A 113,833-nucleotide genomic window follows, 5' to 3' on the forward strand; every position below is an offset into this window, starting at 1 on the left:
CTTTCCGAAATCATACTGCAGCAGACCAGAGCAGCGCAGGGATTGGACTATTATCTGAAATTTACCCGCACTTACCCGGATATCCGTTCACTGGCGGCTGCTCCCGATGAGGAGGTTTTCCGTCTGTGGCAGGGGCTTGGCTATTATAATCGATGCCGCAATATGCTCGCAACGGCACGCTTTATCAGCGATACGTATCAAGGCCGTTTTCCCGATACTTATGATGAGATCCTTGCATTGAAAGGGGTAGGGCCCTATACCGCTGCAGCAATCGCTTCGTTTGCGTTCGATCTGCCTCATGCTGTGGTGGATGGAAATGTGTACCGCGTATTATCACGCTTTTTCGCAATCGAAACCCCGGTGGACAGTACCGAAGGGAAGCGCATTTTTGCTTCACTGGCGCAGGAGCTGATAGATGCAGATTCCCCTGCTGCGTATAACCAGGCTATTATGGATCTGGGTGCTACGGTATGTACGCCTGCTGCACCTCTATGTATGTTTTGCCCGCTTGCAGAGCGCTGTGCCGCGTACCGTCAGAACCTGACCGGTCTGCTCCCGGTAAAGGAAAAGAAGCTGTCTGTTCAGACACGCCATTTCAATTACGTGGTGATGCGCTCCGGCGATTCAGTGTGGATACGGCAGCGTAAGGAAAAAGGTATCTGGCAGGATCTGCACGAATTCCTGCTCATTGAGACACCCGAAGCGGCAACCCTGAAACAGATCGAAAAAGAAATAAAACAGCTGACAACGGCGCGTGTCGCCCTGCGGCATATCGGAAGCCTGCGTCAACGCCTGACGCACCAACTGATATTATCCGAATTTTACGAAGCGCAATTATCCGCACAACTTACTGTTCCTGATACAGAGGGCTTCTGGGTAGACATCAGCGAATTGCAGCGCTTTGCATTCCCCAAGACGATGGTTTCATTCATAGCCGCACACCTGCACGGTTAAAGCCATTTTTTCCGCTTGAAATATAAGATCATCATCAGCGGTATCAGCAGCATAGCCGCAACGGATATGTAAAACCCGCGCTGATCATGCAGCAGAGGAATACGTTCAAAGTTCATTCCGAAAATGCCGCCGATTACCGTTGCCGGGGCCAGCAGCAGCGATACCATCGTAAAAATCTTCATCACCTCATTCATTTTGAGATTGATCCGGTTCATGTACAGATCCTGAAGGTTGCTGAGCATGTCACGAAGGTTTTCGCAGGTATCATTCGCCTGGATAATGTGGTCAGACACATCTTTGAAGTATTTTTCATGCCTGCTTTCGACCAGTTGGTTGCCTGTGCGGAGAAATCCGCCCACAAGCTCGCGAACCGGTGCTATCGATCTCTTCATCAGCATCACCTCTTTCCGCAGGTGGCTGATCGATGCCAGTATCGTGGCATCACGGTCGGCCAGCAACGCATCTTCGATCTCATCGATCTTATCCGCGAGCTTTTCCAATACCCCGAAATAACTGTCCACAATCACATCCAGCAGCGAATAACACAAGTAATCTGCTTTGCGCTCGCGCAGGCGCTGTCCGCCGCTGCGCAGCCGGTGCCTCAGCGGATCAAACACATCGCGGGTAGCGTCTTCCTGGAACGATAGTACAAAATTTTCACCCACTACAATGCTCACCTGCTCGAATTCGATACAGGCAGCAGTGTTGTTGAAATAGATCATCGGCAGCAGGCAGAACATACGATTGTCCATTTCATCCATCTTAGCCCTCTGCCCGATACTCAGGATGTCTTCCACCAGCAGCGGATGCACTTCAAAGGCCTGACAAAGCTGCTCCACTTCCTCTTTTTTGAGTCCGTCCGCATTGATCCAGGTGATGTATCCGGGTTTGCGCAGGTCCTGGTGATCTTTGATGGAACTGTATTGTTGTTCCAGCAGCTCGGTCTCATTATAGTGAAACACGGAATAGACCGATTGCACATCGGCCCGGCGTTGCGGCGGTTCCTGTGCGGGATCGTAAGCAATACGCCTTTTCTTCGGTTTCAACAGCTCTGGTATCAGTTGCAATGCCTTGTTTCTTTTGCTGCCCATAAGATCATTTAAAAAAAAGAAGTCCCTGCAAGATAAGCGCTTGCAGGGACTATGGAAGTGAATGATATGTTTATTATTCCTTCACGAAAACGGCTGATGAACGCTGTCCGTTTTCCAGCACGCTCAGCACGTAGGTGCCTTTTGCAAGTGAAGCGATATTGATATTCGCGGTATTTGCGGTACTGATCACCTGCGCACCGCTCACGCTGAAAATCGCAACAGAAGCAGTATTTGTGCTCAATCCTTTTACACTGATAAAATCCTGTGCAGGATTAGGCACAATCAGCAATTTATTGCTGATGCTGTTTTCCGTTATAGACGAGGCAGGCTTTTCCGTAAGTGATAATGTGAATCCGTTACTCGGCTGGTCGTTTGAAGTGGTACCTGTTCCGTCCACTGCATTCAGCATTCCGTAAAAAGTAACCGTACCCGTTCCCGCAGCAGGTGCCACCCAGCTGAAGCTTACTGTGTAAACGCCGGAACTTCCGGAAAGCGGTGTGGTATGCTCAACTATCTTAATGGAACTGGCAGTATGCACCGCAGTGGAAGAAGCTGTTGCGGTAAGCGTACCGGTGCTCGCATTGGAAGCATTCGTTACAGCAGCCTGAAATCCGAATTTGGGTTTTGCCGAAGTGTTGGTTCCTCCGATCGTTACCGTATAGGTTTTACCGGGAACATACTGGCTGACCGGTGTGGTTGGGGCGGCAGGATCCGCGACCACGAATGCGGCGGTAGTGGCACTGCTTGATGCCGCATGACAACCGCCTCCGCTGCAGCTTGCCGGAGAACCCGCAGCCCCTGTGCGGTTACCGGCTGCGGACTTGGTTGCCGGAGATGCTTCATAGCTGGACAAAGCAAGCGCGCCCAGGCCGGCGCAAAGCATTAAGGATAAATTTCTTTTCTTCATAAGTACAGTTTGGGTGACAAAATGATGTATGTTCTCAAAAATATGGTTTTCTGCTAATAAATGCTGTCCGGTATACTTTTTATCCCCTCCTTTTTCACCCTCTCCGCTGCGTTCCGTACCTTTGCCGCTCTTTATAGGTCAAAATGGGTCATAAAAAACTAATCCGCTTCCGTGCTATAGAAGGCTTCAGAAACGTGCTGCAATATCCGAAACACATGCCGGGCACCTGGCATGAATTCTTTCAGAATAATCATCCGATCACGCTGGAGCTTGCCTGCGGAAAAGGAGAATACAGCGTGAATCTGGGTCGTGAACACCGCAACCGGAACTTTGTGGGTGTGGATATCAAAGGCAACCGTATCTACAATGGTGCCAAAATAGCGATCCAGGAAGGCCTGGACAATGTTGCGTTTGTACGGGGGCAGATCGATCATCTGAATGAATACTTTGCCGAAAATGAAGTGAGCGACCTGTGGATCGTATTTTCCGACCCCTTCCTGAAAAAGCCCAAAAACCGGCTCACGCATCCGCGTTTCCTGAAATTGTACCAGCAGGTGATGAAGGAAGGCGGAGTCATCAAACTGAAAACCGATTCGCGCGAACTGTACGACTTCACACATGAGGTGATTGCCGAACAGTCCTGCTCCATTGTCGAAGATATACAGGATATCTACAGTAAGGGTAAAGCGACCGGTGCACTGGCCATACAGACGTTTTATGAAAAGATGCACCTGGCCGAAGGCCGGACAATCTATTACCTGGCATTTACACTGCCTGCTCATCCGATAGTGGTGCCGGAGCGCCGTAAAAAAGAGGCGGAGGAAGATGCGGCAGCCGAATAACGAAGACTATTATTTTCTGCCCGACGGGCGAATGGTGTTTACCGAAAAATATCACCTGAAGCGTGGCTATTGCTGCGGTTCCGGATGTCGCCATTGCCCTTTTGATTTTGAAAGCGTACCCGAACCCAAACGCAGCATATTGCAACAACAACAGAAAGATGCAGGACCCCGCAGCTGATATCGCCGAAGTAGTGTACGAGATCGTACGGCTGATCCCTGCGGGCAGGGTATCGTCGTACGGTGCCATTGCACGTGCGGTGGGCATGATATCAGGTGCGCGGATGGTGGGTTTTCTGATGGGCAGGTGTGGTGCTGTGGAACCAAAAGTGCCCGCACATCGCGTGGTGAACAGCTCGGGATTGCTTACCGGAAAATTCCATTTCGGTCCGGGCAATGAAATGCAGCGCCTGCTTGAGCGGGAAGGCATAACGGTGGAAAACGACCGCATCCGCGATTTCAAAAAATTATTCTGGGACCCGTCCGAAGAGATCCGCTAAAGTTTCATCTGATTTTAACGCAGTCGGTACCGGAACTAAGGTACATTTGTAAGGACTAAAACAAGTGCTACATGACCGACAAGCATCATCACTACACCCTCGAGGTGGAATGGACAGGCAATAACGGTATCGGAACCGAGAATTACGAAGTGTACAGCAGGAGTCACCTCGTGCGGGCTGCCCACAAACCCGTTATCGAAGCATCTTCCGACGCGGCGTTCCGCGGAGATGTCGAAAAATACAACCCGGAAGAGTTGTTCGTTGCATCTATATCGTCCTGCCATATGCTTTGGTACCTGCACCTTTGCGCAGATAACGACATCGTGGTGCATGCATACCGCGACAACCCGGAAGGCACCTTATGCGAGCCTGCAGGCGCTCCCGGTCATTTCGCATCCGTGGTACTCAAACCCAGCGTAACGGTTGCCGAAGAGTGGATGGTGGAAAAAGCAAACAGTCTGCACGAGCAGGCGCACGAACGTTGTTTTATCGCCAACTCCTGCAATTTCCCGATTTCAGTTGTGCCCGAATGCAGCGTCGGCACTATTTAACCAAATCTCATTATGCTACATAAAACCAAGATTGTTGCAACGGTCGGACCGGCGTGCAACACTTACGACAAACTCCTCGAACTGGTACAGGAAGGGGTGAATGTCTTTCGTCTCAACTTCAGTCACGGAACCCACGAACAGCACCTGGAAGTGATCCGTCACATACACAACATCAACGAATCCTTTCCCTTCAATATCGCGATCCTTGCCGACCTCCAGGGGCCGAAACTGCGCGTGGGGGAAATAGAGGACGGTGTGATGGAGTTGAAAAAGGGCGACATTTTCTATTTTACCAATGAGTACAAACTCGGCAATTTTGACGGCGTTTATCTTTCCTATCCCAATTTCCATAACGATGTGAAAATAGGGGAGACGATCATGATCGACGATGGTAAGATAGAGGTAAAAGTGCTGGAAATAGGCGCCGACACCCGCGTGAAAGTGGAAGTGACCACTCCCGGCGACCTTACCTCGAAAAAGGGTATCAACCTGCCGGATACAAAAATCTCTTTGCCTTCGCTCACAGAGAAAGACCTTGCAGATATCGATTTCATTGTACAGAACCGTATCGACTGGGTGGCGCTTTCTTTCGTGCGCACCGCCGCTGATATTACCGGTCTGCGCGAAATACTGAAGTCGAAAGGGTATGATCATATGAAGATCATTGCCAAGATAGAGAAACCCGAAGCGTTGAACAACCTGCGCGAGATCATACTGGCATCCGATGCGGTGATGGTTGCCCGGGGCGACCTCGGAGTGGAACTGCCGCTGGAGCGCATCCCGATGATCCAGAAGACCATCGTGCGTAAATGTATCCACAGGGCCAAACCTGTGATCATTGCCACGCAGATGATGGAAAGTATGATGGACCGTACACGCCCGAACCGCAGCGAGATCACAGATGTGGCAAATGCGGTGCTGGAAGGTGCCGATGCGGTGATGCTCAGCGGAGAGACTGCAATGGGTAAATATCCCGCACGTGTGATCCGCACTATGGTGAGTATTATCAACGAAGTGGAAAAGGAGGAAACCGTGTACAACCGCAACCTCGTTCCCCAGCCTCATTCACCTTCCTTCCTGAGCGATGCGCTCTGCTACAATGCCTGCGAAATTGCGCATGCCGTAAAAGCGAATGCGCTGATCGGTATGACACAATCGGGGTACACCGGTTTTATGCTTTCCAGTTTCCGCCCGAGTTCTCCGCTCTTTGTGTTCACCAAGACACAATCGCTCGTGAATCAGCTGAGCCTGAGCTGGGGCGTACAGGCCTTTTTCTACGAAGCGGAAGACAGCATCGATAACATGATCGAAGACCAGATCCGGTTCCTGAAGGATAAAAATCTGGTGCGGGAAGGAGGCGTGGTGATCAATACCTGCAGCACGCCTGTTGCCGAGCATCTGCCTACCAATATGCTGAAGATTTCGAAAGTCAAATAAGCGCACAACAACCTATACCGATCCGGAAAGCACAAGTCGTGTTTTCCGGATTTCTTATCTCCGTCACTTTTTATCTTTCCCGCTATGTCTGTATTTCCCGTTATCACATCTGTAATTGAGCCTGCTGCGCTCGCGACATTTATCAGGGAGCGTTATGCGTTGACCGCTGAACCTTCCTGCCGCCTGCTCAAGACTGGTATCAACCATACTTACAGGATAGAGGCCGGCCTGCAAACCTTTGTGTTGCGCGTATATTGCTATGCGTGGCGTACTCCGGCGGAGATCGCTGAAGAAATGCGTCTGTTGCAGATGCTGGACGCCGCATCCATACCCGTCTCTGTTCCTGTGGCCGATAAAACGGGCAACCTCGTGCAGGAAATACAGGCGCCGGAAGGATTGCGCTACGCCGTATTGTTCTCGTTTGCCAAAGGAAGCAAACAGCAACAGTACGATGCCGCCACACACGAACACATAGGAGGTCTTATGGCTCAGATACATAAAGTAACGGAAGGGAAACAATTGCAGCGGACAACCTACGACAGCACAGCATTACTGGATGTCCCGCTGGAGCGCATACGCGTTTTCCTGCCCGAAGAAGCGGAAGAGATGCAATTCCTTATCCGCACCGGTGAACAGTTGAAAGCATACTGGAAGTCTGCCGATTCCTCCCGGATGAGGCAGGGCATCGTGCACCTCGACATCTGGTTTGATAACCTCAACATCACGGAAGACGGAGCCGTCACTTTATTCGATTTCGATTTTTGCGGAAACGGCTGGCTGGCACTGGACCTCGCTTATTACCTGATGCAACTGTACAATACGGAAAAGGATGCCGTAGTGCGAACGCATAAAACACAGGCATTCCTGAAGGGATATACTGCCGTACTTCCATTGAGCGAAGCGGAACGGGATATGCTTCCGGCTCTGGGTGTTTCGCTGTTTTACTTTTACCTGGGCGTACAATGCCAGCGGTTCGATAACTGGACAAATACGTTCCTCAATGAAGTCTATTTACGTCGCTACATCACGGTTTTTATACGCGGATACTACGAAAACGTACTGCAACCGCTCGGGTGATCATTCTTTTTTATTATACCCTCTGAGTTGCCGGTAAGGCATTTTCAGGCGCATTTTCGGCAGAAGTGCAAGTACCTCCCGAATTAAATCACAGTGGATTACGGTAAAGCTATATTTTCGAAATACTATAGATAAATTCATTAGTAGCCGCCGTATTTATTTGAAAGAGATACATGTTTTTATTATAGATTTAATTGCTGTCTTTATTTTTTTCATATTTGCGTCCCATTGTACTTTTTGCGTATAAGTGACTATAAAAATGAAACAGCCTGCACCTTCCCGACGAGCGCAAACCACCGATAATGCATCCGGCCGCAATCGCGGACCCAACCGTTCTCTTAATCCCAGATCGCTGATACGCGCCATCCTACTGATTATTTGCGTCCTGTGCGCAGCATGGGCAATCCGCGGCCTGTATCTCAACAATATGCAGCATGCGGAGCCCGCGGATACCGATACGCTGCAGTTTCCGCTGCGCTAGTGACGCACTTCGTACCTTAGTGCGCCTTCACCTTATTACCGCATATGGCAGCATTACCCTTGAAACATTGTGCAGAACTGTCCGTTCGGGAAAGGGACCAGCTGTTCCACCTGTGGAATCGCGAGTACCCGCTGTCGCTGCGGTACGCAGATACCGCAGCGCTGGACCGGTACCTGGCCCAATTAAGTAACGTGCGGCATTACCTGCTGCACAATGAGGGACAATTGCAGGCATGGGCTGTCGTATTCGACCGCAATGACGAACGCTGGTTTGCGATCATTGTAGATGAGGCACAGCAGGGGTGCGGCACCGGGCGTGCATTGCTGCAGCAACTGCAAAGAGACGAACCTGTATTGAACGGGTGGGTATCGGACAGGGAAGGGGAGTATAAGGCAGACGGTAGCCTTTACCGCATACCGCTCTCTTTTTACCTCAGGAACGGATTCACTATTGTGCCCGGCGAGCGACTGGAATTGCCGCAATTGTCGGCACTGAAAATCCGATGGCGGGCAGATGAATAATTGTTGCTTTTCCATGCCTGCGAAAGCAGTACCTTTAAGCTATGTTACGCCATGTAGGTGCAAAACGGAGTTTCCTGCATAATCTCCGCCTGGCTGTATTACTCTCCCTGAATGCAGGTTTCATCAATGCTGCGGGCTTTCTGGCATTTGCCGTACTGACCACCAATGTTACCGGGCACGCTGCTTTGCTTGCCGTTCATATTTCCGACGAAGACTGGCGGCATGTGCGCATGGTAGCGCTATGGCTGTTGTTGTTCCTGGCAGGAGCATTCCTTTCGGCGACGTACATCCGGCGGATCGGCGCCGATAAACCGCATGCGTACACCGTTCCCATTCTCGTGATCATTGCAGTACTGGTATTTGTGCTGCTTGCAGGTGATACTTATAGCGGTGGCTTTGCCCAGACGGGATATTTTGCAGGCAGCCTGTTGTTTGCAATGGGTATGCAGAATGCGCTCGTATCCATTATTTCCGGTTCTGTAGTGCGGACCACACACCTTACGGGCATGTTCACCGATCTGGGAATCGATCTTTCCGGACTGTTATTCAGCGGTCGTGCAGATGCATTGCTGCGGCGCAAGATCATCCTGCGCCTGTCGATTATTAGTTGTTTCCTGCTGGGGGGTATTGCCGGCGGACTCCTGTTTGCGCATTTCCGTTTCCGGGCTTTCGCCGTTCCGGTGCTATTGCTGATCCTGGCTTTATGCTACGATTATTTCCGGGTTCATTTCGCACATGCGCTGCGGCACAAAGGCCGTCATCATACGGCACTATTGCTGCTTATTGCCACCCGGATGTTTTTATCCATGTCCGTTTAATGCATTACCGTCCCGTCAGATAAAACGCATGCTGCTTGCTGATCTTGCCTCTTACATCGGTATCAGTCGCGAAATCCTGAGCAGAATCCGCAGCAATAAGTACTGAGGATTTTTTGATATTTATCACATTCAACGCAGGTCTGCTGCTGTACATTTGTGCAGCATATGCGCTTATCTGATAGCCTCATTTCCCTACGCAACCGCAATTTTTCCCTGTTCTTCTGGGGGCAGATGATATCGCGCGTGGGTATGTGGATGCAGCGCACCGCCGTAATATGGGTGGTGTATGAGATCACGGACAGTGCATTTATGATCGGAGTGGCGACGTTCGCCGAGCAGTTTCCTTCTTTTGTTTTTTCCGTGCGAGGCGGCATCATTGCCGACCAGTACAACCGCTACAAGGCGCTGATGGTCACGCAGGTGCTGTCTGCGCTTCAAGCCGTGGCTCTGGCTGCATGCTCTTTTGCCGATAATAAGAATGTGACCCTGATATTGCTGCTGAGCGTATTTCTTGGTATTGTGAATGCTTACGACGTGCCGGTGCGGCAATCGATGATCAATGAGATTGTGGAAAACAAAGAAGAATTGCCGAATGCCGTGGCGCTGAATTCCTCACTGAATACGTTTGCGAGGCTCATCGGCCCTGCGTTTGCGGGCTTTGTGCTTGCAAAGTACGGTGCATCTTTCTGCTTCGTGGCGAATGCCGTTTCGTTCATTGCGGTGATCGGCGGGATTGCCGCAATGCGTTTCCCGGCAAATACGTTCGAAACGGTGAAAACCCGCTCCCGCGGTCGTTTCAAAGAGGCGATCGTGTACCTGCGGCAGAACAGGCTTATCCTGACAGTGATTATTATTGCGGCCCTGTCCAATCTGCTGGTACTGCCGTTTGTTACCCTGCTGCCTGTATATACGAAAGAAGTGTTTCACGGTAATGCCGCCACTTTCGGCTGGCTTAATGCCGCTATGGGTGTGGGCGCTTTCGCAGGCTCGTTTTATCTCGCAGCGGGCGGTAAGGACGTGGATTTTCGCAGGCAGCTTCAGTTAAATACGTTTATGATGGGCGCGTCGCTGGTGCTGTTTGCCTACAGCAGCAGTCTGCCCGTATCGCTGTTGTTGCTGGTGCTGCTGGGATTCAGCTCTATCTGCCAGACATCGATCATCATCACTATTGTGCAGACGGATACGGATAAGGCATTCCGTGGCCGCATCATGAGTTTTATCGCAATGGCCATATTCGGGATGATGCCGCTGGGCAGCCTGCTTGTAGGGCGATTGGCCCCGGTGGCGGGCAATGCAAATGTACTGTGTGTGGAAGGGCTCTTGTCGATCATCATCGGCATGGCTTTCCGGAAGAACCTGATCGCGTTATTTCAACCAGATAAATAATCCTGAGAATGGACAAGCAACAATCGGCCTTATTGGTCATGGACATGCAGGTGCCGCTGCTACAACGCCTGCCCGACGGCGGAACTGCACTCGCGGGCAGGGTGGCGGCTGCGATCCGCAGTGCCCGCGAAAGGGAAATACCGGTTATTTTCGTACGCCTCGGATTCCGGAAAGGAATGCCCGAAGTGAGTCCGGAAAACAAAATGTTCTCCTCGCTGAAAAGCAGTATCGGCGACGAAGGGCTGGATGCATTTATGCAGATACACCCGCAGCTGGGCATGCTGGAAACCGACCTGCTGATCGACAAAAAGCGCATCAGTGCGTTCAGCGGCAACGACCTGGAGATGATCCTCCGCGCACAGAATATCCGCCACCTGGTGCTTACCGGCATCGCCACCAGCGGCATCGTGCTATCTACACAGCGGGAAGCCTTCGACAAGGATTTTGCCGTTACGATACTCGCCGACTGCTGTGCCGACAGTGATGCGGCCACACACGAATTCCTCATCACAAAGCTTCTGCCACGTCTGGCAACGGTCTCCACTCTTGAGGCCTGGGCCACCGATACCATGTAATACAAAGCCCGGCAGGAATGCTGCCGGGCTTTGCCGTAAAAGAAATTATCGTTATTTATAGCTATCTCCGCTGCACCAGCTGGCGGTGTTTTACAGTGCCGTCTTTATCCGTCACCAGTAATACATAAGTTCCGGCCGGTAACGCGTGGGTATCCAGAGTCTTACTGTTCTGCATGCGCACATCTTCCACGCGCTTGCCCTGAATGGTGTACACAGATGCAATGTCTCCGCTGCTCAGACCGTCCACCTGCAGCTCATTCTCAAACGGATTGGGTTGTACGCGGATCGCATAAGCCCCGTTTACCGATTGCTGGCGGATGCCCGTCGGCGTTTCTTCATCGGGGAATAAGCCATCGTCATCCGTAGCTGTTCCGAAGTCGTCTTTGCGGAACATATATGCGATACGGAGTACCGTGCTGTCGTAAGCAGGCAGCGAATCGATCTTAAACAGCAGGCCTATCGCAATGTCTGCAAAAGGAACAGAGGAAAGCGAATCGAAATAGTGATCGCCTGGTGTACGGGAGTACAATACATCCAGATCCGTTCTTTCCGGCCAGAAGGTGCTCATAAAAGCCATTGCGCGCGGATCTTTTGTACCCAGCGCCATATAGTCGATGCTGTCCGGGAAGCCCCTTCCAACAGCGCTTACGAGCGCAACATCGGTAAGGTTCGGGTTTTGTTTTTCAATTTTATTATCCGTCGGAAATCCTCCGCCTGGCCATGGCTGATCATTATCCGGGTCCAGCGCCCTCAGGTAGTAGATATCACGGCGCGTACGGTGGGCGAGGTTTTTGATCTTCACGCGCATTACAAAGTACGTGTTCGCGGTATCCAGTATCGTGCGCTGTGTGATCTGCAGGCTGTCGTAGAAGCCTTCCCATTCCGTGCCTACTTTGCTGCCCGCCGTGCGGTATAAAGTATTGGAACCGGTAAGGCCCGGATCGAATAAACTGTCCACATCGACATACACACTCACTTTTTTTTCTGTCATGATCCCCCATCCTTCATAAGGAGAGCCCGGGGTGAAATAATCGCCCATATAGTTCGGATGCCCGGGGTAAGCAACGGTCCAGCCGTCTTTTGCGGGGTCGCACACAAAGCCGAGTATCGGAGCCATCGAATCCGGTTTACAGGCAGCGCCATTGTATTTCAGGTTGGATACATCCGGGTGATAACCTGCAGGCGGGGGCGTACTGGAACCATACGAACCATTATAGCTTACACCTACTTCCAGGTAGTTGCCCCGGATGAACGCATTACAATCCTTCAGCTGTGCACTTGCCTGAAGTCCGCTCACAGATGCCAGCAAGCACAATGCTGCGGTGATGGGAAAACGGGTAAATTTTTTGTTCATAGAATTGGATTTTAGGGTATTAAATTATGAAAGCAAACGCATTGCTTTGCCGTAACAAGATAAAGAAATAATTTATATTAATAAAAATCTACCAGAAAATTTTTCTGCTGGTCGCGATAAAACGGATAGGATGAGGAGCATTGTTTGTTATCACCATTTGTTATATATAATATTGCCGCACAAGATCATAACGCATCAACATGAACAATTTTTCCCAACGCTCAGATATTATCAACATGGGCTTCATGTTACTGTCCTGCTGCATCGCAATCCTGCTGCCGTTCGAACTCTTCCTGTTTTCGTATGCCATCCTCGGGCCGCTGCATTATCTCACGGAGATCAGCTGGCTGCACGATAAGAAATATTACAGCGTGGGCCGATACGATGGCTGGCTGCTTGTAGGGTTGGGAATACTCGTGACACTCGCCAACCTTTTTGCAGACATCTTCGGCGCTTTCTCTGAGCATGCTGCTTATTATTTTATCGGGGTTGCATTCCTGTGCGGATTGCTGTTTGCGTTTGTGAAGCATCTGTTTGTGCGGCTCGCGGGACTGATGCTTATTCTAATCATTGTATACGCCGGTATACCGGAGGAAGGGAAAAATGCCGAAAGTACGTCCTGGTTGCTGTATCTGCTTTTTGTACCCACGCTCATCCATGTGTACGTGTTCACGGCACTGTTTATGCTGTACGGAGCGCTGAAGAGCAGGAGCCGGCTGGGTATCTTATCTGTGCTGCTGCTAATCGCATGTCCTTTCCTGCTCTGGAATATATTGCCGGATTTTTCTCCCGTGCCGGTCACTGCCTATGGCAAACGCGTGTATAAAGGCGCGGATATCAGCTTCGCTCAGCTCAACCAGGCCATATTGTACCTGGGTTTCGATATGGGTAAAAAGCCGCAGGGCCATACCAGTGCCGACGCTTTCTGGGACCACGCTGTTTATTATTCGCGCGAAGGCATCCTGGTCATGCGCTTTATTGCCTTTGCGTACACCTATCACTACCTCAACTGGTTTGCGAAGACAAAGATCATCCGCTGGCATGAGGTGCCCAAAGCGCGGTTTGCTGCGGTGATCGCAATATGGATCTTCAGTATTGCGGTTTACCTTTACGATTATGCTGCCGGTATACGCTGGCTGTTTTTCCTCAGCATTGCGCATGTGATCATGGAATTCCCGCTCAACTTTATTTCGCTGGCAGGCATACTGCGTTTCTTTGCCGGGAAATCGCCGGCAGCGGCACCTGTAGCGGAAAAGCAGACTCCTCCGCTGCGCAAGCCGTAAAACAGCAATTTAACACAGTAAAAAGAATACACTTTGCTTAATTTGTAGGCTTATTTCAATAAACGCTATTATGAAAAAACAAATGCTGCTCCTCTGCGCTCCGCTGATGCTTGCTGCCGGAGCTTTTGCACAGGGTATCCGGTTTGAAGAAGGAAACTGGCAATCCGTGCTCGACAAAGCGAAGAAGGAACACAAACTGGTGTACCTCGATGTGTACACCACCTGGTGCGGACCCTGTAAGTTCCTGGCCACAAAAATATTTCCGCAGAAAGAAGCCGGAGATAAATTCAACAATCTGTTTGTGAACTACCGCATAGATGCGGAGAAAGGAGAAGGAATCGGAGTTGCGAAACAATACGCGGTTACCGGATATCCCACCAACCTGTTTATCGATCCGGCCACACAGGCGGTGGTCTACCGCACGGTAGGTGCCTCTACCGAAGTGAGCGAATTTGTGGCAGAAGCAGATGTTGCCATTGCTGAGCGCAACGACCCGATGACCTACGATAAATACCAGGCTGCATTCAAAGGCGGCAAAAAGGACAGGGCGTTCCTGCGTGCTTACCTGGAGAAAGACAAGCGCCTGAACAAGAACAACGATGCCGTGCTGAACGCTTATGTGGCGCAGCTCCCGGCGCATCCTGCCGATTCGGAACTGTATTACCTCGCAGATATGATGCAGACAGTGCACAACAATGCCGTGCCCCTGCTCGCGCAGCACAAAGAAGTGTTTGAGAAGAAAGATAAGGACAGCAAATACTACGAAGGATTCATGTCGCGCGCATTGTACAATACGATGGAAGAAGCCGTAAATACCAAAGACGAATCGCTGCTCGCAGTGATCGGAGACGTAAAGCACAAATACATGCCTTTCGAGGATGAACAAACGCTGTATTGGATCCGCTCACAGTATTATGAAAAAGTGGGCGACAGCGTAAAGGGTTTTAAAGCCGCATCTGAAGAAGCCGATTTCCTGGTTTCCCGCCCGGCTGACTATTACAGCAAAAAAGACCAGGAAGCGATCGCCGAAATGCGTACTTCCCTCCGCGCACAGCTTACGATGATGAAGGTACCGGCGGAAAAGGTGGACAGCCTGATCGACGTGAACATGGCCGACCCGTCCAGACTGCACTCCGCCTCGGCAAGCGCTGCCAATACGCTGAATACGCTGGCCTGGAATGTGTACGAGCAACATCGCAATAATAAGGCGATGGTAGGGCAGGCCCTTAAATGGTCGGAATATTGTGTGCAGCTGGCGCAGCCTCTCGAAAACGAATGGCCTGCTTATGCCGATACGCATGCACACCTGCTGTATGCTGCCGGACGTAAAGATGAGGCGATCCGCCTCGAGCAGAATGCACTGGACAAACTGCGTGCCATGCAGGGCGAAGGCCTGGCAGATTATGAGCAATCGCTGCAGCAGATGCAGGACGGAACCCTGTAATACACTTAGCGCCGATCGTCGTCGTTATCGGCACCCATGGGCAGGTTTTGTCCCTGGATGTCGCCCTGGGTAGCGGTGTTTTCCTGTTCGTCGCGCGAACTGTTTCCGCCGGCATTGGTATGCGCCCTGTTATCGGCAACAGGTACACGCTTACTTCCGGGCTGCATATTTTTCATTTTTCTTTTCCGGGAAAGGGTGACGATGCACAGTATCATGACGATCATCACTACGGCGTACATAAATATCATAGAAGCAGATTTTGGTAAATATCCGCTGCCTTCTGTGACCACTTATTACATATTGCCGCATCAGCATTTGTCTGATTAGCACCTGAAGCGCCTCCCACCGGGAGGCGTTTTTGTTGGTGGAAAACAGTCCCGAATTTTGCATCTTTGCGAAAACTTGCAAATATTGCAATAAATGTTGGAGCGTGTTGTGATAGGCTATATGTTTGCTTCTGAACAACATTTTCCGCCTGAGAAATAAATCAGGTAAAGCGTAATTATTAATAACGGATACAAGGGTAGCCCCCTGTATATGCTGGTGCGGTAAGGAAACTGCCGCCGAGTTGCCGCTTGCGGGAATGTTGTTCACAGCTACGTACAGGGGGCTACCTGTGCACTCTTTTTTTATGAACAACAAAAAAGACACACAGCCCGCAACCGCTCAAAAGCGGTTGGAACAATTACTGGAGCAATTGCACCAGGTACGCTGCGGCCTGCGCAGCTATTATGAAGGAGAACCGGAGCAGGAGCTCGTGTTCCCGGATTACTTTGAAGTGGAGCATTGCCTCAGTACGGCCGCAAGCGCCCTGGCCAATCTCATCGGCATCAGTGCTTTGTGCCGGGTATGCAGCAGTACTTAAATGCACCACTCCCCAACCAATAAATTGTCTGGATGACAGAACGGCCTTCTCTGCGGGGAAGGCCGTTTGTATTTATCTTAAAGCCGGATTTTTTCATCTGCCCGATATCCGGCGAAATGTTTTTAGCGAATATCTAAGGCCACAACGGACGCATTAAATACATTTCTTAAAGTCAGTTGCGCTTTTCTTGAGAAAGTCTGCATTTAGCGATCCTTTAATAATTTAATCTCACCTAAGTGCAAAATCAAACGATATCTATACTGAATTTAATAAAAAAGTAATATCGAAAATCTATTGTTAATTTTTCAATTTCTGATTTACGCAATATATGTTAATCAAATTTAAATAGATTAAATAATTTACATAATAAACTTGTGATCTATAATATAAAATTCTGGTATAAAATTTGTTGTATCTGCTATGATACATTTTAATTAAAAACACCTTGTATTCATGAAAAAAAATAGACACGTTCTTTTATTAAATCCAAAATCTGATAAACCAAAATTTAATCGCCAAAGAAATGTATCAGGGAAGAAGCCTGATGTAGTTTCGGTCGATGACGACGAACAAACTGTATTGCAATCAAAGGTCATTAAGGAAACGAGAAAGGATCGATTGCGATTAAATAACGCGGAATTGTATAGAAATAGAAAGATTAGAAACGAAAATAGAACTATCAAGCTACCACAAAATATAGACCTTATTAAAATTCATTTCTTTTGTAATTTTAATTCCGATCTTAAAAAAAAGTTTTTTGGTCTTTATGGGTTAAGTCCGGTTGAATATAGTGATTTTAATAAAACAGTTTTATTTGAGGTATCGGATCAAAATTTATTTAAACGATATGTAGAACACGTACAGGCGGTTGTTGAAAGCGAAGAAGGAACTACTTATGAAGGAAAACCATACAACCTAATTGCTCTGGTTTTAAAATTCAAATTTGTGGGCGCACGAAGAAGAATGTTCCCAACTGAGGAGGAAGGTATTCTTTTAACATTAATTTCTTCTGCTAATGTGGCATATAAATCTCAAAAAGAATCTCTTTTTGCATTCCTTGAGCAGTCAGAAACGAAAGTTTTTTATAATGACGAATATCCCGATTTAATAGAGGTAGATAAACTTTCATCTAATCAAAAGAAAACAATTGCAGAAAACTTCGATATTGTAAGAGCGATTACAAGCGCAAGAACTATAAAGATAAGGCCTGGAACTTATGGAACCGTACGTAGAGAATATGGTTTTAATGTAGTAATTCCTGATGGTTTAACTACTGTTGGTGTTATTGATACCGGTTTAACTATTATTGATCCCTTGAAAGATTTGGTAGAAAAATTCTCTTATGACCATACTTCAACTGCTCCATTTTGGGATGAAGAGGGCCACGGTACAGCTATAGCTGGTTTGATTGTGTTTGGAGATGATTTTCATAAGGAAGTCAAAGCCTCCTATGTCGCAAAAGCCAGAATTGCAGTTATTAAGGCTATTCATAATTCAACAGATCCTATTAATATTCCCAATCTTTTGAGTGACATTAGGGACGCACGTAATAAATATGGCATTAAACTCTTCAATATGTCATTAAATATACCGGGTGCTAAAAACTACAACGCCAATTTTAGTCAATTTGCGTATGAGCTGGATAAATTGTCCTACGAAGAAGACGTATTGATATTCCTTTCTGTTGGAAATGTTCAAGAAGATTATTTAAGCGATATGATTTTAGTTGACAGACATCCGGATCACGAATATCCCATTTTCTTTTATAAACCAGAAAAAGAAAGTCCATATCATGATTGTCGAAATACAAATATATCTGAACCATCCGAATCGTTAAATAATGTATCTATTGGCGCTTTAGCAGGCAATTTGGAGGATGGCGATAACACTGACATTACTCCAAATGATTTGTCTCCAGCATATTATAGCAGAAAATTTCATCTTGATTTTTCAAGAAGTGTCAATTCAACTCTTCTGAAAAAAAATAACAAGAATAAATTCATAAATAAACCGGATATGGTTTTTGAAGGTGGGGATTTATTTGATGAGCAAGCCGGAATGGAAATTCTCAAGAGTCCATTAGCAGATGGGAAGAAATATTATGGAAGGACTTGTGGAACAAGCTTAGCAACTCCACTTGTTACTTCCTATGCGGCAGAGATTCTTCACAGTTATCCTTCTTTAAGAACTCAAACAGTTAAAGCAATATTAATTAACTCATCGAAAGCATTAAGAAGAGCAGATTTGCCCGAATTTAAGACAAGTAATGATGCATTGCTAAAAAGCTTGTCAGGCTTTGGAAGGCCTCAAAAAGACGATCTTCTTGCTACTGATAATAATTGTATAACGTTTGTTATTGAACAAGAAATTAAAAATGGTCAAATTATTGGTATTCCCATTCACTTACCAGAGTATTTGCAAACAGGTGATAATAAACTAAGGTTTGATATTACACTGTGTTATAGTTTCATGCCTGTCAAGGATAACCATTTAAACTATCTTCCAATCCATATCTCAGTAAATATCCTGAAGAATGTCGATATGGAAACAATTTCTGAAAAGACGCAAAAGGATTATGGTATTAAGCCTTCTTTCACTTGGAGCGAAGATCATTTTGGTCTGGAGAATTGTCTATTTTCAAATGCTCAATCAATTTCCCGGAATCTACAAGCTGCTGATATCGTGAATGAAAACGGCTCAGTCATTCTGGGGGTAAGGTGCTTGGTTAAAAAAGAAATTCCCGACTTAGATGCATATACTCAAGAAGCGTCGCATCCGTTTTCTGTAGTAATTAAAATTACGGAACTGCCGGAAAGCAAAGCTAATAATAAGCTTTACGATGAAATGATCGCCTGCAATGAAATTGAAGTTATAGGTGAAGGTGATGCTGAAGGTATGGGAGTAATAATTATTGAAGGTTAAAAATAAAAAGGCATTATTGTTACAATAATGCCTTTTTTTCATTTTCAATGAATTCTTTCCATAATTTTATATCTATATTAGTGGGAACAATAGATTTATTGTCAATGCTGTCAAATAAGCTACGTTTAATTGCTGAGATCAATGTTTTTTTAATGCTATAATAGCTAAGCCCCTTAGCGCTTTTTGCAACAGTTTTTATTGACGTATTATTGGAAAATTTAAATACCCCATTTTTTAAAGTCAATTCTATGAGATTAAGAATTTGACTTTCATTAGGCAACTCAAATTTAACGTTTAAATCGAATCTCCTTAATAAGGCAGTGTCAAGCATTTCTTTTTGATTAGTTGCAGCAATAACAATGGTTGTTTGTGGCAAATAGTCAAAAAGTTGTAGTATAGTATTAACCACACGTTTCATCTCTCCGTGATCTTGACTATAATCACGAACCTTCCCTAAAGAATCAAATTCATCAATAAAAATTATACAATCTTCAGCCGCTGCTTTTCTAAAAATCTTAGCGAGATTCTTGCTTGTTTCTCCAAGTTTTGAAGAAACGATTGCTCCAAGATTTACAACATTCATCATTTTATTAAGCTCTCCTGCAATAACATATGAAGCGAGAGTTTTACCACAACCTGATGGACCATGTAAAAGAATCTTATTGGCGATAGGAAGATCAAACTTTCTCAAAATTTCGATTGCTCTATGCTCCTTTATGAAAAGCTTGAGATCTTCTGCTACACTATTATCTAAAACTAAATTTTCAAATGAATAGTCGGATGTGACCTTTTCTAAAATTAAGTCGTTAATTTCTCTTTCGTCTAATTTAGAAAAATGATTATCTGAACCAATTTTGGAAAGTGTACTTGTTTTGTGAGTGCGAACATTTTCCTTTAAAATTGACTGAAGTTGAAGCGCAAAGTTTATTTTCCTATTCTTTTTTGAATGTTCGATTAGCTCGTTTAGAACTAACAACAAACGTTCCTGGTCATTTTCTAAACCAAACCTTGCAATATCTTTAATATAATCGAATTGGCTCACAGATTTTTAAATAATTTCAAAGTTACTCAATTATCTAACCATTTTGTAGGTGTTTAATTTAATTCTATTTACTGATATCTATTTATCTAGAACACCAGACCATAATAATAACCTGTTAAAAGGTTAAACTCATTTATAAGGTTCGCACTCCTACCACTCGGTAGTAGGCCCGCCTAATTAAAGGGGTAGGCGCGCATACCTCCAAGGTAGGCTCGCCTATTATCAGGGGTAGGTCCGCCTAATTAAAATGGTAGGCGCGCGTACCTCCAAGGTAGGCTCGCCTATTATCAAGGGTAGGCCTGCCTTATTAAAAGGGTAGGCGCGCGTACCTTCAGGGGTAGGCCTGCCTATTATCAGGGGTAGGCCTGCCTTATTAAAAGGGTAGGCGCGCGTACCTTCAGGGGTAGGCCTGCCTATTATCAGGGGTAGGCCCGCCTAATTAAAAGGGTAGGCGTGCGTACCTCCAGGGATAGGCCCGCCTGTTATCAGGGGTAGGCCCGCCTTATTAAGAGGGTAGGCTCGCGTACCTCCAAGGGTAGGCTCGCCTTATTAAAAGGGTAGGCGCGCGTACCTCCAGGGGTAGGCCCGCCTACCCAAAAGGTAGGCGGGCTCCTTTTCCTTTTTAAATGTTGTTATCTTTAAGCGTATGCTACCCCGTAAACTGTTTTTGCTCCTGGCGCTTGTATTCACGCTGCAGTCCTGCGCCACCACCCGCAAACCGCATGGCTGCGGTTGCGGTCTGGAAGAACATATGGGCAGGAGATAAGATTTCGCCACCGGGCAAAAAAATACCGGCCATTCAGAAGTAATGGCCGGTGCAATTGTGATCAGGAACAGGTCTATGGTTTTTCCGTACCCGGAGTTTCGTTCTGCGTATTGCGGTAGCGGGAATTCCAGTCGTCTACCTCTGCCATAGAAGAATCCAGGGCAGAATTGCGTTTCCTGTCTATCTGCAATGCTGCATTGTACGCGTCGCAAAGCACCATCACATCGCAACTGTTGGCAAACTGTGTATGCTCTACCATTTCCAGCAATTGCATACATGCCTGGCGCAGGGTTTCCAGCTGCGCGTCTACTTCCAGCATATTCAGCATCTCTGCAGGGTTGTCTGCGCGCGACAGACTTTCGGGGTGCTGTGCCGCAATGCGGGAGATCAGACGCACCAGGCCCTCGCGCCCTTCGGCCATCGAGCGCCTGCCGATCCGCTCGGCAGATGTGATCGGTACATGATAGGGTTTCATTGCCTGGATGATGCCATTTACCTGTGTGGCCAGCAAAGGCGCGTGTCCGGACGGAACCGGATTGATAACTAATTTGTTCATCTGAAAAATATTTGTTCGCACGAACAGCGACAAATATTGTGCCACAAATACCTGACTTTCAGTTGCTTCTTACAGGTGTTACACCGCTGTAAGTACCTCTGCCGCAAGGTGTGAGCCTTTTAAATATGCGCTGAATAATAATGGGTTTGAAAGATTTTTGACAATCAGGGTATCATACATTTTTACACGCGTTTTGTATCCACATGAAGCAAGTAGCGGGTCTCTTTTTGCGATCTACGGTAAGCAGTTCCCCTGAGGAGGTACGTCAGTAAAATATTCTTTGTAGTTTGTGCGGCTATCCGCCCGATGAAAAATATCCCGAAACAACATTGGTATGCCTACTTCATGCTTGCAGCCCGCTGCTGGCTGGGCTATATCCTCATCTGCTACGGCTGGGCCAAGCTTACGGACGGCCAGTTTATCCTGTCCGAAAAAGAACTGAACACGCCTTTAAAGGACCTCAATCTGTTCCGGCTGTCTTTTTACCTCGCAGGACATGAGCCTTTCAAGTCGTTCGTAGGTATATCGCAGCTACTTGCAGGAGCATTACTCATTTACCACAGAACCTGTATCATCGGTGCATTCATGTCTATACCCATCTGGCTGAACATACTGGTCTGGGACATCGCGTTTCTCGGATCGTCCGGATGGGCATTCACGATCCGCATTTCTTATTACCTCGTGCTGACAGGACTGATACTGTATCATCACCGTGACCGCGTATTCCCGATGCTTTTTGCTGCTGTTCCGGGCAAGACTCCGCGATTCACGTATCCTTTCTGGGCTTACATGCTTTTGCCGGTAGCAGGCTTTATCATCGAGTTTGCTCCGGGCATTCCGCGCATGATCGGCATGCTGTTGGGCTGATGATTATAAACCGGGTCGCTATGAAATGTATGTCAATCGTTTTTTCTGGTTAAATGCTCGGTTAATTCCTGAATAGTTGTTCCGGTAAAAAAGGAATCACTGTACCAGGCATCATCTACATTTTTTTGATGATCGATAATTACTCCTTTATCGGTAAGGTGCATCATTAATATGACCGTGTATTCCCCTATTCCTCCGTTTCTGTAAACAATGATGAATACGTCGTTGGACTTGTTGATAAGAAAAAACTGAAGCAAATGCAGCGGCAGGGTTTCATCAAAAATCACATCTGTTTGTTGCCAGTCCTCACCTTTATTGGCCATGTCGCCGAGCAGGCAATCTAATTTACCTTTTATAAACGATGGTATCTGTTTCCTGTCTTGCGAAAGCGTGAAAGAGTCGGTTTTTAGCTTATTGAGGAAGAAGTCCAGATTGTAATTGTAGTGTATTTTATTTTCGTCGAAATGGATATTGCAGTCTTTCCGGAACTGACTGTAGCATTCCGATGGTATAAAGACGAACATCAACAATACAAACCGAATAAACTTCATAGGAAACAAATTGAAGATAAATATAAGGAGTTGGTCTTACAGAAGGACCGGAAACCGAAAGTCCTTGCCGGTACTACCTGGCAAGGACTTTCTGCTCATGAGTAAATCGTTCATCCTTTTTCGGGAACAACGCTTAGCGGGAGTGTGTTCTTAAGGGATCACAATATCGCCTTCGCGGCCTTTGTCCGTTTTGGCGCCGGTTACCGCACTGGCGGCCAGTTTCAGGAACGTTACAAACTTACTGTCTTTCGTGTCCCAATAGTGGGCTTCGTCTACGGTCACTTTCATCACGCGGATGTTCGGGTCTTCCTTGCCTTTTTCAAACCAGGCTTCCACAAAGCGGTTCCAGTATTTGTCGATACGTTCCTGGTCGCGGCTGACACTTGCGGTACCTTTTACGGTAACGAAGTTGTAATCGTTCACCTGTGCGTAAAGCAACTGTACGGCAGGGTCCTGCATCACATTTTTGCAGGTGTCGCTTTCGGCGGAAAGCAGGAACCAGATGGCTCCCTCATCGTCCACCTCCTGGCGGCTCATGGGTACGGTATGCAGACTGCCTTTGTCAATGGCAGAGCAGAACATACAAACGTCAATTTCATTGACCAGGTCTTTCAGCTTGTCGATCGCTTCCTGGTTGTAAACATTTTTCTGGCTCATTGTGTTGAACAATTTATGGTTGCTCCAAAGATAGCGGGCGCATACCGGCAGCTGCTGTAAGGTTATGCTAAAACGGGAGAGGAACAGCGAAAGATCGCTTATCCGCAGGAGAGATCACCGTACCGGCTTTTCTGCAGTCAAACGGTCGGCTCTTTTAAGCTCGGCAAACAGCAGTTCCATCCCAGCCTCTGCTTCTTCCGACTGAACATTTGCAAGCAGAATGAATGCCCGGTTGCGCTCCGGGAATACGTACACTTTGCTGAGGAAGCTGCCCGGGTTGCCGGTATTGTGGGAATAGGGTGCTCCGGTTTCGTCGGTGTCGTGAAACCAGCCCAGCGCAAACTGCGGCCTGCCGAAATGCAGGAACCGGAATGTCTCGCGGCTGAGCGCGGCAGACTTTCCATTGAGTCCGCGCAGCTGCTCCTGTATGAATTTCAGGTAATCGGGCAGACTTACATTTATGTTGCCGGCCGCAAGCAGCCAGTTGAGCTTATAATTGTCTGCCGGTGCCTCCGCCTGCAATTGATCATTGTGCCCCCAGGGCTGGCCGGCGCCCGAAGCGGCAGGCGGACCAAAACCGAAGCTGATGCCATACTGCCGGCCAAGCTCCAGTACCAGGGTTTTGTAATCCTTACCGGACGCACGTTCCATCATGAGGCCCGCGGCTACGTAACCGAGATTGGAGAACTGAATACCATCGTTCATGGGCACCGGTGCCTGACGGAAGAACCATTGTGTAAATGCATAGCGTTGCTGCGCGTCATCTCCTTTAAAATCCTGCTTCCGGGGCCGGCTATAGGTGTAGGTATACGCGAACAACGGAGCACGGAAGCTGAGCAGGTCTTCCAGGGTAAGCTGATGGTATGCTTTATTGCTGCCCGCCTTCAGCTCCGGGCACAGGTCGAAGAAGCGGGTATGCCAGCCGATCTTTCCCTGCTGTACGAGCAGTGCGGCGATGAATGCGGTAACAGCCTTGGTATTGGAACCGATACGGAAACGGTCGTTGACAGTAGCCATATGCTGCGTGCCATATTGCTGCACACCCGATACGTTCAGCTCTATTACTTCATCGGAAGAAACCACAGCATAGGCCAGTTCCGGGATATGGTATCGTGTGCGGATGCTGTCCGCGAAGTGCGCGCTGGGTTGTGCGTTGGTGTACAGATACAGCAGGAGGCCGTACAGTGACAATAGTATTGATCTGAAGAAGCGCAAGGTGCAGGAAGGATAAGGCTTAAAAATAAGCAGATATTGCGGTGTGCACACGGGTGTGTATAAATAAAGCCCCGCACAGCGAATGCTGCGCGGGGCTTTCTATCTGAAGCGGATAACGCTTATGCGTTGTCCTCTTCCAGGTTTTCGTGGTTGTCGCCACCGAGGCTGTAGTAGTTGTTCTCTTCGTCTTCGGCGCCTTCCGCTCCTGATTCGTCCGCTTCATTACCGGGTACGTCGAGGTCGGCACCCTGACGCGCATAGGAGCCGGATGCTTCGTTCAGCGGGTCTCCGTCTTCGTCGGTCTGGTCCAGCCCCGGACGTTCTGCGTCCGGGCGGGTATAATCGCGGTTCTGGAACGCATCGGAAAGGTCTTTGCGCTCGCGGCCGCTCACATTGTCCTGCGTGTCGTCGCTGTTTTTTGCCTTGTGCTCGCTGCCACCTTTGGGTTCCAGCGGAATATGCTCCATTCCATTGGCTGGATTGGTGATATCCTCGGAGGCGGGGTAGTGCGGGTAGCCGGGGAACTGTTCGTTTTTTTCCTGCTGTTGGTCGTCTTGCTGTTTATGCTGTTCCTGTTTCATACGGTTATTTTTTTATGATACCCGAATATACACACTGACTGCCGATACGCGTCCGGCTGATGCAGCGAATAAGGATAACGCTAACAAAAAAGACGCCCTGTTCGGCGTCTTTTAGTAATTATTTCAGGTCTTCACTCACATCTTCCGGATCGGGCTCGTTGAGCTCCACCGGTTTCTTCGCGTTCTTGCGGGCCTTCATATTCACAAGCTCCACAATGAACGAGAATGCCATCGCAAAGTACACGTAGTTCTTCAGGTGCATTTCGTGCGCTTTTTCCGGGTCCCATCCTTCCACCACCAGTACGAGTCCTACCATTACAAGGAAGGAAAGCGCCAGCATCTTCAGGGTAGGGTGCTTATGGATAAAGCGGGCGATCGCATCGCTGAAGAAGAACATGATGATCATTGCGATCACTACCGCCACGATCATGATCTCCAGGTGCTGCGCGATACCGGAAGCCGTCACCACACTGTCGAATGAGAATACCATATCCACCAGTACGATCTGCGTCATTGCTTTGGCAAAGCCACCGGACTTCTTCTGCGCATCGGCTTCTTTTTCTTCTTCGTCTCCTTCCAGCTTATGGTGGATCTCGTTCACTGTTTTTACGAGCAGGAACAATCCTCCGCCGATCATTACAAGACTGGCAAGGTCCAGCCCGTTGCCGAAGATGGTGATCAGCGCTTTGCCTTTCTGGCTCAGCAGCCATCCGAGTCCCATCAGCAGCAGGATACGTGTGGCAATGCCGAATACCATCCAGTAGAGGCGCGCTTTTTTGCGCTGCTGCTGTTCGATGCGGCCCATGATAATGGACACGAAAATGACGTTATCGATCCCGAGAATGATCTCCAGGAGCGCAAGCGTGATCAGGGAGATCAGCGCCTCGCTGGTAAACAATTGGTTCACGTGTGTGTGGTGTTTAGGTGTGCAATGGTGTTACTTCTTTCCGAAAGGCAATCCGCCGCCGCCCATGCGCGGCAGGTTCATTCCGCCCGGCATACCCATTCCCGGCATACCCATGCCTTTCAGCTTGTTCATCTGCCCCATCATCTGGCGCATCTGGTCGAACTGTTTCATAAAGGCATTCACTTCGGCGATATCTTTTCCGGAACCTTTGGCAATACGTTTGCGGCGGTTGGTGTCGATCGCATCGGGATTGCTGCGCTCGAACGGTGTCATGGAATTGATCATCGCTTCGATGCCCTTGAATGCATCGTCGCTTATATCTATATCCTTGATGGCCTTGCCCACGCCGGGGATCATGCCCAGCAGGTCTTTGATGTTACCCATCTTTTTGATCTGCTGCAGCTGCTCTTTAAAATCTTCGAAATCGAATTTGTTGGCGCGGATCTTCTTTTCGATCTTCTTGGCCTGCGCCTCGTCGAACTGTGCCTGGGCTCTTTCCACGAGCGTGGTGATGTCTCCCATTCCGAGGATACGCTGTGCCATACGCTCCGGGTAGAAGGTATCCAGGGTATCCAGCTTCTCGCCCATGCTCACGAATTTGATGGGCTTGTTTACCGTGTACTTAATGGTAAGGGCCGCACCACCGCGGGTATCACCGTCCAGTTTGGTGAGCACCACTCCGGTAAAGTCGAGTCGGTCGTTGAAGGATTTTGCTGTATTCACCGCATCCTGGCCCGTCATCGAATCCACGACGAAGAGCACTTCGTGCGGGTTCACGGCATTCTTTACGTTGGCTACTTCCTGCATCATCTCTTCGTCGATAGCAAGACGGCCTGCGGTATCGATGATGATCACATTGTGTCCTTCTTTCTTCGCGTGCTCCACTGCGTTGCGCGCGATCTCCACTGCATTTTTGTTTTCCACCTCGGCATATACCGGCACTTTCACCTGCTCTCCGAGCACCTGCAGCTGGTTGATCGCCGCCGGACGGTAAATGTCGGCTGCCACCAGCAAAGGCTTTTTACCTTTTTTCGTTTTGAGGAAGTTTGCCAGTTTACCGGAGAAAGTGGTCTTACCGGAACCCTGCAAGCCTGCGATCAGCACGATAGTAGGGCGCTGGCTGATATCGAAATCCGCTTCCGTTCCGCCCATCAGATCGGTCAGTTCGTCTTTCACGATCTTCACCATCAGCTGACCGGGAGAGATGGAAGTCAGTACTTTTTCTCCGAGCGCTTTATCTTTTACCTTGTCGGTAAACTCTTTGGCTATCTTATAGTTTACGTCCGCATCGATGAGTGCGCGGCGGATCTCCTTGATCGTAGTGGCTACGTTAATCTCACTGATTCTTCCTTCACCTTTCAGCTGTTTAAAGGCCGATTCGAGCTTCTCACTTAAACTATCGAACATATTTGCTTATTAATTTTAATGTAATGTATCACCTTCAGGCGCACGCAAAAGTAATTGAAATAATTGCTATAAAAAAGCCATACCGGCCCTACAGCGAGATATTGGCTTTGAAGATCTTCACGGCGATTGCCAGCAGGATCACACCAAAGAATTTACGGACTACGGCGATGCCGGAAGGGCCCAGCAGTTTTTCGATAAAACCGATGGATCTCAGGCAGAAAAACACAATGCACAGGTTGATCAGGATGCCGATCAGGATATTGTACTGGTGGTAAGCCGCTTTCAGCGAAATGATGGTGGTGAGCGTACCGGAACCCGCAATGATCGGGAATGCGATCGGGACGATGCTGCCGCTTTTAAGGTCTTTGTCGGGCTTGAAGAATTCCATGCCCAGGATCATTTCCAGCGCGAGGATAAAGATCACGATGGAGCCCGCTATTGCGAAGGAGCTTACGGTAAGTCCCATGTATTGCAGTGCACGGTCGCCCACGAAGAAGAACAGCAGCATGAGTCCGCCGGACACCATTGTAGCCTGCACGGCGCTGATATGTCCCATTTTGTTTTTCAGCGATACGAGTATCGGCACCGAACCCAGGATGTCGATAACGGCAAACAGGGTGAAGCTGATCGTGATGATTTCCGAGATCAGGATATTGCTGAGTGAATCCATAAGCGTTGCTAAAGCTGCAAAGATACGGTTCCGGGAGCTTACCCGCCGGAGTTGCGGGGGAAAGTCGGTTTTCCGCTGCGGCGGTAGTAGCCGGAAGTGGTACGGATGTAATTATACAGCTCGTAGGTATCCATGCTGCGCAGTTTCTGGTAGCCGGGCCGGTAGCGGCGCATGTAGCGCACGAGGTCTTCGCCTTCAAGTCCGGATATCTGCTTTACCAGTTGCTCGTTGAATGTAAAATCGATGTAGCGTTCCTGCTCACGCAAAGCAAACTCTTCCTGGAATTGCCATTTCTGGCGGTTGCTTTTGCTCATGGCGGAGAACGGACTGGCTACCTTGTCTACACCCGACATGCGCGGGAATTCGAGCGTGGTTTTATACAGTTCGTAGCGCTCGATGCTGTCGCGCTGGTATGCGGTGAGTTCGCGGCCGGCATATTTATCATGATCCAGCAATGCGATCTTATCCAGATATAATTTGAAGTATGGAGGCACATGACCTTCGGAGATGCGGAAGCGTTCCACCACATAACCGGGGTAGCGTATCTCTATCAGTTGCCCTTTAGATGCCTGCAGTATAAATGCCCCGTTACTGTCGGTAAATGCGGCAGAGCTGTCGAACATATTGAACAGCTGTACGCCGGACAGCCCCTTTTTTTCGACCCTGTCCTGCACCACGCCTCTGAGTTGCAGGGACTGGGCTACGGCCGGGCCGTGCACCAGGGTGAGTATCAGGAGACAGAGTGTTGCGGACAGTCTGGATTTCATGTGGCGATAAAGGTAATGTGCGTTCTGTTTTTTAAAGAGCCTAAATTGTTAAAAGAGGCAGACCGTTCAAGTATTTGTATAATTAAGAATCAAAAAATTACCTTTGCTGCCGCGTGAGAAAACATTCCGGCTTCCTGATCCTGTTGTGCTGCTTCCTTCTGGGGAACGCTGCCGACCTGCATGCCCAATTTTCATCTTTCAGTTCGGGTACGGCATCCGGAACTCCGCGCGACACCTCCAGAAACAAGACCAACAACAGCGACTGGGACGAGACGGATGCAGTGATGTACCGCACGCGCGTATTTTCGGAGCGGCGCAATTACCGCGATACCACGCTGCATACGCTGCACCGCGCACCGTTCAGTCAGCCCTGGTACCGCGATCTCGGCAACCAGGGTAGTCCTGCCATGAACCTGATGTTCACGCCCTCGAATCCCGTGGGGTTGTCGCTGGGCTATCATACGTTCGACAATATGCGCTGGCTGAGCGACAGCGCCTGGTATTACAATACCACACGTCCGTATACCAACTTTACCTATCATATCGGCAGCAAGCAGGAACAGTTTGCCGAGATATTGCATACTCAGAATATAAAGCCGTACTGGAATGTGGCGTTTGCTTACCGCAAGCCATCATCTCCGGGCTATTACTACTGGCAGCGCAACAGCAGCGATAATATTGCTGCCACCACCAATTATACAGCACCGGGACTGCGCTACAAATTGTACGCTGCAATCGTTTACAACCGCGAAGTGCACGATGAGAACGGCGGCATTGCCTCGGATTCTTTCCTGACCAACCCGCAATATTCCGACCGGAAGGCGATTCCGGTAAACTTCTACACGAGCAATTTCACCAGCCAGACCCGCTCGCCGGTGCAGATGCGCCTGCGCGATGTAACGGTAAGTCTGGACCATGCATACTCCTGGGGTCGCCGGGATACTACCTACAGCGACGATTCCACTTCCTATACCATAAAGTTGAATACCCGCTTCCGTATCTCCCACCATATGGAGATAGGGAGCCAGCGCTACCGGTATAAAGACCTTCGTCCCGACAGCCTGCGCTACGATCCCGTTTTTGCTGCACGCTTCGGCACAAACGACTCCGTGTACACGCAACAGGAATGGTTTTATGCAGACAACCGCTTCCTGCTGAACGGATTCTTCGGTAAAGGAGACCGGCCCTGGGTGTTTTCCGCAGGTGCGGGCAACCGTATCGATCAGTTTAAAACAGAATACCTGAATGGTACGCAGGGCGATAATAATGTAAGCAATTACCTTACCGGCGTACTGCGTAAAGAGGCCATTGCACAGGGACAGTGGGATATTTCGGCACAGGCGAAGGCCTACCTTACGGGACCGGCCACGGGCAATCTTCTGCTGGACGGTCGTGTGTCCAAAGACATGGACCGTTTCGGGCGTATTACGATCGGGGCGGCGCAGCAGCTGAACAATGCACCGTACACATACACTGTCTACCAGAATCAATACTGGCAGCGCAGCGCAACTTTTTCGAAGGAAAGCACCACGCAGCTGTTTGCGATGTATGACCTCTCTCGCTGGAACCTGAGTATCGGTGCGCGGAATTACCTGCTGAACAATTACCTCTATTTCGATGCGGAACAACGCCCCTCACAATACGGATCTGCATTTTCTTTGTCGCAGTTCTGGGGACGGAAAATATTCAGGGTGGGGCACTGGGTGCTGGATAACGAATTGCTGTACCAGATCGTGCCGGCTTCGGCACCTGTAAACGTGCCTTCTTTCATGGGGCGTCACCAGTTGTCGCTGGAGACCTTTATTTTTAAAGGAAAGCTGCAGATTGCCACGGGCGTGGAAGTGCGTTACCACAGCAGCTATTACGCGGCATTCTATTCGCCTTTCTTCAACCAGTTTTATTACCAGAACAGTTACCGCGTGAGCAACGGGCCGGACGGCTCCGTATTCTTCAACTTCAAGATAAAGCGTTTCCGTGCGTTCCTGATGATGGACCATGTTCCGCAGTTCTTCAATAAGAATATCATCATCACGCGCGGCTATACGGCCCAGGATGCGATGATACGTTTCGGGTTTCAATGGATCATGATCAATTAATCAGTTTGGTTTGGGCAGGATAGTATGTATCGATTACGGAAAAAAGCGCTGCGGTATCGCGGTGACAGACCCCCTGCGCATCATTGCGAGTGGCCTCACTACCGTAGAAACCGACAGCCTGATCTGGTACCTGAAAGGATATTTCAAACAGGAGGTGGTGGACCTGGTACTGGTAGGTTACCCGCTCGCGTTGGACGGGAGTCCCACAGATGCCACACCTGCGGTGGAGAAGTTTATACGTAATTTCCGTAAAGTGTTCCCCGATATGACTCTGGAGCAGATAGACGAGCAATACAGTTCTGCGCTCGCATCGCGTGCCTTGTCGGAGTCGGGCATGAAAAAGAAAGACCGTGAGCGCAAGGGCGCTATCGATGAAATGGCGGCTACGCTGCTGTTACAGGAATATTTAGGGCATTCCGGCTACTGATATTTACGTAACTTCGCGGTCTTTAACAGTTCCAATAAATTATGATTCTTCCGATTGTAGCATACGGACACCCGGTTCTGCGGGTACAATGTCCTGATATAGACGCTTCTTTTCCCGACCTGCAAAAACTTATTGCCGATATGTGGGAAACCATGTACCGCAGTAACGGAGTAGGGATTGCTGCGCCTCAGGTAAACCATGCGATCCGTCTGTTTGTGGTGGATACTGAGCAGATTGTGGAGGGTTTTGATGAAGAAGACAAGCGCGAATATCCTAATGAAAAGGGCATCAAGCGCGTATTTATCAATGCGCATAAAATTGAGGAATCCGGAATTCCCTGGGCTTATAATGAAGGATGCCTGAGCATACCTAAAGTGCGTGAAGACATCAAGCGCGGGGAGGTAGTGCGTCTGCGTTATATGGACGAAAATTTCCAGGAACATGAAGAATCTTTTGATGGTATCACGGCACGTGTGATCCTCCATGAATATGACCATATCGAGGGTAAGCTGTTTATCGACCATCTGCCTCCGCTGAAACGCCGTCTGCTGAAGAAAAAGCTCGACGACATTACTTCCGGCAAGGTGCGCATGGACTATAAAATGCTGTACCCGAAAAAATAACAGAGAAGCAGTTCCGTCGGGACTGCTTTTTATATATCAGGGTGTTTGTGCTATGAAAAGAAATCTGCTCTACGGTGTTGTGCTGGCATCGCTGCTGCTTGGGCTCGCTTCGGCGGGGACTAAAGAGCCGCCAATGTCTCCGGCCGCACGACTGGGCAAACTTCTTTTCTTTGACCCGATCCTTTCCGAAGACAGCTCTGTGAGCTGCGCATCCTGCCATAAACCGGAATTTGCTTTTGCGGATACTGCCGTGGTGAGCACGGGAGTGCATGGTCGTAAGGGCACACGTAATGCCCCCTCTGCAATGAATGTAAGCGCACGGGAATCGCTTTTCTGGGACGGGCGCGCTGCTACCTTGGAAGAACAGGCGCTGGGTCCCATTGCAAATCCCGTGGAGATGAACCTGCCCGTTGCAGAAGCGGTGAAACGGCTGAAGCGCAATCCGCGCTACCGCAGCCTGTTCCTGAGTACATTCAGGCGTATGCCCGATGCGCGCGGACTCGCAACGGCACTGGCATCTTTTGAACGTACGCTGGAAACATCGAACACGCCGAACGACCGGTGGCTGAATGAGGAGCCGGGGGGACTTACCGAACAGCAGATACGCGGACGGGATTTGTTCCGGGAGAAGGCCCGTTGTTTTGAATGCCATTTTTCACCGGATTTCACGGGTGATGAGTTCCGCAGTATCGGCTTGTTCAATGGCCGCCAGTACGCGGATTCGGGGCGCTTCGGCATTACGCACGACAGCAGTGACCTGGGTAAAATGCGGGTGCCGGGCCTGCGCAATGTGGCCATGACTGCGCCGTATATGCACGACGGAAGTTTTAAAACATTGCGTGAAGTGATCGACTATTACGACGATCCCATGAAAGTATTACCGGATGGGCGTAACAGGGATTCGCTGCTGCGCGAACCCCTGCATCTGAGCGAGCAGGAGAAACAGGACCTGGAGTCGTTTCTGCATGCGCTCACGGATGACCGTTTCCGTAAAGCACAATAAGCGCTTACTCTTTTTTATCCTTATCTTTTTCTTCATCGCCATCGCCACCGTTCCGCTGTGTGATGGGCTCCACATGCAGCGCCGGGTTCACAAATTCGTTGATGTAAATTTCTACGAGCAGCAGGAACAGGGAGATCAGCAGCGGACCAAAGATCAGTCCCAGGAAGCCGAACATATTGAGTCCCACGATCACACCAAATACCGTGATGATCGGGTGGATATTACCGATGCGGCGTTGCAGGATCATACGGAATACGTTGTCGGAGCAACCGATCACAATAAGTCCCCAGATCACCTGACCGATTGCATTGCCGGTATCGCCTGATGCGAAACTGAGGATTGCGATAGGCACCCATGCCGCCATAGTGCCCACGAACGGGATGAAAGAGCAGATACCGGTAACAATACCCCAGAGCAACGGGTCTGGCGCCTTGAATATCCAGTATCCGATGCCCGCAATAATACCCTGGATAATACCCATAATCGGCAGGCCCACTGCGTTGCTCATTACGGATTCCTTCACTTCGTGGATCACTTTCTGACGGTTCTCCGGCTGGAAGGGAAGGTTCTTTTGCAGCCAGCGTTCGATGGCACCCGCATTGATGAGCATAAACCACAGCAGGAAGTACATCACTACGAGATTCACGAGTGTATTGGCGGTGGAACTGAGCACGGTAGGTATAAAGTTGGTGATGCCGGTTGTTACCTTACCCATATTTGCATCGGAGAGCAGGTCCAGCTTCACATGCTGTATCAGGTAAGTCTGCATTTTCACGAACGTATTTTTGATGATCTCCGGATGCTGTATAAACGGAGTGATCTTATCGGCGAGGATATACGCGATCCATGCAAAAGGCAACACAATCACGATAAAGGAAAGTGTCATCAGCATCGTGGCTGCCACCCATTTTTTCCATCCCTTTTCAAATACCAGTTTGATCATAGACCGGCGCAGAATCATATACAGCGCCATGGCGCCGAGGAACGCGCTGAGCATAAACGACATCTGCAGGTAAAGCAGTATGCCTAAAGTGGTAACGGCGATCAGGAAGAGTACCTGACGAACTTTATTTGCCGGAATTTTTTGAGAGAAGTCCATAAGCGGGAACAGTTAATGGTTTTGATAATGGTGTTGCCGCGACAAATCTATAAAACCGTTCCCGGTTTTGAGAGTGAAGCGCTTATATAATTCGCGTCCTTCTTTACATCATTTGCTGCTGCGTATGCAAAGTGCAGCTTCATCAATTAATACAGACAAAAAAAGCAATGCCCTGCAAAGAGGGTATTGCTGACAAAAAAGAATTCTAATGATTTAAGCTAATATCAATGCGCCTGCTTCGAGTTGGCGAGCTCATCTTTCAGACGGATGATTTCGCGCAGCAAAGTGGCTTTTTCCTCATTGCATTGTGTGAGCTGTCGGTCCTTTTCCTGGTACATATCGAACAGCATTTGTGAGCCCTGCGTTTTGAAGAAAGGAGCCGGTTCGGTTACCATCCCGTCGTGCGCTTCCAGCTGAAAATTAGAGAAGTCGATATCCGGGAAATGTTTCTTCAGTTTGTCGTAGGTGTCCAGTGTCATCTGGGCTTTACCCAATTCCATGCTGGAAATAAGGTTGCCGGAGACACCTATCATGTCGCCCAGTACGCTTTGTGTGAGTCTGAGACTTTTTCTGAACGATTTCAGATCGAAATTTTTCATTGATTTCAGCATAATTCGAATAAAAGTTTTGAATTCAAAAGAATTCGGTGTATTTTTGCAATGAAGCATCTATAGTTTCTTACATCCGTCGAAAAGGGCTAAAAAAAGAGTCGCTAAAGGGAACAATGCTCCCAAGCAACCCAATAAATGCCATTGCCGGCGGGGGAATCTGAGTTCTGGCCGGATCTCCTGATTCCTGTATTATGTAAGCATGCTTTTCATCTCGCAATAGCCGTCAGCAATTGATGGCTATTGTTGTTGCTTTCATTTGCTGCGCAAGATAAGGTAAAATAAGAACAATTGCAATATTTAGCGGCCTTGTTATAATTAGATTAAGATTTTGAATTTCAATAAGAATGCGGAGCAATACTTCCTTTACGCTTTGAAAGCCGCGCTGACGTGCAATGTTAGCCTCTATAGGCGCCTGATACTTTTATCATTGGTCTGTGGCTTACGGCTTTAGCCGCTTGCACCGGTAAGGTCAAACTGCTGTTTTTCCCTGCTTCAATTTTATCCTGCAGTTGTAAAAAATGACGCTGCGCTACTGCTTATTATCCGGGCATTTAAGCTGTACGGATAGTGTATGGCAACTGTATCGGGAAGTGGCATATTGCTGTTGCAGCATTCGCTGAAAATCCTGCGAAATAATCATTATAATATTTCTTTTATAGAGAATTGTTTATTATCTTGTAGATAGGAACCCGAATGTTGATGCTATGAATGCAATTTTATCGCAAAGCAGCCAACTGGCGGCCCTTTGTGAACACCTGACCGACCTTGCCATTTGCTTTATAGATGAAAATGGCATCATTACCGATTGGAATACCGGAGCAGCGCGCTTGTATCAATTACCGGAAAGTGCTGCAATAGGGTACAACGCCGGTATATTATTTGATGCTGCTCCGCTGGCAGAAGGCCTGCATGCTGCGCTGCGGGACGGGCGCTACGAATCGGAATGGGATCTGCGTAACAGTAAGACAAACGATCGCAGCGTATCGGTAGATATCCGTCCGGTGCATGAATCGGGGAGGCTCGCCGGCTACACGCTGATGGCCCAAAGCTCGTTTTACGAAAAGAAAATGGGCGAACAGTTTGTCCGGGAAATTACGCCGTCAACCGGCAATGGTTTGTTCGAGCAGCTTGTGGAACACAGCTACTCCGGTATCAGCCTTTTTAATGCTGAATTCAGTATGATTTACCGGAGCCCGTCTGCCGCGCGCATAACGGGCTTTCAGGATAATGAGCGGGTAGACGCCTCTGTAAATGACATGATCCATCCGGCAGACAGGATGCGTATAAAGTCTTTACTGGAAGAGCTGATACAGTTACCCGGTGCATCCCGCACATGCCAGTTCCGATCGCGGCATGCCGACGGTCATTTCATGTATCTGGAATGTGTGTTTACCAACTGGCTGTATGAGCCGGGCATCAGGGCTGTGGTGCTCAATTTCCGCGACATCAGTGATGCAAAGTCGTCTGAAGAGCATCTGACGCAAATGGTCCAGGAGCTTTCTGCCTATAAATATGCGTTGGATGAAGCCGCAATTGTTGCCGTTACCGACCAGCAGGGGCGTATCATTCACGTGAATGACTATTTCTGCCGTATATCCGGTTATAGCCGCGAAGAGCTGCTTGGGCGCGATCACCGTATCGTAAATTCGGGTTATCATCAGAAATCCTATATCCGGAATCTCTGGCGTACCATTGCGTCCGGCCAGATATGGCGTGGAGAGCTTTGCAATAAATCTAAAGACGGGCGGACCTATTGGGTCGCCACCACCATTGTACCATTCCTGAATGAATACGGAAAACCTTATCAGTATATGGCTATCCGCTTCGATGTTACTTCGGCGAAAGAGGCGGATGCTGAATTGCATCAGAAGAGCGAGCAGATCAGTAGTCTGCTGGAAGGCGTCAGCGATGGGTTCCTTGCTTTGAATGATCAGCTTTATTATACTTATGTAAACCCTACCATTTGCCGTATGGTGGGTATGGAGGCGGAGGAAATGCTCGGTAAATATATCTGGGATTTGTTTCCGCAGGCTGTTGGCTCGCCTACCTATCTCGCTATTGAAAAAGCGCGGCAGGAGCGCGTTCCTGTGGTGGTGGAGGAAGACTATTATGCGCCCCTGAATCTCTGGCAGGAAAGCCGTGTCTACCCCGTCTCAAACGGGTTGTCGGTATTTATTACGGACATATCCGTGCGCAAACGCAACGAACGTGAGGCTGGTTGGCTTGCCGACCTCAGCCGTATTTTCGACAAGCAGGAAAAGCTCACTCCGTCGCTTGTCAGGGCGGCCCGGCACATGCAGCAATTTTCGGGAGCAGGCCTTACAGAAATATGGATGAACAGTTCTGAGCAGGGGCAATTATACCTTTCTGCAACAGCTGCCGCAAACGACCTCATACGTGAGGCTTTTGTACCGGATAATGTCCCGCAGATGACCATTGGAAAGGGCCTGGCAGGACTTGTATCCCAGCAGGGAATTGTGCTTAGCTGGAATGATCTCGCCGGTCATCCGGATTTCTTACGTAAAAACGCGGCTGAGCAGTCCGGACTTACTTACGGGCTGGGTATACCACTGCGCAGCGGCGGCGAAATACTTGGTGCACTGATACTGCTGTTCGGTACGGATGCGCGCGAAACGTTTTCTGAAGATTTTGCGCTGAAGTGCGGCGAACACCTCGGTGCTGAGATAGCACGCAAACAATTGAAGCGCGAATTGCAGCAGATATTTGAATCGGTGCCGGACATAATCTGTACGGTTGGTAATGATCGCAGATTCAAGCGCGTGAATCAGGCGATGTGCGAGCTGCTCGGCTACAGTGAGTCTGAACTCACAGGCAAAAGCATTGATGAACTGATCTATTCCGAAGATGTAAACGAAAGCAAGGAGAGGACCCGGTTTTTCCGGGAAGCAGGTTTGCGGACTATTTATTTTGAGAACCGGTATGTTGCAAAGTCCGGGAAAGTCGTTCACCTGGCCTGGAGCGTGCGTAAATCTGTTGAGAAGGGAGTACTCTTTTGTGTTGCTAAAGACATTACGGAAAAGAAAGAGCTGGAAGGTCTGCTGCAGAAAGCCAGTGAGCTTGCACGTATCGGCAGTTGGGAGCTGCATCCGCAGACGGGATTGGTGTACTGGTCGCCACTTACGAAAGAATTACTGGAGGTGGGTGAAGATTATCAGATGGATTGGGAGAAGGCAGATCTGTTTTGCCCCCCGCAGGCGTTGGAACATGTTAATGCAGCAATAGAAGACGTGATCAGGGGCGGACCTGCTTTCGATATTGAGATCAATGTGATAACGGGCGAAGGGCACAGCCGTTGGGTGCGAATATTGGGGGAAGGGGAATTTCACCAGGGATTGTGCATGCGGGTATATGGAAGTGTGCAGGATGTCACATTGAGGAAGGAATCGGAGCTCAGGCTGCAGGAGCAGGCCGAGCAGCTTACCATATCCGGAAAGCGGTACAGTGAATTGTTCCATATGAGTCCGCTGCCCATGTGGGTGTTCGATCTCGAAACCCTGGCATTTATGGATGTGAATCAGGCCGCCGTACTTCATTACGGGTATACACGCGAAGAATTTTTGTCGATGACGATCCGCGATATACGACCTGCTGAGGAATTACCCAAACTTGCGAAGGTATTGGGTAATGCCACCCGCAGCGAACATATGTATCGTTCGGAAGTGTTTACCCATATCAAAAAGAACGGAGAGAGAATAGAGGTGCAGATTACGAGCAGTGCACTGCAATACCAGGAGCGTCCTGCAAGGCTTGCACTGATGTCCGATATAACAGAACGCAACCGCTACCAGGAGGAAATAGAAGCACAAAATGAAAGGCTGAGAGGCATTGCCTGGCAGCACTCTCATGTGGTCCGCGCACCTTTGTCGCGTTTGATGGGGTTGGTGGATCTGCTCAAAAGCGATGTTTTATCTGAAAAAGAACGCGCGGAAATCCTCGGCTATATCCGCTATTCTGCCGACGAACTGGACCAGGTGATCCGCGAGATCACGCAGCAGGCAGTTGCCTGACCACTTTGCCATCAAGAGGTAGCCGTGGCCGCATAGCCTGAAAATTATATTCCATAATTACGGTGACGCAAGCCATTTCCCCCGGAAATGGCTTGTGCGTTGATAGCTGCAGGAAACTTACAAATCCTGAGGAAGATGTGAGTGGCAGCATCACATTATTTGCCGGACTTTTCTGTTCCGCAGAAGCAAAGCCACAAAGGGGCCTGTTACCCGTTACCTGAAAAAAGGCAATCACTCATCCAATCGTTCTTAACCCTTCCTGTTGGTTATCAGGTGTAACGGTCTTTCGGATCGTATGCATGCTCTTTGCTGCAGTGAGGAGCTTGCCGGAGATTTTACGGTTGATTTATCCTGCCGTGTGCGCGTATCTGAGCACCTGATTATGCGATTGTTGCACAACAGAAACCCTTCTAATTTCGATTCCAGATTAAAATCCGAGTTTATGAAAAAACAACTATGCACACTCGCCGCACTGTTGTGCAGCGGTCTGGTTTTCGCGCAGAGCATGGACAGACAAGTGATGGGCAGCAGCGGCGGTAGTTTCACCGGTTCGTCAATGTCGGTCGATTATACGGTAGGGGAGGCGGTAACGAATACGGGTGTCGCCGGCACATTCACGCTGAGTCAGGGTTTTCAGCAAGTCGGGGACAACAGTTCTTCGGTGCGTGAGCAACTGATCAATGCCAGCTATCGTTTGTTTCCCAATCCGGCAAATGACAGGATCACCTTGTCGGTGAACGCTGATGCCAGTTTCAGTCTGACTGTTTCGCTGGTCAGTGCAACGGGTCGGCGTATCTTTTCCGATGAGCAGCCGCAGATGGTGCAGCACCAGTATACACGCAGCATTCCCCTGACTGACCTTCCCTCCGGTATCTATTTCCTCAATCTTGGTAATGCTGAAGGCCGTCTGCTGCAAAGTATCCGCTTCGTAAAGCAATAACGTTTCCCCTCCATCTTCAACAATTCAAAATCGTATTTTATGAAAAAAGTAATACTCTCTTTATTTGCCGTTGCTGCAATGATCACCGCAGCTAAAGCACAGGCTCCGCAGGCTATCAATTACCAGGCGGCAGTACGCAATGCTTCCGGGGCTCCGCTCAGTTCTTCGCTGGTGCAGGTGCGCTTTACCATACACGACCTTACCGCTACGGGCACTACCGTATTTCAGGAAACCAATACGGTGACCACCACGGCACAGGGCATTATGAATACAGCCATCGGTACAGGAACTGCAGTGACTGGCACGCTCGCCGGTGTGGATTGGAGCAGTGGTGCGAAATTCCTCGAGGTGGAGATCAATGCAGGTTCCGGGTACACCAGCATCGGCAGTCAGCAGATGGTAAGTGTTCCGTATGCACTGTATGCCGGAAATGGCTACTGGATGAAAAACGGCGTGAACATCTACAACGGCAATATGCCTGACAACGTGGGTATCAATGTGACCAGTCCGCAGGCAGATCTGCATGTGAAGGGTAGCTCTGAAATCATGCGTATTGAGTCTAACCTGAAAGGCTGGCAATCGTTTTACAACAAAACAAATTACCTCGGATACATCGGTATGTGGACCGATACAGCAGACCTTGATTTCGGAACTTCCGGTCTGGGAAAGAATGTGAACCTTGTTACAAACGCCACACCCAAGCTTACAATCGTTAATTCCGGGGAAGTAGGCATCGGGACGACCACTCCGATCAGCAGCACGAAACTGCATGTAAGCGGCACCGGTTCAAGTGGCGGTGTGGCTCCTTATTACAATACGGCGATCATCGGGACGCTCAGTGCCAGTTCGGGAGGCACCTCGGCCGGGGTGTACGGAGAGGGTACCTGGCGCGGTGTTTTCGGGCGCAACAAAGGGTCTGTGACGCGCTCCACTGCTTTGGGCGTATATGGTCTGGTGGACAGTGCGACAAACTATTCCCAGGCTTATGGTGTGATGGGTGAAGTATCGGCTACCGGTACAACCGGATGCACCAACTATGGTATATATGGCTCGGCAAAAAGCGGAACATCCAACTACAGCGTTTACGGTGTGAGCCCCGGAAGCGGATCTTCGGACTATGCAGGTTATTTCAACGGTAAAATTTACGCGGTAAGTGCCAGTTCTTCAATAAAGGCATTTGCAATTGACCATCCGCTGGATCCGCAAAATAAATACCTGCTGCATTCATCCGTGGAAAGCAACGACATGATGAATCTGTACAACGGCAATGTGACGACCTCCGCGAGCGGTGATGCCACTATTACACTGCCTGACTATTTCGCAGCGCTGAACAAAGACTTCAAATACCAGCTGACCTGTATCGGTACGTTTGCGCAGGCAATCGTATCGGAAGAAATCAGCGGCAATACGTTTAAGATCAAAACAGATAAGCCGAATGTAAAAGTAAGCTGGCAGGTGAGCGGTGTACGTCAGGATGCTGCAGCCAACTATTACCGCATCGTCAATGAGGTAGAGAAACCAGCTGCGGAGAAAGGATTTTATCTTGTTCCGGAAGCTTATGGAAAAGGGCCGGAGATGAATGCCTCTTTCCGGAAGCAAGCCAATACTCCGGTAAATGGCACGAAATAATCGTTCATTCTAAGCAGTAAATAAAAAGCCCCGGGATCGTTTGATTCCGGGGTCTTTTTTTAATTCTTTCTTCGGTAATTGAAAAGAGCGTGCGGTGTTTTGCGCCGCTGAACCGTTTTCTAAGGCAGGGAATAATAGGCTTTCTGATCAAGATACATGGTGGTCCTTTCCCCGGCTGCAAGCGGAGTGGGAAATACAATCAGTTCCGATACCGGATCGCCTCCGAACATTCCCCTTGAAAGAAAAGTGGAGCTTAAGGAAAACGTAGAGGCGGTTCGTACCGAACCGGTGTATGAATATAAGTTGTGCAAAGCGCTCGTGTAGGTGTAAGTGGAAATATTGTTGATGTACAGACCACCTGTATTCCAGAAATCGTCCCCATTGAAGTCTCCATAGGTGTAGGCCGTCGAGGACGAAGAGCGGATCGAAAAGTCATAATCCGCCGGAACACTCACGAGGTATTGCATGGTGGTAGAGGATGTGCTGGACGATGCTCTCCTTACAGCGTTGAAGGATTGGATATCCATCGCCGGTGCATACATCTCATCACTGACATCCTGGAAAGTAATAGTCGGTAGTGAATTCACGCGGTCTATCACTCCCGAATTGCTGGCGATCCGCGGCTGGTTCGCGCGTGTCGTTTGCGTGAGGTGTTTTCCGTTCCCGCTTTGATCGTACCAGGTATCAATATAGGCGCCGTTAGTGGTGCCTATAAATGTCTTGATCGCGCTGGTGTCCAGATCGCCGGTACTGGTAAAGCCGATATCCAGGGTGGTGGTACCGGTAGTGGTGGTGCCTCTCCTGATCTTTATTGCTTTGCCGGTATAGTTACAGTTTAGTTTACGCAGGCTATACGCTCCGGACGCGCTGGTACCGATCTGCGCCAGTATCAGCGGACATTTGTTCAAAGCCCAGAACATCTGCTGCGGGCCCTGCCCGAACGAGTTATTTTTGAATACGACGCTAGCCGTAAACAGAATAAGTAAAACCGGCGAATGCTTCATCAGGACTTGATCTATAATGTGAAGATATTGGATTTCAGTGTTTTTTACAAATGAGGTTCATTGTGAGTGCTTGCAGTGGAACCTTGAGCGGTTTACGATCTTTTTACCCCGGCTATGTAAAGCCTTCTACTCGTCGTTAATAAGCGTCAATGAATACACATGTAAAACCTGCGCTCCGTCCTGTAATTTGTTTTCGTATTTAAGTCCGAGCCGTTCAATAAGTCTGATCGATTTGAAATTGTCCGGCAGGGTTATGGCTGTTACTCTACTGACTTGTTGTTCCTTTACCATTTCTTCCAGATATCTTTTAGTTGCTTCAAGTGCGTAACCTTTTTTGTCGAATTGTGGCAGCATTGCAAAACCAATGTCCGGAAACTGCCGCTGATCCCGATACAGAAATGTTATAATACCGACTGGCTGATGAGTGGCTTTAAGCTCGAAAACACTGTAAAAAAATTTATTGTTGCCGAGAATGTTCTGGATATACCTTTCCGCTTCTTTGTCGTTTGTTACTTTCCTGTCCCCAATGAACTGCAGCCAGCCCTCACTGTTTAACAGTTCCAGAATAAAGCCCTTGTCGGTGATTTTTAATGGTCTTATCAGGAGTCTTTCTGTTTCGATGTGTTTATGCATAGGGGTAAGTGTTTGGTCGTCCTTAATATAACTGAACGAGCCGGGTTATTGCGGAAGACAGCGATCGGTCTCGGAAGACGAATGTTGAACCCCGCAATGCACCATCCTGCACTTTTCAGTCTCACTTTTGCGGGGATAGTATAACCTGGGCCTTATAACTGCAGCAATATCACACTTCTGAAGCAATAAAAAAGCCACTTTCGTATGAAAGTGGCTTTCGGAAGTAGCGAGGTCAGGGATCGAACCTGAGACCTTCGGGTTATGAGCCCGACGAGCTACCGCTGCTCTACCTCGCGATGAGGTTGCAAATGTAGGGCGATTATATTTCCCCACAAAATCTATTTTGATTTTTTTTGAAAAAGATTTCCGGAGCAGGCTACCTTTGCGCCATGTCGACACCTCACAAAGCCGGATTCGTCAATATCTTCGGCGCTCCCAATGCCGGGAAATCCACCTTGCTGAATGCGCTGCTCGGAGAATACCTGGTTATTACCTCCCCTAAAGTTCAGACAACACGCCACCGTATCCTGGGTATTCTTACCGAACCGGGCTACCAGATCGTGTTCTCAGACACCCCGGGTATCATTGAACCGAAGTATGCTTTGCACCGGAAAATGATGATGCAGGTGAAAAGCGCGCTGGAAGATGCGGATGTGGCAGTGCTGATGCACGACATAACCCAACCCATGGAGGAAATTGAACATATCGACGCCGAGCTGAAGCTGAAAGTGCCGGTTGTGCTCCTGCTCAATAAAGCAGACCTGATCAAGGACACCGCAGAATTGCAGCGTATTAAGGACGCCTTTCAGCAGCGTTTCCCTAACTACCTGGTGGAAACGATTTCGGCTGCGGGCAAAAAGAACCTTGAAAAAATAATTCCTTTTATCCTGGAGCATCTGCCCGAAGCGCCGCCTTTCTATCCTGAAGACAGCATGAGCGACCGTTCCACCCGTTTCTTTGTGAGCGAACTCATCCGCGAACAGATCTATCACCTGTTCAAAGAAGAAATTCCATACCACGCTGCGGTGCTGATCCGTTCATATGAAGAGAAAACAACGCTGGATGTGATCAAAGCGGATATTATCGTGACGCGCGAGACACAAAAGGTAATCCTGATCGGTAAAGGCGGCACACTTATCAAAAAACTGGGTATCGAAGCCCGCAAAAAGATCGAAGAGTTTGTGGGCCGTAAGGTCCATCTTGAGCTGTTTGTGAAGGTGCGCCCTAAATGGCGTGATACCGACACGTATCTGTCCGAGTATGGCTATAATTAAGCCGGTAGACGAATCCCTTATCCGTATCGATGCGTTACCGGCCTTTGATCCGGTGCATCGCGTAGCGGTTTCCATGCTGCGGCTGGACCGCATGCATCCGTTTATATCCGGAAATAAATGGTATAAGCTTTCCCTGAACCTGCAGACTGCACTGGATGCCGGCTATCGTCGCCTGCTGACTTTCGGTGGCGCGTATTCCAATCACCTGATTGCCGCCGCCGCCGCTGCACAGACAAATGATCTTCAGATAACAGGGGTGGTTCGCGGTGCGGAATTTGCCCATCGGCTGAACCCGGTATTGCAGGCCTGCGCGGATATGGGCATGCAGTTGGCATTCGTTTCGCGCGAAGAATATGATCTCAGGGAAAAATCGGCTGCAGTCACCAACTTGCTGCATAACACTTACCTGATTCCCGAAGGCGGCGCAAACGAGGCGGGCCGGAAAGGGGCAGGGCAGATTGCCTCACTTATCCCCGGCAGCTTTTCGCATATTTGTGTCAGCGTGGGGTCGGGCACTACCTTTGAGGGCCTGCGTAATGCCTTGCCTGCATCTCAGCGGTTGATGGGCTATGTGCCGATCAAAGGAGGCCGGTACCTGGAAACATCGGTCAGATCCCATTTAGATGCTCCGGACAGGGATAACTGGCAGCTCAGCGATGCCTGGGCTATGGGCGGCTTCGGTAAATGCCCGCCGGAACTGAACGCGTGGATGCAGTCTTTTAATGATCAGTACGGCATAGAACTGGACCGTGTGTACACTGCCAAAATGATGTTCGGACTTCAGGCAGAACTCACGCAGGGTGCTTTCCCCGTGAATGCCCGTATCTTATGCATTCACACCGGAGGCCTGACCGGGAACGTGTCAAACATTTGATGCTCATTCCTCTGCAATTAGTTACATTTGCTTCCGTATCTTCCTTGAATAGTGTATGAAGTCGTCTGTTAGAATTTTATGGCGGGTGTTCCTGTATGGCCTGGCGGGATTTTTCCTGATCATTGCATTGCTCTGGTTTGGTCTGATCGGTGATATGCCTTCTATCAGCGAGATCGAAAATCCGTCCAGTGCGCTTTCCTCAGAGGTGCTCGCAGCCGACGGAACCGTGCTGGGACGTTATTTCCTGCAGGACCGATCCAACTGTAAATACAAGGAGATTTCCCCTAATGTATTCAATGCGCTGATTGCCACTGAAGACGAACGTTTTGAAGATCACTCGGGTGTGGACGGCGTCGCGATTCTGCGCGCAGTGTTCCTGCTCGGTAAAAAGGGCGGCGGATCAACCATTACGCAACAGCTCGCGAAAAACCTGTTCCCGCGCCGCAATCCGAACATCTTTACGATGCCTTTCATTAAACTGAAAGAATGGGTGCTGGCCGTAAAACTGGAAAAGAACCTTACCAAGAATGAGATCATTACACTTTATCTGAACACAGTTCCGTTTGGTGATAATGTGTATGGTATCAAAAATGCGTCTTACACCTTTTTCAATGTTCCTCCCGATAAGCTCAGCCTCGACCAGGCTGCGGTACTGATCGGTATGCTGAAAGGCAATACGCTGTACAACCCGCGTCGCAATCCCCAACGCTCGCTCGAACGCCGCAACGTGGTATTGAGCCAGATGGAAAAATATAACAAGATCACTTCTGAGGAAGCCGCGGCCAATAAAGCCAAACCCATCAAACTCGATTACCATAAGCAGGATTACCACGAGGGTATTGCTCCTTATTTCCGCCAGGTGCTGGAGCAGGAGGTGAAAAAGATCTGTAAAGACCTGAAGAAAGAAGATGGCAGCGAATACAATATCTATAAGGACGGTCTGAAGATCTACACCACGATCAACGTAACGATGCAGTTGTATGCTGAAGAAGCCGTGGCGCAGCATATGAAAGAACTGCAATCCCTGTTTGTGTCGCAGCCGCGTTACCGCGACGGAAGCATCTTTAAAAATCACATGGACGATGTGAACCGTGCGCTCAAATATTCGGACCGTTACCAGGCGCTGAAGGAGAAAGGAATGAAGGACGCAGAGATCATGTCTGAGCTCCGGAAGCCGGTTTCTATGAAAGTATTTACCTGGCAGAATGCCAAACACCTGAAGGATACCACGATGAGTCCGCTCGACTCTGTGAAGTACATGAAATTGTTCATGCAGGCTGGTTTCATGGCTATGGATCCCTATACCGGCGAGGTGCGTGCCTGGGTGGGAGGCATCAACCACGATTTCTTCCAGTTCGACCACGTGAACACCAATACCCGCCGTCAGGTAGGTTCTACGATCAAACCGCTGCTGTATTGCCTGGCGATCGACAATGGATTTTCACCCTGCAGCAATATTCCCACAACACCTGTATCGTTCCCGGAAAAAGCGAATTATGATGCGGGCGGTTCTGAGTATGGCTCTTTGCCTATGCGCACGGCGCTGGCTAAATCCGTCAACAACGCCGCTTTGTTCCTGATCAAACAGGTAGGGCAGAACGCATTTATCGATTTCATCCGCAAATGCGGAATCAATGCCGAAATTCCGAGCGTGCCGTCTATCGCACTGGGGGTTCCGGACATTTCGCTGTACGAGATGATGCGTGCGTACACGATGTTCCCGACCGGAGGGATCAATACGCAACCGGTATTTATTACCAAGATCGAAGATAAAAACGGAAACCTGCTGAAGTCGTTTGTTGCTGAGCAGAAGGAAGTGATCAACCAGAATACGGCGTTTAAAATGGTGCGCCTGATGCAGGGCGTGATCAATGCCGGTACAGGTATGCGTATGCGCCGGTATGGTATCTACAGCGAGATCGGCGGTAAAACGGGTACAACAAACAGTCAGGCCGATGCCTGGTTTATCGGTTATACGCCACAGATACTGGCTGGTGTATGGGTTGGTTGTGACGACCGTTACCTGCGCTTCGGATCCGAAAGGCTGGGGCAGGGTGCTGCGGCTGCATTGCCGATCTGGGCTTATTTTATGAAGCGTTGTTATAATGACAAGACGCTGAACGTAAAAGCAGATGCGAAATTTGAAGCCCCTCCGAATTTTGACGATTGCGGTGGGACCTACGACGAGACCAGTCAGGAACGTGCAGGACTCAACAACGATTACCAGGGAGCCGATGCCGAAGGAGAACAGGAGGAAATCCCCGATCCGAACGGAGCTCCGCAACAGGAGGACTGGTAGTACTTAATAAATAATTTTTTCCCTGCCCGCATTGCGGGCAGGTGTGTTTTTCGAAATGAGTAAAATAATCAACGACCCGGTACACGGATTTTTAAGTTTCCCCGAAAAGGAAGTATTGACAATTGTAAATCATCCGTGGTTCCAGCGTTTACGCAATATCATGCAAATGGGGGTAGCCCATTTTGTCTATCCGGGTGCCGTACATACCCGCTTCCTGCACTCACTTGGTGCCTGCCACCTGATGGGTAAAGCTCTGGAAGAACTACAGGAGAAAGGATTCGGTATCACCACGCAGGATTCAACCGATGCCCGGCTTGCGATCCTGTTGCACGATATCGGGCATGGACCTTTCTCTCATGCTCTGGAGCATTCACTGCTGGAAGGGATCGGCCATGAGCAGGTGTCTTCCGTGATTATTGACCGCATCAACCAACAACATAATGGTATGCTGGACGGTGCGATGAAGATATTCGGTTCGCAGCATCCGAAGCGCTTTCTGCATCAGCTGGTATCCAGTCAGCTGGATGTGGACCGGCTCGATTACCTGAGTCGCGACAGCTTTTATTCCGGGGTGTCGGAAGGTGTGATCGGCTACGACCGTATCCTGAAAATGCTTACGATTCGCAACAATGAGCTTGCGGTAGAGGAGAAAGGGATATACTCCGTAGAGAAATTTATTATAGCCCGTCATATTATGTACTGGCAGGTATATCTCCATAAAACCGTGCTGGGAGCAGAATTGCTGCTGGTGAATATCCTACGTCGCGCGAAAGAATTGTCCATGCGCGGTGTTCAGTTGCCTGCCACACCTGCACTTTCTTACTTTCTGAACAACACGATCAGTCTGGAACAATTGAAGCAGGATCCGGGCGTAATCGATCGTTTCTGCCGCCTGGACGACTCGGATATCGTTACAGCGATCAAGACCTGGATGGACGCAGAAGATCCGGTGCTGGCCCGCCTGTGCTATATGCATCGCAATCGCAGCCTGTATAAAGTGGTGCTGGACCATGAGCGAGAAGACGAATTGTACGATCAAAAACTGGCGGTTGCACGCAGGGAAATCGGTTGTACCGAAGAGGAATTACACTATTTTGTTTTTCGCGGAACCACCTCCAACAGTACTTACAATGCGGTCGACTCCCGCATCATGATTGCGATGAAGGATGGTTCATTACGCAATATTGCGGAGATGAAAGATTCGCTGGTGAATGAGCATATTGCCCATAAGGTAACCAAACGCTATCTCTGCTTCTGGCAGCCGAAATCTTAAAGCAGGCTGAAGCGATCCATATCTTTCAGGAAGGGTAATTGCGCGCGTGTGTCTGCAATGACGGAATGCTGCAGGGTATATTGTACTATGCATTCATCCGCATGATCTGCTTTGGCCAGCAGTTCTCCCAGCGGACCGTAAATGCTGCTGTTGCCGATGTAGCGGTGACCTTTTCCGTCTGTTCCCACACGGTTGACCCCGATCACAATGCTCTGGTTTTCGATTGCCCGTGCTTTCAGCAGTGTTTCCCATGCTTCGTTTCGGCGTTCGGGCCAGTTAGCGATATAAAGCAATACATCATATCCGTCCGTATTGCGCGCCCATACAGGGAAGCGCAGGTCGTAACAGATCATCGGGCAGATCTTCCAGCCGTTCACCTGCACGATCAGCCGTTTTGTTCCCGGACTGAAATCGACATCTTCACCGGCGTAAGAGAACAGGTGTCGTTTGTCGTAGCAATAACGGCTTCCATTGGGTAGTGCCCATATCAGGCGATTGTGGTATTGTCCGCCATCCCGGATGATCATGCTTCCGGTAATGATAATTCTGTAACGGTGCGCACAGTCCTGCATCCAGCGAACACCGGGTCCGTCCATTTCCTCTGCCAGCTCCGGAGCATTCATACTGAACCCGGTTGTGAAGGTTTCCGGTAAGATTGCAATATGGGATTTGCCCGAGAGGGCGGCAATCTTTTCTTCAAGACGGCGTAGGTTGGTTTCCGGCGCCTCCCATGCCAGATCGGACTGTATCAGGGAAACTTTTAAATCGGCAGGACTCATGTGTTCAAAGATAGGCTATTGGATTATTTTTGCCTTATGACGAATGCCGACATTGCCGAATTTTTTACGATGCTATCGCGCCTGATGGATCTTCACGGAGAAGACGCTTTCAAGGCGAAATCCTACAGTATCGCTGCATACCATATAGAACAGCTGGAGCACGATCTGAGCACCATGACGGATAGCGACATCCGCGACAGTAAGGGTATTGGCGCGTCTACGGCTGCCAAGATCCGCGAAATACTGGATACAGGTGCGCTTACCCAGCTTACGGAGATCATCAATCGCACCCCGACAGGCGTATTGGATATCATGCAGATCAAAGGCCTGGGTCCTAAAAAAGTGCGCACGATCTGGAAAGAGATGGGCATAGAAAGCGTGGGCGAACTGGAATATGCGTGTAACGAAAACAGGCTTGCCGCATTCAAAGGTTTCGGACAAAAAACGCAGGAGGCTGTATTGCAGAACATCAGCTTCCTCAGGGCCAACCAGGGATTCCAGCTGTGGGCCAGCGTTGAAAAGACAGCAGAAGCCTGGGTGCAGAAGCTGCGCGTATCTTTTCCGCGCAGCCGTTTTGAATTGTGCGGTGCTATTCCGCGCCAGCTGGAAGTGGTGTCGCAGATAGAGATCCTGACCGATCTGCCGGAGCATACATTGCCGCAGATATGGGCTAAAGCTCCGGGAATCAGCATGGTGCCGGATGCGGAATACCATACATTGCTGGTTTCTTTTGGTGATGGCATCAACGTACTGTTCCGCTTTGTCACGCCCGAAAAGCTATACCATGAACTATTCCGCCATAATGCGGAACCGTCCTTCCTTCATGCGTTTGAAGAGCGCTTCCCGATACCGGAGCAATTGGCGGCAGAAGCCGATGTTTTCACCGCACACCAATTGCAGTTTATTCCTGCTCCCATGCGCGAATCTGCTTCTGTGCTGGATCTTGCGGTACAGCACGCCTTGCCTGAATGCGTTACGGAAAAGGATATCCGCGGACTTATTCACTGCCACTCCCGCTGGAGCGACGGACAGGAAACAATCGAGACGATGGCTCAGCATGCGATCGGAAAGGGATGGGAATATATGGTCATCACCGATCACTCACAGTCGGCATACTATGCAGGCGGACTGAAGCCGGCCGATGTTGCAGCGCAGCACCAGGAGGTAGATGCACTGAATGCCGGGCTTGACGGGCGTTTCCGTATCTATAAAAGTATTGAGTCGGACATACTCAACGACGGTAGCCTCGATTATGAGCCTGCCGTATTGCAGACTTTCGACCTGGTGATCGCATCGATACACAGTAACCTCAAGATGAGTCCTGAAAAGGCAATGCAGCGCCTGCTTACCGCCATTCAGAATCCTTACACGAATATCATGGGGCATCTTACAGGCAGGCTTTTGCTGAGCCGGGAAGGATACCCTGTAGATCATAAAATGATCATTGATGCCTGCGCCGACCATGATGTGGCTATCGAGATCAATGCGCATCCGCGGAGGCTGGATCTCGACTGGCGTTGGGTGGGTTATGCGCTGGAACGCGGTGTGTTGTTATCGATCAACCCTGATGCCCATGCGCTCGCCGGATTCGATGATGTGTACTATGGCTGTAAAGTTGCGCAGAAAGCAGGGCTGACAAAAGAGCATAACCTGAGCAGTTTCGGTCGTGACCGGCTTGAAAAATTTATCGAAAGCCAGCATAGAAAACGTAATTTGCAGGCCCTATGAGTAAGCAAATTGTTGTGAGCGGGATCCGTTCTACCGGTTACCTGCATCTTGGAAATTATTTTGGTGCGATGCGTAATTACGTGAAAATGCAGGACGACTACAACTGCTTTTTTTTCGTGGCAGATTACCATTCTCTTACAACGCATCCCGACCCAAAAGATCTTAAAGCAAACGTTTTCCGTGTGGTGGCCGAGAATATCGCCGGCGGACTCGATCCGGAAAAAGTGGCTTTATATGCGCAGAGCGATATCCCGGAAATTCCGGAATTGTACCTGCTGCTGAATATGCTTGCCTATAAAGGCGAACTCGAGAAAGTTCCTACTTTTAAAGATAAGGTCCGGCTCAATCCCGATAATGTAAATGCCGGTCTGCTTACGTATCCGGTGCTGATGACCGCCGATATACTGATCCATAAAGCTTTGCTGGTGCCGGTGGGCAAAGACCAGGAACAGCATGTGGAAATGGCCCGCAACTTCGCGCAGCGCTTCAATCACCGGTATGGTGAGTTGTTCCCGGAACCGCATCCGTTCAACTTCGGAGACAACCTGATCAAGGTCCCCAGCCTGGACGGTAACGGTAAGATGAGCAAAAGCGAAAACCTGAATGCAACGATCTTCCTTTCGGACGACGACGATACGATCCGCAAAAAGATCATGAAAGCCAAGACAGACTCGGGTCCTACGGAAGCGAATTCCGAAATGCCGGAATATATTCAGAATGTGTTCCTGCTGCTGAAGCTTGTTTCTTCAACGGAAACCGTTGCGGCATTTACGGACGCGTACAATGGCTGCACGATCCGCTACGGAGACATGAAGAAGCAATTGGCTGAAGATATGATCCGTTTCATTGCACCGATCCGGGAAAAAGCACTGGGTCTGCAGCAGGACGAGGCTGCTATCCGTAAGATTCTGAAAGAAGGAGCGGAAAAGGCCCGTGAAAGCGCATCCCGAACCATCAGTGAAGCCCGCAAAGCGATCGGGATCAATTATTACTGAACTTAATCGTTCATCGTCTTATAATACTTACAAGCTTGTGTCAGCCCGCAAATCTCACATTTGGGTTTGCGGGCTACGCATGTGTAGCGACCATGCAATATGAGCCAGTGGTGCGTTATATGGATCTTTTCTTTAGGAATGCTTTTGATCAGCTGCTGTTCGGCCTGAAGTACCGTCTTCGCATTGGTGGTAAGTCCGATGCGCGCGGAAACACGGAATACATGTGTATCCACCGCCATATTCGGTTGCGCATCTATTACGGATGTAATCACATTCGCGGTCTTCCTTCCCACTCCGGGTAGCTGCACGAGTTCCTCCACCGTGTGCGGCACTTCGCCGCCGAAGCGCTCCATCAGCATTTGGGCCATACCGATCAGATGCTTCGTTTTGTTGTTCGGGTAGCTGATGCTTTTGATGATCGGGAAAAGTTCGTCAAAAGTAGCTTTGGCTAAAGCAGGAGCATCAGGATAGCGTGCAAAAATGAAAGGTGTGGTCATATTCACGCGCTTATCGGTACACTGAGCGGAAAGAATTACGGCAACCAGGAGTTGAAACGCGTTGTCATACAGCAGCTCGGTTTCTGCTTCGGGCATGTGGTGTTCAAACCAGTCTAAAACGAATTCGTAGCGTTGCTTTTTGGTCATTTTGCATTGGGGTCGTCCGGAACGAAATCCAGAACGGCACTGTTCATACAATACCGTTTGTGGGTGGGCGCCGGACCATCGTCAAAGATATGGCCCAGATGTGAATCGCAGCGGCTGCAAAGTACTTCCGTGCGGGTCATGCCATAAGAATAATCGTCTTCATACCGAACACTGTTGGGGCGCAGTGCTTCAAAGAAGCTGGGCCAGCCACAGGAGCTCGCAAACTTGCTGTCTGAGCGGAACAATGCATTGCCGCAAACAGCGCAATAGTAAGTGCCTTTGGTGTCGGTTTTATAATATTTGCCGGAGAAAGCGTATTCCGTGCCTTTTGCCCGGGCGATATCATAAACCTCTTTCGGAAGGATCTTTTTCCATTCTTCGTCCGATACATTCAGGTGTGTGGTATCTGTGCGGGAATAATAAGGATTGTTATTGTGCGTTCCGTTCATAGCTTTTGATGGTTTTGTCTGTGCATCGCTGCATTCGCTGAACGAAAGCAGGCTGATACAGCAGAGTAATACATAGCCGGTTTTTTGCAGGCGGTTCATATCCGTTTTATTTTCAGTGAAACAATACTTGGAGCTTGTATCCTGATTTACGAACTAATGTACGATCCGGTTCTGTCTTTACAGTACGGATGGTGCGCCCGGAAGGTGTTTTTAACACTCACTTAAGCTTATCGGAATATTCGTGGCGAGTCCGCCCTCCGCTGTTTCCTTGTATTTATGGTTCATATCCTGCGCAGTCTCCCACATCGTTTTCACAACTGCATCCAGCGATACACGTGCCTGGTCGGGATTACTCTGCAGGGCCAGCTGAGAAGCGGTGATCGCTTTGATAGACCCCATCGTATTCCGTTCAATGCAAGGCACCTGCACCAATCCGGCAATCGGATCGCAGGTGAGTCCGAGGTGATGCTCCATGGCGATCTCTGACGCCATCAGGCACTGCTTTACCGTTCCGCCCAATACCGCCGTAAGCCCCGCAGCCGCCATCGCAGAAGATACACCGATCTCTGCCTGGCATCCTCCCATCGCTGCAGAAATTGTCGCACCTTTTTTGAAGATGCTGCCCACTTCGGAGGCTGTTAGCAGGAATTGAAGAATCTTTTCCGTGTCGTATCCGTCGCAGAAAACGATCATGTATTGGAGTACGGCAGGGATCACACCTGCAGCACCATTGGTGGGTGCAGTCACTACGCGGCTGAATGCTGCGTTTTCCTCGTTTACGGCCAGCGCGAAACAGCTCACCCAGTCAAGCGTGTACTGAAATCCGCTGCCACCGCTGCGAATGGCCTGTATCCATTCGTCGTAATTATTGTAAGGCTTTCCTTGTATGAGCTTTTTATTGAGACTCGCAGCGCGGCGCATTACATGCAGGCCGCCCGGTAATTCTCCTCCGATATGGCAACCGCGATAGATACAATCCCGCATCGTCTCCCATATACGCAACACCCCTTCTTTTGTGGCCGACTCGCTTCTCCAGGCATTTTCATTTTCCATCACCACTTCGGCAATGCTGTTGCCGGTTTTGATGCACCAGTGCAGCAGATCTTTCGCATCCTCAATGGGGAAGGGCAGGTCATGGTTGAGATTGGAGCTGTTCGACTCTCCTTCTTTTACCACAAAACCGCCACCGATGGAATAATAGGTTTCAGCAATTTCGTTACCGTCTTCCAGCGTACAGAGAAACGTAAGCGCATTCGGATGGAACGGGAGGCTCTCCGTCATCAGGAATACCACCGATACAGCAGGATCAAACGCGATCTGCTTTTTACCGGCCAGGCTCATATGTTTTTCGTTACCGATCTGGCTGATGCGCGGTGTGATCTGGTTTACATCGAAAGTGACAGGATCTTCGCCGCAGAGTCCGAGGATAACGGCTATATCTGTTCCGTGGCCTTTGCCCGTCTTGGCGAGCGAGCCGTACAACAATACTTTTACGGATTGTACTTTGCTGATACCAAACTGACTGTCAATACTGTCCAGGAAGCGCAATGCGGCTCTCCAGGGGCCCAGTGTATGAGAACTGCTCGGTCCGATGCCGATCTTAAAAATGTCGAATACCGATATACTTTCTCTGCTCACGATTATTACAAAAAGCTTTGGGATAAGAGGATTTAACAACGCAAAATACAGCAAAGATTCTACCCGCAGCAACAGGCTGCTCAAATTTATTATTCCCGCAACAAAAGACTTTTCCCTGCTGCATTCCGGACATGTGTATAAAATTGCGTGAAGCTTGTAATAAATCTGTGTATGACAAACGTTTTTCTGCCTTTTAGAATTTACATTTGCCCCAAATTTGCCCGCCACGCATGGCTTTAGCTCCGGAACAAATGGAACTGCTCGAGCAATTTGAGCATTTCTACCAGGCACAGGACAGGGAACAACTCATCTCCCTGTTAGACGAGCTGCAGATCAGCGATATCGCCGATCTGCTGAGCGAGGAGGCAGACTATGCATTTACGGCATTCGATCTGATGCCGATACACCGCGCGGCCAGTGTGTTCAAGATACTCGAGCAGCAGGTGCAGGAAGATGTTATCAAAGAACTGCCGCCGCAAAAGGTGGCCGAACTGCTGAATGAGCTTCCTGCGGATGACCGTACTTCGTTTCTCGAAGAGTTGCCGAGCAATACCGTGAAAGAGCTGATCAAGCTCCTGGATCCCGACGAACGCCGTAAGACGCTCGCGCTGCTCGGATATAAAGAAGATTCGGTTGGTCGTTTGATGACTCCGGATTATATCGCGGTGTATGAAAACTGGTCGGTGCAGAACGTACTGGATTATATCCGGAATTTCGGAATGGATTCGGAAACGATCGATGTGATTTACGTAATTGATGAACAGGGGAAATTTGTCGATGACGTGCGGATACGCGAGTTTATCCTCCGCAAGCCCGATACGCTGGTGTCTGAACTCATAGACGGGCGTTTTATCACTTTGAATGTAGACGATGATCAGAGCGTAGCCAATGATGTGTTCAAGATGAACAACAGGGTGGCGCTTCCGGTTGTCGATAATAATAATGTGTTGCTGGGTATCGTCACGATCGATGACGTACTCTGGGTAACCAACGAGGAGTATACCGAAGACATCCAGAAGATCGGGGGTACGGAAGCGTTTGACGAGCCGTATCTCGATATTGCGATTTCCAAACTGGTACGTAAACGTGCGGGTTGGCTGGTACTGCTGTTCATTGGTGAAATGTTTACGGCTACTGCCATGCAGTTTTTCCAGGGTGAGATCGAAAAGGTGGTGGTATTATCCCTTTTTATTCCGCTGATCATGTCCAGTGGGGGCAACAGCGGATCGCAGGCATCCACCCTCATTATCCAGGCGATGGCGCTCGGAGAAGTGACGCTGAGCGACTGGTGGCGTGTAATGCGCCGGGAGCTGATATCCGGAATGCTGTTGGGGCTGATACTCGGACTTATCGGCTTTATCCGCATCAGTGTGTGGCAGAATCTTCATTTTTACGATTACGGAGAGCACTGGGTAATGCTGGCGCTTGCTATTTCAAGTTCGGTAACCGGTATTGTGCTCTGGGGAAGCCTGATGGGCTCGATGATGCCGATTATTCTCAAACGGTTTAAGCTGGACCCTGCGGCGTCTTCAGCCCCCTTTGTGGCCACCATGGTGGACGTTACCGGTGTGCTGATCTATTTTTCTATGGCCTATCTGTTCTTAAAAGGCACTTTGTTATAATGCAGGTATTTTACGGTACGGACAAACTGCCCCTTTTCCCGCATGCGGTGCTGACCATCGGTACTTTCGACGGCTTGCATGAAGGTCACCGGCAGATACTTGCCTCGGTAGTTGCGGAAGCGCGCGACAGGAACGGAACTTCCGTACTTATCACTTTTCATCCGCATCCGCGTAAGCTGATCCATCCCGACGAACCGCTGAAGCTGCTGAGTTCCCTGCGCGAACGATTGGCGCTGATTGCAGCCGCAGGTGTGGATGTTGCAGTGGTAGTGCCTTTTACACATGAATTTGCCGCGCTGTCCGCAACAGAGTATATCGAATCTTTTTTACAACACTTTTTCCTTCCGGAACTGATCATTATCGGGTACGATCATCGCTTCGGGCATGATCGCGCAGGCGATATCAATCTGCTCCGCGAACGGGCTCCCCGATACGGCTTTGATGTACGTGAGATCCCTGCACAACTGATACAGGATGCGGCTGTGAGCTCCACGAAGATCCGTAAGGCGCTTGCGGAGGGCAGGGTAGCGGATGCGCAGCGCATGCTCGGTGATTGTTATCAATTGAGCGGAAGGGTGTCCCGCGGGGCGCAGCTGGGTCGTACAATCGGTTATCCTACCGCCAATATTATCCCGGAAGATCCGGAAAAAATGGTTCCGCTGAGCGGTGTATATGCCGTGCAGGTATGGTACGACGAACAGTATATCGCCGGGGGCATGATGAATATCGGCATCAATCCCACTGTAAGCAGCACCCAGATTCAAAAGATCGAGGTGCATCTGTTCGACTTCAGCGGAGATCTTTACGACAGGGAACTCGAAGTGCGCTTTGTGGCGCGTATCCGCAGTGAACAGAAGTTTACCGGCCTCGATGCACTGAAGGCACAACTCGCGCAGGACGAACAGACAGCCCGCCAATTGCTCGCCAACGCCTAATATTTGTCTCCCGATCTTTCTTTTTGCTGCGCTCTTTGAGTACTTTTGCAGCCACACATCAAATTTTATGGAATCTAAAAAGAGAAAACTGATTACGCTTGACGAGTTCACTATACAGGAAACACGCCAGTTCCCGAACGCAACCGGCGAATTGTCTTCCCTGCTCCGGGATATAGCTCTTGCCTGTAAGATCATCAACAAGCAGGTAAACAAAGCAGGTCTTGTGGACATCCTTGGCAAACACGGTGCTACCAATGTGCAGGGAGAAGAGCAGATGAAGCTTGATATTTTTGCCAACGACACGCTGATCAATGTATTGCAGAACAGCGCGGAATGTGCCGGTATCGCTTCCGAAGAGAACGATGAATTCCTTGCTTTCGACGATCCGTATTCTGTACAGTCTAAATACGTGGTGCTGTTCGATCCGTTGGACGGTTCCAGCAATATCGATGTGAATGCTTCTATCGGAACGATATTCTCTATCTACCGTCGCGTAAGTCCGCTGGGAAGTCCCTGTACCGAAGCGGATTTCCTGCAGGAAGGAAGCCGTCTGATGGCAGCCGGATATGTGATCTATGGTTCCAGCACAATGCTCGTGTATGCAACCAAACTCGGAGTGAACGGTTTTACACTGGAAGGTTCTATTGGTGAATTCTGCCTGTCGCACCCGAATCTCCAATGCCCGGAAAAAGGAAAGATCTATTCCCTTAACCAGGGCAATTCCAATAAATATGAGCAGGGTGTAAGAAACTTCCTGGAGTATTGCATGGAAGAAAACAAGGAAGAGGGTCGTCCTTATTCGCACCGTTACATCGGTTCGATGGTAGCCGATCTGCACCGCACACTGATCAAGGGTGGTATTTTCATGTACCCCGGCGATAAAAAGAATGTGAACGGTAAACTGCGCCTGCAATATGAGTGCAACCCGATGGCCTTCATCGTGGAAGCTGCAGGTGGTATTGCCGATTTCGGGAATGGCCGTATCCTGGACATCATGCCGAAAGAACTGCATCAGCGTACGCCGATCTTCATCGGATCCAAACAACTGGTAAGCAAGGCGCTTTCTTTCGTCACTGAGAAAGCTTCTGTGTAATCATCCGCAAACCTAACAAACCACTAACGCAAAGCAGGAATAGAAATATTTAGCTTTGCGTTTTTCTTTTAAACACGTTTCTACGCTTCCGTATGCATCATCCCAAACTACACATTCTTGCCATTGCGGCGCACCCCGACGATATCGAACTCGGTTGTGCGGGTACACTGATCAAACATACCCGCATGGGGCAGCAGGCGGGCATTCTCGATCTTACGGAAGGGGAACTGGGCACAAGAGGCTCCGTGGCCGAACGCTACAAAGAAGCGGCAGACGCGGCGGCTATCATGGGAATTTCGGTTCGGGAAAATGCGCGTATCCGCGATGGCTTTTTCCGTAATGATGAGGAGCATCAGCTGAAAGTGATCCACTATATCCGCAAATTCCGTCCTGAGATAGTGCTGACCAATGCTCCCGAAGACCGTCACCCGGACCACGGACGCGGATACCGGTTGGTAAGCGATGCCTGCTTCCTTGCCGGATTGCGCCGGATCACCACTTTTGATGAGGATGGAACACCGCAGGAAGCCTGGAGGCCGAAGCGTGTATTCTCAATGATACAGGACCGCCAGCTTGAGCCGACCTTTATTGTGGACATCAGCAGTAGCTTCGATACGAAAATGCAGGCTATACAGGCTTATACGTCCCAGTTTTATAACCAGGATTCTCATGAACCGGTCACCTATATTGCCACGCAGCATTTCACAGAGCAGATCCGCTACCGTGACTCCCTGCTCGGGAAGCGCATTGGTACGCAATACGGAGAAGGATTTATTTCGGTGAACATCCCGGGTATAGACTCGCTGGATAGTCTTATTTATCCGGAGTTGGCATAATCTTAGTGGGCCGGATTTTTCTTTTTCCCGGGGTAATCCATGCCAATGATATTGAGCATAAGCCCGAAAGAATAGTTCCGGAATTGATTCACGTCGCCGTATTTAGGATTGCCCCATACCATCCGGTACTGTGCCGTGCCACTCAGCAGTATTTCAGAGCTGGCTGAAGGTCTGCCCAATGACAGCGATACGGAGCAGCCGGGCTGAAACAAATAAAAATAGTCGGTACTGATTTCTTTGGAGCGGTAACGTTTCCCGTACCGCGTATTGTAGCTGGTTTTAAAGGCATTATCGCCGAGACGGGCGTAAGCCAATCCGTTGTCCAGCATCAACCCTGCTCTGATCCTGCCTTTGTTGTACAACTCATATTCGTTGCGCCAGCTCAGTTCATAATAATCCACTACAGGCTTCAATACTGTGAAGGAAAAGGTCTGACTGGTTTTGCGGCTGCCACCACCGATATTGATGCCTGTTGTCCAGCGTGGACTCGCGAATACACTGAACCCGAATTGTGCTCCCCACAGATCTTTGTCCAGTATGCGGGTGTGCACCGTTCCCAGGCGAATGGAAAGTAAGCGGTCAAAGGACGTATCGGAGTCAGTTCTCTGCGCCCCGGCAGATAAGGCAAGCAGCAGAAACAGGGCGAGCAGCGAGGCTTTTATACTTCTCATAGTGCGTTTTGTTGCGGAAACAAAAAGGATATGCGTTTTTATTCAGCGGGTTCCCACAGCTCGATTTTATTCCCTTCGATATCCTCTATGTGAATGAATTTTCCATATTCATGCGCCACCAGTTCATCCAAGATGCTCACTCCTTCTTCTTTCAATACGGCCACAAGTGCTTCAAGGTCTGCGACACGGTAATTGATCATAAAGCTTTGCTCAGACGGACCGAAGTAGGAGGTGGTATCGGGGAAAGGCGTCCAGAGCGTATAACCTTCTTTACCGGATTCTGTTTGCGAGCTGATTTTGGCTCCGTAGGGACTCATATCGATACCCAGATGTGTCTGGTACCATTGACGCATTTTTTCGGGGTCTTTACATTTGAAGAAAATTCCGCCGATTCCGGTTACTCTTTGCATGGTAATGATCTTTTAAAATGATTGAATATGCTGCAGCAATGTACAACATTAATGCAGCCGTTAGAGAGCGGGCATATTACAGTTCCGAATGCCTGAGCGCAAAGTTAGCGCTGACAGCAAAAGAAAAAGGCAACAATCTTACGACTGTTGCCTTATTTCCGAGGTCGAGAACGGATTCGAACCGCTGTACAAGCTTTTGCAGAGCTCTGCCTAGCCACTCGGCCACCCGACCAATTCCCTTAGTGTTAAGGGGAGGGCAAATGTAGGAATTTTTGTTTCACTTATCCAAACATTTTGTCGCTTTTTTCCGCAAATTGTTCACATAAAAGCGACTATAATTTGAGTATGCTTTTGAGTCGTGCCATACCTGACTGGCTCACCGGAATTTTCATGCCGCAGTGCAGCAAGGCAATATGGCTGTTGCGTTCATACGGCTCTATGCTTTGCAGCTGGCTGATGGGCATAAGGTAAGAGCGGTGTACGCGCACGAACAGGTTCGGATCCAGTGTTTTTTCAAGATAGGCGAGTGTCTGCTTTTTCAGATAGCTGCCTTCTTTTGTAGCTACTTTGATATAGTCGTCGTTCGCTTCGATATAGTGGATCTCGGTTACAGGGATGATGCGGATATTGCCGCGGTCTTTCACCACAATGCGGTGCTGGTAGCCTTCATAGATAGGCTCGTTCAGCATGTCGTTCACATTGTTCACCGATTCGCTGAGCGAGGAACGCAGTGCTTTGTCGATTGCCTTGTCGAACCGGTCTTTTGTAATCGGTTTCAGCAGATAATCCACAGCATGGTGTTCGAATGCTTTCATGGCATACTCGTCGAACGCGGTGGTGAATATCACTGCGGGAGCTTTATCCAGCATTTCCAGCAGTTCGAAGCCGTTGATACGCGGCATCTGTATGTCCAGGAAAATCAGGTCCGGATTATGTTTCTGAATCGCTTTAAATGCCTCAAAACCGTCAGGGCATTCTTCCATCACTTCAAACTGCGGATGCGCCGAGAGCATTTTCACTATGAGCGAACGTGCCAGCGGTTCATCGTCGATTACAATTACCTTGTACATATTACTGAGGGATTTTTACAATGGTCGAAAATATATTGTCTGTTTTTTTGATCTCCAGCAGATCGGTCCGTGCGTACAGCAGATGCAATCTCCTGCTGATACCTTCCAATCCGTATCCGGTGCCTCTGGGAGGCTGCAGGCTCGGATCGTAGGGGTTTTCCAGGACGATATGCAGCATTTTGTCGCGTATGCCGAGTTCAATGCGGATGGACACTTTCCCGGTGTTGCCGTACAGTCCGAACTTGATAGCGTTTTCCACGATCGGCTGCAGTATGAACGCAGGTATATGTGCTTTTTCGAGTTCCTCGCCCTGCTTGATGATATCTACCGATAAGCGGTTCCCGAAACGTACGGACTCGATTGCGAGGTAAGCTTCAATATAGCTCAGTTCATCCTGTATGCTGATCTGCTCCGAAGTGTCCCGTTTTACGGACAGGCGCAGAAAATCTGAGAGTTTGCCCACCATTTCCTGGGCCTTTTCCGCATCCAGCTGGATGAGGGCGTTGATGGAATTGAGACTGTTGTAGAGGAAGTGGGGCTGCAGCTGCTGTCTCAGTTTAAATAATTCGGCTTCGCGCAGACTGGTTACCGCCTGTTGGTGCAGTTCCCAGTCCTTCTTGCTATCCAGCTGGTTTTTGCGCAGGACGGTGATATGACCCACCCAGCCGAGACAAAGCCAGGTCATCACAAAGCGCATCGTCTCCGTATCGTCTATGTGCTGCAGGTAGTCTTTGTTGGAGAAAATCAACGTTACGAGAAACAGGTCGACAATGACGAACACCAGTGCGGCAATGATAAAAGACAGGAACGTTGCATGTGCGATCGCCAGTACTTTGGTAGGATAATTGCGGATGCGCCATTCAAGGGCGGTGCTCGCGGCTGCTGCAAACAGCAGGTGCAGTCCGGCATCCTCGGCAAGGGCCAGGTAAGACACCTTTATGCCCGAGGAAAACGGCAAAGTACAAATGCCCATCACAAAAAGCAGGATGGGCAAAGGTATCAGCCGGCTGTACTTCAGTATACTTTGAAACATCCGCCGTTTACTTAGTAAGATTTCAGTTCAAGTCCGCCGAAGCTGACGTTTCCGCGCAGGATCAGTTGTTTCGCATTTTGCAGATCCGGGCTCGTGCGCAGGTGGCGTTTATCTTCAATGCCTCCGAACAGGACATCCACTTCATTGATGATTTCCCAATGAGACGGGACGATCAGCTCGACACCTCCGAAGATTACACGCAGATCCACCACCATCGGTTGTATCATACTGTCTGCCTGCATGAGGTTGATTTCCACACCGCCGCATATAGCGGTTGCGTTGCAGCCTAAAAACTCTTTTGAAGTAACAATTTCCTTACGCCCGCCGAAGATCGCTTCAATGTTCAGGTGCTGACTGCCGGCAGGATTACTGCCTGGGTTTGCCGTGTTATTTGCCGTTGCTTCGCTGGCCTGTTGATCAGGAGTCAAAAGCGTGGGAGCGCTCATGGCCATACCGCTTCTTTCCCGGCGCAGCTGTTCAAAACGCTGGGCCCGGGATTTGGATTTTAAGGCAATAAAACTGCCTATGAAAATCAGCAGTGAGGGCCATACGAGTTTTTCGGAGCTCACACCGAATACCATAAATTTAGGGATCAGGAATACAATCCCCATCATGATCAGCACAAAAGGATAGAGTCTGTCGAATCCGTTCTTGATACCGCTGAATACACCTGCGCCAATCAGGAACAGCGGCCAGAAGCGGATCTGAAATTCGATCACATTAACCTGATCGAGAAAAATAAGAAGGCCTATAGCTGCGATGAATATTCCGAAAAATACACTGGATGAGGTTCTTCTGCTACTTGATTGTTCCCAGCTCATAATTGTCTTTTTTGATGTTTAAGATTGATGATACAAATGTATCACACATACTTCCGGATCAAAAATACAATTAGGCCATTAGTAATGCAAGGTCGGTGAACCGGATGATACTGTCGGTAAACAATTCTGCTTTTAATGCGCTACGCTGAAAGCCTTGCGGATAGTGTTTCCTGCGCCTCCATCCACCTCCAGAAGATAGATGCCTGAATTAAGTCCGGACAAGGATACACTGGTGTTTAATTCAGTGGCCGGAGCGAGTGATATATGACGCAATACGCGTCCCTGCATATCCAGCACCGAAATCGTGGCGGGGCGTGCTTCCTGCCATTGCAGTTGCACCTGAAGACGCTCATCTGCAGGTACCGGGTACAGAGACAGGTAGTGCTTATCTGCTGATTGCTCCGTTACCGAGGTAGGTACATAGTTTTCGTAGTAGTAATAAAAATTCTGACTTTCATTGTAAGGTCCCCAGTCATTCAATGCTGTGCTCCATTTCAATGCTACCTGAGAAATAACCTGATTGTAGCTGTTATAGGCCTGAATATTCTTTTCGTCATTGTTCCACGCGCCAATAGTGTTATCCCATAACGCACTCATGTCTGTCAGTTCATTTCCCGATGCATCAAAAGTGCGCAGTATCCGGTCGGAATTGATATAAGAAGCGCTTCCGTTGTCCCAGAATTGCTGTAAATCGCTGAGTTGATTGCCTGCCGCGTCGTATGTATATACGCGGTGTTTTACATTTTGCCAGCTCAGGGCCGAAGCATCCCAGATTTTCGTTGCGAATTCAATCCTGTTGCCTGAAGCGTCGTACTGATAAGTATATTCGTATGCTGCTATCCACGAAGAAGTGCCTGCGTCCCAGGCGTTCTGATCTTCTGTTATAAGCTGGTCCTTTGTGTTGTATGTGTATATGCTGCGGCTCAGGTTGTGCCAGCTGCCGTCAGTTTTGTTCCAGTAACGGGAAATGTAGCTTACAATTTTGTTGGTGCTGCTGTAAACGCTGGTATCATCGCTGCCATTTACCCACGCGCCTGCGGTTTTGTCCCATTCTGAATAAAGGTGCTTGATCCTGTTATTCCGGCTGTCATATGTATATTCATCTTTGTTGCGGGCTACCCAGACTCCGGCTGTCCATGTGTCCAGCTGATTCAGCGTGCGGTAGTGCGCTCCGTTATAGGAATACGTCTGCCGGCTGGTATTATCCCATGTAGCCGCACCTTTATTCCATTGCTGATCTACCTGTGAGGTAAGGCTGTCCAGGGCATCCGGGTAATAATAGCTGGTCGACTGATCTTCCCAGGCGGTGATCGTATTGTTCCACAGGGTGGTGATTGCAACGGTCCGGTGGTTCAGTGCATCAAAGGACTGAAACATTTTTGATTTATTGCCGTAAGCACCTTTTGTAAGGTCGTAGCGGAGGGTAAACGACTGATCGAAAGAAATATAAGGAGTAGTAAGGTCTCCGCCGCGCCTGGCAGATTTATAAATATAGTAGGTCGAATCTGTAAAATTGTAGTTCGTGCCGTCGTAGGTATGCAGGCTTATGCCCATAAGCCTGGAAAACGTCTGTGCGGATGCCGGTAACAGGAAACAGCAGGCGGTTACAGAAAGAACAAGTTTTTTCATGATCAGGATTATAGGATATGGAATATCTTTTAAAGATACAAAAAGCGGTCAGAAAAGCGGCTGTGCAGGGCAAAAAAAAACTGCAAGCAATGCTTGCAGTTTTTACACACAAATAAATTAACTGGATTAGTTTGAAGCAGTTTGTACAGCTCTTTTCTTTTCTTTGATACGTGCACTTTTACCGCTACGCTCTCTCTGATAGTACAGTTTTGCTCTGCGTACACGTCCGGATTTGTTCAGAACGATAGAATCGATATTAGGAGAAAACAGAGGGAATACGCGTTCTACGCCGATTCCGTCAGAAATCTTACGAACAGTAAATGTTTGTGTATGTCCGGTTCCCTGACGTTTGATCACATCGCCTTTAAAGGACTGGATACGCTCTTTTGCACCTTCAATGATCTTGTAGTTAACAGTTATATTGTCACCTGATTTGAAGGTAGGGAATGTTTTATTTCCGGTCAGTTGCTCGTGTATGAATACTTTAGCGTCCATCATTTCTAATTTTAGGAATGCAAAGGTAATATTTTCCCCACATTCACCAAATTATTTTTTATTGATTATTTGGGTTGTGTGTTTTCTTCTTTGTCCAGCAGATCCGGACGGCGTTCCCTGGTTCGTTCCAGGGCTTGTTCATAGCGCCATGCGTCCACCTTTTTGGGGTCGCCGCACAACAATATATCCGGTACGGTCCACCCACGGAAATTTGCAGGTCTTGTGTACACGGGGTGGGAGAGCAGATCGTCCTGGAAAGAATCTGAAAGCGCAGATGTTTCATCATTCAGTACGCCCGGTATCAATCGTCCGATGGCATCCACCAGTACTGCCGCCGCCAGTTCGCCGCCGCTCAGCACAAAGTCCCCGATGGAGATCTCCCTTGTGACAAAATGATCCCGTATGCGCTGGTCTATTCCCTTGTAATGTCCGCAGATGATCAGCAGATTTTCCCTGAGAGACAGGGTGTTAGCGGTCTTCTGCGTGAGTACCGGGGCATCCGGTGTCATGAAAATGATGTCGTCGTAGGTACGCTCCTTCTGCAAATGCTCGATGGCAAGCGCAAGCGGCTCGGGCATCATCACCATTCCGGCACCGCCGCCAAACTGGTAGTCATCCACCTGCCCGTGTTTGTAGGGGGTGAAATCCCGCAGGTTGTGCACGCGCACCTCCAGCAGACCCCGGGTCTGTGCCCGTTTCATAATAGAATGTTCAAACGGGCTTTGCAGCAGCCCCGGAACCACCGATATAATATCTATGTGCATCATCTGATGATCAACAGCTTAAGAAAGACGAATACCCTTGCAGATGTTAGATGCAATAGCGGGACCTTCATAAATAAAACCGGTATATACCTGTACCAGTGATGCGCCTGCATCTAATTTTTCCTGTGCATCGGCAGCGGTGAAAATGCCGCCGGCTGCAATGATTTTGATCGTACCATTGCTTTTGGTATGCAGGTACCGCACCACTTCAGTAGCCCTTTCTCTCAGGGGTTTTCCGCTTAATCCGCCTGTTTCCCCGGCAATGGAAGGAGCGCTTTGCAAGCCTTCACGGGATATGGTGGTATTTGTAGCCACAATACCTTCGATCTTTGTTTCATCCACCAGGCTGATGATATCATCCAGCTGACTGTCCGTAAGATCGGGAGCTATTTTCAGGAGGATCGGGCGTTTTTTGCCCAATTCGGCATCTATCTGCTTCAGTCTGTTCAGGATACGGCTCAGCGGCTCTTTATCCTGTAAGGCGCGCAGGCCGGGTGTGTTAGGGCTGCTCACATTTACCACGAAATAGTCCACCACGTCATATAAAGAGCGGAACGCTTTTTCATAGTCGCTCAGCGCCTCTTCATTAGGGGTTACTTTGTTTTTGCCGATATTACCGCCCACAATAATGCGCTCATGCGGTTTGGCGAGCCTTGCGGCCGCAGCGGCAGCGCCTTCATTATTGAATCCCATGCGGTTGATCAGCGCCTGATCTGCCGTAAGGCGGAACAGACGGGGTTTATCGTTGCCGGGCTGTGCAAGCGGTGTCACCGTGCCGATCTCCACAAAGCCGAAGCCGAGGCAGGATAATTCATTGATCCAGCGCGCATCTTTATCAAAACCGGCGGCAAGTCCCACAGGATTGGGGAACTTAATGCCCCACAATTCCCGCTCCAGCGAACGGTCCTTTACCGAAAACATCCTGCGCATCATACTTCTGCTCAGTGAATTACGATATGCTTTCTGTAATTGTGCCATCGCCCAGTAATGCACGTCCTCCGGGTTGCGGCGAAATAAAATTTTACGAATCAGGGAATACATCGGCGCAAAGATAACATCCCGTGCCTGCTTTGCGAAACCAAAGCTGTACCCGCAAGCAGCCGGAAGTCGTATGCTGCTGCGAAATGCAGTGGCTGATTGTTATTCATCTATCAATATATTTTATAGAGTTGTTATGAGTTTCCCAAAAACACATGGTTTCTAATAGATAGTTCGCACCGTAAACCATTTTCTGACTTATATTCGCCGCCATGACCGAAGAAATGTTACAGGCAATGCCTTTAGGGCGTTTTTTTGCCTATATCACCAAATCCTATTACGGTGTACTTGCCAAAAAGCTGGAGGAACTGGATATCGACCGGTATTACTCCGTGCTTGTCGCAATGGATAAAACAGGTAAAGGCTGTACACAGCAAATGCTTTGCAACCTGCTCGACATCGACAAGGTATCGATGGTGCGTATGATCGATTATTTCCTGAAAAAGAAGATGGTACGCAAGATCCAGAACCCTGCCGACCGCCGGGAATATTTCCTGGAGCTTACTCCAAAAGCGAAAGTGCGCCTTCCCGAATTTTACGCAGCTATCGAAGAACTGAACCGTGAGGCATTGAAAGGACTGACGAAAGAACAACAGAAAATTTTTAAAGCACAGCTGCTTACGATAGAGGAAAATATCAATTCCCTGCCTGCAGAAAAGGTGTTTATCAACTATAAAAAATCTCCCAAGAAATAAATATGAACAAGAGGTCTATCCTGTTTATCATCATTATAGTGGTTGTATTGGTGCTGGTGAAGGTATTGTTCCTGAAGCCGGAGAGTACTGATGCTCCGAAGCCGGGAGCAGCCGGAAAAAATATGCCCGCAAACGTTACGGGTTATGTGGTGCATCCGCAAAGCCTGCAGAACGAGTTGTATTCTTCCGGAACGATCATCGCCAACGAAGAAGTATCCCTGCGCCCCGAGGTTTCCGGAAAGCTGACCGCTGTTTATTTTAAAGAAGGAAGCATGGTGCAGAAAGGGGCTTTGCTGGCCAAGATCAATGATGCGGATCTGCAGGCGCAGCTACGCAAACTGCAATTGCAGGCAAACCTCTCACGTGATCGTGAAGCGCGCCTGAAGGGATTGCTGGACATCAAAGGGGTAAGTCAGGATGAGTATGAGACTGGTGCCAACGAAGCCAAAACAATCGGCGCCGATATCGACTATACACGTGCGCAGATCGCCAAAACCGAGATCCGCGCGCCGTTTTCAGGAAAAATCGGCCTGAAGCAGATCAGTGAAGGGAACTTTGTGAGTCCGACCGATGTGATTGCCGCGATACAAAAGACCGATGAGTTGAAGCTGGACTTTACCGTTCCGGAAAAGTATGCGAATATGGTGAAGATAGGCGACGAGGTGCTGTTTACCGTAGAGAACCAGAAAGGCGACTTTAAAGCGACCGTTTATGCTGTGGAACCTGCAATCGACAGGCAAACGCGCAATGTGATGGTGCGCGCGCTGTATAATAACCGCACCGGGAATATGCTGCCCGGTTCATTCGCCAAAGTGAAGCTGGTGATGAGCAATATTGAAGATGCGCTGATGGTGCCTACGGAAGCGGTGATCCCGGAACTGAAGGGCAAGAAAGTATTTGTAGTGCGTGGCGGCAAGGCGGTTTCCGTTCCGGTAGAAACAGGATTGCGCAACGATGCCGCTATTCAGATCCTCAGCGGATTATCTTCCGGTGATACGGTGATCACCACCGGTATCATGTCGCTTAAGCCCGATGCTCCGGTGAAACTGGTGCAGTTAAAACCCTGATCCGTGCATTTATGAATATTTCTTCCGTTAGTATTAACAGGCCGGTACTGGCCATTGTAATGAATATAGTGATCGTGCTGTTTGGCGCGATCGGCTACACATTCCTGGGGGTGCGCGAATATCCTGCCATCGACCCGCCCGTGATCACTGTTCGCACCAACTATTCCGGTGCGAATGCCGATGTTATCGAATCACAGATCACAGAACCGCTTGAGAAAGCAATTAATGGTATTGAGGGTGTGCGTACGATATCGTCTTCGAGCAACCAAGGTTCGAGTGTTATTACGGTGGAATTCAACCTGAACTCCAACCTGGAAGCTGCTGCGAATGATGTGCGCGATAAAGTGTCGCAGGCCGTACGCCAGCTGCCGCAGGATATTGATGCGTTGCCTACGGTGACGAAATCCGATGCAAACTCTGATGCGATACTTTCCATGACCGTACAATCCGACACGCGCTCGCAGCTCGAAGTGAGCGACTTTGCCGAGAATGTGCTTGCAGAACGCCTGCAGACGATCCCGGGAGTGAGTACCGTTCAGATCTGGGGTCAGAAAAAATATGCGATGCGCATGTGGATCGATCCGACAAAATTATCTGCTTACGGGCTGACCACGCAGGATGTAAAAGCTGCGCTGGATAAAGAAAATGTGGAACTGCCTGCTGGTAAAGTTGCGGGTAACACCACAGAACTTACCTTAAATACGGTAGGCCGCCTGAAAACAGAAGACGATTTCAATAACCTTATTCTGAAAACCGACGGTGACCGTGTGATCAGGTTCAAGGATGTCGGGAGTGCAGTACTCGGATCAGAAAACGAAGAGACGATCCTGAAACAATCCGGAACACCCATGATCGGATTAGGTCTTGTGCCGCAACCCGGAGCCAACTATCTTGATATCGCCAATGAATTCTACAAGCGACTTGAAGATATTAAAAAGGAGTTACCGAAGGATTTCAAGGTGGATATCGCACTGGATAATACGCTGTTCATCAAGAAGTCCATATCCGAGGTAATGGAGACACTGGCAATCGCGATTGTGCTGGTGGTGATCATTATTTACCTGTTTTTCCGCGACTGGGTAATCGCGTTCCGGCCGCTGATCGATATCCCGGTTTCGCTTATCGGCGCGTTCTTCATTATGTACATCATGGGCTATTCCGTGAATGTGCTGACCTTGCTCGCGATTGTACTTGCAACCGGTCTTGTGGTGGACGATGGTATTGTGGTCACGGAAAATATCTATAAGAAAATAGAGGAGGGTATGAATCCCATTGAGGCTGCTCACAAGGGGTCCAAAGAGATTTACTTTGCCGTTATCTCCACCTCCATTACGCTGGCAGCGGTATTTATGCCGGTGATCTTCCTCGAGGGCTTTGTAGGTCGGCTGTTCCGTGAGTTTGGCGTGATCATTGCGGGTGCTGTATTGATCTCCGCATTCGTATCGCTCACGCTCACACCGATGCTGAATGCACGACTCGTGAAAAAGAACAAAGGCAAGAGCCGCTTCTATGAGGCTACAGAACCGTTCTTCGAACGCATGACGAGTTCTTATTCGGGTTCACTGGCACGCTTCCTGTCCCGCCGCGGATGGTCGATTGCCATCCTGGGGATCTCTCTCGTATTGATCGTGCTGGTGGGTAAATCGCTGAAAAGCGAACTGTCTCCGCTGGAAGACCGCAACTGGATGCGTTTATCGCTGACTGCTCCCGAAGGCGCTTCCTACGAATACACCGACCATTTCGTGGATCGCGTTTCTCAGTTCATTACCGATTCTATTCCTGAAAAGCGTGTTTGCCTCACCGTCACCGCACCGAGCTTTGCCGGATCAGGGGCCGTAAATACAGCATTTGTGCGTCTTGCGCTTACCGAGGCATCGGAGCGTAAACGGAGTCAGCAACAGATAGCCAACTTCATTTCCAAGAGCGCAAAGGATTTTCCGGAAGGAAAGATATTCGTGATACAGGAGCAGACGATCTCGGCCGGAGGCGGCGGCAGGGGCGGCTTGCCGGTGCAGTTTGTTTTGCAGGCCCCGAACTTCGAAAAGCTCAAAGAGAAATTGCCGCTGTTCCTCGACGAAGCAAATAAAAGCCCGGTTTTCCAGGGTGTGGATTGCAATCTGAAGTTCAATAAGCCGGAAGTAAACGTTACGATTGATCGCGATAAGGCTAAAAACCTGGGTATATCGGTCGCCGATATTGCCCAGACGCTGCAGTTGTCGCTGAGTGGTCAGCGCCTGAACTACTTTACGATGAATGGCAAGCAATACCAGGTCATTGGTCAGTTCCAGAGAGAAAACCGTGACGAAGTGCTGGACATTAAATCGATCTATCTGCGTAATGCGGCCGGCAGTCCCATACAGCTGGACAATCTGGTGAAATTCAATGAAGCAAGCTCTCCTCCGCAATTGTATCACTTCAACCGTTACCAGTCCGCTACGGTATCTGCCGGATTGGCTAAGGGGAAAACGATTGGTGACGGTATCGATGAGATGAATCGTATTGCCGCCAAAGTGCTTGATAAAAGTTTTTCCACCGATCTTACCGGTGCTTCGCGCGATTTCGCAGAGAGTTCCTCGAATATTATGTTTGCTTTCCTGCTGGCATTATTGCTGATATACCTCGTGTTGTCTGCACAGTTCGAAAGCTTTGTCGATCCGTTCATCATCATGCTCACCGTACCGCTTGCCTTGGGCGGGGCTTTACTTTCGCTCTGGTATTTCAATCAGACCCTGAATATCTTCAGCGAGATCGGTATTATCATGCTGGTGGGACTGGTGACGAAAAACGGTATCCTCATCGTGGAATTTGCGAACCAGCTCCGTGAGGAAGGGATGAGTAAGAAAGAGGCGATTGAGGCTGCCGCGGCAGCACGTCTGCGCCCGATCCTGATGACGAGTATTGCTACAGCTCTGGGTGCGATGCCTATTGCGCTGGCGCTCGGAGCAGGCGCAAAAAGCAGGATGGGTATGGGTATTGTGATCGTTGGAGGGATTATGTTTTCGCTGATCCTTACCCTGTACGTTATCCCTGCTATTTACAGCTATTTGTCCCGCGAGAAGAAAGTAAAACATGAACAAACACATGCGTAAGGCCCTTTTTATATGTACGCTCCTGCTCAGTGGCAATGTATTTGCCCAGAGCGGACCTGTGCGCTCTTACCTGGATATTATTTCCATTGCACTGAAGAACAACTACGATATAGAACTTGCCCGTAACAACACCCGTATTGCTGCTGCCCAGAATACGGCAGGCGCTGCAGGAATGTTGCCGCGACTGGATATCAATGCCAACGGCAATAAGGCAAGCAACGATACGAAGCAGGATTTCTCCAGCGGACTTACCGTAAATCAGAAGGGAGTGCAATCTGAAACTGTGGCTGCCGGTGCATATCTTACGTGGACGGTTTTTGACGGATTGAAGATGTTTGCGACGAAAGAACGGCTGAAACTGCTGGAGCAGCAAAGCGAGCTTTCCCTGCGCCTGCAGGTCGAGACGACAATCGAGGAAGTGACGCTGTACTACTACCAGGTGGTAAAACAACAGCAGTTGATCAACGGGATTGAAGCATCTATGTCGGTGTCTGACGAACGCATCCATATTGCCGATAAAAAACTCACGCTGGGCAGTGGTTCCAACGTGGAATTGTTGCAGGCCAAACTGGATATGAATGCGCTGAAGTCCGACTGGATTACCCAGCGCTATATCCTTAATGAATACAAGAACAACCTGATGGTGCTCATTAAAGAGCAGCCGGATACAAGCTTTACGGTTGATACCAATTTTGAGTTTGCACCTATCGCTTCTATGGAACAGATCCGCGAAATGGTAGAGCGCAACAATACCAGTATCGCGTTGGCCGGTAAGAATGTGCTGGTGTACGACCAGACGATCCGTGAACTGCGTTCGCAAACGATGCCGAGGCTTGCATTGAATACGAACTATGTGTTTTCACGTAACTCGAACGCCGCGGGTTTTACCCTGTTGAATCAGAATACAGGTCTTAATTACGGATTCACGTTTACCTGGAATCTGTTCAATGGACTTAACACGCGTAACCAGGTAAAAGTGGCAAAATTGCAGACAGACAATGCGCGCTTGCAGTTCGATCAGACAAAGCTCTCTGTGGGCGCTGCCGCACTGAGTGCTTACACGCGCTGGGTAGGTGACCGGGAGATCATGACACTCGAAGAAGAGAATATCCTGCTTGCGCGCCAGGGTTTGTTTATTGCTACGGAAAGGGAAAGGCTCGGTCTGGGCAATTACCTCGAGACCAAGCAAAGCCAGAGCTCCTTCCAGGATGCGATCACGCGGCTTGTGAATGCGCGCTACAATCTGAAGCAGTCGGAAATGGCATTACGTCGTCTCAGCGGGTCTCTGACCAGAGACAGTTCATTAGCCAAGTAACTGCTCAAAAAAGGCACCGATTTCCTGTTCCGGACTGATGAAGTGAATCTCATATATCCAGTGCAGTTCCTGACCTTCGGTCCCCGGAGCACAGAGTAGCCGCTCATTCTCCGGATGCAGGTAGTGGATGAGTTCATCTCCGATCAGTTCCTCGTGCGGGAAGTTGCCGATGAGGTGTCCGCAGTGTTCATTTCCGTATTTCCAGCCATAGGAGCGTGCCATGTCGCAGGTAAATGCGTAAAGTTGTGCAGCGGTAAGGGTATCCCGGTTGTTCTCGAAAAATGCTTTCCCGCGGTGCCAGGCTGCTTCGGTATCGTTTTTTAATCGCAGTTTTTCAGGGTTGTTACCCAGTACATAGGTGCGTCCGAAATCTGCTTCCCATTCTTCGAACACAGGTCCGAAATCAAAAAAGACAATATCATCCGCCTGTAACGTGAGATCCGGCGGATTTTCGCGGTAGGGCAGCAGGGTATTTCTACCTGAGCGGACAATGCGTTTATGCCAGTATTTGCGGATGCCGAATAGTTTTGCTGCGAGCTCGTACACCTCTTTGTTCAGCTCCCGTTCTGTTTTGCCCGCCTGTAATAATTCCAGGTGCTCGATCGCTGCAAATAATTGTGCCGCTTTTCCTTCCGCGGCGATGAGTGATTGTAATGTGTCCATAAAGTGGCTTACATGGCCATCCAGTATTTCCGGAGGAACCAGTCAACTGCGGCAAGTATCAGTATCAGGAAAAAGATCCATTTCCAGTCGATCAGCGATACCGGTTCCAATCGCTCTGAAAGCAGCGGCCGGATCATTTTGTTTTTGCTTACAGAGTCGTACAGCTGTGGCAACTGATCAGCAAACACGGCAATGCCCCTGTTCTTTTGCGCGAGTGATGCGAGCAGCGGATAATTGCATCCGGAGCTCATTTGCTCAATGCTGGTCTGGCCGACAAAGAAGCGGCCTGCATCTGAGAATGCTTTGCCATCCGTGGTAACGGAAGCGGTGTAGGAGTATGCTCCGGGAGCCAATGCTCCGATATTCAGCTGGTAGCGGTTATTGTTTTTTTCGAACCGGTAGCTCCTGGCTTTTCCGCTGCTGTCTTTCAGCTGGAGATCTGCCTGCGGTGTATTGATGAGTTCGCCGGCCGGGTTGGTGAGCCATGCAGAAAGCCGTACCTGCTCGCTGCTGCTCCAGTTATATTTCGCAGGCTCGGCGCGGAAGCGTTTAGTGTTGCCTGCATTCGTCAGCAGGTTCAGCGTTTGCAATATGCAATCGTCAATAGCATCCTGCTTGCCGAAATGCTTGTACTCATACAGTCGCCAGCGCCAGATGCCTTCACCGCTGGTTACTGCAATGGCGGGATTACCCGGCTGTATCGCCCATAACGGTCGGCCCTGAGGGTCACTGAACAAGGCCTGTGCTCCGCCGGAAATACTTAAATCGCGTGCGCTGATACTCAGCGGCGGGAGCTCGTCGGTAACGGCTGGCAGGTCTGCCGGAAGCGTAAACAGGTTAAACGACTGATTAAGCTTCACTTCAGGCGTTATATTGCCCATACCCGCCACAAAGCGAACGATATGTTGCAGTTTGCCCGTTTCGAAATAATTGTTCAGGCTTCCGGTGATGAACCATACATTTTTGCCGTTCAGCAGCGCCGGTGCAATGCTTTTTGTGTTGGAGGGCAGTTGGTGCAGTATTACCGCAGCATAGCCGTCGAGGGAAGCGGGAAGTTCGCTGCTTTCGCGCAATTCCAGTTCGTACTGCTTATGCCCCGCCAGGGCACTGCTGATCGCTTTAATATCAGGATGCGGAGCGGCATAAGCCAGCAATATCTTTTTCTTTTCACTCAGCACCTGTACAAATGCCACATTCCGGTTGTTGGCGGTGTTGGCCTCCTCGTTAAACGGTTCTGCGTGTACGGTATATTGGTGCAGGCCTTCTTTGTCCGCTTTAAGCAGAAAAGCAATCTGTTTGTCGAATTGCGGTGCGTTTGAACGGACCAGCGTACGCGCAAGTTCGCGGCCGGTCTCATCTTTAAGACTCACCTTTATATCCCGGTTCGGAAGGTTTTCGGCAAGAATGTCTGCACGTAGTTCCCATTCGCTGTTCAGCGATACCGTTTTATTTGCGTAGATCCTGCCGATGCGTAGGTCCGGCTTTTTGCTGCTGTCTCCGATCGCAATCGTGTAAACAAAGCTGTTCACCGGGAAGCTTGTGTAAGAAGGGTTGGAGCCTGCATTATAATTGCCGTCGGATGCAAGGATCACGGCGCTCAGATTCTGGTTGTAGAACTGCGACACCGCTTCTTCAAGGGGTTTGGAGAGGTTGGTGCTTTGTGCCGTGTAATCCCGGAGGCTGTCTGCCGCTTCCGGTCCGTCCAGATCCCAGGTGATCACACGGAAGTTCTTGGAAAGCTTATCCAGAAAAGTTTTTTGCTGTGTTGCATATGCTTCCTTATTCTTTCCGAGTTCCTGCTGAACGGATGCGGAATTGTCCTGTATGAACAGAATAAGCGGTTTTTGCTCTTCCACGATATGGCGGTTTACCTTAGGCGCAAGGATCAGCAGCATGCAAAGGAACGCGATCAGGGCTTTAAGGCCTGCCGGCAACCAGGGCATACGGATATTCCTGTTGCGGTCGGCCCGGAACAGGACAAAAAAAACAGCTGCAGCCACTAGCACAGCCAGAATAATGGAGAGGGTTACCATGCAGATATGCAAACTAAAGAAAAATGTGGAATCCGGCGCATCGGGAAGCAAATCAAAGTCTTACAGGAACGGTAATTGCGGAGGGCCGGAGGCAGAATGCATTACAGGCGAATGATCCCAAGTTCTGTCTCGTTCCCGGAAAATGCCTTGCGGATGCGTTCCTCGTGCGTATCTGTCAGGATCACCTGTCCGAAATCAGCACTGCGGATGATGCGCAGCAGGGATTCCATACGTTGCTGGTCGAGCTTCTCAAATACGTCATCCAGCAGCAGTATCGGATTCTGGTGCATCTGCTTTTTCAGAAACCCGTACTGAGCGAGTTTCAGTGCAAACAAGAAGCTCTTTTTCTGTCCCTGCGAACCGTAGCTTTTTATCGGTTGTCCGTTCATCAGCAACTGGAGGTCGTCGCGGTGTACGCCCCGCATGGTGCGCTGGTAGCGGAAATCTTCACTGAGGCTCCGTTCCAGCAATTGCTTCAGCGGTTCACGGTGCAGGTCGCTTTCATACACGAGGCCTACCTGTTCCGATCCGCCTGAGAGTAAGGCATAATATTCCTGCAAGAACGGAGCAAATCCATTCACCCATTCCCGGCGGCACGCAAAGAGGTAGCTGCCGCTTTTATCCAGCACATCGTCGAAGTAGGCAAGCATGTCGTTTCCTTGCGCTGCTCCGCGTGCATATTGCTTCAGCCACGCATTCCGCTGTTGTAATGCCCGCTGGTAGTCGATCAGCGCGTTCAGGTAATCCCGGTTGCATTGCGACAGCATTCCGTCTACGAACTTGCGGCGCAGTTCGCTTCCGTCGTTGATCAGCTCAATATCGTCCGGGGCAATCATTACCGCGGCATGCCTGCCGATATGATCCGACAGTTTTTCGTAAATGAGTCCGCCGCAGCTGATCTCTTTTTTGCCATTCAGGTATTTACAGGAAACAATATGCTGTTTTTCAGCGTTTTCGCTGAAGGAAGCCTGAATACGGTATCCCTCCGTGCCGTTCATGACGGTGGGCGCAACAGATGCCGAAAAATAGCTTTTGGTATAGCACAGCGTATACACCGCATCCAGCAGGTTGGTCTTGCCGGATCCATTTTTTCCACATATACAAGTCACGGGTTTTTCGAAAGAAAACGTTGCCTGACGGTAGTTCCGGAACTGGTAAAGGGAAATATTTCTGAGTAATACCAAAATGAAATTTGAGCGGAATTGAAAAAACAATAAATTCGCACAAATTTAGTAAAACTGTGCAGACTCAATTCAATAAGGAGACATACCTGTACTGGTATGAGAGCATGCTGTTGATGCGCCGCTTTGAAGAAAAAGCGGGTCAGCTATACGGTATGCAGAAGATTCGTGGATTTTGCCATCTCTATATAGGTCAGGAAGCGGTTGCGGCAGGTACGATGTCTGCCATTACCGATCGCGATAATATCATCACCGCTTACCGGGATCACGCTATTGCGCTGGCTAAAGGTATGAGCGCCAACGAATGTATGGCCGAATTATACGGTAAAGCCACCGGTTGCACGAAAGGCAAGGGCGGTTCCATGCACTTCTTCTCAAAAGAAAAGCGATTCTTCGGTGGTCATGGTATCGTAGGCGGACAAATCGGTCTCGGTGCAGGTATCGCGTTTGCCGAGCAATATAAAGGAAGCGACAGTGTAACACTTTGTTATTTCGGTGACGGTGCTGCACGCCAGGGCTTGCTGCACGAGAGCTTTAATATGGCTGTATTGTGGCAATTACCGGTTGTTTTCATTTGTGAGAACAATGGTTATGCAATGGGTACTTCCGTAGAGCGTACTTCTAAAGTTCCGGATATCTACCGTCTTGCGGATGGTTTCGATATGCCTGGCGACAGCGTGGACGGTATGAGCTGCGAAGAGGTACACAAAGGCATCGAGCGTGCCGTTCGCCGTGCGCGTGAAGGTGGCGGACCTACCTTCCTCGAGATCAAAACTTACCGTTTCCGCGGTCACTCAATGAGTGATCCGGCTAAATACCGTACCAAAGAAGAGCTGGAAACGTATAAGGAGAAAGATCCGATCGTTGAAGTGCTGAAAGTGATCCACAAAAACGGATGGGCTTCGGAAACAGAAATCGATGCAATCAATAATAAAGTACAGCAGGAAGTGGACGACTGTGTGAAATTCGCAGAGGAAAGCCCCTGGCCGGATGCCTCCGAACTGTACAAGGATATTTACGTGGATGATACGTACCCGTATATTACCGACTAATAAACCACACATCACTTCTAAAACTTAACAAACAACACCGAATGTCAACAATGCAATCAACTGAAGGCCTGTCGGCTATGGAAAAGTTCTCCGTTCTGTACGAAGAGAAAAAGAAATCCATCAATACGGCCCTGGCTGTTATCGTTCTGGCCGTAGGCGGTTTCTTCGCTTATAAATATCTTGTAGCCGGTCCTAAAGAAGAGAAAGCCGCGTTGAAAATGATGCGTGCGGAACAATATTATGCAATGGATTCTCTGAACCTCGCGCTGAACGGTGATGCGGCAAACCCCGGTTTCCTCCGTATCATCAAGCAATTCGACGGTTCTGCAAATGCAAACCTGGCACATTATTATGCCGCTTCCTGCTACATGAAAATGGGCGACAGCAAATCTGCACTGAAACACCTGCAGGATTTTGATGCACACGGAACAATCTTCGAACATCCGAAAGCAGGACTGCTCGGCGATATCTACATGGAGTCTAACGATACGAAGAAAGCTATCGATCAATACAAGACAGCTACTGCTGATGCGGACGACGATGTATTCACACCTATGTACCTGCAGCGTCTTGCGATTGCGTACGAAAAAAGCAATCAGACGGATGAAGCGATCAAAGCGTATAAACGTATCCGCGATGAGTATCCGCGCAGCCCTTCAGGCCGCGATGTGGAAAAAGCGCTCGCGCAGCTCGGAGTGCTGGATTAGTCAGATTACCTGTAAAAAAAATAATAACCTTAAGATCCCTTTCGAGAAATACGGAGGGGATTTTTTGTAAACCGCAACTGAAATGGCATTATCGTCTGAAAGCAGCACATTGCTGTCCCTTGAGCAGGTGGCTCAAATGAAAGAAGCGAAAGTCGCTATTGTATATACGGAATGGAATGATGCGATCATCCGGGAACAGCTCGCAGGCTGTCATCGCATACTCAAACAGGCGCACGCCATTTGTGTAGGAGAGTATTGTGTACCGGGAGCATTTGAAATTCCGTTTGCCTGCCGTCAGGTATACGAAACGAAAGCAGGCCGCGAAGAGTGTCCCGAAGCGATTATTGCTTTTGGCGCGGTGATCCGCGGTGGTACGCCTCATTTTGAATATGTATGTAAAGCTGTTACGGAAGGAATCACCCTGCTCAATACCAGCCTGAATATCCCCGTTATCTTCGGCGTGCTGACGCTGGATACCGAACAGCAGGCATGGGAGCGTCTGGGTGGCATACATGGTCATAAAGGCGAAGAAGCAGCTATCGCGGCGTTGAAAATGATACACTTTAACCGTTCTCTCTAAATTGTCAGGATGATCCAGGTTCAGTTGTTTATTCCCTGTTTTGTCGACCAGTTGTACCCCGAAACGGGTATGAATATGGTGCGCATCTTAGAACACCTTGGTTGTGTGGTACATTACAATGCCAGACAAACCTGCTGCGGCCAGCCTGCTTACAATGCGGGCTATACAGACGAAGCAAAGAACGTTGCACGCAAATTCCTGCACGATTTCGATCAGGACTTTTACATTGTCGCACCAAGCGGTTCCTGTACCGGCTATGTGCGCAGTTCATTCGACGAGATGTTTGCGGACAGCGCCGAACAGAAACAATGTAAAAAAGTAAAGGGCTACCTGTATGAATTCACCGAATTTCTCACGGATGTGTTGAAGGTGGAAAGCCTGGATGCTGCTCTTGCTGCACGTGTAACCTACCATGATGCCTGCGGCGCACTACGCGAATGTGGTATCAAGGAAGGCCCCCGCCGCCTGCTGTCGATGGTCAGAGGGCTGGAGCTGGTGGAGATGCAGGAGGCGCAAACCTGTTGCGGCTTCGGAGGTACTTTCGCCGTGAAATTTGAACCGATTTCGGTAGGGATGGCGCAGACAAAGGCAGAAAGTGCGCTCGAAACGGGTGCACGCTATATCGTTTCCACAGATGTCAGCTGTATGATGCATCTGCAGGCCTATATCGATAAGCAGCAATATCCGCTGCAAACCATCCATATTGCCGACCTGCTTGCGAAAGCCCTGTTCGCACAAGCCTGATCTTTATAAAAAATTTACGGAAACAGCGCCTGCTGCCTGAATGGAGCAGCCGCTGTAATCTGTAACTTTGAGTTCCGTATTCCCAGATATATGCTTCAATACTACAGCCCCTCGCTGACCCGATACTCCCGATTACTGACCCGCGAAGTACGCATCGGCGAACTCCTGCTCGGTAACGGACATCCGGTGCGCATTCAGACCATGACCACCACCGATACAATGGATACCGCGGCAACTGTTGCGCAGACCATCCGCTGCATCGAGGCCGGCGCAGAACTGGTGCGGATCACCGCTCCCAGCAAAAAAGAAGCGGAAAATCTGCTCGAGATCAAAAAGGCGGTACGTGCGGCCGGTTTCAATACACCCTTGGTTGCCGATATTCATTTCACGCCCAATGCTGCGGAAATAGCAGCCGGTATCGTGGAGAAAGTGCGCGTGAATCCGGGCAACTACGTTGATAAAAAGAAATTTGACTTTATTAATTATACCGATGCGGAATACCAGGCGGAAATAGAACGCATCCGCGATCGTTTCTTACCGCTGGTGCATTTGTGTAAGCAGCATGGTACCGCTATGCGCATCGGCACGAACCATGGTTCGCTTAGTGACCGGATCATGAGCCGTTACGGCGATTCCCCGGTAGGAATGGTGGAGAGTGCGCTGGAATTCCTGCGGATCGCACGGGACGAAAATTATCACCAGATCGTCCTGAGTATGAAAAGCAGCAACCCCCAGGTAATGGTGCAGGCTTACCGTTTGCTCGTTCAGAAGATGGACGAGGAATTCGGCGAATGCTATCCGTTGCATCTGGGTGTTACCGAAGCCGGGGACGGCGAGGATGGTCGTATAAAAAGCGCAGTGGGTATTGGTACTTTGCTGGAAGATGGTATCGGAGATACGATCCGCGTTTCGCTTACCGAAGATCCGGAGTTTGAAATTCCCGTTTGTCAGGACATTGTGCGCAAGTATGAAAAGCCGGCCGTGGTTTCTACATATGTTCCGGAAATCAGCAGTCTGCCGTATGATCCGTTTAATTACCGACGCAGGAAATCTGTGCCGGTCCGGAATATCGGAGGGACGCAGGTACCTGTAGTGATCGCCGATCTGAGCAAAACAGGCACCATCACACCACATACACTCGAAAGCGTAGGCTATCATTATGACGAAGCCAGCGATAAGTGGAATATTGCCGATCAGGCTGCCGATTATATTTTTACCGGACGCAGTATGCCCGCATTTGCTTTACCCGGCACACTGCGTGTGATTGTTTATGCAGATGCGTACACTGATGCGGCTGATAAACAAAAAGTGGTTCCGATCTTTGATCTGAAAGAATACGATTCGGTCGCCCGCAGTACAGAACTGAATTTTGTAATGCTCGATTGCTACAGTGAAGCCGGATTCGATGAAGCGCAACTGAAAAGAGTGGCTGAAGATACTACCGTGGTTTTATGCCTGAGCAGTACCAATGAAAATGCGATGCAGAGTATGCGTCGCATGGTTATGGAACTCATGCGCCTGAATATTCCATGTCCTGTGATCCTTATCGCCGACAGTAACGGGCATACGCCGGATGAGCATCTGGTAAAACTTGCTACGGATACCGGAGCGCTGCTGCTGGACGGATTCGGCGATGGTATCTGCCTGGGCTATACAGCTGATGCAACGATGGATAATATCCGTACGCAGGGCCGGACGTATCTGCCTGTAAAAGACATCAGTCAGTTTACCAACAATACTGCATTCTCCATACTGCAGGCAACACGTACGCGTATCAGTAAGACGGAATATATCTCCTGTCCGAGCTGCGGCCGTACCCTGTTCGACTTACAGGAAACCACGGCTAAAATCCGCGAAGCGACGCACCATCTGAAAGGCGTGAAGATCGCAATCATGGGGTGTATTGTAAACGGACCCGGTGAAATGGCGGATGCCGATTTCGGATACGTGGGCAGCGGGGTAGGGAAGATCACATTGTATCGCAACAAAGAAGTGGTGAAAAAAAATGTACCGAGCGAGATTGCTGTAGATGAGCTGATACAGTTGCTGAAGGACAACGGAGCCTGGGTGGACCGCTAAGTTTTTTCTGCCCCGTACTGTTATATAATTTGTCGGATTAGTATTAAATTGCCGGCCTTATATACCTGATTCAAAACATAAGCGATATGACGAAGAAATTAGTTTTAACGCTCTCAGCAGCCATGATGCTTGTTTCGGCCTGGGCACAACGTACTAAAGTCGCCATCACCACAGATTACGGACGTATTGTGATGGAACTTTACGACGAGACACCGAAGCATCGGGATAACATGATCAAACTCGCGAAGGAGCATTTTCTCGACAGTACTTTATTCCATCGCGTAATCCCTCAATTCGTGATCCAGGGTGGAGATCCCAACTCAAAACATGCAAAGCCGGGTGATATGCTCGGTAACGGTGAAGCCGGATACCTCGTGGATGCAGAGATCAACGATTCTGCTTTCCATAAATACGGAGCAGTAGGCATGGCCCGCGACAATAACCCGGCAAAGGCTTCATCCGGATGCCAGTTCTACATCGTTACCGGTAAAAAATATACCGATGATGAGCTGAATAATTTTGAAGCGCGTACCGGTAAAAAAATGCCCGCATCGCACCGTCAGGCATATAAGGCCATCGGCGGAACACCACACCTGGACGGAGGTTATACTGTCTTCGGGGAAGTGATCGAAGGAATGGATGTGGTGGAGAAAATATCGGCAGAGCCACGCAACAGCGCCGACCGGCCCAATAAAGATATCCGCATGTATAAGGTGGAGATCGTAAAACCTAAAAGAAAAAAATTCCTCGGACTGTTTTAGTCCGGGGTTTTTTATACCGACCGTATATGAAACAGATTATTTTACTGCATGGCGCCATCGGCGCAGCAGACCAGCTTGCGCCTTTGTCGCTGGAGCTGGAGCAAAAAGGATATAAGGTTCATAGCCTGAATTTTTCCGGTCATGGTAAAGAGCCATTCGCGACGCAATTCGGGATACAGCAATTTGCTGCAGAGGTATTTCAGTATATCCTGCAACACAATCTGGATCAGCCGGATATCTTTGGCTACAGTATGGGTGGCTATGTGGCATTGTGGCTGGCACGGGAAAAACCGGCATTGCTCGGTAATGTGATTACGCTGGCAACCAAATTTGCCTGGACGCCCGAAGCGGCAGTCAAAGAGTCCGGAATGATTGTGCCGGAAAAGCTGGAGGAAAAAGTGCCGCACTTCGCAGCTGCTTTACAACAGCGACATGGCGAAACCTGGAGAGAACTGCTCGCGCGTACCCGGGAAATGATGGTGCAATTAGGTGACGAACCGCTTTTAGCTGCCTCTTCGGTAGCGGCTCTGGGGAACAGGGTTTTGATGGGGGTAGGCGATTCGGATACGATGGTGTCGCTGGACGAAACACTGGCCATACGCAATAGTATCCCCGGCAGCAGTCTGTATGTATTACCACAGACACCGCATCCTATAGAGAAAGTACCGGTCGCACTCCTTGCTTCCCTGATTGCCGGGTTTGGTTCGGATACGAAATAAAACCAATCTATGTCACTTGCGAAAAAGCTGAAAATAAAAGAAGGTAACGAGCTCATCAGTCTGAATGCGCCGGAACCGCTTGCACGTGAACTCGCAACGTACGGAACACTGCATACAGCGCTTTCGGGGAAAGCTAAGCCCTGGATCATCTTTTTCGTAACGGATCGTCGTACGCTGGAACAGCAGATCGGCAAAGTATTTGCTGCTCTTGCTTCCGAAGGAATACTCTGGATTGCTTTCCCGAAGAAAAGTTCGGGCATACAGACCGACCTCAGCAGGGATCAGGGCTGGGAAATACTGGAGGGATTGCCGGCACAATGGTTGAACCTCATTGCGCTGGATGAGCAATGGAGCGCATTCTCGCTGCGAAAAACAGAAAAAGCAGGCGCGCTTACCACTCAACGACGAAAGGCAGATACCGCAGCTTCTCCCTACGTCGATACAGATAAAAAAATAGTGCGTTTACCCGATGATCTTGAGCAGGAGCTAAACAGGCATCCTGCTTTGCTGAAACAATATCACGCACTCGCGTACAGCCATCGCAAAGAATATGTGCTTTGGGTAAGCAGTGCCAAACGTGAAGAGACGCGCATTGCGAGGATATCGAAAATGATAGAAATGCTCGAAGCCGGTAAGAAAAATCCGAATGAGCGCTAGACCTATTCGGATGCCTTATTGATGCGGTTCCAAATTTCGGGTATCTGCTTCACCCAGAACAGTTCCTTCATTTTTTCTTTGGCGGGAGCCACCGGACTGCCGAAATAGGCCTGACCGCCCTCTATACTGGATGCAACGCCACTCTGGGCATTTACCACAGCCCCTTTACCGATAACAAGGTCCTTGCTTACGCCCACCTGGCCCCAAAGGATCACTTCGTCTTCTATGATAGCTTTGCCACCGATGCCTACCTGCGCGGCAAACAGGCAATTGCGGCCTATTACAGCACCATGGCCTATGTGGATATGATTATCAAGCTTGGTACCGTCGCCGATGATTGTGTCTCCGCTTACGCCCTTGTCAATAGTACATCCGGCGCCTATTTCCACGGAGTTCCCGATCAGCACGCGGCCGCAGCTTTCAAGTTTGTCGTACTGTATATCCCGTTCTTTACGGCGTTTGAAGTAGAATGCATCCGCGCCCAATACCGTTCCTGAATGGATGATCGCGTTATCCCCGATTTCGGTATAATCATAGATCGTTACGTTCGGATGGATCAGGCAGTTACGGCCGATCTTCACATGATTGCCCACAAACACACCCGGCTGCAGATGCGTGCCTTCGCCGATGGTGGCAGAGTCGCTGATCATCTTGTTTGCCGGCTCAAACGGACGGAAATGTTTTACGAGTTTCACATAAGCCGAGAACGGATCATCCGTTACAAGCAGCGTTTTGCCGGGAGGGCAGTCGACTTCCTTATTGATGATGATAACGGTTGCGGGGGAATACAGGCATTTGTTGTAATACTTTTCAAAGTCTACGAACGAAATGTCTCCCGGTGTCACCTTATGGATCTCATTGATGCCGGTGCACAGCTGCTCTTCATTTCCGATCAGCTTTGCTCCAATAAAATCTGCTACCCAGGCAACGGAAACCGGTTGTTCCAAACGCATAAAAATCTCTATTTTGTGCAAAAATAAGCCGCGGCGTCTAATGCAGGATAAAATGTTTTCAAATTGGAACGGAAGGATAACACCGGCTGCTGCCGCACCCTCTGCTTCGGTGGATGCGTTTCGCCTGCGTTACGGATTATATGAGACGTATCTCTGTCGTAACGGAAGTATAGAATATGCATCCCTGCATTGGCAGCGAATGCGGGAAGGTCTGAAGGTGTTAGGGTTCTCCGTACCGGCGGCGTTTTCTGAAAATTACCTTTATGACCAGATGCTTGCGACCATCGCAGCCTGCGGTCTGGCAGACCTGTGCCGCATCAGGGTACAGATATACACGGATTCGGAGACGGCTCCGTTTGAGCCGCAATGGATCATAGAAGTGTTTCCGCTCGCTGTATCTATGACACAATGGTTGTCCGCTGGCATCCGGCTGGCAGTACTGGACGATTTCGTACGGGATAACGATGCTACAGCTAATTTTAAGATCAGTCACAACCGCCACTTCCTGCCTGCGCGGGCGGCTGTAGAGGCTGGTGTTGCTGATGATGTGTTGTTGCGGAACGCTGCAGGCAACCTGGTGGAGAGCGCGATTGCCAACCTGTTCTGGATCAAAGACGGGTGTGTGTTTACGCCACCGCTGAGTGAAGGCTGCCTGGCCGGGACGATCCGCAAACTGATCATAGACCGACTGCAGGAACACGGTATCCCGCTTTCCGAACAACCTGCAACGGATATGGATCTGCTGTATGCGGACGAAATCTTCCTGAGCAATGGTATCCGTAAGATCCGATGGGTGCGCGAGTTTAACAGGCGTATTTACGATAGCGGATTCACGAGACGTTTATGCGATCTGTTGTTTGGGGAGTAAGTGTGCACTTGCTATTGCGCAACGCGTGCGTCTGTGATCATATCCCTTCGATCAGGTCGATGGATTGCTTCAGCCGCTTCTCTCCCGCTGTACCAGCGGTTCGTTCATCCGGCTTCGCAATGACGCGTTATGTTTGGATCTTTCGCAGGGGGGGCTTTACAGTGGCCAGTGCGGATGGCTGAGCTTATTGTGTCATTGCAAAGCGCATCGGCTTTATAGGTGACGCGCCGAAGCAATCTCAGTTTAACTCTGAGTTTAATTTCTTAAACATCAGTGCGAATAACTCTCTCTGCACGTAATTGCGAAGCGCATCGGGCATTGGGTGGGGCGCGCTGAAGCAATCTCAGCTCTCAACTCTCAACTCTGAGTTTGATTTCTTAACCACCAGTGCAAATAGCTAATTCTTCCGCGTCATTGAGAGGCGCATTGTGCATTAGGGAGTTGCTCCGAAGCAATCTCAGTTTCAACTCTGAGTTCAATTTCTAGTGCGAATAGCTAATTCTTCCGCGTCATTGCGGGGCGCATTGTGCATTAAGGGGCTGCGCCGAAGCAATCTCCGTTTCAACTCTGAGTTCAATTTCTAGTGCGAATAGCTAATTCTTCCGCGTCATTGCGAAGCGCATCGGGCATTGGGTGGGGCGCGCTGAAGCAATCTCCGTTTTCAACTCTGAGTTTGATTTCTTAACCACCAGTGCAAATAGCTAATTCTTCCGCGTCATTGTGAGGCGCATTGTGCATTAGGGAGTTGCTCCGAAGCAATCTCAGTTTCAACTCTGAGTTCAATTTCTAGTGCGAATAGCTAATTCTTCCGCGTCATTGCGAGGCGCCGGGTATTAGGGGTGGGTCGCGCCGAAGCAATCTCAGCTCTCAACTCTGAGTTTAATTTCTTAACCACCAGTGCAAATAGCTAATTCTTCCGCGTCATTGCGAGGCGCATCGGGTATTAGGGGTGGGTCGCGCCGAAGCAATCTCCCATTTTTTATCAATGAAGCTTATGGTTGTTTTGATTTATTGGATTTCATTCCATAGATCCACCCATTCCGGATTTGCTTCATTAATCAGATCAATTTTCTGTTTCCTGCTGCCACCTTTAAGCCTTTTTTCTTCTTGAATCGCCTCTGTAATTGTTTCAAAAATCCGGTAATAGACCAGTTGATCGCAATTATATTTTGCCGTGAAGCTGTTGGGATAATATTTGGTTTTGTGCTGATCTATGCGTTTGGGCAGATTGGATGTTACGCCCAGATATAGTACACTCCTGTTTTTATTGCAAAGAAGGTACACGTAGCCTGCTTTTTTCATGCTCGTCTTTTAAGTTCTGTCAATTAGTATATGTCGTCAGGTTAAGGGATTGCTTCAGCCGCTTCTCTCCCGCTGTACCAGCGGTTCGTTCATCCGGCTTCGCAATGACGCATTATGTTTGGATCTTTCGCATCCGGCTTTACAACGGCCAGTGCGAATAGCTAATTCTTCCGCGTCATTGCGAGGCGCATTGTGCATTAGGGAGTTGCGCCGAAGCAATCTCAGTGTTTAAGTCTGAGGTGCGTGGAAGCCAGTCAGTTTATTTTTTCTTCTTTGCATTCGGTTCTGTGCGCTTGCGCACTACCACCCAATCTTCCAGCTGCACATTGAACGGCATTTTGCCGATCTGCACGACCGCCGATTTTTCGCGGATCTCCGTAAGCGTGCCTACCTGGTGATTCACTTTATGCCGCACCAGGTCGCCGATCTTCGCGTCTCCGCCAACCAGCTCAAAGCTCTTATCTGCCTTCTTCGCTGCGCTCTGGTTCATCTGTATCTGCCGCTTCTTAAACAGCACGTTCTCCGCATTTTTGATTACCTCTCCCTTGTTCTCAGATTTCTTCCAGTCGATGATGATCTGTTTGAAGTTGCGTTCCATTTCCCGCAGGTAGTCCAGCTCCTCCTTCTTGATCTTATTCTGCAGCTTCAGCACTTCCTGCTCCTGCTGACGGCGTTCACGGTCGTTCAGGTACTGGAATTCTTTCTTCAGGTCTTCATTTTCCTTAATGAGCTTCTGTAATTCCTTTTCTTTATTGCCCAGCTTCTGCGCCTGCTGTTCGGTTTGCAGCAGCATCTTGTCCAGCTTAAAGTGGTTGCGCTCCGTGAGCTGGCGTGCGCGGTCGATGAGTTTTTTACTGAGTCCGCTGCGTTGAGCAATGGCAAATGTGTAGGAGCTGCCCGGTTTGCCGATGTTCAGCTGGTACAGCGGCTCCAGTTTCTCTTCGTCGAACATCATTGCGCCGTTCACAATGCCTTTCACTTTCCCTGCCATTACTTTCAGGTTCAGGTAGTGCGTGGTGATAATACCCAGAGCATGCTTCGCTGCCAGTTCTTCTACAATAGCCTCGGCAAATGCTCCTCCCAGGTTCGGGTCGGAACCACTTCCGAGTTCGTCTATAAAAAACAGCGTCTTGCCGTTTGCAAAATCCATGAAGTATTTCATGTCCCGCAGGTGCGCGCTGTAAGTACTCAATTCGTGTTCTATCGACTGCGTGTCGCCGATGTGGATCATGATCTGGCGGAAAATGCCCATCTCGGAAGAGGGGTCCGCGGGAACCAGCAGTCCTGCCTGCAGCATCATCTGCAACAGTCCCACTGTCTTCATTGTTACCGTTTTACCGCCTGCATTCGGACCGGAAATGATCAGGATGCGCTGTTCCGGATCAAGCTTTACGTAGGTGGGTATTACCGGCTTCTGCTGCTTCAGGTTGTTCAGCAGCAATAAGGGATGATAGGCTTTTACTAGGTTTACCGTCGGATGATTGCTGAGGCGCGGCATAAAAGCGTTCATGTCGATGGCCAGCAGTCCCTTGGCACGGATAAACTCATACAGTCCGCAGAGCTGATAATACGAAAACAGCTGCGGCTGGTATACTGAAAGCATTTGGGTGGTATCGTTCAGGATACGGCGGATCTCCCGCGATTCGGAGCGCTCCAGCGAGAATACCTCATTGTTGAGTTCAATGGTTTCTTCGGGCTCTATAAATACCGTACGTGAGGTGTCGCTCTCTCCGTGCAGAATACCTTTTACGATGCGTTTGTGTTCAGCATGGATGGCTACCGTCCTGCGACCGTTCAGAAATCCTTCGGATATATCAGCCAAATAGCCTTGTTTTCCGAGCTTGCGCAGGATGCTTTCAAACATCTTACGGAGCTGCTGCCTTTTCGCAGCAAGCTCTGTACGGATATGCATCAGGTCGCGTGAGGCATTGTCGCGGACATTTCCCTGTTCGTCGATCACCGCTTCCACTACAGATGCGATTTCCTTTTCGTAAGTGATTTTCTCGCACAGGGCTTCTATCTGCGGAAACAAACCTTTGTGATTTCCAAACCAGGTGAGGATATTGCGGATATTCAGCGCAAGCTCTTTCATGAACAGCAATTGCTGGCCCGAAAGCGTGGCTCCTTCAATTGCAAGCAATTGCAACTCCTTTTCCACGTTCCGGGTAAAGTCGTTCGGGAAATAATCTCCGGTCTGCAGAATAGAGCGGAACTCGGATGCCTGCAACAATGCACGCTCGATGAAGTCGATCTTGGAGTTGAACTTCAGTGCGCGCACACGTTCTTTCGCAGCATCGCTGCGGCATTTTTCAGCTAAAAGAGTTTTGATCTTCTCAAATTCCAGCGATTCGCTTGCGTTGGCCGGATATAATTGCAGCATATTTTATTATCGTTCGGCAAGATTAGGATGTATGCCTTTGCAGGTAATCATCCACATTACTAAAAAAGAAATCAGGGTATTCACTGCTGAATTTCGCCGTTACAAATCCACCGTACAGCGGACGTGCAGCCGGTTGTTTCAGCTCTTCGGTGCTCAGCGGGATCAGGTCGTATTGTGCATCCGGGAAATAGCGGAGGACTCTCAGCGCCAAAGCCACCCGGTTCATATAGTCGGTACTGCCGATATGGTAGACGCCTTTTTTGTGGTCGCGCAGCAATACGAACATGGCACGGGCAATATCAGATGCATTGGTAGGGGAGGCAAACTGATCGTAAGGGAGTTTCAGGGTGAGCTTCTGGCCCGCCTGGCATTGGGCGATGATGCGTGCGATAAAGTTTTTACCGCGCTCCTCATCCCCGTAGATATTTGTCACACGCAATACCAGTGAATCCGGTATGTCACTCAATACTTTTTGCTCCGCTTCCAGCTTATGCCGTGCATATACGCTCAGCGGGTTCACCGGTGCATCTTCGCGGTAAGGACCTTCTTTCCCGTCGAACACGTAATCGGTGGAAATATACACCATACGTGCGGCGCATTGTCTGGCCAGTGCGATAACATTGATCGTACTCTGTACCGTTTTTTGATAACTCTCTTCCGGCTCCGTCTCGCATTGATCCACATGGGTCATCGCACCGCAATGCACGATCACATCCGGTTTCCAGGAGATGATGTCGAAATTCTCGGAATGTTCCGGTTCCAGCGTATTGTAGAAAACGGTGTCATCCGTTGCATAAGAAAAATAGGAACCGAGCACGTCCCATCCTTCGGATTTGAAATGACGCATACAATTGGTGCCCACGAGTCCGGAGGCGCCGATGATAAATACTTTCATACTGTTGTTATCGGTATTCAGTGTTGTTCAGGATTAATATTGTTCCGATTCGTTCGGGAAGCTATTGCTTTTTACATCAGAGATGTATGCCTTGGTGGCATTGGAGATCTCGTCAAACAGGTTGTGGTACCGACGCAGGAATTTCGGGGAGAAATTCTTGTTGATGCCCAGCATATCATGCATTACCAGCACCTGGCCATCCACATGCATACCGGCGCCGATACCGATGATCGGTATTTTCAGTTCTTCTGCCACGCGCTTGCCGAGATTGGCGGGAATCTTCTCCAATACGATCGAAAAGCAACCTGCGGCCTGCAGGGCATGTGCATTTTCTATCAGCGCTTCAGCTTCCTCATCTTCCTTTGCGCGGACGGCATAAGTGCCGAATTTATTGATGGATTGCGGCGTGAGTCCGAGATGTCCCATTACCGGTACACCCGCGCTCACGATGCGCGCGATGGATTCGCATTCATCTTTACCTCCTTCGAGCTTGATCGCATGTGCACCTGTTTCCTTCATCACGCGGATGGCCGATTCCAGTGCTTTTTTGCTGTTACCCTGGTAGCTTCCGAAAGGAAGGTCCACGATCACGAGACAGCGCTGTATACCTTTCATTACGCTTTGCGCATGGTAGATCATATGGTCCAGGGTGATGGGCAGGGTGGTACTGTTGCCCGCCATTACATTGGAGGCCGAGTCGCCTACCAGCAGCACGTCAATTCCGGACGCATCGAGGATGCTGGCCATAGAAAAATCATAGGCGGTAAGCATGCTGATTTTCTCGCCATTCTGCTTCATCCATTGCAGCGTGTGCGTGGTAACCCGTTTGATCTCAGAGTGTACTGACATAGTGTTGTTTTGATAAACCGGATAAAGGTAAACCAAGATTTTGATCCCGGACCCGGAAAATATACGGTATTGCCATCGGCATTGCCTATTGCACGCAAAAGGCTATTTTTGCTGCCTTATGAAATACCTGATAGTCGGACTCGGTAATATCGGCGCGGAATACGACGGCACACGTCATAATATAGGTTTTGATATTGCAGATGTATTTGTGATGCAGCATGGAGGGCAATTCCGCCTTGACCGTCTCGCTTTCGTGGCTGAGTGTAAATGGAAGGGCAAAACAATCGTGGTGATCAAGCCCACCACTTATATGAACCTGAGTGGTAAGGCAATGAAATACTGGATGGATAAGGAGAAAATCCCGGTTGAAAATACCCTGGTGCTCATGGACGACCTTGCCCTGCCGATCGACACGATGCGTATCCGCGGTTCCGGCAGCGATGCGGGTCATAACGGACTGAAGAACATCCAGCTGCTGTTAGGCACCAATGCGTATCCGCGCCTGCGTTTCGGTATCGGTAACAACTTCGCTAAAGGACGCCAGGTAGAGTTTGTGCTCGGCCGCTGGACGCCCACTGAGATGGCGGTTGTAAAAGACAAAGTCCTGAAAAGCTGCGACGCCATCGAATCCTTTGTGTCGATGGGCCTCGAGCGGACGATGAACTTATTTAATAAGTAGATCAGGATTAAGAGGTTTACAGGATTTTATATGCCTGTGTAAACTGCGTTTGCTTGTCCTGCAATTGTTCAGGTTTTTGAGCGCTATATATCTTCCGGATGTAAAGGGTGACCTGTGGGAGCAACGAGTTTCTTGTTGTAGACTCGTTTGAATTCAAGACTGAGGCGGCCGAAGTTAATCAGCAAACCGTCCGCAATATTGTATACCTCCAGGTAATTTATGGCCTGCGCTTTATGAGCATCTTCCAGTTTTTCACGCGCTTTTAATTCCAGCATCACACAGTTTTCTACAAAGAAATCAACCCTGCGTGTGCCGATTTTTATATCTCGATAGAAAATAGGCATGATCATTTCCTGTTGAAACGAAAGCCCGGCAATACTCATTTCCAGCGCCAGAGCTCTCTGGTAGATCACTTCCTGGAAACCATTACCCAGGGTTGAATGTACCTGCATTGCACAGCCGATTATCGCATGTGTGATGTCATTAATGTTCTTCTTCGTTGTCATCTTGTTCGTCTTTTAGCTGTTATTCTTCAGTTCATTATTTTTTCGGTCAGGTTAACCTTAGCCCTTGCCTTCTTTCATTATCTACGGCTTTACTGTAGGTCGTACCTGTGTTAATATACTGCTCATCTTGTAATCTTGTCCATCGTGTACTCCTGTTAATCTTGTACTCCTGCTCATCGTGTACTCCTGCTCATCGTGTAATCTTGTCCATCGTGTACTCCAGTTAATCTTGTTCTCCTGCTCATCGTGTAATCCTGTCCATCGTGTACTCCTGTTAATCTTGTTCTCCTGCTCATCGTGCCACCCTGTCCATCTTGTTAATTGATGATTTCCGTTTTAGGATCTGCCCGCATAGCCGCAATGCGATCTCTCCATTCCTGCAGGGCTTCCGGTGTGAGCCGCACCCAGTCGCTGAGTTCACCCACGACCTTCAGGGGTGCACTACTGCGGTAGGAGCGGGTAGGGTTGCCGGGAAATTTCTTGTCCGTTACGTTGGGATCGTTCTCAAAAGGACCGGTAGGCTCGACAATATAAACTCTTTCACGACCTTCACCGGGAGCAAGTGCAGCCGCAAGTCCGGCTCCGTTTGGCAGCGCAGTGAAGTAGATATGATTCATGATCACCTCCGGCTTATAGTTGGACGGGAAGCCTGCGCTGAGCAGATCGCCGGGTTTGAGATCCGCTTTGGTGCCGTGGTAAAAGGGACCGGTATCTGATACAGCGTTATTGGGTTGCTTCATTTTATTTTCCGAGTGGTAAGATTTCAGTTGTGTCCCTGGTTATCTTTTCTGAATAACGGTACGTGCTGATGCTATGCCGGTAAACGATTGTGTCGCCCTGCCAGCCGAACGTGTCTGATTGGGGATCGACCGGGTCATTTACGTAAATGTAGCCACGATGTTTTTCAAAGATACAGTAAACAGGTTGTGCCACCTCATAGGAGCAGCAGGCTGCCATAAATCCCTGGAAACGGCTGTAGATAATGATCTGGTCATTTTTAAACAAAGTGGTTTTCGGATAGATGGGGAACAACAGCAACGACGCAAGCAATGCCATAAAGATGCCTCCGATTGTAGTGAAAACAGCCGCCACGATAGCCGATGCCAGGTAAAAGGAATAATACAACGACTGTAAGCGTGATTTGCGGAAGGTTTTGAAGAACAGGATCAATCCGGACAGATACAGCGCTATCTTAAAAGGAAACAGTACAGGTTGGCTTATGCGGTACCCGGTTATACCGCTTAGTACAAGATGCAACAACAGAAATGCAAGCACGCAGATGTGCAGGATTACCAGCGTGCGGATGTTATTGTCTTTTTTCATTTATGTAAGATAACGATAAAAGTATCACCGGTGAGCCCCTTTACGGCGACAACCCTAAAAAGCTGGCGGAGTGGGGCGTGAACGTGAACGACTCCACGCAGAGCAAGCCTTCAGAGCCGAAGGCGTAACAGGGAATGTATCCTCAAAAAAGAAGTCCCTCCGTTTTTGATCACGGAGGGACTGTTTATTTTTAAAAGCATTCCATTACCCGGCTTCAGCCCAGCGACGTATCTGCGGACTGACGCGGTAGCGGTCTTCCTGGTAATAATCGTATAAATCTTCGAGCTGTTGCAGCACCTTTTTCCAGCCGATCTCTGCACCCCAGGCCAGTAAGCCTTTCGGATAGTTCACGCCTTTGGTCATGGCTGTTTCGAGGTCTTCGTGACTGGCAATATTCAGGAATAATGAGTCGGCGGCCTCGTTGATCAGCATCACCAGGATGCGGTCGGATATACGTTTCTGCAACGCGGCGTCGTCCTGTGCGGCGGGCAACTCCTGTCCGGCTGCATAACTGTAAAAGCCCCTTCCGGATTTACGTCCGTAATAGCCGGCCTCAAACAGGCGTTTCTGGCTCAGGGATGGCTTGAAGCGCGGATCGAAGAACAGCGATTGCCATACAGATTCCGTCACACGGTAGTTCACATCGTGTCCGATAAAATCCATCAGCGCAAAAGGACCCATCCTGAAGCCCGCTGCCGTCATGGCGGCATCAATTGTTGCACAGTCCGCAACACCTTCTTCCAGCAGGCGGATCGCCTCACTGTAAAACGGACGGGCTACGCGGTTGACGATAAAGCCGGGTGTGTCTTTCGTGATCACGGGTAATTTGCCCCAGCTGCTTACCATGCTGCGCACTTTCGCAGGCAGTGCTGCGTCGGTCTGAACGGCAGGTATGATCTCCACCAGCGCCATCAATGGAGCCGGGTTGAAGAAATGGATGCCGATCACACGCTCCGGGTGCTTGCAGGCTGCTGCAATGGAGGCAAGTGAAAGAGATGAGGTATTTGTCGCCAGAATGCAATCACCGGAAACCACTGCTTCGAGGTTGCGGAATACGGTTTGTTTCACATTGAGGTCTTCCACGATCGCTTCAATGACCAGTTCGCTGCCGGCAAGAGCTTCCAGTGAATCCACAAACTGCAGATTGGCCATATAAGCTTCCGCCTGTTCGTTGCTGATCTTTCCTTTTTCGGCCAGTTTGCCGAAACTCGCTTTGAGGCTGCTGTTTGCGCGTTCCAATGCTGCGCTTTGTGTGTCGTATAAAAATACTTTGTGGCCTGCCTGGGCCAGTACCTGGGCAATGCCGCTGCCCATGGCGCCGCTGCCGATAATTGCTGTTTGCATATACTGTTAGTGGTGCCAAAAATAACGAAATACCCACCGCCAACTATGCCGGGAATCGATATTATTTCTGTCTTTTCTTTCGGATAAGCAAACCCTGGCGCCAATAAAAAGGCCGACAGACAACAAGTGTATCTGTCAGCCTTTCCCGTACACAGCATACTTTTTAGCCGAATACGTTCCTGCCTTTGCCCGTGCTGATCAGGCTGTACAGGCTTTCCCGTACCAGCGCGCCCCAGGCTCCGGAACAGGCACCGTAGCAGGCAAATGAGGGCGTCAGTCCTTCATGCGTAAAGCGCAGTTGTGTCTGCCCGGCTTCCTCGGTTATTTCGAAAATGATCTTAGTGCCGGTCCATTCATTGTCGTTATCGAAGGAGGGGAGCTTGCTGTCGGTTACGAGCCATACCAACCGTTCACCGGGCACCGACTCCAGCACGCGCTGCCGGGAGTAATGCAGGTCCTTCATCCGGTAATCGAATTCGTCTCCCTGTTTTATCGTGTCACCTTCTATGGTGCCCTGCCACCAGCCGCGCACATTATTGATCGCATCAAATACTTCCTGCGGGCTTTGGTCGACGGTGATCGTCGTGGTAAAATGCGTCATGCTCATTTCGTTACTGTTTACCTGTACGGATTATTGAAGCATCACCAGTTGCCCGGTATGGTATTGCAGATGAGAAGTGCGGGTGATGATGATGTTCAGTTTGTTGCGGTGCGGCTCGTTTGCGAACTCCTCTGCGGAAACAGCGGTATGCTTGTCAAACCAGTCATTGAGCTGCATCTTCCCGAATTGCTCGTCCAGGAATGCACATTGCTTTGTCCAGTATTCCCGCAGCAGTGCAACAGGCGGTATTTGTGCTGTTACCTTGTCGGCATTTTTTAGAAACGGCTCGTACAGTTCCGGGTGTTGTTTTTCGCCCAGATCCAGCAGGCGCAGTATGTCATCGTGCACCGCCACCATGTGTCCGAGCAGGTATACGCCTCTGTTTTTGCCCGGCGCAATCTCGTCCATAAGGCGTTCATCGCTCAGTGCATTCAGGTGTTTATTCCAGTTGGCGATAGAGCCGTTCCAGCGGTCCAGTATCATTTTTACCGCGATTTCTGTTGTATGCATATTGTCTGTTTTATTGATTGACTGTTTATTTTGCTTCGTTGTTACAGGTCTTTCGTGTCGTAAATATAGATTTGCACTTCGTTGTCGGCTGCAAGTATTTTGCGGTCTGCCGCACAGGCTTTACCTGTGTCTGATGCGAAAGCACTCATCATTGCTTCCATCGATTCGAAATACAGGTTCGCTACACGATATACATCGGCGTGGCCTGTGGTGGAAAGCAGGTTGCCGTCGCTGATCTCATAGCGCAGCAGTCCCGGTAATTGCCTGGCCAGCGGTACATGCACCTCAAAATAATGCTGCTCAAAGAAGGCCTTGTCTTTAGGCGTCTGGTAGATGATGGTCATTTTTGCCATAATAGTATGCGCTGATTTTTTTTAATGAATTCCCCGGTTGTAAACGCTCCGCGTGCAAATGGCGGGTGGAAGACTTGCAATAACAAAGCTACCGTCCTTATGTTACTTGCGCGCTGTGTAAAATAGACATTGTGACGGGTTGATTCGGACAATTGTGTGGACTACCTTTGTATAAAATAAAAGGGTATGAAGGAACTCTGTATCGTGGTGCCGGAGGGTAACAACAACCTGAGCAGCATTACCGGCGCGTATGAGATATTCAGCAAGGCGAATGCTTACCGGAAAGAAAAAGGTGGATCAGAGCTGTTTCACATATGTCTGGCGGGCATTTCGGAAGCTGTAGACTTCAATGACGGCTTGTTTACGGTAAAACCGCATATGCATATTTCCGCTGTCGGGAAGGCAGACCTGGTCATCGTGCCTTCTCTGAATCATAATTACCGGCTTGCATTGCAGGGGAATGATCTGCTCCTCGACTGGCTGCTGGTCCAATACAGGAATGGTGCGGAAATAGCGACTATATGCACCGGGGCTTTTATGCTGGCCGCCGCGGGTGTGCTGGATGGTAAAAGCTGTTCCACGCACTGGTCGGTCACCGAACAGTTCAGAACCATGTTCCCAAAGGTGAAATTGCAGCCGGATCAGCTGATAACGGACGAAGCCGGCATCTACACCAATGGAGGAGCTTACTCCTTCCTGAACCTGATGATCTACCTCGTGGAAAAATATTATGACCGGCAAACGGCTGTGTATTGCGCCAAAGTATTCCAGATAGAGATCGACAGGGCTGCACAATCTGAGTTTTCCATTTTCTCGGGACAGAAACACCATGACGATGAAGTGATCATACTGGCGCAGGAATATATAGAGCAGAACCTGGACGAAAGAATATCGATAGAGCAGCTTTCCGCTTCATTCAATGTAGGCCGGCGAAATTTCGACCGCCGTTTTATCAGGGCAACCGGTAATACACCTTTGGAATATGCGCAGCGTGTGAAGATGGAAGCAGCGAAGAAAGCGTTTGAAACGAACCGTAAGACAATCAGCGAAGTGATGTATGAGGTAGGCTATACGGATGTAAAGGCGTTTCGTGAGGTGTTTCGCAAGATCACCGGGATGTCTCCGCTTGAATACAAACGTAAATATTATAAGGCGGCATCCTAGTATAGCTCTGTTGTCTGCTTATGCACTTTACAGGAAATATTATCCGGTTGTATGCGTAGCCACAAATGCGTACACGCGGGCATCTAGCGGTGGCACTTAAAGTAATCGAAAGGCTCCTTACAGTCGAGGCAGCGATACAGGGCTTTGCAGGACGTGGAGCCGAACTGACTGATGAGTTCGGTGTGTGTGGAATTACAATGCGGACAAGGTACCTGCTCGCGCGACTGGAATAGTCCGTCCGGACCGCTCGGATTTACCGGCGGGGCGATACCGTATTCTTTGAGTTTTCTTTTACCCTCATCGCTCATCCAGTCGGTGGTCCAGGCCGGACTCAGGCGACTTTCGATACGGATGTCTTTTATGCCGGCTTCCAGCAATGCCATGCGGATATTCATCGAGATCATATCCATCGCCGGGCATCCGGAATAAGTGGGGGTAATGGTGATGGTCACTGCGTCGGGGCCTGTAACAGCCACATCCCGCACCACGCCAAGATCGACAACGCTGAGAACAGGTACCTCAGGATCGGGTACCTGTTCCAGCAATGCCCATATATGTTCGTTTGTGATTACCATTCTTCACCGGGAAATTGTCGTTGCATGTATTGCATTTCGGCCAGTAAAAAGCCCAGATGCTCGGTATGCACTCCGTTCTTACCGCCTTTCTGCATAAACACGTCTGCGGGCGGCATTGTGAGTGTAGCTTCATTGAATACTTCGGCTACTTTTTCTTTCCACGCATTCGCGAAAGTGCGGAAATCGGGTATAGCGCCTGCTGCAATCAGTTCCTGTTCCCACTCTGTGGCGATAAAGAATTCGCCGGTGTAGGTCCAGATATCGTCTATCGACTCCTGTACGCGGCGCTTGCTTTCTTCCGTACCGTCACCGAGACGGATCACCCATTCTGCGCTCCATTTGTAATGATACAACGCTTCTTTGTGCGACTTCTCGGCAATAGCTGCAAGATGTGTGTCGGAAGATTGCTGCAATGCTTCGAGCAACAGCAGCTGATACGCCTCAAACAGGAACTGACGTACTACTGTAAATCCGAAATCACCTTTCGGCAATTCACAGATCAGGAAGTTGCGGAAATCCCGTTCTCCGCGCAGGAAAGCCAGGTCGTCTTCGGTTTTGTTCTCGTTCTGCAGCTGCGCCGCATATTGGTACAGGCTGCGCGTGGCTCCGAGCAGATCCAGCCCGATATTGGACAGCGCAATGTCCTGTTCGAGAATCGGTCCATGTCCGCACCATTCGCAGAGACGCTGGGCGAGTATGAGATTGGAATCCGCCATCTGCAACACATAGTCACACATAGCGGTCCGGTTTTTACTGGGCAATGTTATGTTCATGTCGGTTGCTGCTGGTTTACATATGGCCTATCTCTTCCGGAATATCGTAGAAGGTAGGGTGACGATAGATTTTATCTTCTGCAGGTTCGAAAAGCTCCTGCGCTTCATCCGGGTTGGATGCATGTATGTGTTTGGACTCAACAGCCCAGATGCTCACGCCTTCCATACGGCGGGTATATACGTCACGCGCGTTTTCGATCGCCATGCGTGCATCTGCTGCGTGGAGGCTGCCTACGTGCTTATGATCCAGTCCCTGCCGGCTGCGGATGAATATTTCCCAAAGCGGCCAATCGTTATGTTGCATTGTCTGATATTTTTAAAATGAGTGATTGATTATGCTACTTTTTCGTTTACGCGCGATGCTCTTTTTTCGGCATACGCAGCGGCTGCTTCACGTACCCAGGCACCCTGCTCATGTGCTTCGCGGCGTGCTTTAAGTCGTGCTTTGTTACAGATGCCGTTGCCTTTCACCACGTTCCAGAACTCTTCCCAGTCGATCTCGCCGAAGTCGTAATGACCGCGCTCTTCGTTCCATTTCAGGTCTTTGTCCGGTACTGTGAGTCCGAGGTAATTCACCTGTGGAATGCTTGCATCGATAAACTTCTGACGCAGTTCGTCGTTGGTATGACGCTTGATCTTCCATTTCATGGATTGTTCCGTGTTCGAGGATTCAGAATCCGTCGGTCCGAACATCATCAGGGCAGGCCACCACCAGCGGTTCAGCGCATCCTGCGCCATCTCTTTCTGTGCGGCAGATCCTTTGCTCAGCACCATCATGATCTCGTATCCCTGGCGTTGGTGGAAGCTTTCTTCTTTACAGATGCGCACCATAGCACGCGCATACGGACCATAAGAGGTACGGCAAAGAGCCACCTGGTTCATGATCGCTGCACCGTCTACCAGCCATCCGATCGCTCCCATATCTGCCCAGCTGAGGCTCGGGTAGTTGAAGATGGAGGAGTATTTGGCCTTGCCGGAAAGCAGGTCCTCAATGGTTTGCAGGCGGGTGATACCCAGCGTTTCGCAGGCGCTGTACAGGTAGAGGCCGTGTCCGGCTTCGTCCTGGATCTTCGCAAGCAGCGTTGCTTTGCGCTTCAGCGACGGGGCACGCGTAAGCCAGTTGCCTTCCGGCAACATACCTACGATCTCCGAGTGCGCATGCTGGGAAATCTGACGGATCAGTGTTTTACGATAAGCATCGGGCATCCAGTCTTTGGGCTCGATTTTGATTTCGGCATCCACTTTGGCCTGAAATTGTTCCTCAAAATTGATTTGCGGACTCATATGCTTGGATTTAAGATTGTTTAGAAATATTATGATTAACGTACATCAAAGTTAACGATTACCTGTTCGCTGCGTGGATGTGCCTGGCAGGCCAACACAAAGCCCTGTGCAAGCTCATCCTTCTCCAGTGCATAGTTCACGTCCATCTCCACTTCACCGGATTCCACTTTACAGCGGCAGGTGGCACATACGCCCCCTTTACAGGCAAAAGGCAGATCGGCGCCGTTACGCAATGCAGCATCCAGGATGCTTTCCCCATGGTAGCCCAGGCGTACCGTGGATGCGCTGCCATCCAGGTGGATGGTTACTTCGCTCATCGTATCATCGCCATAGGCCATATCGCGGCGGGCCTTTTGTTTTTCAGCAGCGGTAGCGGAATAGAACAATTCAAAGTGAATACGCTCTTCGGGTATACCGGCGGCTTTCAGCGCTTCTTTACCGCTCAGGATCATTTCTTCTGGACCGCACAGAAACACGTCATCAATTTTTTGTGCGTCTACGACCTTATCGAGGAAGATATTGATCTTAGCCGGATCAATGCGCCCGCGCAGCAATTCCGCATCAGCCACTTCGCGGCTCAGCACGTTGTACAGGCTGAAACGCTCCATATATTTATTTTTAAGTGCTTCGAGTTCAGATTTGAAAATGATGGAGCCGCGGTTCTGGTTGCCGTATACGAGACAGAATTCGCTCTGAGGTTCGCTCTGCAATACCGTTTTAATGATAGAGAGGATTGGTGTAATACCGCTGCCCGCTGCAAAAGCCAGGTAATATTTTTTGCGTTCGCGGTTCAGCTCACAGGTAAACAAACCCTGCGGAGCCATAGCGTCCAGCGTGTCACCAACCTTCAGCTGATGGTTGGCAAATTGCGAAAACAGACCGTCTTCTACTTTTTTGATTGCCACGCGCAGTTCCCTGTCGAGCGGACTGCTGCAGATAGAGTAGGAGCGGCGTACCTCTTCTCCGTTGAATTCTTTACGGAAAGTAAGGTACTGGCCATGCCGGAAACTGAATTCCTGCTGCAGTTCCGCCGGAACTTCCAGTGATACCGACACGCAGTCTGCGGTCTCTTTACGAACGTTTTTTACTTTAAGCGGATGAAATGTGATTGCCATGTGTATTATGCTTTGATGCCATTCATCAGGATGGCGCTGATATCTTTTGCCAATGAATCTTTACTTACGCCGCGGCCGGGTTTATACCACAATTCCACCCAGCGAAGGGAGGATAAGAGGGTAAACAGTGCCACGGATATATTTACTTCCTTGAACGCACCTGCCGCGATACCCTCGGTAATGATGCCGGCAAGGTTCTTCTCATACTCCTTACGCATTTTCTTGAACTCGGTAAGGCGTTCTGGTTTAAGGTACTTCCAGTCGTTGTTCAGCACGGAAACCGCATCGCGGTATTCAAAAATGATCGCTACATGAAACGCAATGATCGCCTCCATCATACGCGGATAATCGCCTGCAAACTGCACGCGCGCTTCCTCCAGTTGCCGGTTGTATTTTTCACCGGCCTCAAAACAGATCGCGTCCAGTATCTCGTCTTTAGATCGTATGTGGTTGTACATGCTCGCCGCCTCCATACCCACACGTTCCGCAAGTTCGCGCATAGAAGAGCCTCCGAAGCCCTTCTCCCGGAAGAGACGGGCAGCTTCGCCTAATATCAGCGAGCGACGATCGGGTTTGGTTTTTGTTGACGGCATTCCAATAGCAAAAATAATAAATCCTGAGAATACTAACTAACGTTTGTTAGTTTTTCTTTTGTGATATTGTTAAGTTTTGGGAAATACGTTGCGTCGTACATTCAAAAAGCTAAAATCTGTATTTATGAAACGCTCTTTACTTCGCCTGTTTTTCATCTGCTTCAGCCTGCTGTCTCTGCAGGTATGGGCAGATCCTTCTGTTGCTTCCGGCCAGGTCCGTAAGAAAGCAAAACATAAGGTGGTGCTTACGAAAGGCACGCTTTTTATGCTGAGTCCCGAAAGACGTACGCAGATATGGTATGCACGTAAATACAGCAAACAGGGGAAATCCTTATTCCGTACCGAATACACAATCTATAACGAACAGAAAAAGTTGCTGGCATCAGTACAGGCCGATCATGACAAACGCCGGAAGGTAGTTACGGTATCGGTAAAAGACCTGACCTCCCAGGGATTTCCTACTTCTAATATAGAGTCGGACACCTATTCCGATCCGTTTCCCGGCCCGTTCGGCCACATCGGTAAAGTGGGAGCAGCGAATAAAAGCAATCCCGGACAGATGATGGTGCGTTTTGCAAATAAACGGTACGATTATGTGCAGGTGCTCAGTATTGCGGATGCACATGAAGATCCCGGGAAGAAGTTGCAGGTATACGTACTGGACAGGAAATAAGCACTTCTTTAATAGAATGCATCATGGAAATGCCTGATTTCAGGCGCTTCTGCGCCATTCCATTCGATGCTGATCACGTCGAACCGGATGGATTTAACATAACCGGTTTGTGCACAATACGCAACCGCTGCTTCTTTCAGATGACGTTGTTTTGCGGGTGATACAGATTCTTCCGGGAAGCCAAAACGCTTACTGCGCCTTGTTTTCACTTCTACGAATACCAGGTCTTTTCCGTCTTTTGCTATAATGTCCACTTCTTTTTTTCCATAACGCCAGTTACTCGCAAGGATAATATACTCTTTTTTTTTCAAAAAATTCATAGCCTGCAGTTCGCCGTTTGTTCCTATTTCGTTATGTTTGGACATTCGTTAGTCAGTATGGAAGAGTTAATTATCAGATTTACCACGCAGATGCGTGAGGCCTTGCAGATAGCAGGCAAATATAAATTCCGCGTTCCGAAAAGCACTAAATTTCAAAATGTTATACTTACCGGTCTGGGCGGTAGCGGTATTGCGGGTTCAATTGTACAGAACTATGTTTTCGACAAGATAAAAATTCCTTTTGTTGTCAATAAAGATTATTTCCTGCCCGCATTTGTCGGAAAAGAATCCCTCGTGATTGTCTCTTCCTATTCTGGTAACACTGAGGAAACGATCGCAGCGCTGGAAACTGCAATTAAAGCCAAGGCAACTGTGGTGTGCATTACTTCCGGCGGTAAAATAGCGGAATTGGCGGCTAAGAAAGGGATCGATTGTATTGAACTGCCCGCCGGGATGCCGCCGCGCTCCTGCATCGGATATTCTATGCTACAGGTGCTGCGCACATTTGAGCATTTCGGGTTATGTAAAGGAGTGCTCGCAAAAGACGTTCCGGCAGCTATAGAGTTGCTGGATAAAGAAGAGAAAGACATCCGCCGCAAGGCCAAAACCATTGCCGCAAAGCTATTGGGTAAACTGCCGATCATCTACGCTGCATCCGATTACGAAGGTATGGCCATACGTTTCCGCCAGCAGCTGAATGAAAACAGCAAGGTCCTTACCTGGCATCACGCTATTCCGGAAATGAACCATAACGAGCTGGTAGGGTGGCGCGATAAAGATCCGAACAAAGTGGTGGTCTTATTGCGTAACGAAACGGATTATGATCGTGTGCAGACGCGTATGGAGATCAACAAAAAAGTTTTTAAGCAGTATACTCCCAATATCATTGAGATCCATTCAAAAGGCAACAGCTATTTTGAACGCATCTTCTATCTGATTCATCTTACAGATTACGTGTCTACAGAACTTGCGAAGCTCAGGGAAGTAGATGCGACGGAAGTGGCGGTGATCGATTTCCTGAAAGGTTCCCTGGCAAAAGTGTAACACCAGCGTATTTTCTATATAAAAAAAGACCTGAATCCGATTCAGGTCTTTTTTTATTCCGGAATATCCCAATGGCCATTCAGTTTCAGTACTTTTTCGATCACATCCCGGACACATCCCGTGCCGCCGGTGTGATGCGATACATATTGCGAAACCGCTATTATTTCGGGAGCCGCGTCTGCAGGACAGGTCGGTAAACCGCAGAGCTTCATAGCGGCATGATCCGGTATATCATCTCCCATATACAGTGTCTGAGCGGGCGTATTGCCATACTGTAACCAGAGTGATTGCAGCAACTGCTTTTTATCGCCTACATCGTAGTGCGCTTCTGTAATGCCCAGACGTTTCAGGCGAAGGATCGGCGCCTCCTGCTTCCCTCCGCTGATGATCCAGACCTGGTATCCTTTTTTTACGGCCAGCTGCAATGCATAGCCGTCGCGGATATTCATTCTGCGCAGCATCTCACCCTGTTCCGTAATCAGTAGCGTGCCATCGGTAAGCACACCGTCGATATCGAACACAAAGGTGGTAATATCTTTAAAGCGGGAAAGGATATTCATTTATTTCTGATTGTCGCGCCATTCATATACCCAGCTGCTCTGGATCATTTCGAGGTGGCCTTCGTTGCACTCTTCTTTTTTACCTTCAAAATGAGGCAATTGCATTACCCATTCCATCAGGTCGGTAAAGCGTATGCGGTATATCTGGCTTTCACCGAAGTTGTCGCCGAACTTTTCATATAGTTTCAGAGCGATGTCTTCGTAATCATTCCATTTAATCGGTGGTTCGTACATGTTTGCTTTGTATTGAATGGTTGGAAAATGTTTTTAGTCGCCGTAGATCAACGTTTGGTCGGGAAGGGTCACTTCTACTGTGCCGCTCTCATTTTTGTTGAGCACGCATTGGCAGCCCAGACGGGAATTGATGCGCGGGTTGCGTGCACGGTCGATAAAGTCTTCTTCCCGGTCAATTATTTCCGGGAAAAAGTCATCCCCCTGTTCCACATAGAGATGGCAGGTGCTGCAGGCGCAAACCTGTCCGCAATTGTGGTGCAATTCAATATCGCGATCCAACAGTACTTCCAAAACACTCTGACCGCCCTGTACATTTTCGATCACAATAGGTTTCAGTCCCTGTTGTTCAAAATTTACTTTTAGTGTATACATTGATTGTTGTAAGAAAAATTGAGAGTGCAAAGGTAATCCATCGGCTGTTTTCAGCCATACATCTTTCTGATAGAATCCGTCAGAGAATCGTATATTCTAAGCAATTCCGGCATTTCAGTGAGTAAATCACGGTGCTTTTGCAGCGTATTGGTATCTCCGCGCAGCGCCGGTCCGGTCTGAATTTCCCTTGCCGGTGTCTGATCGAGCGTACGCAGCCACTCGTGCAGCATAGGTTTCAACAGGTTTGCGCTCAATCCGTTAGCGGTGCACAAATCTTCGGCAACTGCAAAAAGATGATTCGCAAAATTCTGTGTGAGCACAGCGCTCAGGTGCAGTATTTGTCGCTGTCCTGTATCGGCGACCACTACCGGTGAAAAGCATTTTTCAGCCGTTGCGCGTAATGCTTCCAGTGTGTCTGAGTCGGATGCGTCTATACAAACGGGTACAGGTTCGGTAAGTGGCTTTATATGTGCACTGATCGACGCGATCGGCCAGAGACACCCATAATGCGCCGCATGCATGCCAAGTACTGCAATGTCAGTATTGCCCGAAGTATGCACCATAATCATATGTTTCTTCAGGCCTGTCTCGCCGGCAACTGTTTCAATGGCGGCATCCGGTACACAGATCAGGCACATCGTTCCCGGTTCGTCAGGGATATCTGTCAAACGATCCATCAACGGTACCCCGGTTTGCGCTGCAATAATTGCCGACTTTTCTTTATTGCGTGCAAAGATTCCTTTTACAGGGGCATGGGCCGCATGTAAGCAGCGGGCAAGGAAAGAGGCCATTTTTCCGGAACCTATCAGGTAGTAGTTCATGCGCGCTTGTTTGTGACGTAATAATCATGCATGGTTTGCCATATCTGTGCTTTCAGCGCAGGCAGTTCTTTCAGACTCATACCTGCTGTTTCCACCGGTGGAAGAAAATGCAGTTCCACCGGGCAGGGGCGGCCCCAGAAGCCGTACTGATGCGGTAAGATCTTTCCGGTATTGAAAATAAGCGCCGGCATCACCGGTTTCTGCTCCCTTATGGCAACCACGAATGCCCCGTCCTGGAATTCCTGCAACGGTTCGTTTGTTTTGTTGCGTGTACCTTCAGGATAGAGGCAAAGGTGCAAACCCATCCGCAATGTTTCGCGCATAGCGGTGAAACTTTCCTTGCGGCTTTTTTCACTTTCGCGGTCCACGAGTATGCTGCCCGTCTTGTAAATAAGCCCGAACAGGGGAACTTTAGCGATTTCCACTTTCGCGAGTGTCTTGTTAGCGCCGGGTATCCAGGGGCTGCTTACCGGGATGTCTATGAAGGAATTGTGGTTGCAGACCACCACATAGTTTTTGCCTGGCGCAAAATATCCGGTTCCTTTCCTGCGTACCGGACAAAACACAAGCGGCATAAAGACATTCATCCAGACGACGAAGATGCCGTGCAACGCTTTGCTGCGCCGGGGTTCCGGCAGACCGAGGATCAGCAGGGTGGCAATATAGGCCGGAAGCATGGTTATGATAAATACCAGCAACAGGTACACGAGGTATATTTTGCCGGCGATATTTTTTATCGGATTCATCGCCTCAAATGTACAAGCTAATCACGGCTATGGCAAAAAAGCAGGAAGGGGATGACTTAACGGCATCCCCTTCCTGTGCTGAAAATTCTGTTTATTAACGGTAGTAACCGTTGTGTTTGGCGCGGTAGATCGTTGCGTTGGCCTGACGCTGTTCTCTGCGGATAATGCGGTGTTCGGCAGGAGTAATCACTCCATCTGCTTTAGCTACCCGTGTTGCGATCCGCACATCTTTTCTTTGTCTTGCGATGGCGGCGTGTTCCCTTGGAGTGATGCTGCCGTTACGAACGCCCTGATGGATGCGTGCGGTTTGTCTCACATTTGTGCGGTGTATATTCTGCGCATTTGCGCCTATTGTCATCATCAGTGCCGCAGCCATTACGATTAAAGCTTTCATTGTTCCAGATTTTTAAGTGTTATTGAATCTTTATTTGCACTTATGACCCGGTAACGGAAAAAGAGTTTAATGGCTCAGGACAAATTCCAGTCTATTGGCTTTTTGTTATGATGCGCGAGGTATTCGTTCGTTTTGCTGAAATGCCTGCAGCCGAAAAATCCGTTATGTGCAGAAAGGGGAGAGGGATGGGCTGCTTTAAGTATCAGGTGCTGCTGCGGATCGATAAATGCTGCCTTACTTTGTGCAAAACGGCCCCAAAGAAGGAACACGATGTTTTTTCTTTTTTCGGCTACAGCGTGGATCACCGCATCCGTAAACCGGTGCCATCCTATATTCGCATGCGAATTGGCTTTATGCGCCTCTACAGTCAATGCTGCATTCAGCAATAATACGCCCTGTTCTGCCCACGGGGTCAGGTCTCCACTGCGGGGAACCGGCATGCCGGTATCCTGGTGAAGCTCTTTAAAAATGTTGACAAGTGAAGGAGGAGGCGGAACTCCCTGCGGAACGGAAAAGCTTAGTCCGTGCGCCTGACCCGGATTGTGATACGGATCCTGGCCCAGCAATACCACGCTCACCTTGTCGAAGGGAGTGGTGTTAAATGCGCGGAAAATGTCGGGACCGGCAGGATAGATGGTCTTTCCGGCCTGCTTTTCCTGCTTCAGAAACGCGCTCAGCTGCGCAAAATAAGGATCTTCAAACTCCTTTGCCAGCTGTTCCTTCCAGCTTTCCTCTATCTTTACCGCCGCCATTTATTTGCCCGTTTTCTTTTCTTTTTTCAGGCGGAAAATAGAGATGCTGCCGCATGATTCGCCGGCATGCCGGAACATCGACGACTTCATATGCTGCTCCAGCTCAATACGGTAGTTGCCATCCGAGGGAGGCGTAAAAGAGAAGTTGATCACATTGGATGTCTGCTGCAGCGGTCGCTGCTCCTTTGCAACCTGTAATTTCATTTGCGGATCATACAGGGAAAGCCGCATTTTGCGTGCACGCGTATTGCCTATAAAAACGATCTGGTAAAATTCTCCGCCCTGCATGCGCGTTACCACCGGAAATCCGTCGCTGGCGCTGATCCCGATCATTGCATCGTTCTGCAATTCGAAACCCTGTTGTACCAGCGAACTTTTGAGTTCGGCAGACTGCGCTGCGATCACCGCGTCTTTGCAGCCAAGATGAGGTTGTTCCTGCGCGCTTACGGCAAACACATTGCAGGTGATCAGGCATATAATGCCAAACATTCGTTTCATGTAAATTATTTTATGGTACATTGGAGTACTTCCTTTCCATTCAGGTATCCGGTCAGTTCGTCCGCGACGCTGAGTCCGCCAACACCAGCCGGAGTGCCGGTGAAAATAACATCCCCGATATTGAGTGTAAAAAACCGGGATACATAACTGATGATTTTTTCAGGGGAGAAGATCATCATTTTGGGGTCGCCCTGCTGACGCGTTTCGCCATTGATTCGTAATTCGAACATACAGTCGCGTATCGACTGGTTGTCTTCCAGCATTACAAAATGACCTACTGCTGCAGATCCGTCAAACCCTTTTGCGATCTCCCAGGGCAGGCCTTTGTCTTTCAGCTTCTTTTGCACATCCCTTGCTGTGAAATCAATCCCCACCGTTACGGCATTGTAATAGCGGCGTGCAAACTTTTCCTGTATGAATTTTCCGTTTTTGCAGATCCGTAATACCAGCTCTCCTTCATAGTGCAGATCATTGGTATAATCAGGATAAAAAAGAGGCTTGCCGTCGGTAAGAAGAGCTGTTTTGGGTTTCATGAAAATAATAGGTTCATCGGGCACCTGGTTGTTCAATTCCTGTGCGTGCTCTGCATAGTTGCGTCCAATACAAATAATCTTCATAACAGCATCTGTTTTCTATGTGCAAAAGTAATTTTTTGGCTTGTTTTAGCTCAATCTAAATTCGATTCTAAGGATTTTTTTTGTGCTTTTCGCCACTTTATAGCGCTCGTCGCTACGGTGACCAAGTACCCAAACCACGGATTTTCCGCTGGTAAGAATCCATAGGCGGTCTTTTTCCGGAGCCGGTATTTTTTTATCGATCAGGAACCTTGATACTTTCTTTTTCTTCATACCAAACCCTGCAGGATAAAAATAATCACCCGTTTTGCGTCTCCGCAGGATCAAAGGAAACGTGAGCTTATCCCCATCCACGAAGATTATGTAGGCGTTGTCTGCCGAAACGGCTGTTGCATCTGACTCTGAAAGATAGAGCGTGCCTTCGGGTGTGTCTGTTTTTTCACCGGTTGCATTGATCAGTATGAAGTCCGCCGCTTCAGACAATTGTTCTGTAACAATGAAAAAATCGCGGTCGCGTATCAATCTGTGCGTGGCTGAATCGATAAAGTGCCCTGAAGACGCATGCAGGAGCTTTTGAATTTCCTGCATTTGCCCCGGACTGAAGCCGAATGGTGTAAAAAGTTCATAGAGGATCGTCGGCAGGTCCAGACTTTTTACCAGTAATCTTAAAGGGATATACCAGTCCCGGCCACGACGATCGAGCAATTTTTTCAGTTCCCGGTCCACGGATTTACGATAATATTTTTCTGCACCTGTAAAGCGCGTTATACTCTGGTTGATGGCGTTTACCGCCTGCGGATAGATTTTTTCCAACCCGGGAAGAATGTGGTGACGGATCGCGTTGCGGCTGTACTTATCCGACTGATTTGATATATCCTCGCGGAACGTAATATTGTTTGCCTGAATGTAGTCGTCGATCTCCCTGCGTGTGGCAAAAAGCAGAGGACGTATCACCGGCCCGTTGATGATCGGTATACCGTGCAGTCCGCTCAACCCCGTCCCACGTGCCAGATGCATCAGGAGTGTCTCCGCATTATCATCTGCATGATGAGCCGTGGCGATATAGCGGTATCCGAATTCCTGCTGCAATTCCTGAAACCACTCGTAACGCAGTTTTCGCGCGGTCTCCTGTATACCTTCACCATTAGCAGCACTTTGGAGTGTATTGAAAGCAATGTAGTGATGACTGATCTGTTTTTGCTCTGCGAAAGACTGCACCAGTGCGGCATCTGCATCTGAATCCTTGCCACGTAGCTGAAAGTTGCAATGTGCTACGGCAAATCGTATTCCCGATTCGAGCAACAGGTGTGCGAGGGCCATTGAGTCGCGCCCTCCGCTCACTGCCAAAAGTATTTGTTCACCTGGAATAAGCGGGAACTGCTGTTTCCAGTGCGTCGCAAATTGTTTGGATAGTATGTGTGTGTTCATGTTTGTTACCAGTCTGCAAGCTCCTCATATGCGCCCTGAAGTTCACTGCGCGCGTGGTTATCGCCCAATGCTCTGGCTATATCCATTCCCTGCTGGTACATCTGCAGTGCTTCATCGGGATGGCCGGTGCGCTCCAGCAATTTGCCGAGATGGTAGTAGGTACCCACATAATTTTTATCGGTCGCGAGGTTGTGCTCGAAGCGCATGCGCGCCGCGGGCTCATCGCCGGCTTTTATATATTCCAGTGCGAGGGCGTGGTTCAGAAACAGATCATCGGGTTGGTTCTGAAGCATCGCCTTTATTTTTTCAATGCGTTCGCTCATGCTGCAAAATTTCAGGTAAACAAAAAGGGCGTCCGAGGGGCGCCCTTTCACTGCAAAAATAAGAACAATCGTTTATAATTAACGGGAGATCCAGGTTCCGTTAAATTCAAGTGTGTTGACCTTGCTTGAGTTTTGGTAATCCACTACCGTCATTTTCAGTGTACGGGCTTCAGTGGTTACTCCCGGTGCAACCATGGTAATTGTGATCACCGATTTTTTATTGTCATTGCTATAGATGTCATCCACCAGCAGCTGATCGTTTTTGTAATCCAGCATCCCGGTGTAGATTGTATCGGCAGCGCGTCTGCGCACAGCGGAAAGGGAAAGAATACCCTTATCGTTTTTATACAGGTCTACAGTGTCGAGATGCGTCGCCTGTCCGTCACGCGGACGCGTAAAGCCGGCATAGGTTCCGATATAGCGTTCTGTGATCAGGTTCTGGCATTGAGGACCATCATACCCTGTAGGACAGCTACAGAAGTCCGCAGCGCAGGTTCCGCCGTTCTGACAAACAAGCGTGTCGCAGCTGCTTTTAGGAGCGCAGGAGCTGAGGGATAACAGGGCTGTAAGGACACCGGCAGTAATCCCCGCCAGTGTTTGCTTCATCGAAAATCGCATATTCAGGATCATAATTGTGCTCTAAAATTATAAAACACGGGTGATTTTACAAATGTTTCTTAAAATTTATTTTTAAAATGCCTGCCAGCCCTGTGCTACCAGCTTGTGTTTGTTGCCTTGTCTGGTAAGCAGGTGCATACCTTCTTCCGCTGCTGTTATGTAGCCGATCACACTGATCTTTTCGCTCAGCACGATCTTGTCGTAGTCCGATTGGGATATGGTAAACAACAGTTCATAGTCTTCGCCTCCGTTCAATGCGCAGGAGGTACCGGAAAGCCCAAACTCCTGTGCCATTTCTTTTGTTTCCGGATCTATCGGCAGTTTCTCATCGTAGATAATACAGCCAGTTTCGCTTGCGCGGCATATATGGAGGATGTCGGAACTCAGCCCGTCGCTGATGTCCATCATAGATGTAGGGACGATTTGCTGTTCCTGAAGCCACTCCACCACGTCGAGCCTCGCTTCCGGTTTCAGGATCTTGCCGATGATGTGCGATTTTTGCTGAAGGTCGGGTTGTACACCCGGGTTTTCAAGAAATATACGTTTCTCACGTTCCAGGAGCTGGAGTCCGGCATAGGCCGCGCCAAGGTCGCCGGTACAGCAGATCAGGTCGTTTACTTTTGCACCGCTGCGTGTCACGAACTGGTCGTTCCGTATCTCACCGATTGCCGTAACACTGATGAATAACCCTTTCTGGGAGCTGGTAGTATCGCCCCCTATAAGATCTATATTGTATTGTTCGCAGGCTGCATACACGCCTTCGTAAAATTCCTCCACGGCTTCCACCGACATGCGGTTGGACAACGCTATACTGAGCGTGATGTGCGTGGGTGTAGCCATCATTGCGCAGATATCCGAAACGTTTACTGCAACGGCTTTATAGCCAAGATGCTTCAGGGGAGTATACATCAGATCGAAATGCACACCTTCCACCAGGATATCCGTAGAAATTACAGTCTGCCGTCCGAAATGGTCAATCACTGCCGCATCGTCGCCGATACTGAGCAGGGTAGAGGCCTGGCGGGTTTCATTGTTGCGGGTCAGATGATCGATCAGACCGAATTCTCCCATACTTGCAATTTCCGTACGTTGTTCCATTATAAAGATTTAATCGCCGCGAAATTACAGCAATAATTGCGGATGGAACGATAAAACAAAAGCCGCACCTTTCGGTACGGCTCCTGAAAAAAAAGCTGTTTCTTAATACAGGAAAGGAACGTCGAACGTACCTTCTGTAATGTTCATAGCAGAGTTGTAGACGGTAAATCCGCCTTTTATACGTCCATCCGAAGATGAGTAAATGACAACATTACCGTCATTGAATATCAAAGGACTTGATCCGTCGATATTGGATGAATACTTAACGGTGGTTTTGCGCGATGCATCAGACAAATCGAATATCGCGTTGTCGATGTACGGAATAGAAATAATGATACCGTCTTTTTTGTCTCCGGAATAAGAAGTCGTTTTAAATCCAACGATCAAAACTTCTCCGCCGTTGCCGGAGTGATACGCATTGGAATAAGCTGCGCTGAACCCGGCTCCGTTGAGTTTTGCGGTAAAAGTACCTACGGGATTCTGGTATGGAACTTTTGAAAAGGGATTTCTTCCC

Annotated in this window: 118 protein-coding genes and 2 tRNA genes (2 of these 120 only partly in view); 51 read left to right on the top strand and 69 right to left on the bottom strand. The window is 49.2% G+C overall.

The features are described from left to right. Positions 1–954 carry the 3' portion of an A/G-specific adenine glycosylase gene (mutY, locus tag ABD846_RS14090; protein WP_344828392.1) on the top strand. The gene continues 114 nt to the left of window position 1, outside the view, so 954 of the gene's 1,068 nt are visible here — the last part of the coding sequence; its start codon lies off the left edge, out of view; its stop codon occupies positions 952–954. On the opposite strand, the gene corA is transcribed toward mutY, so the two are convergent. Beyond that, positions 951–2,045 carry a magnesium/cobalt transporter CorA gene (gene corA, locus ABD846_RS14095; RefSeq protein ID WP_344828395.1) on the bottom strand — a complete coding sequence of 365 codons (1,095 nt, stop codon included), beginning with the start codon at positions 2,043–2,045 and terminating at the stop codon, positions 951–953. The two genes, mutY and corA, sit on opposite strands and share 4 nt — an antisense overlap. Positions 2,046–2,118: 73 nt before the next feature. Beyond that, entirely contained in the window at positions 2,119–2,952 is an 834-nt protein-coding gene (locus ABD846_RS14100) for a choice-of-anchor V domain-containing protein (RefSeq protein WP_344828398.1), read from the bottom strand. Positions 2,953–3,095: 143 nt separating this feature from the next. Here ABD846_RS14100 and trmB point away from each other — a divergent pair, with 143 nt between their 5' ends. The 11 genes from trmB (at position 3,096) to ABD846_RS14155 (ending at position 11,137) form a co-directional block, all read left to right on the top strand. Next, positions 3,096–3,794: a tRNA (guanosine(46)-N7)-methyltransferase TrmB gene (trmB, locus tag ABD846_RS14105; RefSeq protein ID WP_344828400.1), complete on the top strand. Its 699-nt coding sequence runs from the start codon at positions 3,096–3,098 to the stop codon at positions 3,792–3,794. Next, complete coding sequence (locus ABD846_RS14110) at positions 3,778–3,972, top strand: C1orf53 family protein (RefSeq protein WP_344828403.1); 195 nt, start codon at positions 3,778–3,780, stop codon at positions 3,970–3,972. Before trmB ends, ABD846_RS14110 begins: the two co-directional genes overlap by 17 nt. Continuing rightward, positions 3,953–4,291, top strand: coding sequence for an MGMT family protein (locus ABD846_RS14115; RefSeq protein ID WP_344828406.1), 339 nt, complete (start codon positions 3,953–3,955; stop codon positions 4,289–4,291). The genes ABD846_RS14110 and ABD846_RS14115 overlap by 20 nt, the downstream gene beginning before the upstream one ends. Before the next feature lie 71 nt (positions 4,292–4,362). Beyond that, on the top strand, positions 4,363–4,842 hold the full coding sequence (locus ABD846_RS14120; RefSeq protein WP_344828409.1) for an OsmC family protein: 480 nt from the start codon (positions 4,363–4,365) through the stop codon (positions 4,840–4,842). Between the two features lie 12 nt (positions 4,843–4,854). Further along, positions 4,855–6,279 carry a pyruvate kinase gene (gene pyk, locus ABD846_RS14125; protein ID WP_344828412.1) on the top strand — a complete coding sequence of 475 codons (1,425 nt, stop codon included), beginning with the start codon at positions 4,855–4,857 and terminating at the stop codon, positions 6,277–6,279. 84 nt (positions 6,280–6,363) lie between these two features. Beyond that, the gene (locus ABD846_RS14130) at positions 6,364–7,356 is read left to right on the top strand and encodes a phosphotransferase enzyme family protein (protein ID WP_344828415.1); all 993 of its coding nucleotides are present in this window, start codon (positions 6,364–6,366) and stop codon (positions 7,354–7,356) included. Positions 7,357–7,615: 259 nt separating this feature from the next. After that, entirely contained in the window at positions 7,616–7,837 is a 222-nt protein-coding gene (locus tag ABD846_RS14135; RefSeq protein ID WP_344828417.1) for a hypothetical protein, read from the top strand. A 44-nt stretch (positions 7,838–7,881) separates the two neighbouring features. Further along, on the top strand, positions 7,882–8,358 hold the full coding sequence (locus tag ABD846_RS14140) for a GNAT family N-acetyltransferase (protein WP_344828420.1): 477 nt from the start codon (positions 7,882–7,884) through the stop codon (positions 8,356–8,358). A gap of 41 nt (positions 8,359–8,399) precedes the next feature. Further along, a complete protein-coding gene (locus ABD846_RS14145) occupies positions 8,400–9,176 on the top strand; it encodes a YoaK family protein (protein WP_344828423.1) in 777 nt (258 codons plus the stop codon). 165 nt (positions 9,177–9,341) lie between these two features. Next, complete coding sequence (locus ABD846_RS14150) at positions 9,342–10,562, top strand: MFS transporter (protein WP_344828426.1); 1,221 nt, start codon at positions 9,342–9,344, stop codon at positions 10,560–10,562. A gap of 8 nt (positions 10,563–10,570) precedes the next feature. Next, a complete protein-coding gene (locus ABD846_RS14155; protein WP_344828429.1) occupies positions 10,571–11,137 on the top strand; it encodes a cysteine hydrolase family protein in 567 nt (188 codons plus the stop codon). Between the two features lie 61 nt (positions 11,138–11,198). On the opposite strand, the gene ABD846_RS14160 is transcribed toward ABD846_RS14155, so the two are convergent. Beyond that, positions 11,199–12,491, bottom strand: coding sequence for a T9SS type A sorting domain-containing protein (locus tag ABD846_RS14160; RefSeq protein WP_344828432.1), 1,293 nt, complete (start codon positions 12,489–12,491; stop codon positions 11,199–11,201). 200 nt (positions 12,492–12,691) lie between these two features. Between ABD846_RS14160 and ABD846_RS14165 the strand changes: the two genes are divergently transcribed. Then, on the top strand, positions 12,692–13,774 hold the full coding sequence (locus tag ABD846_RS14165; RefSeq protein WP_344828435.1) for a hypothetical protein: 1,083 nt from the start codon (positions 12,692–12,694) through the stop codon (positions 13,772–13,774). Positions 13,775–13,844: 70 nt separating this feature from the next. Continuing rightward, positions 13,845–15,218: a thioredoxin domain-containing protein gene (locus ABD846_RS14170; protein WP_344828438.1), complete on the top strand. Its 1,374-nt coding sequence runs from the start codon at positions 13,845–13,847 to the stop codon at positions 15,216–15,218. Positions 15,219–15,223: 5 nt separating this feature from the next. On the opposite strand, the gene ABD846_RS14175 is transcribed toward ABD846_RS14170, so the two are convergent. After that, positions 15,224–15,466, bottom strand: a complete 243-nt coding sequence (locus tag ABD846_RS14175) for a hypothetical protein (RefSeq protein ID WP_344828441.1) — start codon at positions 15,464–15,466, stop codon at positions 15,224–15,226. 383 nt (positions 15,467–15,849) lie between these two features. Here ABD846_RS14175 and ABD846_RS14180 point away from each other — a divergent pair, with 383 nt between their 5' ends. Further along, positions 15,850–16,083 carry a hypothetical protein gene (locus ABD846_RS14180; protein ID WP_344828444.1) on the top strand — a complete coding sequence of 78 codons (234 nt, stop codon included), beginning with the start codon at positions 15,850–15,852 and terminating at the stop codon, positions 16,081–16,083. Positions 16,084–16,536: 453 nt separating this feature from the next. After that, positions 16,537–19,005: a S8 family serine peptidase gene (locus ABD846_RS14185; protein WP_344828447.1), complete on the top strand. Its 2,469-nt coding sequence runs from the start codon at positions 16,537–16,539 to the stop codon at positions 19,003–19,005. A gap of 19 nt (positions 19,006–19,024) precedes the next feature. On the opposite strand, the gene ABD846_RS14190 is transcribed toward ABD846_RS14185, so the two are convergent. Beyond that, positions 19,025–20,047 (bottom strand): AAA family ATPase, encoded by a 1,023-nt coding sequence (locus ABD846_RS14190; RefSeq protein WP_344828450.1) that lies wholly within the window; start codon positions 20,045–20,047, stop codon positions 19,025–19,027. Between the two features lie 839 nt (positions 20,048–20,886). Continuing rightward, a complete protein-coding gene (locus tag ABD846_RS14195; protein ID WP_344828453.1) occupies positions 20,887–21,369 on the bottom strand; it encodes a hypothetical protein in 483 nt (160 codons plus the stop codon). 306 nt (positions 21,370–21,675) lie between these two features. Here ABD846_RS14195 and ABD846_RS14200 point away from each other — a divergent pair, with 306 nt between their 5' ends. Beyond that, positions 21,676–22,236 carry a hypothetical protein gene (locus ABD846_RS14200; protein ID WP_344828456.1) on the top strand — a complete coding sequence of 187 codons (561 nt, stop codon included), beginning with the start codon at positions 21,676–21,678 and terminating at the stop codon, positions 22,234–22,236. Between the two features lie 32 nt (positions 22,237–22,268). Here the strand turns inward: ABD846_RS14200 and ABD846_RS14205 are convergent, their stop codons facing one another. The 8 genes from ABD846_RS14205 to ABD846_RS14240 form a co-directional block, all read right to left on the bottom strand. After that, complete coding sequence (locus ABD846_RS14205; RefSeq protein ID WP_344828458.1) at positions 22,269–22,787, bottom strand: hypothetical protein; 519 nt, start codon at positions 22,785–22,787, stop codon at positions 22,269–22,271. Positions 22,788–22,937: 150 nt separating this feature from the next. Then, positions 22,938–23,444, bottom strand: a complete 507-nt coding sequence (locus ABD846_RS14210; RefSeq protein ID WP_344828461.1) for a pyridoxamine 5'-phosphate oxidase family protein — start codon at positions 23,442–23,444, stop codon at positions 22,938–22,940. A gap of 114 nt (positions 23,445–23,558) precedes the next feature. Beyond that, a complete protein-coding gene (locus ABD846_RS14215) occupies positions 23,559–24,635 on the bottom strand; it encodes a serine hydrolase domain-containing protein (protein WP_344828464.1) in 1,077 nt (358 codons plus the stop codon). 143 nt (positions 24,636–24,778) lie between these two features. Further along, a complete protein-coding gene (locus ABD846_RS14220) occupies positions 24,779–25,240 on the bottom strand; it encodes a hypothetical protein (RefSeq protein WP_344828467.1) in 462 nt (153 codons plus the stop codon). Positions 25,241–25,358: 118 nt separating this feature from the next. After that, positions 25,359–26,147 (bottom strand): TerC family protein, encoded by a 789-nt coding sequence (locus tag ABD846_RS14225; RefSeq protein WP_344828470.1) that lies wholly within the window; start codon positions 26,145–26,147, stop codon positions 25,359–25,361. Between the two features lie 30 nt (positions 26,148–26,177). Next, positions 26,178–27,554, bottom strand: coding sequence for a signal recognition particle protein (ffh, locus tag ABD846_RS14230; RefSeq protein ID WP_344828473.1), 1,377 nt, complete (start codon positions 27,552–27,554; stop codon positions 26,178–26,180). Positions 27,555–27,642: 88 nt separating this feature from the next. Then, positions 27,643–28,224, bottom strand: coding sequence for a MarC family protein (locus ABD846_RS14235; RefSeq protein ID WP_344828475.1), 582 nt, complete (start codon positions 28,222–28,224; stop codon positions 27,643–27,645). Between the two features lie 38 nt (positions 28,225–28,262). Next, on the bottom strand, positions 28,263–28,991 hold the full coding sequence (locus ABD846_RS14240) for a hypothetical protein (RefSeq protein ID WP_344828478.1): 729 nt from the start codon (positions 28,989–28,991) through the stop codon (positions 28,263–28,265). A gap of 113 nt (positions 28,992–29,104) precedes the next feature. Between ABD846_RS14240 and ABD846_RS14245 the strand changes: the two genes are divergently transcribed. The 4 genes from ABD846_RS14245 to ABD846_RS14260 are packed head-to-tail and all read left to right on the top strand — an operon-like array spanning position 29,105 to position 33,140. Continuing rightward, the gene (locus ABD846_RS14245; protein ID WP_344828481.1) at positions 29,105–31,087 is read left to right on the top strand and encodes a putative porin; all 1,983 of its coding nucleotides are present in this window, start codon (positions 29,105–29,107) and stop codon (positions 31,085–31,087) included. Positions 31,088–31,097: 10 nt separating this feature from the next. Further along, positions 31,098–31,514, top strand: a complete 417-nt coding sequence (ruvX, locus tag ABD846_RS14250) for a Holliday junction resolvase RuvX (RefSeq protein WP_344828484.1) — start codon at positions 31,098–31,100, stop codon at positions 31,512–31,514. Positions 31,515–31,555: 41 nt separating this feature from the next. Then, positions 31,556–32,137 carry a peptide deformylase gene (gene def, locus ABD846_RS14255; protein ID WP_344828487.1) on the top strand — a complete coding sequence of 194 codons (582 nt, stop codon included), beginning with the start codon at positions 31,556–31,558 and terminating at the stop codon, positions 32,135–32,137. 52 nt (positions 32,138–32,189) lie between these two features. After that, positions 32,190–33,140 (top strand): cytochrome-c peroxidase, encoded by a 951-nt coding sequence (locus ABD846_RS14260; RefSeq protein WP_344828490.1) that lies wholly within the window; start codon positions 32,190–32,192, stop codon positions 33,138–33,140. Between the two features lie 4 nt (positions 33,141–33,144). Here ABD846_RS14260 and ABD846_RS14265 read toward each other — a convergent pair whose 3' ends face one another. Then, positions 33,145–34,239, bottom strand: coding sequence for an AI-2E family transporter (locus ABD846_RS14265; protein WP_344828492.1), 1,095 nt, complete (start codon positions 34,237–34,239; stop codon positions 33,145–33,147). A 224-nt stretch (positions 34,240–34,463) separates the two neighbouring features. Continuing rightward, entirely contained in the window at positions 34,464–34,850 is a 387-nt protein-coding gene (locus ABD846_RS14270) for a helix-turn-helix transcriptional regulator (RefSeq protein ID WP_344828495.1), read from the bottom strand. 704 nt (positions 34,851–35,554) lie between these two features. Between ABD846_RS14270 and ABD846_RS14275 the strand changes: the two genes are divergently transcribed. The 3 genes from ABD846_RS14275 (at position 35,555) to ABD846_RS14285 (ending at position 41,447) form a co-directional block, all read left to right on the top strand. Continuing rightward, a complete protein-coding gene (locus tag ABD846_RS14275) occupies positions 35,555–38,878 on the top strand; it encodes a PAS domain S-box protein (RefSeq protein ID WP_344828498.1) in 3,324 nt (1,107 codons plus the stop codon). 442 nt (positions 38,879–39,320) lie between these two features. Beyond that, positions 39,321–39,818, top strand: coding sequence for a T9SS type A sorting domain-containing protein (locus ABD846_RS14280; RefSeq protein ID WP_344828501.1), 498 nt, complete (start codon positions 39,321–39,323; stop codon positions 39,816–39,818). A 39-nt stretch (positions 39,819–39,857) separates the two neighbouring features. Next, the gene (locus tag ABD846_RS14285) at positions 39,858–41,447 is read left to right on the top strand and encodes a hypothetical protein (protein ID WP_344828504.1); all 1,590 of its coding nucleotides are present in this window, start codon (positions 39,858–39,860) and stop codon (positions 41,445–41,447) included. Positions 41,448–41,566: 119 nt separating this feature from the next. Here ABD846_RS14285 and ABD846_RS14290 read toward each other — a convergent pair whose 3' ends face one another. From ABD846_RS14290 to ABD846_RS14300, 3 genes are all read right to left on the bottom strand, one after another. Next, positions 41,567–42,451 carry an arabinofuranosidase catalytic domain-containing protein gene (locus ABD846_RS14290; RefSeq protein WP_344828507.1) on the bottom strand — a complete coding sequence of 295 codons (885 nt, stop codon included), beginning with the start codon at positions 42,449–42,451 and terminating at the stop codon, positions 41,567–41,569. Positions 42,452–42,577: 126 nt separating this feature from the next. After that, the gene (locus tag ABD846_RS14295; protein WP_344828510.1) at positions 42,578–43,084 is read right to left on the bottom strand and encodes a GNAT family N-acetyltransferase; all 507 of its coding nucleotides are present in this window, start codon (positions 43,082–43,084) and stop codon (positions 42,578–42,580) included. Between the two features lie 224 nt (positions 43,085–43,308). Further along, positions 43,309–43,380, bottom strand: a tRNA-Met gene (locus ABD846_RS14300). Between the two features lie 57 nt (positions 43,381–43,437). Here ABD846_RS14300 and era point away from each other — a divergent pair. The 4 genes from era to ABD846_RS14320 are packed head-to-tail and all read left to right on the top strand — an operon-like array spanning position 43,438 to position 48,804. After that, positions 43,438–44,358 (top strand): GTPase Era, encoded by a 921-nt coding sequence (gene era, locus ABD846_RS14305; protein WP_344828513.1) that lies wholly within the window; start codon positions 43,438–43,440, stop codon positions 44,356–44,358. Beyond that, positions 44,345–45,232 carry a 1-aminocyclopropane-1-carboxylate deaminase/D-cysteine desulfhydrase gene (locus tag ABD846_RS14310; protein ID WP_344828516.1) on the top strand — a complete coding sequence of 296 codons (888 nt, stop codon included), beginning with the start codon at positions 44,345–44,347 and terminating at the stop codon, positions 45,230–45,232. Before era ends, ABD846_RS14310 begins: the two co-directional genes overlap by 14 nt. A gap of 55 nt (positions 45,233–45,287) precedes the next feature. Continuing rightward, positions 45,288–47,531 carry a penicillin-binding protein 1A gene (locus tag ABD846_RS14315; protein WP_344828519.1) on the top strand — a complete coding sequence of 748 codons (2,244 nt, stop codon included), beginning with the start codon at positions 45,288–45,290 and terminating at the stop codon, positions 47,529–47,531. Positions 47,532–47,586: 55 nt separating this feature from the next. Then, complete coding sequence (locus tag ABD846_RS14320) at positions 47,587–48,804, top strand: HD domain-containing protein (RefSeq protein WP_344828522.1); 1,218 nt, start codon at positions 47,587–47,589, stop codon at positions 48,802–48,804. On the opposite strand, the gene ABD846_RS14325 is transcribed toward ABD846_RS14320, so the two are convergent. Next, positions 48,801–49,583: an amidohydrolase gene (locus tag ABD846_RS14325; RefSeq protein WP_344828525.1), complete on the bottom strand. Its 783-nt coding sequence runs from the start codon at positions 49,581–49,583 to the stop codon at positions 48,801–48,803. The two genes, ABD846_RS14320 and ABD846_RS14325, sit on opposite strands and share 4 nt — an antisense overlap. A 36-nt stretch (positions 49,584–49,619) precedes the next feature. On the opposite strand from ABD846_RS14325, the gene ABD846_RS14330 reads away from it, so the two are divergent. Continuing rightward, positions 49,620–51,311 (top strand): helix-hairpin-helix domain-containing protein, encoded by a 1,692-nt coding sequence (locus ABD846_RS14330; RefSeq protein WP_344828528.1) that lies wholly within the window; start codon positions 49,620–49,622, stop codon positions 51,309–51,311. After that, complete coding sequence (gene trpS, locus ABD846_RS14335; RefSeq protein ID WP_344828531.1) at positions 51,308–52,306, top strand: tryptophan--tRNA ligase; 999 nt, start codon at positions 51,308–51,310, stop codon at positions 52,304–52,306. The genes ABD846_RS14330 and trpS overlap by 4 nt, the downstream gene beginning before the upstream one ends. Positions 52,307–52,308: 2 nt before the next feature. Here trpS and nth read toward each other — a convergent pair whose 3' ends face one another. The 3 genes from nth to ABD846_RS14350 form a co-directional block, all read right to left on the bottom strand. Continuing rightward, positions 52,309–52,950, bottom strand: coding sequence for an endonuclease III (gene nth, locus ABD846_RS14340; RefSeq protein ID WP_344828535.1), 642 nt, complete (start codon positions 52,948–52,950; stop codon positions 52,309–52,311). After that, complete coding sequence (msrB, locus tag ABD846_RS14345; RefSeq protein WP_344828538.1) at positions 52,947–53,498, bottom strand: peptide-methionine (R)-S-oxide reductase MsrB; 552 nt, start codon at positions 53,496–53,498, stop codon at positions 52,947–52,949. Before msrB ends, nth begins: the two co-directional genes overlap by 4 nt. 111 nt (positions 53,499–53,609) lie before the next feature. After that, positions 53,610–55,037, bottom strand: a complete 1,428-nt coding sequence (locus ABD846_RS14350) for an L-serine ammonia-lyase (RefSeq protein WP_344828541.1) — start codon at positions 55,035–55,037, stop codon at positions 53,610–53,612. Between the two features lie 230 nt (positions 55,038–55,267). Here ABD846_RS14350 and mgtE point away from each other — a divergent pair, with 230 nt between their 5' ends. The 4 genes from mgtE (at position 55,268) to bshB1 (ending at position 59,523) form a co-directional block, all read left to right on the top strand. After that, a complete protein-coding gene (mgtE, locus tag ABD846_RS14355; RefSeq protein ID WP_344828544.1) occupies positions 55,268–56,659 on the top strand; it encodes a magnesium transporter in 1,392 nt (463 codons plus the stop codon). Then, positions 56,659–57,594 carry a bifunctional riboflavin kinase/FAD synthetase gene (locus tag ABD846_RS14360; RefSeq protein WP_344828547.1) on the top strand — a complete coding sequence of 312 codons (936 nt, stop codon included), beginning with the start codon at positions 56,659–56,661 and terminating at the stop codon, positions 57,592–57,594. The genes mgtE and ABD846_RS14360 overlap by 1 nt, the downstream gene beginning before the upstream one ends. Before the next feature lie 67 nt (positions 57,595–57,661). Then, positions 57,662–58,687 (top strand): class 1 fructose-bisphosphatase, encoded by a 1,026-nt coding sequence (gene fbp, locus ABD846_RS14365; protein ID WP_344828549.1) that lies wholly within the window; start codon positions 57,662–57,664, stop codon positions 58,685–58,687. 92 nt (positions 58,688–58,779) lie between these two features. Next, positions 58,780–59,523, top strand: coding sequence for a bacillithiol biosynthesis deacetylase BshB1 (gene bshB1 / locus ABD846_RS14370; RefSeq protein WP_344828551.1), 744 nt, complete (start codon positions 58,780–58,782; stop codon positions 59,521–59,523). Between the two features lie 2 nt (positions 59,524–59,525). Here bshB1 and ABD846_RS14375 read toward each other — a convergent pair whose 3' ends face one another. From ABD846_RS14375 to ABD846_RS14420, 10 genes are all read right to left on the bottom strand, one after another. Beyond that, the gene (locus tag ABD846_RS14375; RefSeq protein ID WP_344828553.1) at positions 59,526–60,194 is read right to left on the bottom strand and encodes a hypothetical protein; all 669 of its coding nucleotides are present in this window, start codon (positions 60,192–60,194) and stop codon (positions 59,526–59,528) included. Between the two features lie 38 nt (positions 60,195–60,232). Beyond that, on the bottom strand, positions 60,233–60,604 hold the full coding sequence (locus tag ABD846_RS14380; protein WP_344828555.1) for a VOC family protein: 372 nt from the start codon (positions 60,602–60,604) through the stop codon (positions 60,233–60,235). A 161-nt stretch (positions 60,605–60,765) separates the two neighbouring features. Then, a tRNA-Cys gene (locus tag ABD846_RS14385) sits at positions 60,766–60,836 on the bottom strand. 100 nt (positions 60,837–60,936) lie between these two features. Beyond that, complete coding sequence (locus ABD846_RS14390) at positions 60,937–61,674, bottom strand: LytR/AlgR family response regulator transcription factor (protein ID WP_344828557.1); 738 nt, start codon at positions 61,672–61,674, stop codon at positions 60,937–60,939. 1 nt (position 61,675) lies between these two features. Continuing rightward, the gene (locus tag ABD846_RS14395) at positions 61,676–62,707 is read right to left on the bottom strand and encodes a sensor histidine kinase (RefSeq protein WP_344828559.1); all 1,032 of its coding nucleotides are present in this window, start codon (positions 62,705–62,707) and stop codon (positions 61,676–61,678) included. A gap of 11 nt (positions 62,708–62,718) precedes the next feature. After that, positions 62,719–63,528, bottom strand: coding sequence for a LiaF transmembrane domain-containing protein (locus ABD846_RS14400; protein WP_344828562.1), 810 nt, complete (start codon positions 63,526–63,528; stop codon positions 62,719–62,721). 132 nt (positions 63,529–63,660) lie between these two features. Further along, the gene (locus ABD846_RS14405; protein ID WP_344828565.1) at positions 63,661–65,157 is read right to left on the bottom strand and encodes a T9SS type A sorting domain-containing protein; all 1,497 of its coding nucleotides are present in this window, start codon (positions 65,155–65,157) and stop codon (positions 63,661–63,663) included. A gap of 126 nt (positions 65,158–65,283) precedes the next feature. After that, positions 65,284–65,655, bottom strand: coding sequence for a 50S ribosomal protein L19 (rplS, locus tag ABD846_RS14410; protein ID WP_425568051.1), 372 nt, complete (start codon positions 65,653–65,655; stop codon positions 65,284–65,286). A 62-nt stretch (positions 65,656–65,717) separates the two neighbouring features. Beyond that, positions 65,718–66,419, bottom strand: a complete 702-nt coding sequence (gene trmD, locus ABD846_RS14415; RefSeq protein ID WP_344828568.1) for a tRNA (guanosine(37)-N1)-methyltransferase TrmD — start codon at positions 66,417–66,419, stop codon at positions 65,718–65,720. Between the two features lie 15 nt (positions 66,420–66,434). Then, positions 66,435–67,457, bottom strand: a complete 1,023-nt coding sequence (locus ABD846_RS14420; RefSeq protein WP_344828571.1) for a quinone-dependent dihydroorotate dehydrogenase — start codon at positions 67,455–67,457, stop codon at positions 66,435–66,437. A gap of 209 nt (positions 67,458–67,666) precedes the next feature. On the opposite strand from ABD846_RS14420, the gene ABD846_RS14425 reads away from it, so the two are divergent. Genes ABD846_RS14425 through ABD846_RS14440 form a run of 4 tightly spaced genes read left to right on the top strand, consistent with a single transcriptional unit; the run spans position 67,667 to position 73,620 of the window. Beyond that, positions 67,667–68,149, top strand: a complete 483-nt coding sequence (locus ABD846_RS14425) for a MarR family winged helix-turn-helix transcriptional regulator (RefSeq protein ID WP_344828574.1) — start codon at positions 67,667–67,669, stop codon at positions 68,147–68,149. A gap of 2 nt (positions 68,150–68,151) precedes the next feature. Then, positions 68,152–69,216 (top strand): efflux RND transporter periplasmic adaptor subunit, encoded by a 1,065-nt coding sequence (locus ABD846_RS14430; RefSeq protein ID WP_344828577.1) that lies wholly within the window; start codon positions 68,152–68,154, stop codon positions 69,214–69,216. 11 nt (positions 69,217–69,227) lie between these two features. After that, positions 69,228–72,305, top strand: a complete 3,078-nt coding sequence (locus tag ABD846_RS14435) for an efflux RND transporter permease subunit (RefSeq protein ID WP_344828580.1) — start codon at positions 69,228–69,230, stop codon at positions 72,303–72,305. Then, a complete protein-coding gene (locus ABD846_RS14440; RefSeq protein WP_344828583.1) occupies positions 72,286–73,620 on the top strand; it encodes a TolC family protein in 1,335 nt (444 codons plus the stop codon). The genes ABD846_RS14435 and ABD846_RS14440 overlap by 20 nt, the downstream gene beginning before the upstream one ends. Here ABD846_RS14440 and ABD846_RS14445 read toward each other — a convergent pair. From ABD846_RS14445 to recF, 3 genes are all read right to left on the bottom strand, one after another. Then, a complete protein-coding gene (locus ABD846_RS14445) occupies positions 73,609–74,283 on the bottom strand; it encodes a M24 family metallopeptidase (RefSeq protein ID WP_344828586.1) in 675 nt (224 codons plus the stop codon). The genes ABD846_RS14440 and ABD846_RS14445 overlap by 12 nt on opposite strands. An 8-nt stretch (positions 74,284–74,291) precedes the next feature. Further along, complete coding sequence (locus ABD846_RS14450) at positions 74,292–76,316, bottom strand: hypothetical protein (protein ID WP_344828589.1); 2,025 nt, start codon at positions 76,314–76,316, stop codon at positions 74,292–74,294. A 101-nt stretch (positions 76,317–76,417) separates the two neighbouring features. Next, complete coding sequence (gene recF / locus ABD846_RS14455) at positions 76,418–77,500, bottom strand: DNA replication/repair protein RecF (RefSeq protein WP_344828592.1); 1,083 nt, start codon at positions 77,498–77,500, stop codon at positions 76,418–76,420. 56 nt (positions 77,501–77,556) lie between these two features. On the opposite strand from recF, the gene pdhA reads away from it, so the two are divergent. The 8 genes from pdhA (at position 77,557) to ABD846_RS14495 (ending at position 84,796) form a co-directional block, all read left to right on the top strand. Continuing rightward, the gene (gene pdhA, locus ABD846_RS14460; protein WP_344828596.1) at positions 77,557–78,549 is read left to right on the top strand and encodes a pyruvate dehydrogenase (acetyl-transferring) E1 component subunit alpha; all 993 of its coding nucleotides are present in this window, start codon (positions 77,557–77,559) and stop codon (positions 78,547–78,549) included. Between the two features lie 41 nt (positions 78,550–78,590). Then, the gene (locus ABD846_RS14465) at positions 78,591–79,256 is read left to right on the top strand and encodes a tetratricopeptide repeat protein (protein ID WP_344828599.1); all 666 of its coding nucleotides are present in this window, start codon (positions 78,591–78,593) and stop codon (positions 79,254–79,256) included. A gap of 82 nt (positions 79,257–79,338) precedes the next feature. Continuing rightward, positions 79,339–79,836 carry a 6,7-dimethyl-8-ribityllumazine synthase gene (gene ribH / locus ABD846_RS14470; RefSeq protein WP_344828602.1) on the top strand — a complete coding sequence of 166 codons (498 nt, stop codon included), beginning with the start codon at positions 79,339–79,341 and terminating at the stop codon, positions 79,834–79,836. A gap of 9 nt (positions 79,837–79,845) precedes the next feature. Further along, a complete protein-coding gene (locus ABD846_RS14475; RefSeq protein WP_344828605.1) occupies positions 79,846–80,580 on the top strand; it encodes a (Fe-S)-binding protein in 735 nt (244 codons plus the stop codon). 90 nt (positions 80,581–80,670) lie between these two features. Beyond that, positions 80,671–82,659 (top strand): (E)-4-hydroxy-3-methylbut-2-enyl-diphosphate synthase, encoded by a 1,989-nt coding sequence (gene ispG, locus ABD846_RS14480; RefSeq protein ID WP_344828608.1) that lies wholly within the window; start codon positions 80,671–80,673, stop codon positions 82,657–82,659. Positions 82,660–82,745: 86 nt separating this feature from the next. Then, positions 82,746–83,420, top strand: coding sequence for a peptidylprolyl isomerase (locus ABD846_RS14485; RefSeq protein WP_344828611.1), 675 nt, complete (start codon positions 82,746–82,748; stop codon positions 83,418–83,420). Between the two features lie 26 nt (positions 83,421–83,446). Continuing rightward, the gene (locus ABD846_RS14490) at positions 83,447–84,139 is read left to right on the top strand and encodes an alpha/beta fold hydrolase (protein WP_344828616.1); all 693 of its coding nucleotides are present in this window, start codon (positions 83,447–83,449) and stop codon (positions 84,137–84,139) included. Positions 84,140–84,148: 9 nt separating this feature from the next. Further along, positions 84,149–84,796 carry a YdeI/OmpD-associated family protein gene (locus ABD846_RS14495; RefSeq protein ID WP_344828619.1) on the top strand — a complete coding sequence of 216 codons (648 nt, stop codon included), beginning with the start codon at positions 84,149–84,151 and terminating at the stop codon, positions 84,794–84,796. 2 nt (positions 84,797–84,798) lie between these two features. Here the strand turns inward: ABD846_RS14495 and ABD846_RS14500 are convergent, their stop codons facing one another. After that, positions 84,799–85,749, bottom strand: coding sequence for a UDP-3-O-(3-hydroxymyristoyl)glucosamine N-acyltransferase (locus ABD846_RS14500; protein ID WP_344828622.1), 951 nt, complete (start codon positions 85,747–85,749; stop codon positions 84,799–84,801). 52 nt (positions 85,750–85,801) lie between these two features. Here ABD846_RS14500 and ABD846_RS14505 point away from each other — a divergent pair, with 52 nt between their 5' ends. After that, the gene (locus ABD846_RS14505; RefSeq protein ID WP_344828625.1) at positions 85,802–86,617 is read left to right on the top strand and encodes an aminotransferase class IV; all 816 of its coding nucleotides are present in this window, start codon (positions 85,802–85,804) and stop codon (positions 86,615–86,617) included. A gap of 1,008 nt (positions 86,618–87,625) precedes the next feature. On the opposite strand, the gene ABD846_RS14510 is transcribed toward ABD846_RS14505, so the two are convergent. The 4 genes from ABD846_RS14510 to panB all read right to left on the bottom strand — a co-directional run bounded on the left by ABD846_RS14510 (position 87,626) and on the right by panB (position 92,043). Next, positions 87,626–87,919, bottom strand: coding sequence for a GIY-YIG nuclease family protein (locus ABD846_RS14510; protein ID WP_344828628.1), 294 nt, complete (start codon positions 87,917–87,919; stop codon positions 87,626–87,628). Positions 87,920–88,178: 259 nt separating this feature from the next. Then, the gene (locus tag ABD846_RS14515) at positions 88,179–90,296 is read right to left on the bottom strand and encodes an endonuclease MutS2 (RefSeq protein ID WP_425568054.1); all 2,118 of its coding nucleotides are present in this window, start codon (positions 90,294–90,296) and stop codon (positions 88,179–88,181) included. 25 nt (positions 90,297–90,321) lie between these two features. Next, entirely contained in the window at positions 90,322–91,194 is an 873-nt protein-coding gene (locus ABD846_RS14520) for an SDR family oxidoreductase (RefSeq protein ID WP_344828634.1), read from the bottom strand. A gap of 33 nt (positions 91,195–91,227) precedes the next feature. After that, positions 91,228–92,043, bottom strand: coding sequence for a 3-methyl-2-oxobutanoate hydroxymethyltransferase (panB, locus tag ABD846_RS14525; RefSeq protein ID WP_344828636.1), 816 nt, complete (start codon positions 92,041–92,043; stop codon positions 91,228–91,230). A gap of 118 nt (positions 92,044–92,161) precedes the next feature. Here panB and pth point away from each other — a divergent pair, with 118 nt between their 5' ends. After that, complete coding sequence (gene pth, locus ABD846_RS14530; RefSeq protein ID WP_344828638.1) at positions 92,162–92,722, top strand: aminoacyl-tRNA hydrolase; 561 nt, start codon at positions 92,162–92,164, stop codon at positions 92,720–92,722. An 83-nt stretch (positions 92,723–92,805) separates the two neighbouring features. Here pth and ABD846_RS14535 read toward each other — a convergent pair whose 3' ends face one another. From ABD846_RS14535 to ABD846_RS14565, 7 genes are all read right to left on the bottom strand, one after another. Further along, entirely contained in the window at positions 92,806–93,228 is a 423-nt protein-coding gene (locus ABD846_RS14535; protein WP_344828640.1) for a GxxExxY protein, read from the bottom strand. Positions 93,229–93,545: 317 nt separating this feature from the next. Beyond that, the gene (gene arr, locus ABD846_RS14540; RefSeq protein ID WP_344828642.1) at positions 93,546–93,968 is read right to left on the bottom strand and encodes an NAD(+)--rifampin ADP-ribosyltransferase; all 423 of its coding nucleotides are present in this window, start codon (positions 93,966–93,968) and stop codon (positions 93,546–93,548) included. 1 nt (position 93,969) lies between these two features. After that, on the bottom strand, positions 93,970–94,551 hold the full coding sequence (locus ABD846_RS14545) for a hypothetical protein (protein WP_344828644.1): 582 nt from the start codon (positions 94,549–94,551) through the stop codon (positions 93,970–93,972). A gap of 204 nt (positions 94,552–94,755) precedes the next feature. Then, positions 94,756–95,895: a 3-hydroxyacyl-CoA dehydrogenase NAD-binding domain-containing protein gene (locus ABD846_RS14550; RefSeq protein ID WP_344828646.1), complete on the bottom strand. Its 1,140-nt coding sequence runs from the start codon at positions 95,893–95,895 to the stop codon at positions 94,756–94,758. 163 nt (positions 95,896–96,058) lie between these two features. After that, positions 96,059–96,502, bottom strand: a complete 444-nt coding sequence (locus ABD846_RS14555) for an SRPBCC family protein (RefSeq protein ID WP_344828649.1) — start codon at positions 96,500–96,502, stop codon at positions 96,059–96,061. Positions 96,503–96,526: 24 nt separating this feature from the next. Further along, entirely contained in the window at positions 96,527–97,006 is a 480-nt protein-coding gene (locus ABD846_RS14560) for a DinB family protein (RefSeq protein ID WP_344828652.1), read from the bottom strand. 41 nt (positions 97,007–97,047) lie between these two features. Beyond that, complete coding sequence (locus tag ABD846_RS14565; protein WP_344828655.1) at positions 97,048–97,359, bottom strand: EthD family reductase; 312 nt, start codon at positions 97,357–97,359, stop codon at positions 97,048–97,050. A gap of 186 nt (positions 97,360–97,545) precedes the next feature. Between ABD846_RS14565 and ABD846_RS14570 the strand changes: the two genes are divergently transcribed. After that, the gene (locus tag ABD846_RS14570; RefSeq protein ID WP_344828658.1) at positions 97,546–98,523 is read left to right on the top strand and encodes a GlxA family transcriptional regulator; all 978 of its coding nucleotides are present in this window, start codon (positions 97,546–97,548) and stop codon (positions 98,521–98,523) included. Between the two features lie 83 nt (positions 98,524–98,606). Here the strand turns inward: ABD846_RS14570 and paaD are convergent, their stop codons facing one another. The 6 genes from paaD to ABD846_RS14600 are packed head-to-tail and all read right to left on the bottom strand — an operon-like array spanning position 98,607 to position 102,863. Next, positions 98,607–99,098 (bottom strand): 1,2-phenylacetyl-CoA epoxidase subunit PaaD, encoded by a 492-nt coding sequence (gene paaD / locus ABD846_RS14575; protein ID WP_344828661.1) that lies wholly within the window; start codon positions 99,096–99,098, stop codon positions 98,607–98,609. Continuing rightward, complete coding sequence (paaC, locus tag ABD846_RS14580) at positions 99,092–99,871, bottom strand: 1,2-phenylacetyl-CoA epoxidase subunit PaaC (RefSeq protein ID WP_344828664.1); 780 nt, start codon at positions 99,869–99,871, stop codon at positions 99,092–99,094. Before paaC ends, paaD begins: the two co-directional genes overlap by 7 nt. A gap of 16 nt (positions 99,872–99,887) precedes the next feature. Further along, a complete protein-coding gene (gene paaB, locus ABD846_RS14585) occupies positions 99,888–100,175 on the bottom strand; it encodes a 1,2-phenylacetyl-CoA epoxidase subunit PaaB (protein WP_344828667.1) in 288 nt (95 codons plus the stop codon). A gap of 29 nt (positions 100,176–100,204) precedes the next feature. Further along, the gene (paaA, locus tag ABD846_RS14590; protein ID WP_344828670.1) at positions 100,205–101,155 is read right to left on the bottom strand and encodes a 1,2-phenylacetyl-CoA epoxidase subunit PaaA; all 951 of its coding nucleotides are present in this window, start codon (positions 101,153–101,155) and stop codon (positions 100,205–100,207) included. Between the two features lie 35 nt (positions 101,156–101,190). Next, on the bottom strand, positions 101,191–102,270 hold the full coding sequence (gene paaE, locus ABD846_RS14595) for a 1,2-phenylacetyl-CoA epoxidase subunit PaaE (RefSeq protein WP_344828673.1): 1,080 nt from the start codon (positions 102,268–102,270) through the stop codon (positions 101,191–101,193). 5 nt (positions 102,271–102,275) lie between these two features. Further along, entirely contained in the window at positions 102,276–102,863 is a 588-nt protein-coding gene (locus tag ABD846_RS14600; RefSeq protein ID WP_344828676.1) for a TetR/AcrR family transcriptional regulator, read from the bottom strand. A gap of 124 nt (positions 102,864–102,987) precedes the next feature. Between ABD846_RS14600 and ABD846_RS14605 the strand changes: the two genes are divergently transcribed. Further along, entirely contained in the window at positions 102,988–103,536 is a 549-nt protein-coding gene (locus ABD846_RS14605; RefSeq protein WP_344828679.1) for a hypothetical protein, read from the top strand. An 8-nt stretch (positions 103,537–103,544) separates the two neighbouring features. Here the strand turns inward: ABD846_RS14605 and ABD846_RS14610 are convergent, their stop codons facing one another. Beyond that, a complete protein-coding gene (locus ABD846_RS14610) occupies positions 103,545–103,901 on the bottom strand; it encodes a YraN family protein (RefSeq protein ID WP_344828682.1) in 357 nt (118 codons plus the stop codon). A 12-nt stretch (positions 103,902–103,913) separates the two neighbouring features. Here ABD846_RS14610 and ABD846_RS14615 point away from each other — a divergent pair, with 12 nt between their 5' ends. Further along, a complete protein-coding gene (locus ABD846_RS14615; RefSeq protein ID WP_344828685.1) occupies positions 103,914–104,900 on the top strand; it encodes a bifunctional phosphoglucose/phosphomannose isomerase in 987 nt (328 codons plus the stop codon). A 53-nt stretch (positions 104,901–104,953) separates the two neighbouring features. On the opposite strand, the gene ABD846_RS14620 is transcribed toward ABD846_RS14615, so the two are convergent. The 14 genes from ABD846_RS14620 to ABD846_RS14685 form a co-directional block, all read right to left on the bottom strand. Beyond that, the gene (locus ABD846_RS14620; protein WP_344828688.1) at positions 104,954–105,460 is read right to left on the bottom strand and encodes a KdsC family phosphatase; all 507 of its coding nucleotides are present in this window, start codon (positions 105,458–105,460) and stop codon (positions 104,954–104,956) included. Continuing rightward, positions 105,461–105,694, bottom strand: coding sequence for a Fe-S cluster assembly protein IscX (gene iscX, locus ABD846_RS14625; RefSeq protein WP_344828691.1), 234 nt, complete (start codon positions 105,692–105,694; stop codon positions 105,461–105,463). Between the two features lie 33 nt (positions 105,695–105,727). Further along, the gene (locus tag ABD846_RS14630) at positions 105,728–106,066 is read right to left on the bottom strand and encodes a 2Fe-2S iron-sulfur cluster-binding protein (protein ID WP_344828694.1); all 339 of its coding nucleotides are present in this window, start codon (positions 106,064–106,066) and stop codon (positions 105,728–105,730) included. Between the two features lie 50 nt (positions 106,067–106,116). Beyond that, positions 106,117–106,887, bottom strand: coding sequence for a DUF2520 domain-containing protein (locus tag ABD846_RS14635; protein ID WP_344828697.1), 771 nt, complete (start codon positions 106,885–106,887; stop codon positions 106,117–106,119). Continuing rightward, positions 106,884–107,633 carry a lysophospholipid acyltransferase family protein gene (locus ABD846_RS14640; RefSeq protein ID WP_344828700.1) on the bottom strand — a complete coding sequence of 250 codons (750 nt, stop codon included), beginning with the start codon at positions 107,631–107,633 and terminating at the stop codon, positions 106,884–106,886. The genes ABD846_RS14635 and ABD846_RS14640 overlap by 4 nt, the downstream gene beginning before the upstream one ends. Before the next feature lie 94 nt (positions 107,634–107,727). Then, complete coding sequence (locus ABD846_RS14645; RefSeq protein ID WP_344828703.1) at positions 107,728–108,027, bottom strand: hypothetical protein; 300 nt, start codon at positions 108,025–108,027, stop codon at positions 107,728–107,730. Positions 108,028–108,101: 74 nt separating this feature from the next. Beyond that, positions 108,102–108,779 (bottom strand): uracil-DNA glycosylase, encoded by a 678-nt coding sequence (ung, locus tag ABD846_RS14650; protein ID WP_344828706.1) that lies wholly within the window; start codon positions 108,777–108,779, stop codon positions 108,102–108,104. Beyond that, the gene (locus tag ABD846_RS14655; protein ID WP_344828709.1) at positions 108,780–109,277 is read right to left on the bottom strand and encodes a hypothetical protein; all 498 of its coding nucleotides are present in this window, start codon (positions 109,275–109,277) and stop codon (positions 108,780–108,782) included. A 5-nt stretch (positions 109,278–109,282) separates the two neighbouring features. Further along, a complete protein-coding gene (locus tag ABD846_RS14660) occupies positions 109,283–109,894 on the bottom strand; it encodes a fumarylacetoacetate hydrolase family protein (RefSeq protein WP_344828712.1) in 612 nt (203 codons plus the stop codon). Positions 109,895–109,939: 45 nt separating this feature from the next. Further along, positions 109,940–111,280: a tRNA lysidine(34) synthetase TilS gene (gene tilS / locus ABD846_RS14665; RefSeq protein WP_344828715.1), complete on the bottom strand. Its 1,341-nt coding sequence runs from the start codon at positions 111,278–111,280 to the stop codon at positions 109,940–109,942. A 5-nt stretch (positions 111,281–111,285) separates the two neighbouring features. Next, on the bottom strand, positions 111,286–111,603 hold the full coding sequence (locus tag ABD846_RS14670) for a tetratricopeptide repeat protein (protein ID WP_344828718.1): 318 nt from the start codon (positions 111,601–111,603) through the stop codon (positions 111,286–111,288). A gap of 78 nt (positions 111,604–111,681) precedes the next feature. Next, the gene (locus tag ABD846_RS14675) at positions 111,682–112,233 is read right to left on the bottom strand and encodes a calcium-binding EGF-like domain-containing protein (RefSeq protein ID WP_344828722.1); all 552 of its coding nucleotides are present in this window, start codon (positions 112,231–112,233) and stop codon (positions 111,682–111,684) included. 60 nt (positions 112,234–112,293) lie between these two features. Continuing rightward, entirely contained in the window at positions 112,294–113,319 is a 1,026-nt protein-coding gene (gene thiL / locus ABD846_RS14680; protein WP_344828725.1) for a thiamine-phosphate kinase, read from the bottom strand. Between the two features lie 102 nt (positions 113,320–113,421). Next, positions 113,422–113,833 carry the 3' portion of a hypothetical protein gene (locus tag ABD846_RS14685; RefSeq protein WP_344828728.1) on the bottom strand. 92 nt of this gene lie beyond the right edge of the window, so 412 of the gene's 504 nt are visible here — the last part of the coding sequence; its start codon lies beyond the right edge, outside the window; its stop codon occupies positions 113,422–113,424.

The organism is Rurimicrobium arvi (assembly GCF_039540495.1).
In the GTDB taxonomy this organism is placed as follows: domain Bacteria; phylum Bacteroidota; class Bacteroidia; order Chitinophagales; family Chitinophagaceae; genus Rurimicrobium; species Rurimicrobium arvi.

Coding starts and splice junctions, on each gene's coding strand:
- corA (WP_344828395.1), bottom strand. CDS start 2,045: ATGGGCAGCAAAAGAAACAAGGCATTGCAACTGATACCAGAGCTGTTG.
- ABD846_RS14100 (WP_344828398.1), bottom strand. CDS start 2,952: ATGAAGAAAAGAAATTTATCCTTAATGCTTTGCGCCGGCCTGGGCGCG.
- trmB (WP_344828400.1), top strand. CDS start 3,096: ATGGGTCATAAAAAACTAATCCGCTTCCGTGCTATAGAAGGCTTCAGA.
- ABD846_RS14110 (WP_344828403.1), top strand. CDS start 3,778: ATGCGGCAGCCGAATAACGAAGACTATTATTTTCTGCCCGACGGGCGA.
- ABD846_RS14115 (WP_344828406.1), top strand. CDS start 3,953: ATGCAGGACCCCGCAGCTGATATCGCCGAAGTAGTGTACGAGATCGTA.
- ABD846_RS14120 (WP_344828409.1), top strand. CDS start 4,363: ATGACCGACAAGCATCATCACTACACCCTCGAGGTGGAATGGACAGGC.
- pyk (WP_344828412.1), top strand. CDS start 4,855: ATGCTACATAAAACCAAGATTGTTGCAACGGTCGGACCGGCGTGCAAC.
- ABD846_RS14130 (WP_344828415.1), top strand. CDS start 6,364: ATGTCTGTATTTCCCGTTATCACATCTGTAATTGAGCCTGCTGCGCTC.
- ABD846_RS14135 (WP_344828417.1), top strand. CDS start 7,616: ATGAAACAGCCTGCACCTTCCCGACGAGCGCAAACCACCGATAATGCA.
- ABD846_RS14140 (WP_344828420.1), top strand. CDS start 7,882: ATGGCAGCATTACCCTTGAAACATTGTGCAGAACTGTCCGTTCGGGAA.
- ABD846_RS14145 (WP_344828423.1), top strand. CDS start 8,400: ATGTTACGCCATGTAGGTGCAAAACGGAGTTTCCTGCATAATCTCCGC.
- ABD846_RS14150 (WP_344828426.1), top strand. CDS start 9,342: ATGCGCTTATCTGATAGCCTCATTTCCCTACGCAACCGCAATTTTTCC.
- ABD846_RS14155 (WP_344828429.1), top strand. CDS start 10,571: ATGGACAAGCAACAATCGGCCTTATTGGTCATGGACATGCAGGTGCCG.
- ABD846_RS14160 (WP_344828432.1), bottom strand. CDS start 12,491: ATGAACAAAAAATTTACCCGTTTTCCCATCACCGCAGCATTGTGCTTG.
- ABD846_RS14165 (WP_344828435.1), top strand. CDS start 12,692: ATGAACAATTTTTCCCAACGCTCAGATATTATCAACATGGGCTTCATG.
- ABD846_RS14170 (WP_344828438.1), top strand. CDS start 13,845: ATGAAAAAACAAATGCTGCTCCTCTGCGCTCCGCTGATGCTTGCTGCC.
- ABD846_RS14175 (WP_344828441.1), bottom strand. CDS start 15,466: ATGATATTTATGTACGCCGTAGTGATGATCGTCATGATACTGTGCATC.
- ABD846_RS14180 (WP_344828444.1), top strand. CDS start 15,850: ATGAACAACAAAAAAGACACACAGCCCGCAACCGCTCAAAAGCGGTTG.
- ABD846_RS14185 (WP_344828447.1), top strand. CDS start 16,537: ATGAAAAAAAATAGACACGTTCTTTTATTAAATCCAAAATCTGATAAA.
- ABD846_RS14195 (WP_344828453.1), bottom strand. CDS start 21,369: ATGAACAAATTAGTTATCAATCCGGTTCCGTCCGGACACGCGCCTTTG.
- ABD846_RS14200 (WP_344828456.1), top strand. CDS start 21,676: ATGAAAAATATCCCGAAACAACATTGGTATGCCTACTTCATGCTTGCA.
- ABD846_RS14205 (WP_344828458.1), bottom strand. CDS start 22,787: ATGAAGTTTATTCGGTTTGTATTGTTGATGTTCGTCTTTATACCATCG.
- ABD846_RS14210 (WP_344828461.1), bottom strand. CDS start 23,444: ATGAGCCAGAAAAATGTTTACAACCAGGAAGCGATCGACAAGCTGAAA.
- ABD846_RS14220 (WP_344828467.1), bottom strand. CDS start 25,240: ATGAAACAGGAACAGCATAAACAGCAAGACGACCAACAGCAGGAAAAA.
- ffh (WP_344828473.1), bottom strand. CDS start 27,554: ATGTTCGATAGTTTAAGTGAGAAGCTCGAATCGGCCTTTAAACAGCTG.
- ABD846_RS14235 (WP_344828475.1), bottom strand. CDS start 28,224: ATGGATTCACTCAGCAATATCCTGATCTCGGAAATCATCACGATCAGC.
- ABD846_RS14240 (WP_344828478.1), bottom strand. CDS start 28,991: ATGAAATCCAGACTGTCCGCAACACTCTGTCTCCTGATACTCACCCTG.
- def (WP_344828487.1), top strand. CDS start 31,556: ATGATTCTTCCGATTGTAGCATACGGACACCCGGTTCTGCGGGTACAA.
- ABD846_RS14260 (WP_344828490.1), top strand. CDS start 32,190: ATGAAAAGAAATCTGCTCTACGGTGTTGTGCTGGCATCGCTGCTGCTT.
- ABD846_RS14265 (WP_344828492.1), bottom strand. CDS start 34,239: ATGGACTTCTCTCAAAAAATTCCGGCAAATAAAGTTCGTCAGGTACTC.
- ABD846_RS14270 (WP_344828495.1), bottom strand. CDS start 34,850: ATGCTGAAATCAATGAAAAATTTCGATCTGAAATCGTTCAGAAAAAGT.
- ABD846_RS14275 (WP_344828498.1), top strand. CDS start 35,555: ATGAATGCAATTTTATCGCAAAGCAGCCAACTGGCGGCCCTTTGTGAA.
- ABD846_RS14280 (WP_344828501.1), top strand. CDS start 39,321: ATGAAAAAACAACTATGCACACTCGCCGCACTGTTGTGCAGCGGTCTG.
- ABD846_RS14285 (WP_344828504.1), top strand. CDS start 39,858: ATGAAAAAAGTAATACTCTCTTTATTTGCCGTTGCTGCAATGATCACC.
- ABD846_RS14290 (WP_344828507.1), bottom strand. CDS start 42,451: ATGAAGCATTCGCCGGTTTTACTTATTCTGTTTACGGCTAGCGTCGTA.
- ABD846_RS14295 (WP_344828510.1), bottom strand. CDS start 43,084: ATGCATAAACACATCGAAACAGAAAGACTCCTGATAAGACCATTAAAA.
- ABD846_RS14310 (WP_344828516.1), top strand. CDS start 44,345: ATGGCTATAATTAAGCCGGTAGACGAATCCCTTATCCGTATCGATGCG.
- ABD846_RS14315 (WP_344828519.1), top strand. CDS start 45,288: ATGAAGTCGTCTGTTAGAATTTTATGGCGGGTGTTCCTGTATGGCCTG.
- ABD846_RS14320 (WP_344828522.1), top strand. CDS start 47,587: ATGAGTAAAATAATCAACGACCCGGTACACGGATTTTTAAGTTTCCCC.
- ABD846_RS14325 (WP_344828525.1), bottom strand. CDS start 49,583: ATGAGTCCTGCCGATTTAAAAGTTTCCCTGATACAGTCCGATCTGGCA.
- ABD846_RS14330 (WP_344828528.1), top strand. CDS start 49,620: ATGACGAATGCCGACATTGCCGAATTTTTTACGATGCTATCGCGCCTG.
- trpS (WP_344828531.1), top strand. CDS start 51,308: ATGAGTAAGCAAATTGTTGTGAGCGGGATCCGTTCTACCGGTTACCTG.
- nth (WP_344828535.1), bottom strand. CDS start 52,950: ATGACCAAAAAGCAACGCTACGAATTCGTTTTAGACTGGTTTGAACAC.
- msrB (WP_344828538.1), bottom strand. CDS start 53,498: ATGAACCGCCTGCAAAAAACCGGCTATGTATTACTCTGCTGTATCAGC.
- mgtE (WP_344828544.1), top strand. CDS start 55,268: ATGGCTTTAGCTCCGGAACAAATGGAACTGCTCGAGCAATTTGAGCAT.
- ABD846_RS14360 (WP_344828547.1), top strand. CDS start 56,659: ATGCAGGTATTTTACGGTACGGACAAACTGCCCCTTTTCCCGCATGCG.
- fbp (WP_344828549.1), top strand. CDS start 57,662: ATGGAATCTAAAAAGAGAAAACTGATTACGCTTGACGAGTTCACTATA.
- bshB1 (WP_344828551.1), top strand. CDS start 58,780: ATGCATCATCCCAAACTACACATTCTTGCCATTGCGGCGCACCCCGAC.
- ABD846_RS14375 (WP_344828553.1), bottom strand. CDS start 60,194: ATGAGAAGTATAAAAGCCTCGCTGCTCGCCCTGTTTCTGCTGCTTGCC.
- ABD846_RS14380 (WP_344828555.1), bottom strand. CDS start 60,604: ATGCAAAGAGTAACCGGAATCGGCGGAATTTTCTTCAAATGTAAAGAC.
- ABD846_RS14390 (WP_344828557.1), bottom strand. CDS start 61,674: ATGTACAAGGTAATTGTAATCGACGATGAACCGCTGGCACGTTCGCTC.
- ABD846_RS14395 (WP_344828559.1), bottom strand. CDS start 62,707: ATGTTTCAAAGTATACTGAAGTACAGCCGGCTGATACCTTTGCCCATC.
- ABD846_RS14400 (WP_344828562.1), bottom strand. CDS start 63,528: ATGAGCTGGGAACAATCAAGTAGCAGAAGAACCTCATCCAGTGTATTT.
- ABD846_RS14405 (WP_344828565.1), bottom strand. CDS start 65,157: ATGAAAAAACTTGTTCTTTCTGTAACCGCCTGCTGTTTCCTGTTACCG.
- rplS (WP_425568051.1), bottom strand. CDS start 65,655: ATGATGGACGCTAAAGTATTCATACACGAGCAACTGACCGGAAATAAA.
- trmD (WP_344828568.1), bottom strand. CDS start 66,419: ATGATGCACATAGATATTATATCGGTGGTTCCGGGGCTGCTGCAAAGC.
- ABD846_RS14420 (WP_344828571.1), bottom strand. CDS start 67,457: ATGTATTCCCTGATTCGTAAAATTTTATTTCGCCGCAACCCGGAGGAC.
- ABD846_RS14425 (WP_344828574.1), top strand. CDS start 67,667: ATGACCGAAGAAATGTTACAGGCAATGCCTTTAGGGCGTTTTTTTGCC.
- ABD846_RS14430 (WP_344828577.1), top strand. CDS start 68,152: ATGAACAAGAGGTCTATCCTGTTTATCATCATTATAGTGGTTGTATTG.
- ABD846_RS14435 (WP_344828580.1), top strand. CDS start 69,228: ATGAATATTTCTTCCGTTAGTATTAACAGGCCGGTACTGGCCATTGTA.
- ABD846_RS14440 (WP_344828583.1), top strand. CDS start 72,286: ATGAACAAACACATGCGTAAGGCCCTTTTTATATGTACGCTCCTGCTC.
- ABD846_RS14445 (WP_344828586.1), bottom strand. CDS start 74,283: ATGGACACATTACAATCACTCATCGCCGCGGAAGGAAAAGCGGCACAA.
- ABD846_RS14450 (WP_344828589.1), bottom strand. CDS start 76,316: ATGGTAACCCTCTCCATTATTCTGGCTGTGCTAGTGGCTGCAGCTGTT.
- ABD846_RS14465 (WP_344828599.1), top strand. CDS start 78,591: ATGTCAACAATGCAATCAACTGAAGGCCTGTCGGCTATGGAAAAGTTC.
- ribH (WP_344828602.1), top strand. CDS start 79,339: ATGGCATTATCGTCTGAAAGCAGCACATTGCTGTCCCTTGAGCAGGTG.
- ABD846_RS14475 (WP_344828605.1), top strand. CDS start 79,846: ATGATCCAGGTTCAGTTGTTTATTCCCTGTTTTGTCGACCAGTTGTAC.
- ispG (WP_344828608.1), top strand. CDS start 80,671: ATGCTTCAATACTACAGCCCCTCGCTGACCCGATACTCCCGATTACTG.
- ABD846_RS14485 (WP_344828611.1), top strand. CDS start 82,746: ATGACGAAGAAATTAGTTTTAACGCTCTCAGCAGCCATGATGCTTGTT.
- ABD846_RS14490 (WP_344828616.1), top strand. CDS start 83,447: ATGAAACAGATTATTTTACTGCATGGCGCCATCGGCGCAGCAGACCAG.
- ABD846_RS14495 (WP_344828619.1), top strand. CDS start 84,149: ATGTCACTTGCGAAAAAGCTGAAAATAAAAGAAGGTAACGAGCTCATC.
- ABD846_RS14500 (WP_344828622.1), bottom strand. CDS start 85,749: ATGCGTTTGGAACAACCGGTTTCCGTTGCCTGGGTAGCAGATTTTATT.
- ABD846_RS14505 (WP_344828625.1), top strand. CDS start 85,802: ATGTTTTCAAATTGGAACGGAAGGATAACACCGGCTGCTGCCGCACCC.
- ABD846_RS14510 (WP_344828628.1), bottom strand. CDS start 87,919: ATGAAAAAAGCAGGCTACGTGTACCTTCTTTGCAATAAAAACAGGAGT.
- ABD846_RS14520 (WP_344828634.1), bottom strand. CDS start 91,194: ATGAAAGTATTTATCATCGGCGCCTCCGGACTCGTGGGCACCAATTGT.
- panB (WP_344828636.1), bottom strand. CDS start 92,043: ATGTCAGTACACTCTGAGATCAAACGGGTTACCACGCACACGCTGCAA.
- pth (WP_344828638.1), top strand. CDS start 92,162: ATGAAATACCTGATAGTCGGACTCGGTAATATCGGCGCGGAATACGAC.
- ABD846_RS14535 (WP_344828640.1), bottom strand. CDS start 93,228: ATGACAACGAAGAAGAACATTAATGACATCACACATGCGATAATCGGC.
- arr (WP_344828642.1), bottom strand. CDS start 93,968: ATGAAGCAACCCAATAACGCTGTATCAGATACCGGTCCCTTTTACCAC.
- ABD846_RS14545 (WP_344828644.1), bottom strand. CDS start 94,551: ATGAAAAAAGACAATAACATCCGCACGCTGGTAATCCTGCACATCTGC.
- ABD846_RS14550 (WP_344828646.1), bottom strand. CDS start 95,895: ATGCAAACAGCAATTATCGGCAGCGGCGCCATGGGCAGCGGCATTGCC.
- ABD846_RS14555 (WP_344828649.1), bottom strand. CDS start 96,502: ATGAGCATGACGCATTTTACCACGACGATCACCGTCGACCAAAGCCCG.
- ABD846_RS14560 (WP_344828652.1), bottom strand. CDS start 97,006: ATGCATACAACAGAAATCGCGGTAAAAATGATACTGGACCGCTGGAAC.
- ABD846_RS14565 (WP_344828655.1), bottom strand. CDS start 97,359: ATGGCAAAAATGACCATCATCTACCAGACGCCTAAAGACAAGGCCTTC.
- ABD846_RS14570 (WP_344828658.1), top strand. CDS start 97,546: ATGAAGGAACTCTGTATCGTGGTGCCGGAGGGTAACAACAACCTGAGC.
- paaD (WP_344828661.1), bottom strand. CDS start 99,098: ATGGTAATCACAAACGAACATATATGGGCATTGCTGGAACAGGTACCC.
- paaC (WP_344828664.1), bottom strand. CDS start 99,871: ATGAACATAACATTGCCCAGTAAAAACCGGACCGCTATGTGTGACTAT.
- paaB (WP_344828667.1), bottom strand. CDS start 100,175: ATGCAACATAACGATTGGCCGCTTTGGGAAATATTCATCCGCAGCCGG.
- paaA (WP_344828670.1), bottom strand. CDS start 101,155: ATGAGTCCGCAAATCAATTTTGAGGAACAATTTCAGGCCAAAGTGGAT.
- paaE (WP_344828673.1), bottom strand. CDS start 102,270: ATGGCAATCACATTTCATCCGCTTAAAGTAAAAAACGTTCGTAAAGAG.
- ABD846_RS14600 (WP_344828676.1), bottom strand. CDS start 102,863: ATGCCGTCAACAAAAACCAAACCCGATCGTCGCTCGCTGATATTAGGC.
- ABD846_RS14605 (WP_344828679.1), top strand. CDS start 102,988: ATGAAACGCTCTTTACTTCGCCTGTTTTTCATCTGCTTCAGCCTGCTG.
- ABD846_RS14610 (WP_344828682.1), bottom strand. CDS start 103,901: ATGTCCAAACATAACGAAATAGGAACAAACGGCGAACTGCAGGCTATG.
- ABD846_RS14615 (WP_344828685.1), top strand. CDS start 103,914: ATGGAAGAGTTAATTATCAGATTTACCACGCAGATGCGTGAGGCCTTG.
- ABD846_RS14620 (WP_344828688.1), bottom strand. CDS start 105,460: ATGAATATCCTTTCCCGCTTTAAAGATATTACCACCTTTGTGTTCGAT.
- iscX (WP_344828691.1), bottom strand. CDS start 105,694: ATGTACGAACCACCGATTAAATGGAATGATTACGAAGACATCGCTCTG.
- ABD846_RS14630 (WP_344828694.1), bottom strand. CDS start 106,066: ATGTATACACTAAAAGTAAATTTTGAACAACAGGGACTGAAACCTATT.
- ABD846_RS14635 (WP_344828697.1), bottom strand. CDS start 106,887: ATGAACTACTACCTGATAGGTTCCGGAAAAATGGCCTCTTTCCTTGCC.
- ABD846_RS14640 (WP_344828700.1), bottom strand. CDS start 107,633: ATGAATCCGATAAAAAATATCGCCGGCAAAATATACCTCGTGTACCTG.
- ABD846_RS14645 (WP_344828703.1), bottom strand. CDS start 108,027: ATGAAAGCTTTAATCGTAATGGCTGCGGCACTGATGATGACAATAGGC.
- ung (WP_344828706.1), bottom strand. CDS start 108,779: ATGGCGGCGGTAAAGATAGAGGAAAGCTGGAAGGAACAGCTGGCAAAG.
- ABD846_RS14655 (WP_344828709.1), bottom strand. CDS start 109,277: ATGAAACGAATGTTTGGCATTATATGCCTGATCACCTGCAATGTGTTT.
- ABD846_RS14660 (WP_344828712.1), bottom strand. CDS start 109,894: ATGAAGATTATTTGTATTGGACGCAACTATGCAGAGCACGCACAGGAA.
- tilS (WP_344828715.1), bottom strand. CDS start 111,280: ATGAACACACACATACTATCCAAACAATTTGCGACGCACTGGAAACAG.
- ABD846_RS14670 (WP_344828718.1), bottom strand. CDS start 111,603: ATGAGCGAACGCATTGAAAAAATAAAGGCGATGCTTCAGAACCAACCC.
- ABD846_RS14675 (WP_344828722.1), bottom strand. CDS start 112,233: ATGATCCTGAATATGCGATTTTCGATGAAGCAAACACTGGCGGGGATT.
- thiL (WP_344828725.1), bottom strand. CDS start 113,319: ATGGAACAACGTACGGAAATTGCAAGTATGGGAGAATTCGGTCTGATC.